Below are 115,343 nucleotides of genomic sequence, written 5' to 3'. Positions count from 1 at the left end.
AGCCCATGACGTTGCAGCATTGTATTTAAAACATTGTCTACAATAACGGCCATATCCAAAAAGCCAATTGTTTTATCCAAAAACGCGCCGACAGCAATCTCGTCCGCCGCATTCACAGCCGCCCCTGCCCCGTCCCCGTGCTTCATGGCTTCAAAAGCAAGACCCAGCATGGGAAAGCGCTTCACATCCGGTTTCTCAAAACTCAAGGCGCCGATAGACCCAAGGTCCAGCCTCTCCAGCTCAACTTTCCTGCGCTTTGGGTAGCCAAGGCAATGGGCAATGGGCGTGCGCATGTCCGGAGTTGATAAGTGCGCCAGCAGCGAGCCATCATCGTATTGCACCAACCCATGCACAAGCGACTGGGGGTGAACCAGAACATCCAGCTGGTGGGGTTCAATGGGAAACAGATGAAACGCTTCGATAACTTCAAAGCCCTTATTCATCAAGGTGGCGCTGTTAATTGTGATACGCCTCCCCATGGACCAGTTGGGATGCTTGAGTGCCATTTCAGGTGTCACATCCCGCATCTGTTCATAGGTCCATGTTCTAAACGGACCACCGGAGGCAGTAATAATTACCTTCTCAACATTGCGGCTGTTTTCTTTTTCAAAAACTTGAAAAACCGCATTATGCTCAGAATCGACAGAAAGAAGCTCGGTACCGTTGCGCTTTACAGCTGCATTCACCAAGCGACCGGCGCATACAAGAGATTCCTTGTTCGCTAAAGCAACTTTAGTTCCAGCCTCAATTGCAGCCAAGGTCGGCTCCAGTCCAGCCGCCCCCACAACAGCCGAAAGAACCACATCCACGGGAATAGCCGCACTTTCAATGACCGCACGCCGACCCGCAGCAACTTCGATATTCGAACCGGACAGGGCCTGCTTCAGCGCATCAAACAGACGCTCGTCCCCAATAACCGCACGCCTCGCATTCACCTCAATTGCCGCCTGAGCAAGTTTCTCTACATTGGAATGCGCGGCAAGTGTATAAACCTCAAAGTCTTCAGGTGCATCGCGAACGATATTCAAGGCACTCGTTCCAACGGACCCGGTGGCGCCTAAAATAGAAAGGCTTGTTTTTTTCATTAGTGAACGGCCTTAAAAACCAATTACTTTATCATAAACCAAGCCCAGTCCGGGGTCGGATATACTGCCACCGACGACAGCCCCCATAATCATGGCCAGCACTGCTGCGAAAACAAGTCCATCAACTCTGTCAAGCAGGCCACCGTGCCCGGGTATAAGACCACTAGAGTCCTTCACCTTAAAACGTCGTTTCAAAGCAGATTCATAAAGGTCACCCAACTGCGAAGCCGCAGCAAGGATTGCCGCCATTAATACGGGAAAAATAAGCGTTTGTACATTGAAGGCCCAGGCAATACCACCACCAGCGATTGACGCGAACACAACACCGCCAATGGAACCGCTCCATGTCTTGTTCGGCGATACTGCCGGCCACAGCTTGGGCCCGCCAAAAGATCTACCACAAAAATAAGCCGCAATATCTGAACCCCAGACAACGAAGTAAAGATAAATCAGGATATAAAGTCCCTCGGTCCCCTGACGAAGGGTAATCAGGGCAATCCCTGCCAGCGAAATATAGATAAACCCTTCGGCCATCCAACGGGCACGCTGGCCAAGCCCACAAACTAGATACAGCAGTAAAGCTCCGGCAAAGGCACCCGCCAGCGCCAACGTTGTATCAGTATGATACAAGAGCACTCCGACGGTCGCCAGCGCCACAAATGCAACGCTCATACTACGCTTGCGCTTATCCATGCTGATTATGTTGACCCATTCCCGGATCAAGAGAACCATACCAATTGCAACCAAAACGGCAAAATAAAGACCGCCAGCCCATGTCAAAGCAAGCGTTGCCGGACCCAATATAACGGCAGATCCAAAGCGCATCAAAAGATCTGGATTTGCATGCAACAAGCGCGCCAAAGGTGAAGTCTTTTTATTCATATGTGTTGGTTCAGAACTCATTGTGCAGCCTTTGCAGAGAGTCCGCCATAACGCCTGTCACGGTTTTGAAAGGCATAAATGGCTTGTTCAAATGCCTTATCATCAAAATCAGGCCAGTGCACGGGTGAAAAGAAAAACTCGGAATAGGCTGCTTGCCACAAGAGAAAATTTGAAAGCCGCTGCTCGCCGCTGGTGCGAATTATCAAATCCGGGTCAGGAACCGTACTTGTATCCAAATACCCTTCGATGCGATCGGAGGTGATATCTTTGGGCAGCAAGTCTCCGGCCGCAACATCGTGCGCCAACTTGGTCACCGCGCGGGCCAATTCATCCCGGGCGCCATAGTTGAACGCGATCACAAGGGTCAGCCCCGAACAGTTTTGAGTACGGGTCTCTGCTTTGGTCAGCAGCTTACGAAGTCCGCTGGCAAGGTCAGAGCGCGATCCGATTACCTGAATGCGCACATTCTGGCGATAAAGGTCTTCAAGATCGGTTTCGATATATCGCTTTAACAGCCCAAGAATAAACTCGACTTCTGAAGCCGGACGATTCCAGTTTTCAGAGGAAAAACTGAAAAGGGTCAGATATTCTATGCCAAGGCCATGAGCTAAACGAACAGTATTGCGAACGGTCTTTACGCCCTGCCGGTGGCCTTCGGTTCTTGGCAGACCCCGTGATTTGGCCCAACGACCGTTCCCGTCCATAATAATGGCAACATGTCGAGGCATCTCTGCTGAAAGGTTCTTGGTATCAGCTTTAAAGTCGACGTTAATCGCCATCATTTCCCCCACAACCAATATAGTAGCCCAAAGCTAAATCAGACCTGCTTGATTTCTTCTTCTTTTTTCGCAAGTACTGTTTCAACTTCACTGATGATCTCATCGGTCATTTTCTGAACCTTGTCCTGAGCGACGTGACTTTCGTCCTCGCTCATATCACCAGCTTTTTCCAGCTTCTTAGCCAGATCCATTCCATCACGGCGCACGTGACGAATAGCAATACGAGCGCTTTCCGCGTGCTTGTGAGCCACTTTTGCCAGCTCCAGGCGGCGCTCTTCATTCAGCTCAGGAATTGGCAGACGCAGGGTCGTCCCGTCAACAACAGGGTTCAGACCAAGACTGGATTCGCGAATCGCTTTTTCAGTTGCGGCTACCATTGAACGGTCCCAAACCTGAACTGAGAGCATACGAGGCTCAGGCACACTCACAGTTGCCACCTGGTTAATCGGCATCGGTGAGCCGTAGGCATCCACGGTAATCGTATCAAGCATGGAAGCAGAGGCGCGTCCGGTCCGCAATCCAGAAAACTCTTGCTTAAGCGCAGTAATTGCACCGTTCATGCGCCGACGTAGATCGTTATAGTCCAGCTCCGACATCCTATCCTCACTTATATTTAATCTGCCACCTTGAGAGATTTTCCAATTATCCAAGACGGCATTTAATTAATATTGAATTCCGTATTCGGGGCAAAGTCAGTCTGACACAACCGTATACAGCCCATTTCCACGCAACACATTCACCAAAGCGCCTGAAGTATGGATGGAAAAGACAACTACAGGAATTTGGTTATCACGAGCAAGTGCAATTGCCGTTGCATCCATGACTTTCAGCCCTTTTTCAAGAACTTCACCCGGCGTCAGCGTTTCAAACCGCTTCGCATCAGGCACCAGCTTGGGGTCGGCATCATAAACACCATCAACCTGTGTTCCCTTCAAGAACGCATCACAACGCATCTCAGCGGCGCGCAGTGCGGCTCCCGAATCCGTTGTAAAGAACGGGTTGCCCGTGCCACCAGCAAACAGCAGAACATCACCGTCTTCCATGTAACGGTCCGCCCCACGCTGGGTAAAGGATTCGCAAATTGAAGGTACAGGAACAGCGGAAAGAACACGAGCTTGAATCCCCAGCCCGCGCAGAGCATCGGCCAATGTCAAACTATTCATAATAGTTGCCAGCATACCCATATGGTCGCCGGTTACACGGTTTCCGCCCTTTGCCGCCAGCGCGACGCCGCGGAAAATGTTACCACCGCCAACAACAATACCAAATTGTGCACCAAGGCGAACAGCCTCTGCAATTTCGCTTGCGACCCGCTCCACCACTTTGGGGTCAATACCGAAACTCTGGTCACCCATCAAAGCTTCACCGGAAAGCTTCAGAAGGACGCGCTTCCAACGCAGATCTTCAACCATTTTCGACCTCTTTCGTTCGTTTAGATGCACTAAGGGCGCTGACTATAAATAATCAGCGCCCAAAAAACTTAGTTACCGGCAGCAGCAGCTACTTCAGCAGCAAAGTCTGTTTCTTCTTTTTCAATGCCTTCACCAAGTGCAAAGCGCACGAAGCCAACCAGCTTAACTGGAGAGCCCAGTTCTTTAGCAGCTTCTTCAACAGCGCCTTCAACAGTCAGGTCAGGATTGATAACAAAAGACTGTTTTACGAGAGTCACTTCCTCGTAGAACTTGCGCAGGCGGCCTTCAACCATCTTTTCGATGATGCTTTCTGGCTTGCCAGATTCGCGGGCCTGTTCCATGTAAACTGTGCGCTCACGCTCAACAGCAGCAGGGTCCAGTTCGTCTGTGCTCAATGCCATTGGGTTTGTTGCTGCAACGTGCATTGCAATCTGACGGCCAAGAGCTGCCAGTTTGTCTTTGTCACCCGCAGACTCAAGCGCAACAAGAACACCGATTTTGCCGAGGCCATCAGCGATGGAGTTGTGCATGTAAGTTGCAACAACACCGTCGGAAACGGAAAGACCAGCAGAACGACGCAGTGTCATGTTCTCGCCGATTGTGCCAACAGCTTCCTTGATTTCTTCCTCAACTGTACGACCAGTTCCCGGGTAAGCGGCAGAAGAAAGCTTCTCGAACTCACCGTCAACAGAAAGTGCTGTTGTCGCAACTTCGGAAACAAGCTTCTGGAAGCCCTCATTACGGGCAACAAAGTCAGTTTCGGAGTTAACTTCAACAACAACAGCCTGCTTGTCGCCAGCAGAAACAGCAACAAGGCCATCAGCGGCAACACGGCCAGCTTTTTTAGCAGCCTTTGCAAGACCTTTGGTGCGCAGCCAGTCGATAGCCGCTTCCATGTCTCCAGCTGTTTCTTTCAGGGCAGCTTTACAGTCCATCATGCCAGCGCCGCTGGTTTCACGGAGCTCTTTCACCATAGCAGCAGTAATGCTCATCGAATGCCTCATGAATGGGAATTTGAATATCTAAAGCCGGATCTCTGACTTCCCTATGCAGAGCAAACGGCCTGTCACATAAAGTTGTGACGACCATGCAAAAAGCACAGGCCGCCACCTCAATTTACTTGGGAGCAGCACGCTGCCCCTTCTGCATCACCAAGCCTTAGGCCTGAGCGGCTTCACCGCCTTCTTCAGCAGCAGCTTCTTGTGCAAGTGCTGGTTCTTCCATAACAACCTCGGCTTCACCAAGATCGATACCCATGGAACCTTGAGCACGTGCAATACCATCAATGGCAGCGCGGGCAATCAGGTCACAGTAAAGTGTGATTGCGCGGCCTGCATCATCGTTACCTGGCACAGGGAAAGTAATACCCTTCGGATCACAATTGGAGTCCAGAATTGCAGCAACTGGAATACCCAGACGACGTGCTTCCTGAATAGCAATCGCTTCACGGTTTGTATCGATAACGAAGATAAGGTCAGGAATACCGCCCATATCTTTGATACCACCGAGGTTACGCTCAAGCTTTTCACGCTCACGGCTCAAGAACAGACGCTCTTTTTTAGTCATGCGGTTTGCATCACCAGAAAGAAGTTCGTCAACCTTGCGCAAACGCTGGATGGACTGGGAAATAGTTTTCCAGTTTGTCAGCATACCGCCGAGCCAGCGTGCATTCACGTAGTACTGCGCACTGCGACGTGCCGCATCAGCAACAGCTTCCTGTGCCTGACGCTTTGTACCAACGAGAAGAACACGACCACCAGCTGCTACTGTATCAGAAACAGTTTTCAGCGCCTGGTGCAGCAACGGAACAGTCTGACCAAGGTCAAGAATGTGAACGTTATTGCGAACACCAAAGATGTAGTTGCTCATCTTCGGGTTCCAGCGGTGCTTCTGGTGACCAAAATGCACACCAGCTTCTAACAGCTGACGCATTGTAAAATCAGGCAATGCCATGCCTTAAACTCCTATAGTTTTCCGGTTCATTCCTCCGCAGGGCGACAGCAGATGCTGCGGTTTCACCGGATGGATATTGTGTCAGACACAACTCCGACCCTGCGTGTGGGATGTGCGCCTTATAGAGCGCCTTTGGGTCAAGATCAAGTTCTGAGGAACTGCAATTAACATGCACGTCACACCCTTTTGGTGCTCTCCGCCAAAAACTGTGTTTAAAAACGAAAGAACGTTGCTGAGCACGTATAAAACTCAGGTCATCTGGACATCGATAATACCGGGCACTGCTTTCAATGCACCGCCCAGCTGGGGGGAGAGAATGTATCGACCGGGAAGACGCACTTCCACCTCCCTTTGCCCCTGCTCCAGAATGACGATGCAGCTCACTTCTCCATCGCCCCCTTTCCTCAACTGGCGCGCAAGGGATGTGACAGGTGCGGCACTGTCTATAAAGATGCGCATGGTCTTGTGAATGCGAGAGGCGACTGCCTCTAAGGGCTCCACTTGCTGAATGCGGGTACTTACCTCATCTTCACGCACATCAGCCTGCACCAGAAGCACGACAGAATTGCCAGGCTCCAACAAGTCCCGATACTGATTCAAGGCCTCAGAAAACAGAACAGCCTCATACTGTCCAGTGGGATCAGATATACGTACGATCCCCATCTGGTTGCCCGTACGGGTTTTACGTTCCTGTCGTCCGGTCACAGTTCCCGCCAGCCTGCCAGCCGCAGCGCCCGATTTCACGGATTTTTCAAAACTCTTCCAAAGCTGAACCCGCAATTTTTCCAAAAGATCCCGATACTCATCAAGTGGATGCGCAGATATATAAAACCCCACAGCCGCATGTTCTCGTTGAAGCCGTTCCGCCGGCAGCCACGGGTCCGTATCGGGCAAAATCAGAGGCTCCGGTGCATTGGCTCCGCCAAACAATTCATCCTGTCCGGAAGATGAGTTGTCCGCCGCCCGTTGAGACCGGGCAACGATGCGGTCCAAACCCGAAAGGAGCTGGGCGCGATTGGGATTTAATTCGTCAAAAGCACCTGCTGCAATAAGATTTTCAAAGGTTCGCTTATTTACCACGCGCGCGCTCACGCGTGTTGCAAAGTCCGCTAGATCGGAGAATGGCTGATCACCGCGCATTTCAACAATGTGCTCAACCGCCTGCTCACCAACTCCTTTAATCGCCCCCATGGCATAGATGATCTTTCCATCCTGCACATCAAAGTGAACCATGGAGCGATTAATAGACGGCGCCACAACATCAATGCCCATACGAAGGGCCTCTTGCCGAAAATCACTCAGCTTGTCCGTATTACCAAGATCCAGCGTCATAATTCCGGCAAGGAATTCTACCGGATAATTGGCCTTGAGCCATGCCGTATGGTAGGCCACAAGCGCATAGGCGGCCGCGTGGGATTTGTTAAAGCCGTAATTGGCGAACTTGGCCACAAGGTCATAAATCATCCCGGACTGCGCTTTATCAATCCCCTTCTCCGCAGCACCGTCCACGAAACGGGCGCGCTGGATCTCCATTTCCGAGGCAATTTTCTTACCCATGGCGCGGCGCAGCAAATCCGCTTCACCAAGGGAGTACCCCGAAAGAACCTGCGCAATCTGCATCACTTGTTCCTGATAGACGATAATACCGTTCGTCTCTTTCAGGATCGGCTCCAATAGAGGATGCAGATAGTCCGGTTCCTGCTCTCCGTGCTTTACCGCGTTATAAATGGGAATGTTGTCCATTGGGCCTGGACGGTAAAGGGCCACCAGCGCAATGATATCTTCAAAGGCATCTGGCCGCATACCGGCAATCGCCCGGCGCATGCCCTGACTTTCCAGCTGAAACACGCCAACCGTTTCACCGGCGGCCAGCAGCTTATAAGTCGCAGGATCATCCAGTGGCACGGCGGCAATATCCACCTCAATACTGCGGCGCTTGATTAGGGAGATGGCCGTATCAATCACCGTCAGGGTTTTAAGGCCAAGGAAATCAAACTTGACCAGCCCCGCCTGCTCCACCCATTTCATGTTGAACTGGGCAACCGGCATATCCGAGCGCGGATCGCGGTAGAGGGGAACCAGCTGCTCCAGCGGACGATCGCCGATCACCACACCCGCCGCGTGGGTGGATGCGTGACGATAAAGTCCTTCCAGCTTCTGAGCCATCTTAAGCAGCTTATCGACAACGGCTTCTTGCTTTGCAGCCTCACGAAGGCGCGGCTCTTCCTCGATTGCCTGCGCAAGTGTAACCGGATTTGCAGGGTTGCCCGGTACTAATTTACTAAGCCTATCCACCTGCCCGTAGGGCATCTGCAATACACGCCCCACATCACGCAAAACCGCCTTGGCCTGCAGCGTTCCGAAGGTGATAATCTGGGCCACCTGCTCCCGGCCATACTTGCGCTGAACATAGCGGATCACTTCCTCTCGCCTGTTCTGGCAAAAGTCGATATCAAAATCCGGCATGGAAACACGCTCAGGATTGAGGAAGCGTTCGAAAAGTAGCGAGAACCGCATGGGGTCCAGATCTGTGATCGTAAGAACCCACGCCACCAGCGAACCCGCACCGGACCCACGTCCCGGGCCAACCGGAATATCCTGCTCTTTTGCCCATTTGATAAAGTCGGCAACGATCAGGAAGTACCCGGGGAATTTCATTCGGGTAATAATGGAGAGTTCGTAGTCCAGCCTGTCCCAGTAGTCTTTTTCCTCAAGACCGGGTGCCAGACCATGGAAATCCAGACGCTGTCTTAGCCCCTCCTGAGACTGCCGCTTCAGCTCTTCAGCCTCCGCCTTCTCAGCTTCTTCTCCATCCGCATCAGCGCCGGCAAATCGGGGCAAAATCGGGGCGCGCGTTGGAGTTCTATAATGACATCTTTGTGAAATATTAACTGTATTTTCAAGAGCTTCTGGAAGATCTTTAAACAGATACATCATATCTTCACGAGTCTTGAACCGATGCTCTGGCGTCAGCTGCCTGCGGTCAGATTCGATAATGACACGACCTTCAGAAATTGCCAAAAGCGCATCATGAGCCTCATAGTCACCCGATGAAGGAAAGAAGGCCTCATTCGTTGCAACAAGGGGAACACCGTTTTCATAGGCCAGCTCCAGAAGCTGCGTTTCCGTATCCCGCTCCTGCGGCATTCCATGGCGCTGCAGTTCTATATAAAAGCGGTCACCATAGGTTTGTTTCAAGAACAAAAGCCGTTCTTTAGCCCTGCTCTGCAAACCTCCAGTAATTGCTTTATTCAGCGGGCCTCTCATCCCGCCGGATAGGGCAATCACCCCCTCTGATTTCAATGCAAGACGCTCGATGGAAACATTGGCGCGGTTTCCCGGCTCCGTGTCAAGAAACGCTCTCGACACTAGATCCATCAGGTTCTCATAGCCTGTTTCATTGGTAGCCAGCAGAACCAGATCACAAAGGGGCTCTTCTTGCCCTGTGTCTTCCACATCCGAAAAATCAACCGCGATCTGACAACCAATGATCGGTTGCAGACCTGCCCCGTACGCTTTTTCTGAAAACTCCAATGCGCCAAACAGATTCCCGGTATCGGTAATCGCCAGCGCCGGTTGATCGTCTGCCTTGGCAAGATCAATGAGCTTTGCAAGCGGCAGAGCCCCTTCAAGGAGTGAGTAGGCCGAATGAACCCGAAGATGAACGAAACCGGGACCTGCCATTTTATTGAGAACTCCTAGAAAACCTGATTGAAAGAGCGAGAGAATTTCGCGCAGTTTCTATCAAGAGCCAGAGTTTGTCGAGTTTTCAAAGGAGGCCTTTATGAGGCATCCACAATAAGGGCACTACATCCCCTGTGCCAGCGCCTGTCCCCAAACCAGCAAAGAGCCGCTAAACAGGGCGACAGAGGTAAACGCGAGAAGGTCCTTAGCGAAGACAAACATAGCAAAAATCCCATTTGATCTCTTTATGTTCCTTTTTGTTCATTATTTGTTCTATTTTTGCAAGCCCAAAGATAAATTCCTTATAATTTAAGGTAAACAAACTTTTAACCTGGCTCCCTAACCTGCAAATCGGCACCACAAAATTACAAACAGATTCAATGAATTGCAGTAAATTCCAACCTCAACTCAAACGAGATGATTGATGGAACACCCTGTGAATCCAGCCCACTCTTTTCACAGTAACTCTGAGATGAAACAGAGTTTACCCTCTCCAGCAATGAACTGAGTCTCACCTTCAAAATATTATTATGGAATATATAATCATTATTAATTCATTCGGAATTTGCTGAGAAACTTGATCAGCAACACCTTAAGTCTGAATGCGATAAAAGTGCGCGGCGCTCTCGCCCCAGATCCCTTTCTTATCCTTTAAAGACAGTTCACCTGTGATATTGTCCAAGGCTCTAACCCAGCTTTCATAACTACCGTTTACCGTGAGAACGGGCCAGTCACTGCCAAACATGCAGCGCCCTGCCCCGAACAGTGCCAGAACGTCCTCGATATAGGGTTCGAATTTTCGGGCGGTCCAAGCATGTTGGGTTTGTGTGGCAAGCCCCGAGAGTTTGATGTAGGCCCCCGTCTCCGTTGCCAGCTGGCCCAAGTCATGATCCCAGTGAAGAACCCTCCCCGTATCCAGATCAGGTTTTGCCATATGGTCGATCACACAGCGTAAGTCGGGGTTGCGTGTCAGAAAACCATGCACCGGCTTGAGATGCTCGGGGCGCACAAGAACATCCAGAGAAAGCTCCAGGTCAATTATAGTATCGATTGCCCCTTGCAAAGCATGGGTATTGATCCAATCCGTGGGTTCAAGATCGTGCAACATTGCCCGAACGCCCACAAATTTCGGGTGTTTTGAAAAGGTCTTTAGGGCTTCCATACTACTTGCATCATGCAGCGGAACCCAGCCAACCACACCTTTGATCCATTCATGCTCTTCGCTCAGCCCGAGAATGAACTGGGTCTCCTCGGTAGTATTTGCAGCTTGTACAACGATGGTGCCATCCATTTGACAGGCCTTGAGGTGGCATTGAAGGTCATCAGGAAGAAAGTCACGTTTTAAGGAAGCGTACTCTGGTGTCATCCAGTAGTAGTCACCCCGGGAAACTTTCCAGAAATGTTGATGGGCATCCAGTCTCATGGCGTCAAACCTCCGTCTATGGGCCTGCTTGCAGCAAGACTACACGAAACAGTTATGACTCCAGTAACGCAAACGGAGAAAACCGGCACATATGTGCCCCTCCCATAAAGGAAGCCCCTATACTGAGAGCTGAAGACAAAACCGTCATTGTGAACACCAAAGGCCAGCCATGGCAAAAATAAGCCGCATCGAAGCAAGACTTGTCACAATCCCCCCACTAAAGACAAGATCGGACGCCATTCAATCCTTTGTGGCTCAGGAAACCCCGATCCTGACCATTTATGATGATGAGGGCGTGAGCGGGACTGGCTACAGTTACACCATCGGCACCGGCGGCTCCTCTGTTATGGCCCTCTTGGAAGACCACCTTCTGCCCGACCTTTTAGGGCGAGACACACGCAGGGTCGAGCAAATCTGGCATGACCTTTACTTTGGAACCCATGCAACAACTGTCGGCCCCATTACGACCCTCGCCCTTGCCGCCATAGATGTGGCGCTTTGGGATTTGAATTGTCGGAGAAATGGGATTCCCCTGCATTTGGCTGCAGGCGGTGCCCACGGCAGCATCCCCGTCTACTCCACTGAAAGTGGCTGGCTCAATATGAGTGAAAAAGAGTTGGTCCATGAGGCCAAACAGGACATAAAAAGGGGGTTTACTGCGACAAAAATTAAAGTGGGCAAGCCATCTATTTATGAGGATGTTTGCCGCCTCTCGGCAATTCGTCAGGCTGTGGGGCCGGATTTTCAAATCATGATTGATGCCAACCAAGGCCTTACACTTCCCGACGCTTTGCGCCGTGCCAGAGCGTTTGAGGCCCTTAATCTCACGTGGATAGAAGAGCCACTGCCTGCAGATGATGTGCTCCAGCACAAACAGCTGGCAGCCCACACCAGTACTCCAATTGCCATTGGGGAAAGCCTTTATTCCCTTTCCCAATTTAAAGACTACCTTCACTCACAAGCCTGCTCCATTGTGCAGGTGGACGTGGCGCGTATCGGCGGAATTACTCCGTGGCTCAAAGTCGCACACTTGGCGCAAGCGTTTAATGTGCCTGTCTCCCCCCACTTTCTCATGGAGCTGCACCTGCCTTTGGTTTGCGCCGTGCCCAATGGGCGGTGGCTGGAATATATCCCCCAGCTTACCCCCATAACTAAGAGTTCGGTTTCCATAAAGGAAGGGCACGCGTACCCTTCAGCCGTCGCAGGGCACGGTATCGAATGGGACTGGGAGGCTATCGAGCAGGTACTAACCGCAAAAATTGAACTGTAACCCGTGCCTCCCCTCGTTTAGTGGCCGGAAGTCTGGATCGCGACTTCCTCTTCTTCCCTGCCCGCACAAAGCGCTACCACAAGAAAACCGGAAAGGGCTGCAAGCCCAACTAACATAAGCCAGACATTGGAATAGCTTCCGTAGTAATCATAGACAACGCCGCCCAGATAAGCTCCGCTAGCTGCCCCCAGCGCATGCCCCGCTGCAAGCACGCCCATGGTAAGCCCCATAACTCTCAAGCCAAGATGCTTGGCAGTAAGGTTGGCGGTAACTGGAACCGTAGAGTAATCAAATAAGCCAAAGACAATGGCAAACAGAAACAGAAACTGCACATCTACCGCAATAAACATCAGCAGAATAAAACTGGCCGCCCGCATCAGATAGATGCCACTCAACAATACAACCCCATTCATCCGGTCACTCAAATACCCCGCAACAATCATTCCCACAAGGTTGAAGGCCGACAAAATTCCATAGGCGGACGCGCTTGTTACAGAGCCGTAACCGCATATGGACGCATAAGGGAGTAAATGGGTTTCAATAACGCCCGCTGTGGTGAAGCCGCACAGTGCAAAGCTCCAAAACAACCCGTGAAAGACAGGGCTTTTTACAAGTGAATTTGTTACACCTCGCAAAGTTTGATTATCGGATTGGCTCTCGCCTTTCGTCGTCGCACTGGCACTTCTAGTTTTTAGGGAAATCCAGCAAATCAACGCTAGAGCCAAAGTGCCCCCACCGACCATCCAATAGCCTTCACGCCAGCTATATACACTCGCCACAATTGAAAACAGGGGCACGAAGAGCAGCTGTCCGCCTGTGGCCCCACTAGAGGTAATTCCTGTGGCAAGCCCGCGTCTCTCATTAAAATGCGGCGCTATGGCAGTGGCGACCGCATGCATGGAGACAATCCCGAATCCGACAGCAGAAATTCCAGCAAAACCTAGGAAAAAGACCCCTTGAGATTGCATTGTAGCTATGAGCAGGGATCCTAGTCCGATCATGACCATACCACTTACAATCACAGGCCTTGCCCCATAGCGATCGATCGAATGCCCCACAAACGGCGCAACAACGGCCATTACTATCAGGCCAATAGCACCTGCCCCCGAAATTGCGCTCTTTGTCCAGCCGAATTCGGCCTCCCATGCGGGCATGGCCAACCCAAGCAAAGAGCGCGTTGAAAACGCCATCGCCAAGGCCACGAATCCCAATAAAACCAAAAGCCAACGCCCATTAATTGTGCTTATCACCCCGTCAAACCCCACTTCAATTTTTAGTTTTTCTAATCACTAAAACTCTTAGGTGTTGACTATGCCTAAGAAAAACCAAAAATTGAGGGTCAAGGTTTAGGATTTTTAAAAAATGAGCACACTCAAGTACCCCCCTCTTGCCAACCTGCAGGCCTTTATCGCAGTCGGAAAAATGAAGAGCTTCACCAAAGCTGCGGAAGAACTTCTCCTCACACCCGGTGCCGTCAGCCAGAAAATCAAAAATCTGGAGGACCAGCTGGGTCACAAACTTCTCATAAGAAATAGTCGGAGAGTTACATTTACGGCCAAGGGGGAGACCTATTTCAATGAAGTCTATCCTGCGGTTATGACCATCACCAACGCGACACACAACATTTTCAGCCCGAAACAGAAATCAGTCTTAACGCTCAGCATCACCCCCTCATTTGCACTCCACTGGCTTGTGCCACGGCTAGAGGGGTTTTATCGGGATCATCCGGGCATCACCATCAACATTCACGCCAGCAATGATCTGGTAGACTTTGAAATTGATGATATTGATCTGGCGATCCGCCACGGGCTTGGCACCTACCCGAAATTAAAAGTGGAACGCCTTTTTTGTGAAGACCTCATTCCTGTTTGCAGCCCAAGTCTCATTAATGGCCCCTTCCCATTAACCTGCCCAGAAGATTTAGCGGGTCACACACTCTTGCACAATGCAGCTGCGAAAGATTGGGAACTACTTGTCCGGGCTATTGATATAGACCTTCCAAATGCAGGTAACGGGCCACGCTTCAATTACGATGCACTTAAAATCCAGTCTGCCATCGAAGGACATGGCGTGGCACTGGCCCGTGCCAGCCTCGTTCAGCGTGAACTTACACAGGGCTCTCTAACCATCCCTTTCAAAATGCGCTTCCCAATAGATTTCGCCCATTATGCCGTCTACCCAAGATCACGTAGCATACCGCAGGAGCTCTATGTATTTTTGGAATGGCTAAAAGCTGAGGCCGCTCACTATTCAGTCTCGCAGGAGGAGACGGCGCAGGAGTAACGGACGCCACAAAGCCACTCGCTCGGCTTGCCGGCACATCCGGTTTTGCAGATAACTCTCTTTCGGTTGAATTATCGCGATATTTCAACACCTTAAATAACAAAACTCACGCAATTCCTACACTATCAATATTATTGATAGATTATATTTTTCAATAACTTAAAGTATTTTTCTAATGTTTATTCGAGATTAAATTCTCTCACTTTTTAGGGGCAATTCATGACTTTTGCGCCACTCTATTTATCGGGATGGCGCCTCTCCTCCCACTTCAGATAGGATCACAAAGTGCGCTTTTGACAAGGACCCACCGGCAACCCATGAGTATCAGGCAGAGGCTTTCAATAATAGGTCTTGGCTATGTTGGCCTTCCTGTTGCCTGCGCATTTGCACAGGCAGGCTACACCACAATTGCCTATGACAGGGATATCCATCGCATCCGCCAACTCAAAGAACTTAAAGACAGAACCCACAGTGTGGAGGCAGAGCATCTTGCTGATCCCAATTTGCAATTCACCTGTCATCCTGAAGATTTGGGTTCCGCCAGCATTCATATCATTACCGTTCCCACCCCCATTGACAGAGCCAAGGCACCCGATCTTTCGGCCTTGAAAGACGCCTGTACAACGGTTGGCACCGCATTAAGTCAAGGGGATCTGGTCATTTTGGAATCAACGGTCTTTCCCGGAGCCACAGAGGAAATTGCGGTACCTATTTTGGAACAAGCATCCAGCCTGTCCTGCGGTCACCATTTTCAAGTGGGATATTCCCCCGAGCGCATCAATCCCGGCGATGCCCAGCACTCTTTGGAAAGCGTCATTAAAATAATTTCCGCAGGCTCAACGCAAGCACTGGAACAAATGCAGGGCCTTTATGGCTCAATCATCAAAGGCGGGTTATACCTTGCCCCCAGTATCCGCGTGGCAGAAGCGGCCAAAGCTATCGAAAATACCCAGAGAGATTTAAATATCGCTCTCATGAACGAACTGGCCGTGCTGTTTCATCACATAGGCATTGATACACGCGATGTTCTGGAAGCCGCCCAAACCAAATGGAATTTTTTGCCTTTCAAACCGGGGCTTGTAGGAGGTCACTGCATTGGTGTTGATCCTTACTACCTCACCCACAAGGCCCACCAGTTGGGGCTGTCCCCGCAGGTTATTCTGGCGGGCCGCAGCACCAATGAAAACATGAGCGTGTTCATTGCCACCCAAATCATTCAAGCTTGTATTAAGTTGGCAAGGCCAATGCCGCCCAAGGTGGCTATCCTCGGAATTACCTATAAGGAAAATGTGCCGGATACGCGTAACTCAAAGACTATCAGCCTTGCGCAAGAGCTGGTGAAGTTCGGCGCATCCCTCAGTATTTACGACCCCCTTGCAGATGCAAAAACACTGCAAAAAGATCACGGCCTACAGTTGGAAACAGCCCCACCATCAGCTGTGCACGATGCCGTTGTTCTTGCAGTCCCCCATTCTGTTTTTTTTGAAAAAAAGCAGAATAAATGGGAGCTCGTGATGGACTTTTTAGGCAATGGAAGCACCTTTGTAGCGGACCTTCACAACCTTCTGGAACGAAAACAAGCGCCAGAGTCCATTGAACTCTGGCGCTTGTAGCAAACAGTGTTTAGCTCTTAAGCTCTATGACCAAACATAGGGTTCAATATCCCCGCGTGCCCAATCTTCTTTGGTTTTAGCACGGAAGTCTTCAAAGCGGCTTTCGTCAATGGCTTCGCGAATTTCGCGCATCAAAGTCTGGTAATAAGCCAGATTGTTCCATGTAAGAAGCATACCAGCCAGCCCCTCGTTCACGCGCACCAAGTGGTGTAGGTAAGCACGAGAATAGTTGTTTGTTGCCGGGCATGCAGCCTGCTCGTCCAACGGGCGCGGGTCTTCCGCATGACGGGCGTTTTTCAGGTTCACCTTACCGTAGCGGGTGTAAGCGAGGCCATGACGACCAGCGCGGGTCGGCATCACACAATCAAACTGGTCAATACCGCGGGCCACACTTTCAAGAAGGTCTTCCGGTGTTCCAACACCCATCAAATAGCGTGGCTTGTTTTCCGGCATGGCTGGCGTTGTCACTTCCAGCATTTTCAGCATCACAGCCTGCGGCTCACCCACAGCAAGACCACCCACAGAATACCCCTCAAACGGCATATCACCCAGTTTCATTGCAGATTCAATGCGCAGCTCAGGGTCATCCCCCCCCTGCACGATACCATAGAGGCCCTGGCCTTTTTCAGGTCCACCCATTTTTTCGAACTGATTGCGAGACCGTTCGGCCCACCGCAACGAAAGTTCCATAGCCTGCTGGATGTCCCCCCGCTCAGCAGGCAAACCAATGCACTGGTCCAGCTGCATCTGAATATCAGAGCCCAAAAGCCCCTGAATTTCAACGGAACGTTCAGGGCTCATGAAGTGTTTGGAACCATCATGATGCGAGGAAAACGTCACACCTTCCTCATTCAACTTGCGAAGCTGCGCAAGAGACATAACCTGAAAACCACCTGAGTCAGTCAAGATGGTGTGCGGCCAGTTCATAAATTTATGCAGGCCGCCCAGCTTATTGATCCGCTCTGCCGTTGGGCGCAGCATCAAGTGGTAGGTGTTGCCAAGAACAACATCTGCTCCAAGTTCGCGAATTTGCTCAGGGTACATGGCTTTAACGGTGGCCTGTGTACCGACCGGCATAAAGGCTGGCGTTGCAACAGTACCGTGCGGGGTAGAAATCTCACCGCGACGGGCCATGCCGTCTTTTTTCAGCAGTTTAAAAGAGAACGGTTTTTGATTTGTCATTGAGATGGCATTCCTTTTGGAAACAGAAGGGAGCTGTCTCCGTAACTGTAGAAACGGTAGTTGGTTTGAATGGCGTGCTCATAGGCTTGGCGCATTTCATCAAGGCCGGAAAATGCGCTCACAAGCATAAACAATGTGGACTTGGGCAAGTGGAAATTGGTCATCAAAGCATCCACAGCACGGAACCGGTAGCCCGGAGTGATGAAGATATCTGTTGAATCGGAGATTGCCTGAATAACACCGTCATCACGGGTGGCAGACTCCAGAATGCGCAGGGATGTAGTGCCCACACACACCACCTTGTTGCCTCGCGCCTTCACGGCATTCAGCTTTTCGGCAGTCTGCGCAGAAATCTCCCCCCATTCATCATGCATCTGGTGGTCATCAGTGTTATCCACTTTCACCGGCAAGAAGGTCCCCGCCCCCACATGCAGCGTCACAAAGTGCTTTTCAACACCGCGCTCCTCAAGGCTTTGAAACAGAGCATCCGTAAAGTGCAAGCCAGCAGTCGGGGCAGCAACCGCGCCTTTGTGCTTTGCATACATGGTTTGATAGTCGGAGCGGTCCTGCTCGTCTTCTGCCCGTTTTGACGCAATATAAGGAGGAAGCGGGATATGTCCCACTTCCGCAATAGCAGTATCCAGTTCATTTGCAGTCAGGTTAAAGCGAAACAGGATATCCCCCGCCTCTGACTTTTCTTCCACACGAGCGCTCAGGTAGGCACTTTCCAGTTCCTCCGCGCTAAAGCAGAATTTGACCGTATCTCCAACCTTAAGCTTCTTGGCAGGGCGCACAAACGCCCGCCATCCATCGGCTCCTGCTCTTTGGTGCAGTGTTACGCCCACTTTAGCAATCACACCATCACGCTCACGAAACCCGAGCAACTGCGCAGGGATCACCTTCGTATCGTTAAACACCAGTGCATCGCCGGGTTCCAGATAGCTGGCAAGATCCTTCACACCGCTATCCTGCAATAACTGTTCCCCATTTGGCATAACCACCAACATACGGGCGCTATCACGGGGGCTTGCAGGTCTTAACGCGATATTGTCATTGGGAAGGTCAAAATCAAACTCATCAACGCGCATAAAACGGCCTTCTACTCAAAGCAGCTTTTCCGCCTCGTCGTTGAGGATGCTGCCCAAATTTTTTATTCTTGTCCCTATGGAAGCCACCGGCGCGTCAATGCGCATGCCTTGTGGCAACAGAGCCTATTAACTTTGTCGCTTTGTTACGTCAACCATTAGAGCCTTCCCAATAAAAAAAGAGGACGAAACATCGCCCTCTTTCGTAATGTACCGTCGTATTTACGGACTTAAGCGTCTGCAGCAACTTTTACGGAAACGATCTTGTCTGGGTCTGCCACAGGCTCGCCGCGCTTGATCTTGTCAACATTGTCCATGCCGGAAGTCACCAGACCCCAAACAGTGTACTGACCATCGAGCCAGGAAGAATCTTCAAAGCAGATGAAGAACTGGCTGTCACCGGAGTTCGGGTCCATAGCACGTGCCATAGAACATGTGCCGCGCACGTGCTTCTCGTTGTTGAACTCAGCTTTGAGTTTCTTGCCGGAGCCGCCTGTACCTGTGCCTTGCGGGCAACCGGTTTGCGCCATGAAGCCGTCAATCACACGGTGGAATACGATACCGTTGTAAAAACCTTCGCGAACCAGCTCTTTAATGCGAGCAACATGGTTTGGAGCCAGGTCCGGGCGCATTTCAATAACCACTTCACCCTGTGTTGTTTCCATCACGAGTGTGTTTTCTGGGTCCTTATAATCAGCCACGGGCTTTCCTTTGCATTTGTGGTAAATCTTCAGGTGCAAGCATTAGCCCCTAGTCGTCGTGACTAGCAACCCGCATCTTGATAATTTTATCGGGATTGCGTACCGGTTCTCCACGTTTAATCTTGTCAACAAACTCCATTCCAGAAGTTACCTGACCAAAAACGGTGTATTTGCCGTTCAAGAACGAACCATTGTCAAACATAATGAAGAACTGGGAATTGGCACTATCCGGGCTTGCAGAACGGGCCATGCCCAATGTTCCGCGTTCGAAAGGCACCTTGCTGAATTCAGCAGGAAGGTCTGGAAGGTCTGAACCACCACGCCCCGTACCCGTTGGGTCTCCAGTTTGTGCCATGAAGCCATCAATTACACGGTGAAAAACAATCCCGTCATAAAAGCCCTGATTTGCAAGCGTCTTAATGCGCTCCACATGCTTGGGAGCAACATCGGGCAGCAATTCAATTTCGACGCGCCCGTCTTTCAAGTCAATATAGAGTGTATTGTCCGCATCTTGAGCTTGAGCGGAGAACGAAAATAACACACCGCCAACAATGGCCAGCGCAGCAGCAAAACTACGAAACACGTGAATATCCCTTCATTTTAAACTGTCCTTTTGCAGCAAAGGACGAAATTTCTCTTATTTAGAAACTTTAGCAGCAAGTTGCTTTGCAACGCAGTTGGGCACAAACTTGGAGTAATCTCCCCCCATTTTTGCAATTTGCCGCACCAGCGTTGCAGTAATCGGCCTTGTTTCAGGAGAAGCTGGCAAAAATACGGTCTTGATGTCAGGGGCCATTGCCCCGTTCATGCCCGCCATCTGCATTTCATAGTTCAAATCGGTGCTGTCACGCAAACCGCGAATAAGGATATGACTCCCCCGCTCCTTTGCTGCATCCACCACTAAACTATCAAAGCTAACGGTCTTTACTCGCGCAACCAGATCAAGTCCAAGGACTTCATGCACCGACTGCTCGATAAGCTGCGCCCGCTCGTCAAAACTGAATAAAGGCTGCTTACCAGGATGAACGCCAATAGCCACAATTACTTCATCAGCCAATACCAGCGACTGTTCAAGAATATCAATATGCCCGTTTGTAATAGGGTCAAATGAGCCAGCATAGATTGCAGTACGTTTCATCAAAGATCCTCACAGCGTATTGACCAATTACTTTTAAAGGAGAAGGTTTCGTCTTTCCTTTAATCAATTGAGGCAGAGCATAGCTCGCCCCCTATAAAAAATGCCAGTCTCTCAAGACTGGCATTTCTTTTAAATCATCGGCAAACGTTAGCTTTCGCTCTCGTCATTTCCCTCAGCACCTTCAGGAGCTTCACCGTTTTCATCAACCGCGATCTCGTCTTCAGCCTCATCCTCAGGGTCACTAATGCGCTCAACACCGACAACCTTCTCGTCTTCTGCCGTTTTGAACACAATCACGCCTTGAGTAGAGCGGCCCGCCACACGGATGCCAGTCACAGGACAACGGATCAGTTTACCGCCGTCTGTCACCAGCATGATCTGGTCAGTTTCTTCACACTGGAACGAGGCAACCAATTGGCCGTTACGGTTGTTCACCGCCATTGCGGTGATACCCTTACCGCCACGGCCGGTAGTGCGGTATTCAAAGGATGACGTCCGCTTCCCGTAACCGTTTTCGGAAACCGTCAAAATAGTCTGCTCTGCGGCGCTCATTTCAATATAGCGCTGTTCAAAGTCTCCAACAGATTCCAGATCGCCGTTTTCCGTCACCTCATCAGCTTCACCGCGCATCAAGCGGGACTGCTTAATATAGGCGGTACGCTCATCCGCAGTACAATCGAAGTGGCTCAGGATAGACATGGAAATCACGCTATCTCCTTCCGCCAGATTAATACCGCGCACACCAACAGAATTGCGGCCTGAGAAGACACGAACGTCGGTGGTTTGGAAGCGGATACACTGACCGTGCTGAGATGTCAGCAAGACATCGTCATCCTCGGTACAGGTCATCACGTTCACGATGCCATCGCCTTCTTCAAGCTTCATGGCGATTTTACCGTTCTTGTTGATTTGGGCAAAATCGGAAAGCTTATTCCGGCGCACGGTTCCCCGTGTTGTGGCAAACATCACGTCCAGATCTGCCCAAGTTTCCTCATCCTCAGGAAGTGGCAGGATACTGGTGATTTGTTCACCCGGCTCCAGCGGCAGCATATTAATCAAGGCCTTACCACGCGCTTGCGGGCTAGACAGTGGCAAACGCCACACCTTCATTTTATAGGCGATACCACGAGAGGAGAAGAACAGAACCGGCGTATGGGTGTTGGCCACGATCAAGCGAGTAACGAAATCCTCGTCCTTCGTTTGCATGCCAGAGCGGCCCTTACCACCACGGCGCTGCGCCCGATAAGTGTCCAGCGGCACGCGCTTGATGTAACCGGTGTGAGAGAATGTGACGACCATGTCTTCACGCTGAATCAGGTCTTCATCATCCAGATCTCCGCCGCCTTCGGTGATTTCCGTACGGCGCGGTGTGGCAAATTCGGACTTTACGCCTTCAAGTTCTTCACGAACGATCTGAAGCACACGCTCACGCGAACGCAGGATATCAAGGTATTCGTTGATTTCCTTGGAAAGCTTGTCCAGTTCTTCTGCAATCTCTTCCGCACCCATCGCGGTCAAACGCTGCAGACGTAATTCCAGAATTGCACGGGCCTGCTCTTCAGAGAGCTTGAAGGTACCATCGTCCTGAACTGCGTAACGCGGATCATCAATGAGCTGCAAAAGAGGCAGAATATCGTCTGCAGGCCAGTTACGCTCCATCAAGCGCGCGCGGGCTGTTGCAGGGTCCGGAGCAGAGCGGATAAGGTGGATAACCTCATCGATATTGGCGACAGCAACAGCCAGACCAACCAGAACGTGGGCACGGTCACGCGCCTTATTCAGCAAGAACTTGGTGCGGCGGTTTACGACTTCCTCACGGAAGGCAATAAACGCACGCAGCATGTCCATAAGCTGCATCTGTTCAGGACGCCCACCATTGAGCGCAACAATGTTTGCCCCGAAGGACTGTTGCAACTGGGAGAAGCGGTAGAGCTGGTTCAGGATTACATCCGGAACACTGTCCCTTTTCAACTCAATAACAACGCGCATACCACGGCGATCAGATTCGTCGCGGATATCGGAAATGCCTTCAATTCTCTTTTCACGTACCAGCTCCGCAATCTTCTCGATCATGGAAGCCTTGTTTACCTGATAAGGAATTTCAGTGATGATAAGGGCTTCACGGCCAGCGCGGATTTCTTCAACATCCACCTTACCGCGCATGACAACAGAACCGCGCCCACTTTCATAGGCACTCTTAATTCCTGCGCGGCCAAGAATAAGCCCCCCCGTGGGGAAATCAGGACCGGGAATAATCTCCATCATTTCTGGAAGACTAATCTCCGGGCGCTCGATCATCGCGATCGTACCGTCAATCACTTCCCCCAGATTATGCGGCGGAATATTAGTGGCCATGCCAACAGCAATACCGCCAGCACCATTGACCAGAAGGTTTGGATACTTTGCAGGTAAAACAATAGGCTCACTCTCGGAGCCATCATAGTTTTCCTGAAAGTCCACCGTATCCTTGTCGATGTCGGAAAGTTGCGTATGAGCTACTTTTTCCAAACGACACTCGGTGTAACGCATTGCCGCTGCCGGATCACCGTCAACAGAACCGAAGTTCCCCTGCCCGTCCACCAGTGGAAGGCGCATGGAGAAATCCTGTGCCATACGCACAAGCGCATCATAAATCGCGCTGTCACCATGCGGGTGGTATTTACCCATCACATCGCCGACAACGCGTGCAGACTTACGATAGGGTTTGTTCCATTCATACCCATTCTCGTGCATGGAATACAAAATGCGACGATGAACAGGTTTCAATCCGTCTCGAACGTCGGGCAACGCACGGCTCACGATCACGCTCATGGCGTAATCAAGGTAGCTGCGCTTCATCTCATCGGTTATGGAAACTGGACGGATGTCACTTGGGAGCCCACCGTTTGGTGCGCCTGTATCCTGATCTGTCAAGAACTTATTCTCGTTAATCTCGTTTATAATTCAAACCGTTATATACGATTCAAAGGGGAACTCCAAATTCTGCGGGGCCGCTATGCCCTTAAAATCACAATGACTTTTTATTGGAGCGGTTTATCCACTCCTTTATACAGGTAAAATGGGAATAGACGGGCAAATACCAAGCGCTTTTTTTCACTAGACTTGTGTGGGAAAAGCCGTTCTGATAGCCCCCATTTAACGAACAATATAATTAGAACGGAACACCATAATGCTGACCGAATTCGTGGCGAACGCTTTTGCCATGCTCTTTGTCACTATTGACCCAATAGGGCTTGCTCCGCTGTATCTGGCAATTACTGCGGGGGCTTCAGCTGCTCAAAAGCGCTCTATTGCCATAAAGTCTGTTGGCCTTTCAGCCTTCCTACTTATCGTTTTCATCTTTGCAGGAAGCTCGGTTCTCAGCGTTATGGGCATTTCCCAGCCAGCCTTCCGTGTCGCCGGTGGCCTGCTGTTGTTCATTATTGCCGTTGAGATGGTTTTTGAACTACGTCAAAAACGAAAAGCAGAAAGCGCCGAGAAGGTTGCAGACACACATGACCTGTCTCATGTGGCGGTCTTCCCCCTTGCCATTCCGCTTATTTCTGGCCCGGCTTCCATCAGTGCGGTTATTTTGCTGGAACAACAGGCCGATGGAATGACGGGCCTGCTTGCATTGGTCGCAGTTTTGTTCCTCGTTCTTTTGTCAGTGTTTGTTATGTTCCTTGCCGCATCCAAGCTGGAACGCATTCTGGGCCCTACAGCGCAAATGATCATCACCCGCCTGTTTGGTGTTCTTCTGGCCGCTCTGTCCGTCCAGTTTGTCGCCGACGGTATTTTCCAGCTGATCGAGATGCAACCCGCCAGTTAATCTGGTCTGATGGCGAACAATTAAATTGAGGAAGGGGCGGTTTTCGCCCCTTTTCTTTTGTCCATCCCAAATCCAGAATATATCAGCTTTTAAACGAGGACTTGGAGCGGATATGGCCAAAAGCCTTAACACTCGTTGAAAAACCAATTTTCAGGATAGTATCCGCTTCAAAAGCTGAGCATTCTCTAGCACAGCGTGTACCCATCCACACTTCGCCTTGCACAGTTCGCTTGTGACTAGGTAAATGGGTAAAACGAGCAAATAAGATAATCCAAGAGAGATATAACAATGGCCATATTGGTTACAGGTGGTGCAGGGTATATAGGCAGCCATATGAGCTGGCTTCTGGCAGATGCGGGCGAAAACCTCATCGTTCTGGACGATTTCAGCACCGGCTTTGAGTGGGCTCTGCCTTCGCAAGCAAAAATCTATACGGGTGATGTGGGAGACATTCCTCTTCTAAACCAAATTTTCACTGAAAATACAGTTGAAGCTGTGATCCACTTCGCCGGCTCCATCATCGTGCCCGAATCCGTATCGGACCCGTTGAAGTACTACAACAACAACACAGCCAAATCCCGCAATCTCATCGAAGCCTGCGTTTCCAATGGCATTGACAAGTTTATCTTCTCTTCCACCGCCGCCGTGTATGGCGACCCGGAGATAGTTCCGGTTGACGAAGATGCGCCACTCGCTCCGCTGTCTCCCTATGGCACATCCAAGCTCATGACAGAGCTAATGCTCAGGGATGTCTCACTGGCCCACGATTTCCGATATACAGCCCTGCGCTATTTCAACGTGGCGGGTGCTGATCCCAAAGGGCGCACGGGTCAGTCTACGAAAAATGCAACTCACCTCATCAAAGTTGCCTGCGAAGCCTCACTGGGCAAACGCGATCATTTAGGCGTTTTCGGAACCGACTTTGACACGCCCGATGGCACAGGTGTGCGCGACTATATCCACGTGAGCGATCTGGCCAGCGCCCATTACCTCGCCTTGAAGCGCCTTCGCGATGGCGGCAAAAGCATTGTCATGAATTGCGGTTACGGGGATGGTTATTCAGTCCGTCAGGTGATTGATGCCGTAAAGTCGGTTTCCAAAGTTGACTTCACTGTTCAAGAAAAACCCCGCCGCGCCGGTGACTCTCCAAAAGTTGTTGCCAAAAACACCAAGATCCTGAGTGAGCTGAACTGGGAGCCCAAGCACGATGACCTGCACCAGATCGTCGAACACGCCCTGAATTGGGAAAGGAAGCTTTCGCTTCGTAACTCCATTTAGAGCGCCTAAACGCCCTCTCAAAGCCCCTTTGAAAGCAGTGAGCTGATTCAATAGAACGTCTCGCTGCTTTAGGCATCGCCCAGCGTTATTTTGTTTAATCAGGCGCGTGGTGCTGGTGCCAATGTCTGGCAATGTCGACACGTCGCGCAATCCAGACATCCTCATGGGACTGCGCATAGTCCAGAAAACGCTGCAATGCCGCTGTTCTGCCCGGTCTGCCGGTTAAACGGCAATGAAGCCCGACAGACAGCATTTTGGCACGCCCCTCACAACCTTCCGCATAGAGCACATCAAAACTATCTTTCAGGTATGTGAAAAATTGGTCACCAGAATTAAAGCCCTGCGCTGTTACAAAGCGCATATCGTTGCTGTCCAGCGTATATGGAATGACGAGATGTGGCTTTTGAGCCCCCTCCACCCAATAGGGTAGATCATCTGCATAGCTATCAGAATCATATAGGAAACCACCTTCCTCCATAATAAGGTCACGGGTGTTTTCCGAAGTGCGCCCCAAATACCATCCGGTCGGTCGCTCCCCGGTGATCTCCTTATGCAAACGGATTGCCTCAGTAAGGTGATACCGCTCTTCGGTAACTGCAAAGTCTTTGTACTCAATCCACTTGTACCCGTGGGAAGCAATTTCCCATCCCGCCTCTTTCATAGCCGCAACAACTTCTGGATTTTTTTGCAATGCCGTCGTCACTCCAAAAACAGTGGGACACAGCTGCCGTTTGGTAAACACATGCCACAGACGCCAGAACCCGGCACGTGAGCCATACTCGTAGATGGACTCCATGTTCATATGCCTTTTATTGGGCCACGGCTCCGCTCCAATAAGTTCAGAGAGATACGCTTCAGAGGCAGGGTCCCCGTGAAGGATATTATTCTCCCCGCCCTCTTCGTAGTTTATGACAAATTGCAGAGCAATTTTTGCATCATTCGGCCATTTTGGATCGGGCGTCGCCCGCCCATACCCCTTTAGATCACGTGGATAATTTACTAGCATGAGGGACCTCTCAAACCTGAGGGAGCAGAACTTGGATCAAACCGTAAAAAGCAATTCAGGGCAAGCCTGCGCACTCCCCACAAACTCTTGGCTTAAATGGAATTGGCCCATTACCTTTAGAAATTAAAGATAACCTGATCTCCCACGCCAATACCTCGAAGTTGACTGGTCCCGGCAATCACTTCAAGAACATAAAGCGCATCTCCGTTGGAAAGAATGGGTCGCTCTGAATAGGGAATGGTATCACGAGCGATAGAGACAATCCTCTTTTGCTTATTGATAAAAAGGATATCTAAAGACGTGGGCGTATTTTTCATCCAGAAAATTCGTTCCCTGGAATTGGGGAATACGAAAAGCATACCCTGATCAGCGGGAATATGCTCCCTAAACATCAGCCCCTGTGTGCGGGCCTCAGGTGTCGCGGCAACTTCCACAAGAAAGGCAATGGTGCCTTGTGCCGTCTCAATTTCAAGTTTCTCAAGTTCAGGGGTCTTCTCAGCGCGTGTGGGAACACAAACAAAAGCCAGACACAAAACCAACAGGGACTTCACGATTATCTTCATAGCCATTTTTTTGGCACACAGCAGAAGCCCGCTCTTAATGGGATGCAGGAATATGGCTCCCGCTCCCAATCGGTTTGACTTCCGCAGCCATTTTTCCTTTTGGCCCCTTCCCAAAGCGAACAAGTACTTTTTGCTTGGGGCGAAGCTCTGTTATTCCATAGCGGCGTAAGGTTTCCATATGGATAAAGATATCCTCATCTTCCCCGTCCAAAACGAGAAAACCGAATCCCTTAACGCGGTTGAACCATTTAACCTCGGCCTCAACAAAATCTCCCTCAGGGATAACTTGAACATGCGTTCGCGAGGGAGGAAGCTGAGAGGGGTGTGTAGCGGTAGTTTCGTCCATAGAGAGTATGCGCATGGCCTGCAAGCCGCGAGGCCGGTTTAAAACTTCGCAAACAACACGTGCACCTTCATAGGCTGTCTGAAATCCATCCCGCCTTAAACAGGTCACATGAAGCAGAACATCCGACATTCCGTTTTCTGGCTCGATAAAACCGAATCCCTTTCCAATATCAAACCATTTAATAGTGCCAGCAACCTCAAGAACATCTACGGATACTTCATCCGTCGGCACATCGATAGAATCCAGCCCAGGTGTTGTTTTGACCATAGGATAAGCCTCACATACTCTCGCCGCATCAAGTCTCGACCAAAGGCGATTTACGCCGCACACCTCTGGTTGATTCCAGTTAAAAAAGGATAGCATCGGCTAGGTTGGGCTACAGGGTAAAATTAGAAAAAACTTAAGTCATCCCCGACTCATTTTTACGATTACCCTCTATTAAATATCTATATCCAGTATGTATCATGTAAATCATACAACTAAATACGGTAATCGAACCAATATCTTTTAACTGGGTGCAATCAGTGGGCTTCAATTTATTGGCTTCCCAGTACATCTGCATGCAACATATACGGATATTATCTTTTGGCAGGTGACGATGCACCTCTTCACGTGACACCAACAGGTCGCAACTCCCCCCCCAACAGGGGGCCATTTAAATAGGCATGAGGAAAATTAATATGCGCTTTTTACATACGATGGTCCGTGTAAAGGATCTGGAGGATTCTTTGGATTTTTACTGCAACAAACTCGGACTGTATGAAGTGCGCCGCGTTGAACACGAAGCGGGACGGTTTACGCTGGTCTTCCTTGCAGCACCCGGTGACGACATGCCAGCCAACGAAATGCCTGCCCCCGCTCTTGAGCTCACATATAACTGGGACAGCGAGGACTATCATGGAGGCCGCAACTTCGGGCATCTGGCCTATGAGGTAGACGATATCTACAAAGTCTGCAGTGATTTGCAGTCAAAAGGCGTGATCATCAACCGTCCGCCTCGTTGTGGGCGTATGGCTTTTATCAAATCACCAGACGGAATTTCCATCGAACTGCTTCAAAAAGGCAATGCTTTGCCCAAACAGGAGCCATGGACTTCCATGGAAAATCAAGGGACCTGGTAAGCGTTGGCGTATTAACCTGCCTCCCAACGGGCAAGCACATATAAAGACAAGAAAAAGCACTGCCCTTTACAAAAGGGCAGTGCTCTCAATCCGATACATCAAACCGGAATTCACACTAAAAAGATACTCTCTAGAACGGAATTTCGTCGTCCATGCCGCCGCCGAAGCCGCCGCCACTTGGAGCACCGCCACCGCCTTGGTTACCGCCGCCAAAGTTGCCACCGCCGCCTTGACTACCGCCGCCAAAGCCGCCGGAAGACTGACCACCGCCGAAGTCGCCACCAGACTGGCCACCGCCAAAGCCGCCGCCACCGCCAGCAGTGCCGCCTTCACTACGGCCATCCAGCATGGTCAAAGTGGAGTTGAAGCCCTGTAAGACGATCTCTGTTGAGTACTTGTCCTGACCGGACTGGTCTTGCCACTTACGTGTTTGAAGCTGCCCTTCCAGATAGACCTTGGAGCCTTTGCGCAGGTATTGCTCGGCAACCTTTGCAATCCCTTCGTTGAACACAACAACACGGTGCCATTCCGTCCGCTCACGGCGTTCACCTGAGTTACGGTCTCTCCAGCTCTCTGAAGTTGCAATACGCAGATTCACGATCGGACGGCCGTCCTGTGTTCTGCGAACTTCGGGGTCGGCGCCCAAATTACCGACTAATATTACCTTATTGACGCTACCCGCCATCGTGAACTCCTAGGAAGTGAGAAGGCCGCCTCTCGACGTCTTCTTTAAAAAACTAAAGGCAACCTAAACATTGTGGAGCATACAGGCAAATCACCGTCCGCTTTGAGCAAATCTTGTCCACATAAGAGAGTGGGTCGCACGAGTTCCACCCTACAATGTTCTTTTTTTGTTCTCAATACATCTTTTCCGATACCCTGAGAACTTCCGGACTTGCAAATCCATTTATTTACGCTTGCAATGCGGAACATGTTCCATATATGTTCCAGATGGTTTTAGACTCACATAGCATTCACAGCCTGCCCCTTTCCCGTAAAGTGGCTTACGCCTGTGTTGAATGACTGCCTCAATCAAGGAAATTCCGGATGACCAAGGCATCTGATGCCCCCAATCTCCAAAGCTCTGCGCCCCGTGAAACTTTGAAGACGATCTCGGTACGCGGCGCACGCGAACATAATTTGAAGAATGTCGATGTGGACTTGCCAAGAGACCAGCTCATCGTCATCACTGGACTGTCCGGATCAGGCAAATCCTCACTGGCTTTTGATACGATTTATGCCGAGGGGCAGCGCCGCTACGTGGAAAGCCTGAGCGCTTACGCCCGCCAATTCCTTGAAATGATGCAGAAGCCAGATGTAGACCAGATCGACGGCCTGTCTCCGGCCATTTCTATTGAACAGAAAACCACATCAAAAAACCCGCGCTCTACTGTTGGTACGGTGACCGAGATCTACGACTATATGCGCCTGTTGTTTGCCCGTGTGGGAATTCCCTACTCGCCTGCAACAGGTCTTCCCATCGAAAGCCAGACTGTCAGCCAGATGGTTGACCGCCTGCTGGATCTGGAAGAAGGCACCCGGCTCTACCTGCTTGCCCCTATTGTGCGCGGGCGCAAGGGAGAATACCGTAAAGAGCTGGCCGAGCTTATGAAAAAGGGGTTCCAGCGCGTCAAGATTGATGGAACCTTCTATGAAATCGCAGATGCGCCTGTCCTCGACAAAAAATTCAAGCACGATATTGATGTGGTTGTTGACCGTATCGTTATTCGTTCGGACATTGCGGGCCGCCTTGCAGATTCTCTCGAAACCGCCCTGCAACTGGCTGAGGGAATTGCCGTTGCAGAATATGCCGATTTAAAAGAGGGCGCAGATACTCCTGAAAAAATAACATTTTCGGAAAAGTTTGCCTGCCCGGTCTCCGGTTTCACTATTGCGGAAGTGGAACCGCGCCTGTTCTCGTTCAACAACCCTTTCGGTGCCTGCCCCACATGTGATGGCCTTGGCACCAAACTGGCTTTTGAACCGGACCTTGTAGTTCCGGACCAAACCCTCACCCTGCGCGGCGGTGCCGTTGTACCGTGGGCAAAAACCGGTTCAACCTCGCCCTATTACAATCAAACTCTGGAAGCGCTGGCCAACCACTATGACGTGTCCATGACTATGCCATGGCGCGATCTTCCCGAAAAATTCAAGAAAGCCCTTCTGTTTGGAACGGGCCGCACAAAAGTCCAGTTTGAATACAATGACGGAAACCGCTCTTATAAAACCGAGAAAACTTTTGAAGGGGTTATCGGCAATATCGAGCGACGCTGGCGCGAGACCGATTCGCAGTGGGTGCGCGATGAACTTTCAAGGTTCCAGTCAGACCACGCCTGTGAAGCCTGTTCAGGATACAGGCTGAAACCGGAGGCTCTTGCCGTTAAAATCGACGGCCAGCACATTGGCGAGATAACCACCCTTTCCATTCGGCAGGCTTTGGAGTGGTTCAGCACCATCGAGACAGACCTTTCTGAAAAGCAGAAGGAAATTGCCTACCGCATCCTCAAGGAAATTCGCGAGCGCCTGAAGTTCCTCAACGATGTGGGGCTTGAATACCTGTCCATGTCCCGCTCCTCCGGAACCCTTTCCGGTGGTGAAAGCCAGCGTATCCGCCTTGCCTCACAAATCGGTTCGGGCCTGACAGGCGTTCTTTACGTACTGGACGAGCCCTCCATCGGCCTTCACCAACGGGACAATGAGCGTCTGCTTGAAACCCTCAAACACCTGCGCGACCTTGGAAACACCGTGATTGTGGTGGAGCATGACGAAGATGCCATTCTGGCAGCTGACTATGTACTTGACGTGGGACCGGGGGCCGGTGTTCACGGGGGACAGATTGTCTCTCGCGGCAGCCCCGAACAGATCATTGCAGACCCGGCGTCCCTAACGGGCCAGTATATTTCTGGCAAAATGGAAATTCCAATTCCCGCCAAACGGCGCAAAGTTGATAAAAAGCGGTCTCTCAAAGTCATTGGTGCGCGGGCCAATAACCTGAAGTCTGTCACTACCGAACTGCCTCTAGGAACGTTCACTTGCGTCACAGGAGTATCGGGCGGCGGAAAATCCACGTTCCTCATTGATACTGTTTACAAGTCCGCCGCTCGTCATCTAAACGGTGCACGAGACAATCCAGCCCCTCATGACAAAATTGAAGGACTGGAGCATCTGGACAAGGTGATTGATATCGACCAATCCCCTATTGGCCGAACCCCCCGTTCTAACCCCGCAACATATACAGGTGCTTTCACACCCATTCGCGAATGGTTTGCCGGCATGCCGGAGGCCAAAACCCGTGGCTACGCACCGGGGCGGTTTTCATTCAACGTGAAAGGCGGCCGTTGCGAGGCCTGTCAGGGTGATGGTGTTATCAAGATCGAGATGCACTTTCTGCCCGATGTTTATGTGACCTGTGATGTATGTCAGGGAAAGCGCTATAACCGGGAAACTCTGGAGGTCCAGTTCAAGGGCAAGTCCATAGCCGATGTGCTGGATATGACCGTGGAAGAGGCCGCCGAATTCTTTTCTGCCGTTCCCAATATCCGCGATAAAATGGAGACGCTGGCACGGGTGGGCCTTGGCTACATCAAGGTTGGACAGCAAGCTACAACCCTGTCAGGCGGTGAGGCGCAGCGAGTTAAGCTGGCAAAAGAGCTATCAAAACGTTCAACGGGCCGAACACTCTATATTCTTGATGAACCCACAACCGGCCTCCACTACCACGATGTGGCCAAGCTTCTGGAAGTTCTCCATGAGCTGGTGGATCAGGGCAACACGGTTCTGGTGATTGAGCACAATCTGGAAGTGATCAAAACCGCTGATTGGCTGGTGGATATGGGACCGGAAGGGGGAGATGGTGGCGGAACCGTTGTCGCCAAAGGCCGCCCGGAAGACGTGATCAAGGTACCGGAAAGCTATACGGGCCAGTTCTTGAAAGGCATTTTGGAACACAAACACGCACATAGACTGACAGCAGCTGAATAACAAAACGAAAGCCCTGATTTCTGATCGGGGCTTTTCTCACATACCCGCAAAGCATAGGTATCGCTCTTCGCAGGACGAGCACGTAAGCCATTAGGTAAAGGCGTGAGGTACTTCCATTAAGCGTATCTCCAAAAAGTGGGCACTGGTTTTCGGAAAAAGATCCGCATAAAACACAATTTGAAGCAATGAGGCGTTTCCACGAAAAGTCTCATTGCTTTAAGCTCAAATTCCTCATCCTCCCTGCCCTTGCCTCAATCTTCACCTGACCGCACGGCTGTCTTCTATCCCTGCTAACTTCATAGGGCGGAAGCCTGACCGGCGCCTATGCCCCAACATTAAGCATTCCCAAATAAAAGAGATGCACAGTAACAGGTGGACACTAACAGGAACGGCCCCCTCACATATCTCTTCTGTGCTTGAGGCTGGTTCCGGCCTACCTCCTGAAAAACACAAAGGTATGCTCCAATAATAATACGCTCTAAATCCTCAGTAAGACCCTAGGAATAGACCTGTGAAAGAACTCACCCTTCAAGGTGCCCTCGTCACCCTATTCACCTATTTTCTTTGGGTTGTATTCTACCTTACCAACAAAGTGATTTTTGCGAACTCCGCATTGGGACCGTGGATTTTCTCCGCCGCAACCATGGCATTGGGCGGCATTTCCATGATTGTCTTTTCCTATCGCAGGGGCATGTCCCTTGAAGGAATTGGCTCCATTCACACTTGGCTATATGGTTTTTTACGCGTGTGCACACTGTCCCTTTTTCAAGCTGCCCTTTCACACATGAATGCGACCGACGTAAATTTTTCAAGTCTTCTAATCGTTCTTTTGCTACCTTTGCTAAACTACATGAGGTATGCCACGTTGCCCCGTGGACGTTCCGCCTTAGGATATCTCATCGTTCTTATAGGTATGGTCGTAGTCCTTTATGCAACCACTTCAGGTAAATGGAATTTTGGACTTTTCCTGATTTTCCTGTCCGTTGTATTCAACCTTGCCGCTACCCTCACAATTGAGCTACATCCGGCCAATCAAACTTCAACTTTGAGAGAAGGAATGCTGCTCACGGGCGTAATTATGTCAGTGTCTGCTGTCTTCCTGACACTTATCATTTTCCTCATCGTGATCATCGATCAAACCCTATGGAATGTCTATATCCACCTGCCTCACCATTCCCGCGTCATGGCCTCACTTGAGAACTGGAGGTTCTGGCTTTACAGTGCACTGCTTGGAATTTTCATTATCGGGCCAACTCTGTTCTTTTCGCTCAAATCTGTTCAGATGGTAGGGACCAGCAATTTCACGCTCTTTTATGTATCCTATGCACTCATCTCGTTCCCCGTTGAAATACTAATTGAATGGATGGGTTTTACATTTCGTAAACCAATTTCATGGGTTCCCCTCGTGGGCGGCCTGATTGTTGGACTAGGAACTGTTATAATTGCCATTTCCGATAGAAACAAAAGTGCACCTGCCCCCCGCTAGTGCTCTGTGCTCTTATACTCTGACAAATGGGAATGAAGTCTTCACCAGAATTCCTTTCAGAGTACCCGTAAATGGCAGTTTCCAGTATTCTGCTGAACAAGGAGAGGTTGTTTACCGCCGCAAGTTCAAACTAACCTCTTGATACCTGAAGAAATACCAAGAAAACTAACAGTGATTTGCATTGGCCGCGATCACTCACCCTGAGCTGTTAGGCCTATGGATGACAGGAGCAGAAGTTGCTAGAAAAAACACTCGCAAACAACAGTTTGTTTCGCCAATCGGCCTATGTCGCGGGCCAGTGGATCGATGTTGATCCGGAAAACGCCATTAAAGTCACCGACCCTGCCTCACAAAAGCAAATCGGTCTTGTTCCCAAAATTACTGCGGAACAAACTCAAGGGGCTTTGGAAGCCGCACAAGAAGCCCAAAAACCATGGGCTGCGAAACTGGCACGCGAGCGCGCGGATATTTTAATGCGCTGGCACGATCTTATTATGGAAAATCAAGAGGATCTGGCAATCATCCTCACCAGTGAGCAAGGTAAGCCGCTGGCTGAATCCCGTGGGGAAATCGCCTATGGAGCCTCGTTCATCCGCTGGTTTGCCGAGGAGTGCCGCAGATCGGATGGAGCGATTGTTCCAACCCACAACACCAGTCAGCGCATTGTTATTCTCAAGCAGCCCATAGGGGTTGTTGCCGCCATAACCCCCTGGAACTTTCCAAATGCGATGATCACCCGCAAGGTGGCCCCTGCGCTGGCAGCTGGCTGTGCCATTGTTTTAAAACCTGCCGCACAAACCCCCTTCTCCGCCATCGCTCTAGCAGTGCTTGCAGAAGAGGCCGGAATTCCAAAGGGACTGTTTTCCATTGTCACCGGTTCAGCCAGCCAAATCGGCGGCGTGATGACATCAAGCTCAATTGTGCGCAAGCTTACCTTCACAGGCTCAACTCAAATCGGAGCTCTTCTTTATGGTCAGTGTGCGCCAACCATCAAGAAACTGGGACTAGAGCTTGGAGGAAATGCCCCCTTTATCGTGTTTGATGATGCGGATCTGGAAGCAGCAGTAGAAGGGGCTTTAATTGCCAAATACCGCAATAATGGGCAGACATGTGTCTGCGCAAACCGGATTTATGTGCAAAGCGGCGTTTACGAACAGTTTGCCAGCATGCTCTCCGAAAAATTAAAACTCCTGAAAACCGGTGGTGGCTTTGAAGAGGGGGTAACCTTTGGTCCGTTGATTGATGATGCTGCCGTGGGTAAAGTGGAAGAGCATATCGCAGATGCACTGTCCAAGGGCGCAGAAGTTACAATGGGTGGAAATCGCCACGCACTCGGTGGCACCTATTTCGAACCAACCATTTTGACCGGCGTTACAAAGTCCATGAAGGTCGCTCGTGAAGAAACCTTTGGTCCAATTGCCCCGCTCTTCAAGTTCGAAGACGAGGAGGATGTGGTTGAGCAATCCAACGACACCGAGTTCGGTCTGGCTTCCTACTTCTATTCCCGAGATCTTGCCCGTGTGTGGCGTGTTTCAGAGGCACTTGAGTACGGCATCGTCGGCGTCAATACCGGTATAATTTCGGCGGCTGAAGCTCCTTTTGGCGGTGTCAAGCAATCCGGTCTTGGCCGCGAAGGCTCATCGTTTGGCTTAGAGGATTTTCAGGAATTGAAGTACGTTTGCATGGGCGGGCTCTAGAGTGCACTTCCTGATGAGGGAACCCGTTCTTTGAAAAAAGTAAAGGGGCTGATAAGCCCCTTTCAAGTTGGGGGTGTTAAAACACTGGTAGCTATTACAGGCATCATTGAGCTGCAACCACTTGTAAATCCTCGATAATCCGCAGAATATCTCCGCGGCAAGACCCACAGCCAGTTCCTGCATTTGTAGCGGCTGCAACTTGGTCCAAGCTGGAGGCTCCTTGTTCAATTGCCAGAGCTATCTGGTTCACTCCAACATTCATGCAAGAACAAATCAACGCACCGGGCTCCACACTTCCATTTGAAGGCAACCCCGCCAAAACTCCGTGGCGGGACATTGAGTTGTGGAAACGAAAGCCAAGAAGCCCCCTCGCCCAACCGCGCGAAACCCCGACAGGACGGTCCGCCATAAATGCGGCACCTAACAGGGTTTCTTCCTGAAATCCTGCATGCGTTGCAAGGCCAGATCCGTCATTGACCATCGACACCAGCTCGGGCCTCGCCCCGCTTTGATTTGGGGCGCTGTCTTTAAACAGGTCTTGAAGGCGCTCAGTGATATTGGCTGGCCGATGCGTATGGGCAAACTCGGCACTCCACCCGCCTTCACATCTGGAAACCACCCAGTAATCCAGATCAATTAGCTCTGGTTTCTTTCTGCTCACCACAAAACCATAGAGCGCACCCACATAAGGTCTGAGCTTCACTCCCACGTTTTTAAATGCAGGCTGGCCGGAGGTTCCATCCGTTTTAGGCGGCACCAAACGGTCCACACGCGCATTGGACGCAAACTGATCACTCCAATGCATGGGAACAAAAACTTCTCCCTTGCTCTGACGAGAGGTGATAAGCGCACGCACAAGAATTTTTCCCAGCCCGTTACTCACTTCCACAAGGTTTGCATGCCGTATCCCGAGAGCCAGTGCATCTTCAGGATGAATTTCTGCGAAAGGCTCCCCAAGATGGGCGGACAGTCGGGCCGATTTTCCGGTACGTGTCATGGTATGCCACTGATCGCGGATACGCCCCGTATTTAACGTGAATGCATAATTATGAGTTGCCTCCCCTAGAGTCTGTGGCTCAATTTGAACAAAACGTGCCCTGCCGTTTTTATGGAAAAATCCGCCATCAGAAAAAAAACGCTCTTTATTTCTCGCAGGCTCGCGCGTGCGGGGCCACTGAAATGGCGTCAATGCCTCATAGGCACCCTCACTCACATCGTCGTAGGCGCTGATATCAAAATCCCGTTCACCATTATTCTGGTAGCCGGAAAGCGCAGCATGTTCGCGGAAAATCTGGACTGGATTATCAAAGGAAAATGCATCTTCAAACCCCATGCGCTGTCCAACTTGGGCCAGTTGCCACCAATCTGCCCTTGCCTCTTCTGGCTCGCTGAGAAATGCACGTTGGCGGGATATTCTCCGCTCCGAATTGGTGACCGTCCCGCTTTTTTCTCCCCACCCCAGTGAGGGCAGTGCCACATGGGCATGGCGGAGCGTGTCAGTATCCCCCAGAATATCAGAGGTCACGACAAACTCGCAGTTTTTCAAAGCAGTCTCAACCAGATCCCCATTGGGCATACTGTCCACGGGGCTGGTGGCCATGATCCAGATTGCCTTGATTTCACCAGAGGCAACCGCATCAAACATCTCTACCGCTTTCAGGCCGGTTTCGAAGGCCAGCCGGTCGGTTTCCCAAAAATCACTGACCGTTTGTCGGTGGCTCTCGTCCTCAATAGACATGTGCGCTGCAAGCATATTGGCCAGTGCCCCCACCTCCCGTCCGCCCATGGCATTGGGTTGTCCAGTGAGTGAAAACGGCCCCATTCCAACGCGGCCAATGCGCCCGGTGGCAAGATGGCAATTTAAAATCGCGCCCACTTTAGCAGTGCCGCTTGAGGACTGGTTCACCCCCTGCGAATAAAGCGTGACAACTTTCTCTGTACGGGCAAAGAGTTTGTAAAAGCCCTCCAGTTCCTCAGTTTCCAGACCGCAGACGGCTTCGATAGCCTCCGCCCCCCAACTTTTTGCGGCGGTCAGTGCCAAACCAAAATCTTGCGTATGGGCGCTGATGTAGCCTTGATCCAGAAAATTATTTTTGGATAGGTAATCCAGCAAACCGGCAAACAGAGCACTGTCCCCATCTGGCCGTACTTGCAGGTGCATATCCGCATGCTGAGTACTTGCGCTTTGTCTGGGATCAATAACCACCAGCTTCAACGAGGGGCGACTTGCTTTTGCAGCCAGAATTCTTTGAAAAAGGACAGGATGACACCATGCAGCATTGGATCCCACCAGAACCACTAGGTCCGCTTGCTCCAGATCCTCATAGGTTCCAGGAACCGTGTCCGACCCAAACGCAATCTTGTGCCCCGCAACGGATGAGGCCATACACAGGCGGGAGTTACTATCAATATTGGCGGTACCCATGAACCCTTTCATGAGTTTATTGGCCACATAATAGTCTTCGGTCAGCATCTGGCCGGAGCCGTAAAAGGCAACAGAATCCGGCCCGTGCTCCGCAATGGTCCGCGCGAAGGTATTGGCAACAAGATCCAGCGCCTCGTCCCAGCTCTTGCGCTGCCCGTGCACTTTTGGAAACAGCAGCCGCCCTTCCATATCAAGGGTTTCCCCAAGGGCCATTCCCTTGGAACAGAGCCTGCCAAAGTTGGCGGGATGGTCAGGGTCCCCTTTCACCTCGACCGACCCGTCCTGCTGTTTGTTCACGAGAACACCGCATCCTACCCCGCAATAGGGGCAGGTGCTTCGGGTTGTCTCAGTGCAGCTTCCCGCGCTCATCTCACCCTCTCCCATTCAACCCCAGAAACAGAATATCCCCCTCCAACCGGACAGGATAGCGCTTCACAGTCCCTTCATCAGCGCCCTGCGCTTCTCCATTTTCCAGCGAGATCACCCAGTTATGCAGTGGGCAGGTGACACAGCCGTCATGCACCATCCCCTCGCTCAAAGGGCCGCCCTTGTGGGGGCAGGAATCTTCCAGAGCATAGATGTTGCCCTCCATGGTTTTGAAAAGGGCAATTTTCTCGCCATTGAGATAAACAACGCGGGACCCACGGAGCGGAATATCATCTCTCACGCCCACCTCAATCCAGTGTGTGCTTTGTGCGTTCATTCTGCTGCCTCCGCTGCCTGTATGTGTATCGGGTTAAACTCATGCTTGTCCTTGCCGCTGACCCTTTCGGACCAAGGGTCCACCTGCGCAACCTTCTGCGAGGCCACAAACCGGTCGAAGTAGTACTTCCGTTTCTCGGGGTTTTCGGCAATTTGCGCCCGCACCTCGTCATGGCCAATGCGGGCTGCCCATTTATAAATGCGTTCCAGATACCGCGCTTGTTCGCGGTACATCTGCGTGAGCGCACAAACGTATTCCAGCACCTCTTCTTCCGTGGAGACGTTGCAAAGGATCTCAGTGCCTTGAATCTCCAGCCCGGCAGCGCCGCCAAAGTGGAGTTCATAGCCCGAGTCCACGCAGATAATGCCGATATCCTTACAGGTAGATTCCGAGCAATTGCGCGGACATCCCGAAACAGCCAGTTTCAGCTTTGCCGGTGTCCAGGAACCCCACATGAACTTTTCAAGGCGAATGCCAAGGCCCGTTGAATCTTGCGTTCCAAAACGGCACCAGTCCGTTCCAACGCAGGTTTTCACAGTGCGCAGCCCCTTGGCATAGGCGTGGCCGGAAACAAACCCGGCTTTACCAAGATCATCCCAAACTGCTGGCAGATCTTCCTTTTTCACCCCCAGCATGTCGATGCGTTGCCCACCGGTGCATTTGACGGAAGGGATATCGAACTTGTCCACCACATCGGCAATGGCCCGCAGCTCACTAGAGGTCGTCATGCCGCCCCACATGCGCGGAACAACGGAAAATGTACCGTCTTTTTGAATATTGGCGTGCACGCGCTCATTGATATAACGAGATTGATAATCGTCGGCATATTCTTCCGGCCAGTCACACACCAGATAGTAATTGAGCGCAGGACGGCATTTGACGCAGCCGCACGAGGTTTTCCATTCCAGCTCCTGCATCACTTCCGGAATGCTTTTCAGCTCCTTGGCAACGATCAGGCGGCGTACATCATCATGGCCAAGGTCTGTGCACGGGCACATGGGCTGTACCGCCTGCGGGTTATAGCTGTCGCCCAGCGCCACATGCATGAGCTGCTCAACCAGCCCCGTACACGTGCCGCACGAGGCGGAGGCTTTGGTATGCGCCCGTACCTCGTCAAGGCTGGTCAGGCCTTTGGTTTTGATAGCTTCTACAATTGTGCCTTTGGAAATGCCGTTACAACCACAGATTTCTGCATCATCTGGTAAGGCTGCAACGGCCTCCGTAGGGTCCAGGGGGGACCCTCCTTGATAGGCCTGCCCGAAGATGAGCGTTTCACGCATCTCCTCAACATCCTGCCCTTTCTTTAAAAGATCAAAGAACCAGGGGCCATCACTCGTCTCGCCATAAAGCACAGCGCCAATGACCTTGTTGTCCTGCAAGACAAGGCGCTTGTAGACACCGGCAGCAGCATCTCGAAGAACAATCTCTTCTCTGCCTTCCCCCTCTTCAAAATCACCAGCCGAATAAAGGTCAATGCCCGTTACCTTCAGCTTGGTTGCTGTCACAGAGCCATTATATTCAGAGGTACCACCCAGAAGGTTGTCGGCAAGAACCCTTGCCATTTCATAGAGCGGTGCCACAAGGCCGTAGCACTCGCCTCTGTGCTCCACACACTCCCCAAGGGAGAAGATATCCGGATCAGATGTGCGCATATCATCGCCCACCAGAATGCCGCGTCCCGTGTGCAGCCCCGCCATCTTGGCAAGCTGGGTGCTGGGGCGAATGCCAACTGCCATCACTACAATACTGGCGTCAATGGTGGTTCCATCTTCCAGCACAACAGAGGAGACACGCCCATCCGTCCCGATGATTTCCTTGGTATTGGCCTGTGTGTTGACGCAAATGCCGCGCTCTTCAAATGCCCTCTCCAACAAAAATCCTGCAGTCGGGTCCAGCTGGCGCTCCATAAGCGTTGGCATGAGATGCAGAACCGTTACATCCATACCCTGCTCCTTCAAGCCCGCAGCCGCTTCCAGCCCAAGCAAGCCGCCGCCGATAACAACAGCGCGCCCACCGCCGTTTGCAGCACCAAGCATCGTTTCCACATCATCAAGGTCCCTGTAAACCAGAACACCCTCAAGGGTATGACCGGGAAGAGGAACAATAAACGGGCTGGAACCGGTAGCGATCACCAGCTTGTCATAGGAGACCGTGATGCCATTCAAGGAAGAAACAGTCTTCGCCTTCCGGTCGATATCCGTCACCTTGGCACCCTTGTGCAAGGTCACACCATGGGTTTCATACCACTCATCATCATGGGTAATGATATCTTCATAGGACTTCTCGCCGGACAGGACCGGAGAAAGCATCAGGCGATTATAATTCACCCGGGGTTCAGCGTTGAATATGGTCACATCATAGGCATCTGGCCCTGCCTCAAACAGGTATTCCAGCATACGGCCCGGAGCCATGCCATTTCCAATAATTACAAGTCTTTGTTTGGTCACCTTAACGCCCCTTTACTCTGCTGCATCCACTGCACCCTTCTGACGAAGGAGGCGGGTTGCACGTTTTTGCTGGATAGACTGGAGCTGCTCAGGGGTCGGGTTGGCGCCCCCTTCATAAGCCTCTAGGAAATCAAGAAGTTCTTCACGGTAAGCGTAGTAATCAGGGTGAGCCAGAAGCTCCTTGCGTGAACGCGGTCTTGCAAGGTCCACCTCCATGACATTACCAATTTTGGCATTGGGGCCGTTGGACATCATCACCACACGATCAGCAAGTAAGATCGCCTCATCCACATCATGGGTCACACAAATCGCGGTCACCTTGGTCTTCTTCCAAACGTCCATCAAGACATCTTGAAGTTCCCAACGGGTCAGTGAATCCAGCATCCCAAAAGGTTCATCCAGAAGCAGCACTTTGGGAGAGAGAGCAAAGGCACGGGCAATACCCACCCGCTGCTTCATTCCATTGGAAAGATCACTTGCAAGCGTGTGCATCGCATCTTCAAGACCCACCTTTGATAGGTAATACTCAATGACATCATTGCGCTCCTCCTTGCTGGCATCGGGGTAGACCCGGTCAACACCCAGCGCCACATTCTCATAGGCTGTCAGCCACGGAAGAAGCGAAGGGGCTTGAAACACCACTGCCTTGTCCGGCCCTGCTTGGGTAATGTGCTCCCCATCCAGAATAATGGTGCCCTCTGTAATCTCGTTGAGGCCCGCAACCATGGACAAAACAGTGGACTTGCCACAGCCCGAATGGCCGATAAGCGAAAGGAATTCCCCTTTCTTTACTTTCAAATCAAACCCGTCCACCACTGTGAGAGGCCCTTTGGGAGTGGGGTAGACCTTCTTCAGCTGGCTGAATTCCAGATATTTCCCGCTGGTGCTGTCACCTGCTGCTCTTTCGATGGCATCTGAAAGTTTTTTCTCCGCCTGCTTTTGGGCAAAGGGAATTATATTTGGCAGGTTGTACTCCTGTGTGGAGCCTTCCCCGTTCTGCGCGCCCACCTCCATCAGATATTGAGTGATCGACGCTCGCAACTGGATAAACGCATCACTGGAGTTCATGGCAGAGCGCTCACGCGGGCGGGGAATATCTACCTTAAACTCCGGCCCGAAAGACGCATTGGGACCCGGTTTTAAAGGAATAATTCTGTCAGCCAACAAAATGGCCTCGTCCACGTCATTAGTCACGAGAATGATGGTCTTTTTCTCTTTCTGCGAAATTTCAGCAAATTCATCCTGAAGCTTGGCGCGGGTTAACGCATCAAGGGCAGAAAGCGGCTCATCCATAAGCAGCACCTGCGGCTGCATGGCCAGCGCCCGTGCCACCGCCACGCGCTGGCGCATACCACCAGAAAGCTCTTCCGGTCTACGTTCACACGCATGGGAGAGCCCTACCATGGCTATGTAGCGGGCAATGATTTGCTTGCGCTCTGCTCTCCCGCAGGCTTTAAAAACACTGTCCACGGCAAGGGCCACATTTTGCCAGACAGTGAGCCACGGCATTAACGAATAGGACTGGAACACCACGCCCCGCTCAGGGTCTGGCCCAGTGACTTGCTTTCCCTTAAAGATCACGCCGCCTTCGTCTGCATCCAGCAGGCCCGCCATGGCGGAAATCAGGGTGGTTTTGCCCGAACCGGAAAACCCGAGGATAGCGACAAACTCGCCCTCCTCCACTTTCAGGTTCACGTTGGACAATATTTCCCGTCGCTGTGCACCTTCACCAAACGCTTTGGAAAGACCTGAGATTTCAAGAATACTCATGGGACCCCCTTACCTGTTCGCCGAAAAGCTGAAGAGGCTTTGCAGGGCATACATCACACGGTCCAGCATGAAGCCAATGAGACCGATGGTGAGCACTGCCACGATGATTTTTGCCAAGGACTGGGAAGATCCGTTCTGGAATTCGTCCCAGACAAATTTTCCAAGGCCGGGGTTTTGCGCCAGCATTTCCGCGGCAATCAGCACCATCCAGCCCACACCCAAAGACAGGCGAAGTCCGGTGAAAATCAAAGGCAGTGACGATGGCAATACAAGCTTGGTAATTGTCTTGTGTGTTGGCAGTTTGAGAACACGGCCCACATTCATCAAGTCCTTGTCAACGGACGCCACCCCTAAGGCCGTATTGATAAGCGTTGGCCATAAGGAGCAAAGGGTCACTGTCACCGCAGACACCAGCAGGGATTTGGGCATAAACTCCCAAGGGTTGGCATAGGTGGCCGAGACAATCATGGTAACGATCGGCAGCCATGCAAGCGGCGAAACGGGTTTAAAAATCTGGATCAAGGGATTGATTGCCCCGTTCACCGTTCTTGAAAGCCCCGAGGCAATGCCCAGCGGAACGGCGATTGCAGTCGCAATCACAAAGCCCAGACCAACTGTGACAAGCGAGGTCAAAATCTGGTCCAAATACGTGGGCTTGCCCGTATAGCTGCGGTGTTTGACCTTGTCCGTTTTTCCAGCCGCAGTCAGCTTGGCATTCCTCACGTCCTGACGCTCATAAAAGGCATCAGCCTTGGCCCGCTCGCGTTTATGGTCATCATAAAGATTGACCACCTGTTCCCACACCTGTACCGGGCCGGGAATAGCCCCCAAGGATGTCTGGATTTTCGGGGCAGCTACCCCCCAAATCACGAGAAACACAAGAATGCCCAGCAGGGGAATTATCAAAACACGTTTCAACTCAGCCAGTTGTTCTTTTGGCTCTTCCCCTGCAAGTAATTTGAGAATTGGCACCAGCCACCCAAGCGCCAGCATATCCAGCCAACCACTGGCCTTACGGATTGCAGCTGAAAAACGCTCTTTACCCAAAGCGGTTTTCGTCTGTTCTGTTTGTGAAAGGTTCGTCACCAGAACCACCCCTAGTAAATTAATGAATCTGCGGAGAAGTGAGAGCCTATGTGGCTCTCACCAGTGTTTGAGACAGGTTAGTGGGTCGCCACCTCATCCCCATCGACTACCTGACCGCTCTTAAGGCCAATCGTTAGGCTGTCGATGTAGGCGTTGGGAGTGCGACCGTCATAGGCGACACCATCGATGATATCGCTCTTTGGCGTTGGCTCGCGGTAACCGTCCGTATCCCATGGGAAGTCCGTCTCTGCCACATACCCCTCGTCCACCAAGAGTTTTGCAGCTTTCAGGTAAATGTCTGGGCGGTAAACAGATTTTGCCACCTGATCATACCAGCTGTCAGGCTTGTGCTCGCTAATCTGCCCCCAGCGACGCATTTGGGAGAGGTACCACACAGCATCAGAGTAATAGGGATAGGTGGCATAGTAGCGGTAGAACACGTTAAAGTCGGGAACTTCGCGCTTGTCACCTTTTTCATACTCGAAGGTGCCTGTCATGGAGTTGGCGATCACTTCATAATCCGCGCCCACGTATTCCGAGCGAGACAGGATTTCCACGGCCTCGGGACGATTGGCATTGTCGTTCTCGTCCAGCCACTTGGCCGCACGGATCATGGCTTTGATCAGGGCCAGAGTTGTGTTCGGGTTGGCCTCAGTAAATTCCTTGGTCAGACCAAAGACCTTTTCAGGGTTGTTCTTCCAGATCTCATAGTCGGTCACAACCGGCACGCCGATGCCCTTGAACACCGCCTGCTGGTTCCACGGCTCACCCACACAATATCCGTAGATGGTTCCAGCTTCCAAGGTGGACGGCATTTGCGGCGGCGGCGTCACAGAAAGCAGCGCGTCCGCCTGCAATTGGCCAGAGACATCAGTTTTGGAATAATAACCGGGGTGAATACCGCCGGAGGCCAGCCAGTAGCGCAGCTCATAGTTATGGGTGGAAACGGGGAACACCATTCCCATGTTAAACGGCTTGCCCTCGGCCTTGAATTTCTCCACCACCGGCTTCAAGGCATCAGCTTTGATCGGGTGAACCGGCTTACCATCTTCCCCTTTAGGAATATTGGGCTTCATCATCTCCCAGATTTCGTTGGAAACGGTGATACCGTTGCCGTTCAAATCCATGGAAAACGGCGTCACGATGTGCGCTTTGGTTCCAAACCCGATGGTTGCCGCCAGTGGTTGCCCCGCCAGCATATGCGCGCCGTCCAACTCACCCGTGATTACACGGTCCAGAAGCACCTTCCAGTTAGCTTGCGGCTCAAGGGTGACAAACAACCCCTCGTCCTCAAAGTATCCCTTCTCATAGGCAATAGCCAAAGGTGCCATATCGGTCAGCTTGATAAACCCGAACTTCAGCTCGTCCTTCTCCACATCCAGCATTTCCGCCGATGCCGGTGTAAGCAGTGCAGATGTGGCAAGCATGGCTGCCATAAAAAACTTGGATCTCTTATTTGCTGTCAAAACAGACTTCATAAACACTCTCCTGCATTTTGCGGCGCATGGGAGGGGGCGCCAAAACGAAAAAAGCCGCCAAAACGGGACGTCTCTGCCCGGCGGAACCAGGTAGTGCGTCACGATTTGGCGGCTTTGCCTTTTCGCCCTCCGTTGGGCGATAATTTTATGGCCTCATGGCCTTGCTATTCTTAAAGCACGAAGCGTGCCACTTTCAAAAATTTAGATTTTTCCTTTATTTTTCAAGGCTATTAACCGGAACTTGCAAATTCTTGAATATTAGGATTGCTGAAAAGAAGCACATACTGCACGTCAAAAGTGCACAAATTTTAACCATGCCTATAAATAGAGCGGATATCTTCGCCGACATCCCATACACGCCCAGCCATTTGCCCGCGCAGGTAATCCTCCACACGTGCTGGATCAAAGAAGGCACCATCAAAAAAACCAGAGAGAATGGCATCATTTTGTCCACCCTCCATCTCAGAAGGATGCTGCATGCTAGAAATGGCGTCTTGATAAATATCCGGACGATAGACATGCGTCACCGTATCCATGCGATCCTTGTCCCATGACGCCTGTCCCCAGCGCACCATCTGACTATAAAGCCATAATGCATGGGCTGCGCGAGGCTGCGTTGCCGCGCCTGCAAACGGCACAAAGAAGTCTGGTTGAGAGATATTTCGGCCAGATGGGGTCTGGAACTTTCCCTCCAACCCCTTCCTAATAAGCGCAGCAGGCCACCCCAGATATCGTTTTTTTGCCAAAAGATGAGAAAGCTTCTCCGTATTCCTTTTGTCTGCGCACCAACTGGCAGCAACAAAAAGAGCTCTTACAAGCGCTCGCACAGTTTCCGGCTCGGCCTCATTCAAACTTTTGGCAACAGCCAGAACTTTTTCAGGTCCGGTTTTCCAGATCGCACTCTTACTGGTTACAATCTCACCCTGCCCTTTGGCCATAGCAACCGAGTTCCACGGCTCACCTACGCAGAACCCATCCACCCGTCCACTCTCCAGCGCATCGGGCATTAAGGGTGGAGGCACTACAACAATGGACAGATCCTCATCGGGATTGACACCCAAAGCCGCGAGCCAGTAACGCAAATCGTAGTTATGCCCTGAATGCGGATGAACCACACCTAGAACCAGCTTTCGCTGACCTTGCGCCCTGCGCTGCCTTATAATTCTGGCAAACGCCTCCCCAACGCCTCTGGCCTCCAGTGAGCCTTCATTCTTAAAGCTCATTTGCGCGTGTAAACTCGCCGCCAGATCATTGGAAAACGTAACTGCATTTCCCCCGAATCCTAAAGACATGGGCACAATCAATTCAAGCTTTAAAGGTGCGGCGCCAAGAGCCGCCGCAATGGGAAGTGCTGCAAGGCAATGGGCCACTTGAAAATGCCCCACCGACAAACGATCGCGAATATTCGCCCAAGAACTTTCTTTATGCAGGACAAACTGCACCCCTTCTTGCCGGTCAAACCCCAACTCGCTGGCCACAATCAACACACTGGCATCAATCAGGGGAAGGAAACCTGCATGGACACTTTGTAGATGTTTCATCGAAGTTCAGGCTCCCTAATGTCCAAAAGGCTGGAGGCGGTTATGAGGCTTTGGGCAATTTCGGCAATTTTCCGGTTCTGGTTCATGGCCGAGCGCCTGAGAAGCGCGTAGGCTTGTGGCTCATCAATCCCCTTGGTTTTCATCAAGATCCCTTTGGCCCGATCAATCAGCTTACGCTCTTCAAGCTGATAGCGTGCCACCTCCAGCTCCCGCTCCAACTTGGCAAAGGCATTAAACCGGCTGATAGCCAGATCCATCACCGATTGCACCCGCTCTTTCGTCAGGCCGTCCACCACATAGGCCGAAACGCCCGCATCGATGGCAGCCTCCATGGAGGCTTGATCGGACTGGTCCACAAACAGGGCAATGGGGCGTTTTAAAGAACGGGTGAGCTGGAACACACTTTCCAGCATATCTCGGTTCGGGCTGCCCAGATCCATCAAGATCACATCCGGATCCTCACGCTGGATAACGCGAGCAATCCCCTGCAACTCACTCACCGTGGTCACTTGACTTTGGCCAGCACTGCGCAAGCCACTCTCAATAATCGAGCCACGGGCCTGATTTTCATCAATAACCAATATGGAAAGTGCCGTTATCGCCATGGACAAAAGATGCCAACCGCAGGCCAGCGAAGCAACTCAGTGCCCGCTGAGTTTTTAGGCGAGCACCGGTCAAATTGCATATTCAAAAGGCAACATAACCCTTTGAGGTTTCATTGACTGTTGTTTTTACAACCAAAGTAGTGTGCCACACCCCATAAACCTGAGTGAGAACTGATAAAGTTGCACAAATTAAAAGCGAAAACGCAAAGGCTTCCAGCAGTTTACTGTTGATGACGCAAAAGGAAACCTGACAATATAACGGCAACTCTGGTATATCGCCGGAAAAAGGAAAAGAATATGCCCAGAATTAAAGACGAGCTGGACCGAAAGCTTATTTCTGTACTTCAGGCCAATGCTCGCGAACCTATTTCCTCAATCTCCCGCAAGCTCAACGTGCCGCGCTCCACAATTCAAGAACGCATCACCCGCCTAGAGCGTTCCGGGGTCATTTCAGGCTATACCGCCATTTTAGGGGAAGATCTCAACCGCCAACCCGTTCAGGCAATCGTTCTGCTTTCCGTAGATCAGCAACAGTCCAAAGAGCTGGTAAAGCAGATGGAATCTTATCCTGAGATCAAAACTTGCATGACTATCTCTGGTGAGTTCGACATGTTTCTTGTGATCGAGCCGGGCCGCTTGGAAGAACTGGACGATTTACTGGACAGCATCACAGCCGTTCCCGGCGTGGTTCGCTCCCGCTCCTCCATTGTACTGTCGCAGAAGTTCCATCGCCCTCGTCCAGCCTTTCCAGGCGATTCGGGTGAAAACCTATCCCTTTGATTAATAGCAATCGCAATTTTGACGATAAGGTAGTCACATTAACGATATTGCCGTTATTTTAGCGATCATTTCCGATATATTGTCATTTTGTATGCTAGGTTCCGTTCGTATTAACCCGTAGACTTTTCCCATGTTCACTTTTGGGGAGGAAACGATGAAAGAATGGACAGTTGCACTTGTGGGCGCAGGAAAAATCGGCCGCATGATCTCGACACTTCTAATAGAAAGTGGAGATTATCGCGTCACCGTGTTCGACCAGAGCCAGAAAGCGCTGGATGCACTGAATGTGGAAGGGCTCACCACCAAGCAACTGGATGTGGCAGATGAGGAGCTGCTCACCAAAGCACTTGGTGACTATGATGCGGTCCTGTCCGCCGCTCCCTTTTTCCTGACACCGGTTATTGCAAGGGCCGCCAAGAACTCCGGCACCCACTATTTTGACCTCACCGAGGATGTTGCCTGCACCGAGCAAGTGGAAGCATTGGCACAAGAAAGTGCCACAGCATTTGCACCGCAATGTGGATTGGCGCCCGGTTTCGTGTCAATTGCCGGTCACGATCTGGCAAAACGCTTTGACAAGCTGGAAAAGCTGACACTGCGCGTTGGTGCCCTGCCACGGTTCCCGACAAATCGCCTGAAATATAACCTCACATGGTCCACTGACGGCTTGATCAACGAATATTGTAACCCCTGCCTTGCCATTGAAGATGGGAAGCTGACCAAGGTTGCCCCGCTGGAAGGCTTGGAAGTCTTCTCCCTTGAGGGCGTGGAGTATGAAGCCTTCAACACCTCCGGTGGCCTTGGCTCCCTCACCCAATCCCTTGACGGCAAAGTGGACGAGCTGCGCTATTTGAGCATTCGCTACCCCGGCCACAAAGAAATCATGGGCCTTCTTTTGAAGGACCTTGGCCTTCACAAACGCCGTGATCTTCTTAAAGAAGTCATGGAAGCCTCCGTTCCCTCAACCAAGCAGGATATCGTCCTCGTGTTCATCACCGCCAGCGGTTATGTGAACGGGCGATTGGAAGAAGCCTCTTACCTGAATAAAACGGAGTCTTTGGAGCTGTTTGGCAGAATGTGGAGCGCAATCCAGATCACAACAGCAGCAGGCATTTGCGCCACACTGGATCTGATGCGCGAAGGCAAGGTCCCGTCCAAAGGCTTTGTCCGACAAGAAGACATTCCGCTGGATCTGTTCCTGTCAAACCGCTTCGGCGCATTCTACAGCGGTGCCAAAAGTCTGGTGTCTACCCCTGCAACACCCTCACTTGCAGCGGAATAGAACTCAAGACTGAAAAGCCGAGGGGGCTTTGTTGAAGCGTCCCTCGGCTTTTTCTTTGTTTTCAGAAAAGTCCTACCGTTCTACATCTAGTGTGGAACGTACTCTAATCTTCTCTCAAACGAGCCAGCGCTTTTGCTCCAAGCGGCATTTCAACGGAGCTCAGCTGGCCCCGTTCCAGTTCAAACACCTGTTCCACCATTTTCAGCTCCATAGAGCGGTGCGAAATCATCAAAACCGTAGCATCGCGGGTCATTTCCTCAAAAGCCTGAAGCACTTGCGCTGCGGTGGCTGAATCCAGCCCCTCTGTCAGCTCGTCTGCAATCCATACCTTCGGACTTTTAAGGTAGGCCCGTGCAAGAGAAAGCCTGCGCCCCTCACCACCCGAAAGGCCCAAGCCCCCTTCACCCAAAAGGGTATCGAGGCCGTTATCACGCGATAAAACAACGGCTTTCAAACCAGCCTTTTCCAAGGCCTCCCACAGCTGTTCATCACTAGCCTGCGGGTTGGCAATACGCAGGTTCGCGCCAATCGTGTCATGAAGAATCTGGGTACGCTGGCCCACCATCACCATGTGCTGGCGCAGCGCTGCTTCACTCCATTGCGCTAATGGACAGCCAAACAGCTCCACCACACCACTTTCAGGTTCATTCAAACGGGCACACAGGCTTGCAAGGGTGGATTTACCTGCACCGCTCACCCCTATAATTGCTGTTTTACTCCCTGAGAGCAGCTCAAGGCTCACATTGTTCAGCACTGAGCGGCGCGCTTCATCAAAGGAAAAACTTACTTGAGTTAGACGAAGAGCACTCAAACTACTATGGGGCTGTGAGACCCTAGTAAATTCAAGATCCGCATACTCATCGTTGTCTAGCAGGACGTTCACCCGTTTTGCGGCAACGCTCATCTTGCTCCAGTTGGCAACACCGTTGGCCACCCCTTGCAAAAGCTCGGGCATGGCCATAGCGACAAACACAAACAGGGCGATATATTTCAGCTCCATGTTGCCTTGCTCATAGGACATGGCAGCAAACAGCAAGGTCAAGCCCACCATGGCCTGCCCCATCAAGCTGACAATGGTTGACGCCCGCTGATCCAGCTCCTGCTGGAACTGGTGGTGGCTGTGCAGCTCTTCCGCAACTGTGCTCACCACACGTTGCTGGTCTTTCAACCCGCCATAAATTGCCAGATCCCGCCGCCCACGCACCAGATCCACCACACTCACCCGCAGGGCATCATGGGCCTGCGCCATGGCATGCGTGCGCTCGCGAACACTGGAATTATTGGAGCGTGCCAGCAAAATAAGGCCAGCGGCCTGTAATGCACCGATTGTCAGGGCCGCAAGAGGCGCGTTGCTCCAGAGCGTTGCAAGGGTGACAATACTAACGGTAACACAGGTAAACAGCGGCACAACAAGGCGCAGAAAAAGCCCGTCCAGCTGGTCCACATCCCCAACCACCCGTGTAAGGGCGGTGGCTTGATGGGTAATTTTGCCGGAGATGGCATCACGTACAAAACCGCGAAACACATCAAGACGCAGGCGTTCAAGGAAGCGGAACGTGGTGTCATGGGTAAACAGGCGCTCTACATAGCGCCCGCCAATACGCAAACTGGCATAAAGACGAATGTTTGCGGTGGCGATTGTATAGTTGAAGGCAAGCCCCAGCCCCGTAAGGCCCGCAAGAGCGGCCGAGGTCAAAAACCACCCGGAAATTGCCAACAGGGCAATGCCAGCGGCAGCGGGAATAAAGGCAAAAAACAAACCCAGCCAGAATGAGAGCGGCATTTGCTTTTGCAAACGCCAAACGAGTTTCAAAGCGTCGCTCATTGGCCGCCCTCCTGCAATGTTCCTTCTAACAGAACAAAACACCTGTCACTTGCCGCTAATACGCGCGGATCGTGTGTCACCACAAGAACCGGTTTGGTTTTGGCCATGTGCTTCAAGCCTTTAATAACGCTGAGCGCAGTGGCCCCGTCCAGATCTGCGGTAGGCTCATCTGCCAGAACAAGGCGCGCATCAGAGCGCAGGAACGCTCTGGCAAGCGCAATGCGGCGGCGTTCGCCCAGCGACAGTCCCAGCCCGTCCTCACCCACAATTGCTTCAAGTCCTGCCGGAACTTTTTCGATTATCCGGTGTGCATCGGCCTGATGCAGCGCCTCCACAATAGCTTCCTCACTGGCATTGGATTTTGCACGCAACAAGTTCTCTCGCAAGGTTCCATGAAACAGCTGCGGGCTTTGGGAAATCACCGCTAAACTCTTTTGCCAGATATGCTTTTCAAAGCTCGTAACCGGATATCCTCCATACCGCACACAGCCGGAGGTCTCGCGCAAAAAGCCGGTCAAGATATCCAGAAGGGTGGATTTTCCTGCCCCGCTTGCCCCGTGTACAGCAACCAGCTGCGGTTTGGTAAACTCAAGATCAATATCCCGAAGCAGTACCTGCCCGTTACGGGTGAACCCAAGGCCGGAGATTTCAAATTGGCCGCTGGCAGGCACAGGAATGAACGACTGGATTTGCTGCTCATCCTGTACACCTGCCTTTTTGGCATTATCTTTAAGCACGTCGTCCAGCGCTGCAATCTGGTCGGCGGCTGCAAGTGCTGCGGCCCTGTCGTGATAGGCCTGCGCAAACAAGCGCAAAGGCGCAAAGTATTCAGGAACCAGCATGAGAATAAAAAGACCACCAACAATGGTCAGGTGTTGACCATAGGCCCCGAAGTTCCAATAGCCCAAGAGCGAAAAGCCCACATAAATGGCGGTTAACGCAATGCCAAGCGCCGCAAACAGCTCCAAAGCGGTGCTGGAGAGAAACGCTATACGCAGCACTTTCATAGTGGAGCGGCGGAATGTTTGGCCAATTGTGCCCAATTGCTCTTCCGTCTGCTCCAAAGCCCCGAAAATCCGTAGTGTTTCAAGGTTCTTCAACCTATCCAGCAGCACCGCACTCATATCAGACAGGATTGTCAGTTGCCTGTCACTGGCCCGTTTGGCGCTGATACCAACAACGGCCATGAAAACAGGAACCAGCGGTCCGAGGATGAGCAGGCCAAGGGCTGCCACCCAGCTGACACAGGCAACAGCAATTAAAATGACGAGAGGAACCAGCCCGAGGCGGGCCTGAATGGGCAAATAGCGCCCCAGATACGGCCCCAACGCGTGCACATGATCCACAAGGATGCTGGAAATCTTGCCACTTGCTGGCAGCGGGTGAGACGGGGAAACGGAGGCAAGGCCGCTCACTATACTTTCTTGCAGGTGACGTTCGGCGGCGTTGGCAGCTTTGCGCGTTGTGGCATTACCCGTTTTGCGCAAAAAGAAACGCAACACCGCAATAGCCAGCACACCCGCAGTTGCGGTGAGCGGGGAAACCGGAAGAGGCAAAGTACTGCCGGTTTTCACGCTTACCAATGCGCCAACAGCCATGGCGATCAAAGCAGCTTGAGGAATCCACAAGAGCTCACTTGCCCCCAGTAAATAAGCTCCGCGTTTAACCTGCCCCATATAAGGCTTGATTGTCGTCTCCAGCCAGATTTGCCCTGCAGTTTTCTGTCTGCGGCGCTTCTTGGCTTTTTTCTGGTCGCCTTTGGACACCTCTGCAGTATCAACGCTTTCCGTCATATTCCCTCAGCTGGGAAATCTTTCCCACTATCCCAATTTCTCGTTGCAACCTGCCATATATTCAGGTCACTGCACTTGATTTTTGTTGGTTATCTACTTCAATTAGAGTGCACCCCCTAGGGAAACCCCTGAGACAAAACGGCGCACGCAGATCTCCCAGAGCCTTAGTATCCCCATTTATTTCCCATTGCCAGCAAACAGGCGTGCTTTCTGCTTTAAAATGAAAAAAGGCGCGGGCAATGGTGCTCGCGCCTTTTCAGAATATCGGGAAATGTTAAATTTTTAATCCATTGTCGGAATGCTGAACTCCGCGCCCTCTTTCACACCGGAGGGCCAACGGGCCGTCACGGTTTTTGTGCGGGTGTAGAACTTGAACCCGTCCGCTCCGTGCTGGTTCAAATCACCAAAGGCCGAACGCTTCCAACCGCCAAACGTATGATAGGCAATCGGCACCGGAATTGGCACGTTAATACCCACCATTCCAATGTTGATTTTCGAGGCAAAGTCACGGGCGGTATCCCCGTCACGGGTGAAAATGGCTGTTCCGTTGCCATATTCATGGCTCATGGGCAGGTCCAGCGCTTCTTCATAGTTGGCAGCGCGAATAACTGAAAGAACAGGCCCAAAGATCTCTTGCTTGTAAATATCCATGTCTTTTGTCACATGGTCAAACAAACACCCGCCTAAAAAGAAGCCATTTTCATAGCCTTGCATCTTAAAGCCGCGGCCATCCACCACCAGTTTGGCTCCTTCCGCCACGCCTTTGTCTACAAAGCCGCGCACACGTTCCAGCGCTTCACCGGTCACAAGCGGGCCAAAGTCCACATCGTCTCCTGCGGTATAGGGAGCAACTTTCAAGGCCTCAATACGCGGAGTCAGCTTTTCAACCAGTCGGTCAGCAGTTTCCTCTCCCACAGGCACCGCCACTGAAATTGCCATGCAGCGCTCTCCGGCGGCCCCATAGGCCGAACCAATCAAGGCATCCGCCGCCTGTTCCATATCTGCATCAGGCATTATGATCATGTGGTTCTTAGCACCGCCAAAACACTGCACCCGCTTACCATGGGCACAGCCTTTCGTATAAACATACTCGGCAATTGCCGTTGAGCCCACAAAACCGACCGCTTGAATATCAGGATCCTCAAGGATCGCGTCCACGCTCTCCTTGTCGCCATTGACCACATTCAAAATGCCGTCGGGCAGGCCAGCTTCTTGCATCAATTCCGCCAGCATAAGCGGCACAGAGGGGTTGCGCTCGGACGGTTTAAGAATAAACGCATTACCGGCAGCAATCGCGGTGCAGAACTTCCACATGGGAATCATGGCAGGAAAGTTGAAGGGCGTGATACCGGCAACAACACCCAGCGGCTGACGAATGGAATAAACGTCAATGCCAGGTCCCGCTCCTTCGCTATATTCACCCTTCATCATGTGGGGAGCGCCAATGCAAAACTCAGCAACCTCAAGCCCGCGGATGACATCACCCTTTGCATCGGGAACCGTCTTGCCATGTTCGCGGGAAAGCGTTTCGGCCAGCTTGTCCATATCCCGGTGCAGCAGACCAACGAATCTCATCAGGACGCGGGCACGCTTTTGCGGGTTGGTCGCCCCCCATCCCTTTTGCGCTTCAACTGCAGCTTCAACAGCGCCGCGCATTTCCTGCCGCGTTGCCAGTGCAACCTTGGCCTGCACTTCGCCTGTAGCGGGGTTATAAACATCACTAAACCGGCCGGATCCTCCCGCAACATGCGAGCCGTTTATAAAGTGTCCAATTTCCATAGTCCTTCTCCTCGGTTCAGTTGTTTAAAGTATCCTAGTCCTTAGATATATGTAATTTTACCTCTATATTATTTTGCAATACAATGAGCTATTATTAAATTCTGATGTGCAAATTTATACATAGTAAGGATAGGTGGCAAATTAAGGAGGCGCACCATTGAATTGGGATGACACACGCATATTCTTGAGGGTTGCCCGCTGTGGCCAGTTTCTCTCTGCCGCCCAGCGCCTCGGCATCAACCACGCAACAGTTGCACGGCGCATGACGGCTCTTGAAGCTTCCTTGCAAACCAAACTGCTGGAACGGCGTACAACCGGCTGCGCCCTCACCAGCGAGGGCGAAGAGTTTCTCCGCTTTGCCGAAGGTATGGAAGCGCAAATGCTGGAAGCGCAGGCACGTATCGGCGGCAGCAGTATCCAGCTTTCCGGTTCTGTTCGCATTGGTGCTCCCGACGGGTTTGGTGGAAAATTTCTGGCAGCACACCTTGGCGAGCTGAGCCAGACCTATCCCGACCTCACCTTGCAACTTGTCCCCCTGCACCGCAGCTTTTCCCTATCTCGCCGGGAGGCAGACATTGCCATCACCGTCGGCAGACCCGATCATGGCCGCCTCATCTCCAAAAAACTGGTGGACTACAGCCTGCGCCTTTACGCCTCTAAATCTTATTTGGAAAAATTTGGCGCGCCCGTAAACAAACAGGATCTTACGAACCACCGCCTCATCGGCTATGTGGAGGATCTGGTCTATACCCCCGCCCTCAACTACGCCCATGAAGTCCTGAAGGACTGGCACGCCCCTTTGGAACTCTCCAGTGCACTGGCTCAGACCGAGGCCGTTAAATCCGGCCACGGCATCGCCATTTTACACGCATTCATTGCCAACAGAGAGCCGGAGCTGGAGCCCGTTCTGCCAGAGCTGACCATAAACCGCAGCTACTGGCTCGCCTACCACGAAAGCGCTCGCGGCCAAAAACGCATCGAAGCCACCTGCGACTTCCTCTACGCCCTCATCGCCCGACACCGTGCTATATTTTAATGAATTGCATATCGCCAAAATTGAAGAAATTAGAGCATGAGGCATAAATTCAGATGCATGCAATGAACTCTAATAACCTTCGATGGTTTTATAGGGATTTAGATTTTTGCGAAGCAAGCCCCTTAAATAGCCAATACTGCTTCCCAAAGTACGTACAGACTTCGCCAGATTTCTCATGCCCTCAAAGCGGTTAAACGGCAGAACCAATAGACCCGCCAGTGCATAGACGATCGCCTCGAGAAACTTTTGTGGCACCTTAGGGATATAGCGTTTGATCGTCTTACGTTTCCCACTCATTCCGTAGGAAATAATAACGGAGTTTGTCGAGGTTTTCATGGACCTGTTAAAGAACCAGCGAAGTTTTGTCCTCTCTTCAACCACCTTTTCACAAACAACAGCCTCATTAATCCAGATAATGCGCATGCCTTCGCGCCGCGCCCGACGGAAAAAATCCGTGTCCTCGCCACCCGAAAAGCGCATATCTGCATTGAACCAGAACCCTGAGGAACGGGTGCGAAGCCAGTCCAGCCGGATCAGTATGTTATTGGTGCAAGCTCCACCAATTCTCGCGCCTGTCTTGGGAGTTTTTTTCTTTTCACGGCGCAGCCACATTGGCATATCCGCTGGCCACATTTGCCGAATTGGTCCGTGAAGGGCATCTGCGGTCTGCCTGCTGATCTCCTCAGAAATTGTGGAAAGCCAGCCCGGTGTAAGAGTGGAATCATCATCCAAAAATGCCATCCAGTCTGCCCCGCTCTCCATAGCCAGCTGCAAAGCCCTATTGCGAGCCATGGGAATACCTAGCTCCTGCTCATTGTAGTAAACCACCTTCACCTCAGGGTATTCAGAGGCCAGCTCCTTCACCATATCTTCGCAGGAGGGCACAACATCATTTTCAATAATGAACAGGCAATCGTCCGCACCGCGCTCCGCTAGCTGTGAAAGCACAGAGCCCATACATTCTTGCAGCATGATAGGGCGTTGCCGAGTGCATATGGCCACGGCAATTTTAGGCAATTGTTTGGAAACAGCACCGGATATGTCACTCATGGTTTCCCCCTCCATTATTGTGGCATCGTTAATTTTTAAATATCCATAAAATTCTGCGCCTCGTATCATAGGCTTCCCAATCGGGCAAGCACTTGGAAGATCTCATGATTTACGCAAAGTACAACTGGCGACCCTAACACCCTAGGTTATTAAGATATTTGCTGAAAACTTTAAGTAGCAACGATTGAAGCGAAAAAGCGGTGGATGATTGGAATAGGTACGAATGCTGACCCACCACCCTATGGTTTTCAACTCTTCTCTTCGAATCTGGGAAGACTAAAGCAGTGAGCCATTTTATTGAAACAGCTCACTACTTTCACCGATTGTTTAGCCGCGTATCTTTACCCAAAAACCGGTATCCACTTTTCGGCGATACGCTCTACTGGGGCAAACGGCTTTGCAGAAGATGCTCAGGCTCTTGGCCAGCCAAGTCTGTGTGGGAAACGTGAGTGGCTGTCAACTTTGGCTTGGAAAAGCTGGCGGCAGAATAAATCGGGCCAGAAAAGCTCGGGGGGTGGTTGAATTTCACGACAATATTGAGACCGCTGCCGTTTTGGGCTGTATCTTGTATGGCTTTCTCATCCTTGAGTGGAGAGTTGTTTGCCACTTGCGAAATTACACTCAAGGACGGCACGAAGAAAACAGAAAGCACCTGACTTTTGAAGGCATTGCGCTCCCTTTGTTCCAAGGAAAAAAAGCCGCGCTCCGGCATCGGCCAGTTGTATTTCTCTCTCGCATCAACAAGCGTTGCCTCAATCAATTTCAAGCCAAGGTCCAGCGCTCTTGGGTCATACCCGTACAGCTGAAAACGAAGGGAATCAATTAGCCCTTCTTCACTGCCTCTGGCCGAGAAAAACAAAGTTGCCCCACTGTCCTTCAGGGAAGATGAGATATCGTCCCTCTCAGTTTTCCGGTTATTTTCCTTGGAAAGGACAATAAGGTCCGATGCACATTCGAAAGCCCCGTCCTGAAAGGGTGCTGGAGACCACCCTGCATTGGTAAAACCAGCCTGCGCGAAAAAACTACAAATATGAGCGGGGTTCATATTGGGCCAGAACACATGGCCAAGCTGATTGTTGGCATCCCTGTCAAACAATTGCCCCAAGATATCCGGTGGGGTATCTTCAATAGATCCCTCAAAGGCCGGTTCCTTCACTCCCCATAAGATGCTTTGTGCCCCGTGCCAAAACCCCTTCCAGTCAAATGCCACCACAGTGGGGTAAAGCTCCCAAAGCACTGCACCAATAATTACTAAGGGCAACACCTGTTGAAGTTTAAAGCCACGCCGTCCAACAAGCATACGCCATCGGCTGGGTACATTGTGATGCCCTGTTCGCCCGTGTCCGCCTTTGCCTGCCAGCATCCTCACCCGCTCCACACTGCCAAAACCAGCTGTTATTTCGGCTAAAAAGCCCCAATACCCCTTAGGTTTTAAAAGGTTTGATTGTAGGTGCCAACCTCCGGATTTTCATGCAGGATAGTGTCCATCACCTCAAACATCTGCCGCATGCGCGTTTCACTGACCGGACTTTCCACCACCACAACGATCTCGGGCTTATTGGAGGAAGCTCTGGCAAGCCCCCATGTCCCGTCACAGGTTTCCACCCGTATCCCATTAATTGTCGTAAGTGAGGTAATGGCCACGCCCCCCAGTTCCGATTGGGCTTTGATACGTCGAGTAACCCGGTCAATGACATCGTATTTTACCTTATCCGCACATTGGGCGGACAGAGTGGGAGACCCCCATGTTTTGCCAAGGCTGCGGCGCAAGTCCGCAAGTGTTTTCCCGTAGTTTTTGTCCATCATCTGCAAAATGATAACCGCAGAAAGCAGTCCGTCGTCATACCCCCGGCCAAGGGGGGTATTCAAAAAATAGTGACCGGACTTTTCAAATCCAGCGAGAGCGCCCAAGGCGTTCACCCTGCGCTTTATGTGGGAATGGCCGGTTTTGTAATAGTGCGTATGCGCACCATTTTTTTTCAAAATCGGATCATTTGCAAATAGCCCCGTGGACTTCACATCAACAACGAACTGGCTGTTTTCATGGTCCGCAGAAAAGTCGCGGGCCAGAAGAACCCCCAGTTTGTCGGCAAACAGAAACTCTCCTTCATTGTCCACCACCCCGCAGCGGTCCCCGTCCCCGTCAAACCCGATGCCCACATCTGCACCGCTCGCCAGCACCTGCTTCTGAATTGCCCGCAGCATTTCCAGGTCTTCTGGATTGGGGTTGTAATTGGGAAAGGCGTGGTCCAGCTCACAATCAAGGCGCACCACTTCCACACCAAGCCGCTCCAGCGCATGGGGAGCAAAAGCTCCTGCTGTTCCATTGCCACACGCGACCACAGCTTTTAGCGGGTTTTGAATGTTGGGCCGATCAACAAGATCAGCAAGATACCGCTCGCCAATATCCTCGTGAAACTGATAGGAGCCCCCCGTCTTTGCCACGAACTGCGCTGACAGCACCAACTCACGCAAGCGCTCCATTTCCTCTTGCCCAAACGTGAGAGGCGGACCAGCACCCATCTTGACCCCTGTCCAGCCATTCTCGTTATGAGAGGCTGTCACCATTGCCACGCAATCTACCCCGAGATCGAACTGGGCAAAATACGCCATGGGCGTCAAGGCAAGACCAATATCATGCACCTGAATGCCGGAGGACATGAGCCCGTTGATAAGCGCCTGTTTTATGCCACTGGAGTACTGGCGATAATCGTGGCCGGTGACCACTTCAGGAGATACGCCCATTTGATGAATGAGCGTTCCAAGCCCCATGCCCAGCGCCTGCACTCCCATGAGGTTGATTTCTTTTTCATAAATCCATCGGGCATCATATTCGCGAAAGCCCGCGGGGTTGACCAGAGGCAGGGTTTCAAAGGGCAGGGAGTTTGGCTTCAAACTTTCAACCGGCTTTAAAAACATGAGCGCCCCCTTGCTCCAATGCGTTGCCGGGGTGAATGGCAACCACGCGTAAATCCCCCTGACCCGCATTAAAAAACCGGTAGCTCGCCTTTGGCGCTACAAATACGGACTGGTTCTCCTTTATGAGCTGGGAAGTCCCGTCCACGTCCACTTGGAGCATGCCCGAAACCACCACCCAGTGGGCCCCGCTTTGCCCTTGCGTTTCCCGCTTACTCCCTTCGCCGAAGCGCAGAACCCTCTCCTCAACGCGGTATCCATCTCCTAGTGAAATATGCCCGTCAATACCCTTGGAAGTGGCGGCGCAGCGCTCCCCCCCTCCGTTACAAAGAGCAATTGCCTCTTGCTCAAATTCCAGTGTCTCGACGATGCTTTTAACCTGCTGGCACCTGTCTTTTGAGGCCACAAGTAGAGCATCCTTGGTATGCACGATGACAAGATCTTCCAGCCCCAGCGCATAAACGGGCGTCCCTTCGGAATAGGCAAGGCAGTTGCGGCTGGAGGGAAACCGGGCCTCGCCCACAGCTGCATTCCCCGCTTCAGTCTTCGCGCTCACTTGCCACAGCGATGCCCAGGACCCCAGATCACTCCAACCCGTTTCCATTGGCACGCAGCTCACATTGTCCGCAGCCTCCATAATGGCAAAATCCAGAGATTGAGCTCTTACTTTCGCAAAACGGGCTTCATTCAAATTAATCCCTTGCGTGCTTCGGCTCGACTGCTCATAAACTGCCTGCGCCCCCTCCCAAATATCAGGGGCATATCGCATGAATGCCTTGTGCATGGTCTCAACAGAAAACAAGAACACCCCCGCATTCCAAAGGTAATGCCCCTCCTCAACAAACGCCTTCGCAGTCTTCAGGTCCGGCTTTTCAACAAAGCGGGCAGCGGTTTGCACCGCCCCGTCTCCAGAGGTTTGAATATAGCCATAGCCTATGTGCGGCTCGCTTGGCTTAATGCCAAACACCACAATCTGCCCGTTTTGTGCAGGCTCGACAGCTGCGGTGACGGCTTTGTAAAACTTCTCCTGATCCTCGATCAGATGGTCGGAAGGAAGCAGCAGAACCAGTGCATCAGGAGAGTTTTCTTGCGTAAAAAGCACCGAAAGTGCAGCAGCAGCGGCGGTGTTGCGCCCCTCAGGTTCAAGGATAAGATGAAACTCCTCAAAACACAGCGCCTCCATTTGCTCGCCCACAAATGCGCTGTACTTTCTATTGCTAATCACAAGGGGGGGAAGAAAAAGCTCCCCGCATGTACGCTTCACCGCTTTTTGAAAAAGGCTATCCCCTTCAAAAAGCGGCAGAAACTGCTTGGGAAAATTGCGGCGGGAGAGTGGCCAAAGGCGGGAGCCAGACCCACCCGATAGTATTGCCGGAAGAATTTTCACCATAACCGCAGGTCAAGCCCTCAATCACGCACCGTTTAAAAGTCCCCTTCCAGTACCATGCGCCCCCCGGCAACGATATTCGTGAAAATTTATCTTACTCTTTCCTTTGGTTAAAATATGGGGCACGATTTCTCGATCTGCTGGGGCGGCAGATTCTATGGCCGTGCGTTCTGGTCCATTGAAAGGGGGAGTGGAATGCTTGAGACCCTTTTTTCCATCATAAATTCCAAGCGGGACGAACTTGTTCGCCTGACACAGGACCTGATCGCCTTTCCCACCGTAAACCCACCGGGGGAAGCCTATACCCCTTGTGCTCTTTATATTGGAGAAAGGCTGTTAAAACGGGGATTTGATGTTCGCTACATTCGCGGTGAAGGTGCTGCGGGTGATAGCAATCGCTATCCGCGAACCAATGTAGTGTGCCGCCGCGAAGGCCGCTCTTCAGGCCCATGTGTTCACTTTAACTCCCACATTGATGTGGTGGAGGCGGGAGATGGCTGGACGTTCGATCCGTTTTCCGGAACCGTTCAATCCGGGCGAGTCTATGGGCGCGGAGCCTGCGACATGAAAGGTGGTCTGGCCGCCTCCATCATCGCTTTGGAAGCGTTTTTGGAATATCAGCCGGATTTTAACGGAGCAGTTGAGTTGTCCGGCACAGTTGATGAAGAATCAGGCGGTCTGGGCGGCGTCGCCTATCTGGCAAATCTGGGGTATTTTTCAAAGCCTCGCGTGGATCATGTGATTATTCCCGAGCCCCTCCACAAAGACAGGGTTTGCCTTGGTCACAGGGGCGTTTGGTGGGGGGAGGTTGAAACCCACGGCTCCATCGCCCACGGTTCCATGCCGTTTTTGGGGGACTGCGCCGTGCGTCACATGGGGGCTTTTCTGGATTTGCTGGAAAAACGTCTTTACCCACAGCTCGCCCAAAAGCAAACAGAAATGCCCGTAGTGCCCGAACAGGCCCGTCGCTCCACTTTGAATATCAACAGTATCCACGGCGGTCAGGGCGAGCACCACACAGGGCTGCCCTCTCCGTGTGTTCCAGACAGCTGCCGCATAGTGCTAGACCGGCGCTTCCTTATGGAAGAAAGCAGTGAGAGCGTGCGCTCGGAAGTTGTAGATATTCTTGAAGATCTGGCTAAGACCCGCAAAAATTTCCGGTATACAATCAAAGAGATACTTGAAGTTCTGCCGACAATGACACAAAAAGACGCACCTGTGGTCAAGGCCATTGCTCAGGGTATAGAAACCGTTCTTTCTAAACCTGCCGAAATGGTTATTTCCCCCGGCACCTATGACCAGAAGCATGTAACCAGACTAGGGCACCTGCACGAGTGCATTGCCTACGGTCCGGGCCTTCTGGAAATGGCACACAGACCGGATGAATTTGTCGTCATAGAGGATATGGTGGACAGTGCGAAGGTTATGGCACAAGCTACCCTCGCTTTGACGCAGAGTACAATTTGATTTAAATACAGAAAAATTTTTTAAAGCAGTCATGGGGACAGTTTTATGGGCTTGGGTAAGCTTACAAAAATAACTACGGGATTGAGTCTGGCAGTGGGCGTCATGCTGGCGCCGCAAACATCGGTTCTGGCCGCTGGCGCTAACACCACCCTCAATCTGGGTATGGTTCTGGAGCCGCCGCATCTGGACCCGACAGCGGGCGCTGCAGCTGCCATTGACGAGGTGACCTACGCCAACGTGTTTGAAGGGCTCACCCGCATCGGGCCAGACGGTTCCGTTCGCCCGGCTCTAGCCAAATCCTGGGAAGTATCTGAGGACGGCAAAGTCTACACATTCCACCTGCAGGAAAACGTCAGTTTTCATGATGGCACCCCGTTCACGGCGGAAGATGTCAAGTTCTCCCTTGGCCGCGCCCGCGCTGAAGACAGCGTAAATGCCCAAAAGCAGCGTTTTCATGCCATTGACAGCGTGGAAGTGATTGACCCGCTCACAGTAAAAGTTTCCTTGAACCGCCCTGCAGGTGATCTGCTGTTCAATCTGGGCTGGGGCGATGCCGTCATGGTCTCCCCTGAAACCTCCGCTAAGAACAAAACCAACCCTATCGGCACCGGCCCTTTCAAGTTTGAAAGCTGGACCAAGGGTCAGGACGTCAAGCTGGTCAGAAACGAAGCGTACTGGGGCGAGCCTGTGGCTCTGGAAAGCGCCACAATGAAGTTCATCTCCGACCCGAGTTCTGCTTTTGCAGCTATGATGTCCGGTGATGTGGACGCATTTGCCAACTATCCGGCACCAGAGACCATGGCCCAGTTTGAAATGGACCCACGTTTCAAAGTGGTCATCGGCTCAACGGAAGGCGAAACAATCCTTTCTACAAACAACAAAAAAGGTCCGTTCAAGGATGTGCGCGTACGCCGTGCCATTGCGCACGCAATCGACCGACAGTCCTTGATTGAAGGCGCCATGTTCGGCCTTGGCACCCCAATCGGCACCCACTTTGCCCCGCACCATCCGGCTTATGTGGACTTGACCACAACCTACCCGCTGGATCTGGAAAAGGCGAAAGCGCTGCTGGCGGAAGCAGGTTACCCTGAAGGCTTCAAGGCCACCTTGCAGCTGCCGCCTCCACAATATGCGCGGCGCGGCGGTGAGCTGATTGCCTCTGACTTGAAAAAAGTCGGCATTGAGCTGGAAATCATTCCCGTTGAGTGGGCCCAGTGGCTTTCCAAGGTTTACAAAGAGCGTGATTACGATCTGACCATCGTCTCCCATACCGAGCCAATGGACATCGGCATTTATGCCCGCAATGGCTACTATTTCAACTATGACAGTGAAGCATTCAAGCAGATCATGAAGGATCTGGATGCCACAACAGACACCAGCGCCCGTTACGAACTGCTGCGCAAGGCGCAAGAGCAGATCACAGCGGATGCGGTGAACGGCTACCTGTTCCAGCTGGCAAAAGCCGGTGTCTGGAATGCAAACCTTGAAGGCCTTTGGGAAAACTCCCCAATCCCTGCCAATGATCTGACACAGGTTCACTGGAAAAACTAGGCGTTGACAGGGTGCGGGCCGTTGCCTGCACCTGTTCAATTTTAAAAAGGCTGGGTTCAAACCCGGCCTTTATCCTATGACCTATAGGCTCCCTGCCCTCATCCCCCTATAGTGGGATTGAGGATATAAAACCGGGACAACCATGTTTTCTTTTGCCTTTTTCCGTCTGCTTGTTTTCAGCCTGACGCTTTTTGCTGCCAGTCTGGTGCTGTTTGTGGTGCTGGAGGTGATCCCCGGTGATCCGGCGCAGCTCATGTTAGGTATGAACGCCTCCGCTGAAACGCTGGCTGCTCTGCGCGAGCAAATGGGGCTCAATCTTCCCCTTCTCACCCGCTACATCTCTTGGGTCGGCGGCATGTTGCACGGCGATTTTGGCATTAGTTACACCTACTCGGTACCCGTGTCCGAACTGCTTCTGGGCCGCCTTGTTGTCAGCCTGCCTCTCGCTGTCGTCTCGCTTATCCTGTCCGTTCTCATTGCTATTCCTCTCGGCGTTCTTTCTGCCCGTTATCGCGGCAAGGCGTTGGACACCTCCGTCATGGCAGGGGCGCAGATCGGCATTTCGCTGCCGAACTTCTGGCTTGCCATGGTGCTGGTCTATATTTTTGCCATCACGCTGCGCGTGCTGCCCTCCGGTGGTTTTCCCGGCTGGGATGCAGGCCTTGTGCCAGCACTCAAAGCGCTGATCCTGCCCTCCATAGCCCTTGCCTTACCGCAGGCAGCCATTCTTGCCCGCGTCATGCGCTCGTCCATGGTCGATGTGCTACACGAGGATTACATCAGGACCGCCCGGGCAAAAGGTCTTTCCAAGCGTGCAACCTTGTGGCGGCATGGGGTCAGAAACGCCCTAATTCCCCTGCTTACCATTATGGGGCTTCAGTTTTCCTATCTCATTGCCGGAACTGTAATCATTGAAAACGTGTTCTACCTTCCAGGCGTAGGCCGCCTCATTTTTCAAGCCATCACCCAGCGCGATCTGATCACCGTGAAAAGCGCGGTGATGGTTCTGGTTGCCTGCGGCATCTGCGTTGCCTATGTGGTTGATCTGGCTTACGCGGCCATAGACCCGAGGCTGCGCCGATGACAGCACCAATCCAAACCAAGATGTTCAGCCGTTTTCGCGGTGCTTTGCGCAACAAGTCCTTTGCCATTGGCCTTTTCCTTGCCGCCACCATTGCGGCTTGCGGGCTGTTATCCCTGTTCTGGACCCCAAGCCCCATTGATGTTCTCAATGTATCCCAGCGCTTGAAGCCCCCAAGCGAAACCCATCTGCTAGGCACCGATCAGTATGGCCGTGATATCCTATCCATGCTTATGGTCGGCGCCAGAACCTCCATTCTGGTAGCCCTGCTGGCCGTCTCCCTTGGCATGGTCATCGGCGTGCCCCTTGGTCTTCTTGCCGCCACCAAACGGGGCATCTGGGAAGAAGGGCTCATGCGCGTTAATGACGTGATCTTTGCATTTCCCGCCATTCTTTCGGCAGTTCTTGTCACGGCCCTGCTCGGCCCCGGCCTCATCAACGGCGTCATTGCCATTGGTATTTTCAATATTCCCGTGTTTGCCCGCGTGGCCCGCGGCGGCGCGCTTTCCCTGTCGGCCCGCGAGTTTCTACTCGCTGCCCGCCTTGCAGGCAAAGGCCCGTTTCGCATCACGGTGGAACATATTCTGCCCAACATCGCCAGCTTGCTTATCGTGCAGGCCAGCATTCAGCTTTCCATGGGCATTCTGGCAGAGGCCGGTCTTTCCTATGTGGGGCTTGGCACCCAGCCGCCCCTTGCCAGCTGGGGCCGTATGCTGTTTGAAGCTCAAACCATGGTGGCCTTTGCCCCGCAACTGGCCCTTTTCCCCGGCCTTGCCATCATCCTTTCCGTTCTGGGCTTTAACCTTCTGGGAGATGGCCTGCGAGACCTGCTAGACCCCAAACTACGCAAAAGGACGGCCTGATGTCTTTGCTGTCTCTGAACAACCTTCACCTTTCCATTGGCGACACACCAATCCTCAAGGGCATCAGCCTTTCTGTTGAGCAAGGGGAAACCCTTGGTCTTGTGGGTGAAAGCGGTTCGGGAAAATCGTTAAGCGCCTTGGCTGCCCTGCAATTACTGCCGGAAGGCTCCTCCGTGCAAGGTTCCATCACCTACAACGGGGCAGAACTGGTGGGGGCACCTGAAGGGGTTATGAACCGCCTGCGCGGCAAAGACATCTCCATGGTGTTTCAAGAGCCTATGACAGCCCTCAACCCCACCAAAACCATCGGCAACCAGATTGCCGAAGGCATCCGGCTCCATCAGGAAAAGTCCTCCCTTGGTGGTAAGAGGGAGATTGAAAAGCAGGTTCAAAACCTGCTTGAACGTGTTGGCTTGAGTTCCGAGGCCTCTTTTAGGAAACGCTACCCGCACCAGCTTTCCGGCGGACAGCGCCAGCGGGTCGTCATTGCCATCGCCATTGCCTGCCGCCCGAAGGTCCTGATTGCAGATGAGCCTACAACGGCGCTGGATGTGACCGTTCAGGCGCAAATTCTGGACCTGTTGAAAGATGTGGTTGCGCAAGAGAACATGGCGCTGCTCCTTATAAGCCATGACTTGGCGGTTGTGGCCCATATGGCAGACCGCATCGCCATCATGCAGCATGGACAAGTGGTGGAAGAAGGGCCGACGGATACCCTGTTTGAGACCCTCTCTCACCCCTACTCCCAAAAATTGGTGGAAGCCTCCAGCCACACCCCCCCGCAGCGCAAGCGCCCCGTAAAACAGGACGCGGCCCCGCTGCTTGCAGTTGAGAGCCTTGTACGCTCTTACCCGCTGCCCCGGCAGGTCCTTTTTGAAAAACGCAGGCACCACGTTGCTGTCAACCAACTCTCCTTTGCCCTTCACCACCACCAGAGCCTCGGCCTTGTGGGAGAGAGTGGATGTGGCAAATCCACGCTGGCCCGAACGGTTCTGGGTCTAGACACCCCGCAGGCCGGCGCAATCCGGTTTCTCGAAAAAGATCCGTTTTCCGCACAAGGTGCTGAGCGCCTTTCCCTGCAAAAAGGCATACAGGCAGTTTTTCAAGATCCGTTCGGCAGCTTCAATCCGCGCCACAAAGTGGAACGGATTATCAAAGAGCCTCTTTTCCTTCTGCGTCATCAACTCAGTACAAAAGAGCAAGAGAGAAAAGTTTATGATGCCCTTGAAGCCGTTGGTCTTTCTCAAAAAGACGCACAAAAGTACCCACACGAGTTTTCAGGGGGGCAACGCCAACGCATCGCCATCGCCCGCGCTCTTGTCACCCAGCCCAAACTGATTGTGGCTGATGAGCCGGTTTCTGCCTTGGATGTTTCCATCCGCGCCCAAATTCTGGACCTGTTTGCCGACCTGCGCGACCGCTTAGGAGTGGCCTACCTGTTCATCAGCCATGATTTATCTGTGGTGCAGGCTATCACTGACCATGTTCTGGTGATGCATAACGGAGAAATTGTCGAACAAGGGCCCACCGCTCAGGTCTTCGCCTCCCCGAGCCACGCCTACACCCGAAAACTGGTGGAAGCTGCTCCGAATCTGCACGAGGTCCTTGAGCAACGCAAACGCCGCGTCAGTTTTTAATTCAAAGTCACGCACTCCATAATTGAAAGTGCTCACACAACTATCTAAAAGTTTAGTTTTAAAATAAATTTGCAACTTAGCGCCGCAGTTCCACTCCAGCTAGCGCTTGGCGCTGTCTACATATGCCTCAATTCAACCCTGCAAAACTATATTTGGTAGGGAAAAATATTCCCAGCCACCACTCCTAGAATTCCTCCTCAAATCTCTACAGTTTTCCACTTGTCCAAATCCGGAATATGCGCGGGGATAACTTGTTAAATGAACCGTTGAAAAGCCATCACCTCCTAAACACCAAACTCGATAAAGCCGCAGCGTCTTCAATTTCTTATAAGAGTTTTCTAACAATTCACATTGGAAGTAAGGTCACCCACACAAAGCCTATGGATAACTTTGAATAACTAGCCCTTTCCCTTTTGATATTTGTATTGAAAGCGCGTAGGTTCCCCCTCCACATTTTGTTTTTCATAAAGATATTACGGGAGCCATTGGGGCTATGCGCTTAGGAATTGACTGGGGCGGTACCAAACTTGAAATTATTGCCCTGTCCGATGACGGTACTGAGCTTTACCGCAAGCGTGTTGCCACGCCCCAAAATGATTATGACGGCTGCATTCGCGCTGTTATGAACTTGGTGGAAATTGCGGAAAACGAAACGGGTCAGACCGGCACTCTCGGCCTTGGCATTCCAGGTTCCATCTCCCCCAGCTCCGGCCTTGTCAAGAACGCCAATTCAACATGGCTCAACGGCAACCCGCTGGACAAAGATCTGGAAGCAGCGCTTGGCCGCCGCGTGCGCGTGCAAAATGACGCCAACTGTCTGGCTGTATCAGAAGCAACAGACGGCGCTGGCGTTGGCTTTAAGGTTGTGCATGCCATTGTTATCGGTACTGGCTGCGGCACCGGCATTTCAATGGAGGGTAAACCTCTCATTGGCGCCAACGGTATTTCCGGCGAATGGGGCAGCACACCTATTCCATGGATGCGCGAGGAAGAGTTCCCCGGCCCTGTCAACTGGACAGGCAAGCCCGGCACCATAGATATGCTGTGCTCCGGTACCGGTTTTGAGTGGGACTATGAAGATACCACCGGCATAGGCAAATCTGGCCGTGAAATCGTTTCCATGATGCGTGCAGGCGATGAGCAGGCACAGGCCACCTACCAACGCTATTTGAACCGTTTGGCCCGCGCCATGGCCATGTCCGCAAACCTTCTGGATCCGGACTGCTTTGTTCTGGGCGGCGGCATGTCCAATGTAGACGAGCTCTATGACGATCTGGCGGAAGCCATGCGTCCCTATATCTTTTCGGATGGATACGAAGTCATCATCCGCAAAGCCAAACACGGCGACAGCTCCGGCGTTCGCGGTGCTGCGTGGCTTTGGAGCAAAAACAACCCATAATTTAATTTTTTGTGGCACTGGTCCTTAGCCTATTCTTTTTATAGTTTAAGGCACACCGCCGCCTATAACTGTGAGAGATCCATGTTCCAGCCAGAGATGCCTTCCCGGGAAATCCTTGAAACGCTTGTGGGTTTCAACAGTGTCAGCAGCAATTCCAATCTGCCGCTTTTAAACTGGATAGAAGACTATCTGGTCAGCTTCGATCTGGAGCCGATCAAGGTCTTTGATGAAACCGGCGAGAAGGCCAACCTGTTTGTCACAATCGGGCCCGAGGCTAACAATGGCTACATTCTCTCCGGCCATACGGATGTGGTGCCCGTTGAGGGGCAGGATTGGGCAACTGATCCGTTTACCTTGACAGAAAAAGACGGAAAGCTCTTTGGGCGCGGTTCCTGCGATATGAAGGGTTTCCTCGCCTGCGTTCTCGCAGCTGTGCCAAGCATGGTGAAAGCCCCCCTCAAGCGCCCCATCCATCTGGCTTTCTCCTATGACGAGGAAGTGGGCTGCATTGGCGTACGCCGTCTTATTGATGATCTGAATACCAAAGGATTCAAGGCTGAAGCCTGTTTTGTGGGCGAGCCCACAGACATGCAGGTGATCGTGGCCCACAAGTCAAAGGCGTCTTACACCGCCATCTTCACCGGCCTGTCCTGCCACTCCTCCCTCGCCCCGCACGGCGTCAACGCGGTTCAATACGGCGCGCGCCTTGTGAGCAAGCTGGAGCAGATGGGCGCGGCGCTTGCCGCAGGTCCCCATGACGAGCTGTTCGACATGCCATACTCCACCGCCCACACCGGCGTTATGCGCGGCGGAACGGCCCTCAACATTGTTCCTGATCATTGTGAGGTGGTCTTCGAGTTTCGCGTTCTGCCCACGGAAAGCCTCCATGCCTGCGTCGAGGAAATAGAGCGCCACGCCATGGAAGACCTTCTGCCGCAAATGCGCGCCGTGTCTCCCGAGGCAAACATCGAGTTTATTCCCGCCTCTGAAATTCAGGGGCTGAATACAAATGCGGAAGCGGAAGTCTCTATTCTGGCGAAAAAGCTGGCGGGGCGAAATGACCACGCAAAGGTCGCTTACGGCACCGAGGCTGGTCTTTTTCAAAACGTCCTTGGCGTCCCCACTGTGGTTTGCGGCCCCGGTTCCATCGAGCAAGCACACAAACCGGACGAGTTCATCAAAATCTCCGAACTGGACAAGTGCGACAAGTTCCTAAACAAGCTCATCGAGCACGCAAGCCGCTGATTCATTTACAAATCAAAGCCTAGCAACGAGCTCCGTACTGAAGAGGGCTAATCCTCTTCAGTCGAACCCCGCCTCACACCTATTTGTGAGCGTTTGTGCTCAGCAGTGCGCTTGCCCGCATGACCCAAGGGGTTTAACAGACCTTGCCACACATACCGCCGTCATCCCGGCCAATGAGCCGAGATCCAGACATACCAACAGATTTGCAATAATACCGACTGCACTCATTTCTTTGGGGCTAAGGAGAACCTTGACAAAACTTAGCTCGATTTACGGGTTCAACTATAAATGGAAGCAGCTGTTTTAGATCTAGGTAAACAGTTCCAGCACCATGTCACAACTAGTAAACAGCTTTGGATATCAATGTTACGCCTTCTAACCACCATGACGCTCCTGTCCCTATCCTTTGCCGGAGCTGCGCATGCAGCGTGCACCAGCCAACCTGAAAGCAGTTTGATCTTGAACAAGGACACTGCCAGTGATCCGGCCTCAGGTCTTGTTTGGAAACGGTGCGCTGTCGGGATGAGCTGGAATGAAACTAATCAAACCTGCTCCGGTCAGCCGGAAGGATTAACGCAAGATACGGCCAAAGCCGCTGCAAAGCACGCGGGCCAGAACTGGCGCGTGCCGACAGGCAGAGAGCTGGAAACACTCATCATTGAAGGGTGCGACGGCTATTTCATTGATAGAAAAGCCTTCCCGAACATCGAAGCATCAAACTTGGGCGAAGGGGCCAAGTTCTGGACCTCAACAGAAGCGATGATCCCGAATATGTTCTATTTCTTTGACCTCACCCACATCAATGTAGACATGCACTCCTCAGGCTACGACCTCTCGGTGTTACTCGTTAAAGATTTATAGGAGAGCCAGCTTTCCAACTCACTAAACAGCCCAATAAGCTGTGCCCAAACTTCCAATAACTGCACAAACAACCTGCGGTAGCTAGCTTGTTCGCCACCATTGCCATAGGCCCTCGGTCAAAATTAAAACAATTATTGGCCTAGCCATGCTGCAAACATTATCAACCGCTTGCTTTTGGGCATTCCTATTCTTGCTGCTCGCCAGCCCATTTATGCCTGTATACCTTATGTGGAGGATGGCTGTCCTTTCCGCCCTAGCATTTACAGCAGATTACCTTCTCTCTACACCTATAACTCCCTTGGTCGAACAAAGCGACTTCAGTAAGGATGCAAGTACAGCAGGTTACCTTCTCTCTACACCTACACCACCCTGGGTCGAACAAAGCGACTTCAATAAGGATACAAATAGGGCATTTCATATATTTTTTTGGTCCACTTACACCCTCATATTCATTTTCAGATTAGCTGCAGCAATGAAAAAGTATAAAACCTTTTTTCCTATTGTTGGCCCTAACACCCTTTTTAAAAAATACTTTGATATTGCCGCACTCGTGGCAAGTGGCTGTGCAATTGGATTGGCTATTGCGGCTATTCTGGCAACAGTCTTTTCTGGCACCTCAACAGGAATATATCTTGATCTAGGCATAACCATCTCAGCGGCGGCTCTGGGTATTCTCGCCTTCCTTATTCTTCGGGGAAAGCTCGCCCTCATATGCCTCACGACCCTTGCAACCTTCGCAACCATAGCTGGTATAGGGTCTTTTCAGACCAACAAAATTCTCGAAACAGGAGAAGCGTTGGCAAACGGTCGCCCTTGGTGCCTAACCTCAACAAGCAGATCCCTTCAAACTGGGCAAGTCTCTGACATTGGCCAACTGGGGTTTTTCTCACTGCCAAAAGGAAACTCCTATCCCCACTTAGGCTTAGTGATAGGCGTTCGGAACCAGACATACCTTGCAGCTCACTGGTCCATAAAACAGCAGAAGTTCGAGCCTTCTGAATATGTCGATAGATACACGCCCACCTGCCTTCCAGTTAAGGACTTCGCCAGCGCACTGGCAAAAGGAGAAATTGAAAGCAACAGTTTCGCACTCGGGCCAGTGCACTATTCCATTCCAGACAAGTACCAGCCACGCGCCTTTATGGATCGTCTCCGGATCCGCATGCCCAAGCCAGCAACATCTGGTGATGCCACCTCAGCTCGCATTGATCACGTAAATGTATATTACAGCCCAAGCGAACCGCATATTCCTGTAGATGCCATAGGGCTGCAAGATAAATCCAAACTTACCCAAATCGATCTTACTCAATACACATATAGAAATGAACTCGTTCTAACAGACAGTGACAAAACAGCAGGAAAACAGGCTATCTTGCACTGCTCCTATCGTAGTTGCCGCGCGGAAGTATTCGACGGTTCGCTGAAATACGTTTTTGGCCTTTCCTACGAACATCTCGACGAATGGAGCGAGGCAACCCGTCATGTTTCACAGTTGTTCAACAGTTCTCAGCAATAGCCCTTTTAAGGACTGGTGAATTTCGCAAAAACACATTGCGCTGGGGCCAAAGCTGGGCTAATCAATTGCCATGAATATTCGGTCAAATCAAAATGTGCTTTGGTGGTGGCGCCCGTAACGGCGGCCATGATGATGCACGTGTTGATTTAACACGACAGATCTTCGAGCCGCCGCGTTTCACGCAGGCGGTTTTGTTGTATCTGGCCTTCTGCGTTTTTCCGGACAAAGGGAAACGGGCACTCGCAAAGTTGGAGGAAAGCTATGCCGTCGACGGCAGCACGCACTTATAAAACCAAAGGCGGCATCACCATTCGCCGCTCCTCTCGGCCAGCTGATTATGAAGCGGGAACCAGTGAATGGATGGACCGTTTGGATACCCAGCGCGGCGCGGTTCTGTCCTCCTCCTATGAATATCCGGGCCGTTACACCCGCTGGGACATGGCTTTGGTGAACCCGCCCTTGCTGCTGGAAACCAACGACCGGTCCATTACCATTCGCGCCTTAAACCAGCGTGGAAAAGTGTTGATGCCCGCTATTAACAAAGCGCTTCAACATCATGAAGATATTGATGAATTTAATGGTGGTGAGATTGAAACAAATCTGACCATTAAAAAGCCAGAGCGGGCTTTTTCCGAGGAAGAGCGCTCCCGTCAGCCCTCGTCATTTTCCGTGGTTCGCGCTCTTGTTGCCCTGTTTTCCTGTGATGATGACCAGCTGGGTCTTTATGGCGCGTTCGGCTATGACCTCACTTTCCAGTTCGAGCCAATTGACCTGAAGTTAAAGCGTCCCGATGACCAGCGGGATATGGTCCTGTTCCTGCCCGATGAAATCCTCATCGTGGATCACTACGGGCATAAGGCCCACGTGCTGGAATATGAGTTCGAAGTGGATGGCAACAGTACGCAAGGCCTGCCGCGTGAGGGGGAAGAGACCCCATATAAAGCGGCAACTGAAAATCCGGGACGCGGCGACCATGAGCCGGGTGAATACGCCAAACTGGTGGGCAGCGCTGTTGAATACTTCAAGCGCGGCGACTTGTTCGAAACCGTTCCGGGCCAGACCTTCTATGAGCCATGTCCCAATCCACCCTCTGCCGTGTCCCGACGTTTGCAGCAGATCAACCCCTCTCCCTATTCCTTCTTTATCAACTTGGGCCACGGGGAATATCTGGTGGGCGCATCTCCAGAGATGTATGTGCGTGTCACAGGGGGCCGACGTGTTGAAACCTGCCCTATTTCTGGCACCATTCAGCGCGGCAGCAATGCCATTGAAGATGAAGCACAAATCCGCAAGCTGCTGAATTCCAAAAAGGACGAAGCCGAGCTGACCATGTGTTCTGATGTGGACCGCAACGACAAGAGCCGCATCTGCGCTCCTGAATCCGTGCGGGTAATAGGCCGTCGTCAGATCGAGATGTATTCGCGCCTCATACATACGGTAGATCATATCGAAGGCACTCTGCTGGAAGGAAAAGATGCGCTGGATGCGTTCCTCTCCCATACATGGGCGGTAACAGTGACCGGCGCGCCCAAACGGTGGGCCATGCAGTTTATCGAGGATCACGAGAAGAGCCCTCGCGCTTGGTATGGCGGCGCCATTGGCGCTGTGCTGTTTAACGGCGACATGAACACCGGCCTCACCCTGCGCACCGTGCGCATCAAAGAGGGCGTGGCGCAAATCCGCGCGGGCGCGACCCTGCTTTATGATAGTGTGCCGGAAGACGAAGAAGCCGAGACCGAGCTGAAAGCCTCCGCCATGCGCGCGGCCGTTCGCGAAGCTGGTCTTGCATTGAAAACGGAAGAAAAATCCGAGAAGAAGCAGCTTGGCAAAGGCAAGAAAATCCTGCTGGTGGACCACGAAGACAGCTTCGTGCACACGCTTGCCAACTACTTCCGCCAGACAGGCGCGGAGGTCATCACCTACCGCACACCTGTTGCCGATGCGGTGTTTGATGAAGTAAAGCCGGACCTTGTGGTTCTCTCCCCCGGCCCCGGCTCACCAACGGATTTCGACTGCGCCGCCACCATCGCCAAGGCGCGGGCGCGTAAGCTGCCCCTGTTCGGCGTGTGCTTGGGCCTGCAAGCCCTTGCAGAATCCTTTGGTGGTGTCATCGGCCAGCTGGACGTGCCCGTGCACGGCAAACCCTCTCCGGTCTCCTTCACGAGCGGCTCCCTCATTTTCGACGGGCTCTCCTCTCCGGTCACCGTGGGCCGCTATCACTCCCTGCACGCCAAAGCCGACACCCTGCCCGCAGAGCTGAAGGCAACTTCCTTCACTGAAGACGGCATTGTCATGGCCTTCGAGCACGTGAGCGAACCCATCGCCGCCGTCCAGTTCCACCCCGAATCCATCATGTCACTGGATCAGGACGCAGGCCACAAAATCATCGAGAATATTATTGAGAAGCTCGGCAAAGCCTAGGCTTGAGTTAAAAAAGTTAGAGATAAAGAGCCCCGCTATTTTGGCGGGGCTCTTTTAATCTGAAATCAAACTTTTTCTTTGGCACCGGCTAGTTTGGGGTCATCTAAAAAACCTTGGCGACCTGCCCAATCAAACAGCAATGACTTGAGATAATCTAGGTACTCACTCTCATCAGGGCTGTAGTCAAGTGGATAGCGAGTTTCTGACTTGGCTATACTGTCAAAAAACCTGATGATCTTATCTTTTATTTGTTTATTCTCTTTTATCGCCAAGTAGGTGTGGAGAGGTTTATCTTTTGTAACTGGCGGCAACTCCCAATGCTGCTCAAAGTCTGGCAGGCTGCATTCATGAGCGACGGCCAGCTCCTGATCTCGCGCCACTTGTATACTGTTGTAAATTGTTTGATTCATAGCCCACATTGGGTTGGCCTTTTTACCACTGTTTGTAAGAGGCCAGTCAGTATCGTGAAAAACACTAAATGGAATTTTGAAGTGTGTCGCAATTTTTATAAGGGCAGGTAAGATAGCCTTGCCACGCGCTCGAACGATCGACACCTTTTCAGAAAGAGGATGACTTGTTTCAACAACTGCTGCCAAAAAGGCTGCGTGCTCAGTGTCGCCCTCAACGAAAATTGGATAGGAACCAAAAAATATCTCAGAAAACCCAACATCCATTTGTTGTATAGCTTGAAGTTGTTGCTTTTCATCACCCTCAAACTCTATCTCGTCTGCACGATAGGTATTGGTCTTGATTTCACCATCTTCACATATATCTCTACTGAGACGAATAATTGTTGTGTGGTCCACAAGCGGGTTTATGAAAAATGGTGAGTGAGTTGTAATAAGAACTTGCCAATCTGAATCTTTTGCCAGCTCATAAAGCTGTTTTTGCGCAGCTCTTGCAGCCATAGGGTGAAGTGCATTTTCTGGCTCATCTATCAAAAGAACATAACCGGGTAGCGATGACTTACTTTCATCACCATCTACTCGCTCTTTTTCAGATATTGCTGATATTTGCCGTTCTAAATCTTTAACTTTATCATCATTGGGGCTTTTCTTCTTTTTTTCTGCGCGAAGAGTTTTCTCTAAATCTTCTCTCGCTTTCCTTTCCCTCGCAAGCTCATTGTGAACTTTCAACATGGACCAAAATAGTGCCCTTCTGGCCCCTGCCCCTTGCTGAGATAATGAGGTACTGTACTTGCCTTGTTTAATGCTAAGACCAGACCCTTCTTTAAGTAACTTCTCGACATTAATTGTGGGTGCGGCCAAGCGAATATTCAAATCAATGGCTAAGTCAGGAAAGATCTGACTTACATTTTCATCAATGGATTTCGATATTTGACTCAATTCAGTTTGGTAGGGGTCGATAACTGCATTTACTATGTTCCTAAGATCAGATATTGACTTGGATAAGTCCGAATCTGGTTGCTCTGATACTTCTTTTAGTCTTTTACCCATCGGCCCTAAGGCCAATGCCATTAGCGTTGTCTCTGTCTGTTCCGCATCCTCTAAAGAACCTATTCTTAAAGGTTGAGGTAACCCCGATTTGAAAACATTATCAGCGCCTCCAGCCTTACCATCAGCTGCCCAGTCATCAATTTCAGGATTCCAAGTTTGCCTCGTTGGTTTGCCCAATCTATCCCAACTCCAACGGCTACGAACAATTCTCTGTTCACCTTTAATAATCTTCCATTTTTCATCAATGTTGCCTAATGTTCCCTCAGGCACATGAACATCCAACTCCACAACTGCACTATCTTCTTCGGCGCAAAATTGAGACCTGTCCAATTCAGGATCAAATAAAGAAGGTGTATGAGCAAGCTCATATGCACGCAGAACAGTCGACTTTCCGGCATTGTTTTGCCCGACTAAACAGAGAATATTATCTAGAGCGATTTCAACCTCCTCAGATCCGAAGCAGCCAAGATTTTTAATCCTCAGAGTTAGTAGCTTTGACCGTTCACCCATACTCGCCTCCATATTAATTTTAAAGCAATGAGGCGCAACGCTGAATCGATTGGGGATTCCCAATCAGGTTGATTTGTGATTCACTCCTTTTAGGGAGGAGATCACATGGGCCGGCCACTTTCACTTGATTTACGCCTTCGCTTTAAAAGGCTCATTTTATCCGGGATGAGCGGGCGTGAAGCAGCACGCCGCCTGCTGATCTCTCCAGCATCAGGATCTCGCTTGGCCCGTAAAGTTCGGGAGGGGCAGAGTTTAATCCCGGTCAGGACAGGGCGCCCAAAGGGAGGCGGAAAATTGGAGCCCTACCTCTCCTTCTTGCGCGAGCTGGTCAATCAAGACGGAGATATCACGTTGATGGAGTTATGTGATGCACTTTTCATGGCTGAGGGAGTGAGGGTTCACCATACTTCCGTCTCCAAGGCTTTGCGCCGTCTTGGCTACACCTATAAAAAAAATCGTTGGTGGCAACCGAGCGTGGCAAACTCCATGTACAAAATGCCAGAGATGAATGGCGCCACACCCGTCAGCCTATAATGCGTGATCTGCCTGAGAGACTGGTGTTTCTCGATGAAACCAGTGTTAAAACGAATTTAACCCGGCTGCGAGGCCGAGCCTTTAAAGGGGAACGAGCCCTTGACACAGCGCCGTTTGGACGCTGGCAGAACCAGACCTTTATCGCCGGTTTGACCCACGAGGGACTCATTGCGCCCTGGGTTCTGGACGGGGCCATGAATGGCAAGGCATTCACCACTTATATCACGACACAACTGGCTCCATGCTTGCACCCTAAAACGGTGGTCATTCTGGATAACCTGTCCACACACAAAGTTCCAGAAGCCGCAAGGGCCCTCAGACAAAGCGGGTGTTGGTTCCTTTTTCTGCCGCCCTATTCTCCTGATCTCAATCCTATCGAAATGGCGTTTTCCAAGCTCAAAGCACACCTACGCAGAATGAAAGCCAGAACCTTTGAGACCTTGATAAAGGCTCTGGGTGACATATGCGATCTGTTCACACCCCAAGAGTGTTGGAATTACTTCAAGGCAGCTGGATATGTTTCAGTATAAAGGCTCAAGACTATAGTAGTAATTTTTAATAAAACAATTTTAAATATATATAGCTAAAATGTTACTTATCAAGCTGAGGAACTCAGTGAAAATTCCTAAAATACTTCGGTGAAGTCGTCTCACCAATGACTTGTTATTTGTCCACTCAATTGCTTAAAATACCGTTTTATCCCCCTCCTCCTCAAGAACTTCCACAAGCGTCCTCTTGGAAAGTTCCACCAGAAACGGGCTTTCTTTGTTCCGATAATAGGCCAATGCAATGAGCGCCCATGACAGGGCCCATCCCTTGGCCCGCAGCCAGCTGGCCTCATCTATGTGGGCAGCGGTAAAAAACGCCTGTCGGTTCGCGCCGGAGAATAAGGTCCATGCGGCCATCAGATCTACAGCCGGATCACCAGCGGCGCACAGGCCAAAGTCGATGACGGCTGTAAGACGCCCGTTCTTTGCCAGAAGGTTCCCCACCAGCAAATCTCCATGAACCCAGCGAGGCGCTAGGTTCCACTTGGGTGCACCCAAGCAGTGCTCCCAGATCACGAGAAGGTGTTTGACATCGTAAAGGTCTTCAAGCTGCTGCATTGCTTGGCGCACAAGGGCGTCACGCACCATCAAGGGGCTCCCGCGAAAGTGGTTTTCCGCCCCAGCCGGCGGCCCGTCAGCGGTGTCAAGGTGCCAAAGCTCGCGTAAAAAGCCCGCCAGATCTATTGCGAGTTGCGGCTGGTCAGAAACATTTTCAGCGCTAGCGCTCACCCCGTCTATCCAGTTCAGCACCACCCAAGGGCAAGGATAGCGCCCCTCCGGCCTGCCCAGCGCATATATGTGCGGAACCTCCCAGCTCATGCCTTGGAAGCGCCCCAGCACCTGTAATTCCCGTCGCAGCCCCTTGGCACACGCGGGCGAACGCGGCAGGCGCAAGCATTTGTCCTGCCCGCAGCGAAACAGGAAATTATCGGTACCGGTGGAGTGAACCCGTTGCAGGGGTAGGCCCGCAAGCTCCGGCATTTGAGAGGCCAGCAGGCCTTGAGCCACCTGCGTACTCATGGCAAGCTCATCAGGGTGAATTGGGGTATCACGCATTTTTCGTTCTTGCTTTAAACAGCACTACATGTGGCACGAGACTGCGGCGATTTCACAGAGGTTTCCAAGGATTATTTTGACAAAAAAACCACTTGCCTATAAAAGTTGCATATACAATAGTTAACCAGATATAATTGCAAAGTTCTGGATAAAAACAAGCCCCAATTTCCAGAGTAACGCGCAACCTTCATTGTTAATCTTCAATACCGTGTTCCCCTTGATTGATGCACACATAGAGTTTTAGAGAAAAACTATCAAAACGGGCGTGTCCTTATGTCCCGTGCGAAGGTGGCGTGCACGGGTGAGCTCCATTCCCCACTCACCCTGAGCCACTGTAAAGCCCTCAGCCAACAAGGCATACGGCATTCTGATCGGCGGTTACTTTATTCATAAAGTTACGATGCTCTAATCAGTCTGCCGGACTAAGTTGCGGCACGAGTTTTGACATTGTCAAAGTCGCGCCAGCCTCCGCTTCTATTGAAAGCCAACGACTGTTCATCCAGTTCAATGCATCAGTTCGAATAACGTAATTCATCAAAGAGGCTTCATTTTGCAGGTCTTCGGAAGCCGTGAGAAAATCCGACCACCACGGGATCAGCGTCCCAAGCACGCCAGCGTCGGACGGCCCTGTTCCCAACGCCAATTGCAAAGCCGTTCCTATTTGTTCAGGAGTTGGATTTTCATCGTGGCCTGCAGCCATTAGCTCACCCTCTACAATATCGGTCAGCCAAGCCACCGCAGCAACGCGAGGGGGCGGGTTTATGTCCGGACTGTCCTCAGTGGTCGGAGCGCTTTGAAAACTAGGGGGTATTCTGGAGACAAAAGTCGTTCGGTAGAGAACACGCCAACAGCCGTTTTCTGCGATACTCGTCTCCCGTAATGCCGCAGCATTCGGACTATTTGACAGGGCCAGCCAGACCGGGTCCACAACTTGCGCAAAGAACATGTTGAAAGCATCATGGCTGGGCGGAAGGTACATGGACATGAACCGGTAGCTATCGACTTTTCCGGGAGCTGCATTTGTCTCATAACCGGCAAAGGCTTCGTTTTGAACGATAGGTTTGTTGAGCCAGCCGTCCGCGTCCACTGATGCAGATAGCGCAAATCCGCGATCCCGGGCGCGGGATTTTTCCGCCGTCACCGTTACCGAAGTATCGAAGGTCGCGTCCGCACCGCCATGCACACCAGGGGCTTCAAACTCGAAGCCCAATTTTATCTGGCCTGCCGTCTCGGTTAAACCCGCATAATTCTCGGAATAGGTATTGGCCAGCTGGGTTTCCTCACTGTGATACCCCCCTCCAGCAGTCCAGACATATGTATTGACGATCGAGCGTTTATTTACATCGCTTGTCCAGTTGTAGGACGGATCATCTGAAACAGCGTCATTTTTAAATCGCTCCAACCCCGTTTCGCTTGCAAAGCGGCTTGCTCGGTAGGTGCTGACGTCAAAGGAATCGTAGTAAGTCTGGGCCTCGGCTTCAATTCTTTCCGCTTCTCGTTTGAGCGCATAGGCCTCAACAGGTCTGAAGAAACTCGGCGTGTTTTCCGGCAGCTCCTTTAACCCGATTTTACCATCCAGTGAGCCTGTCTGAATATAGGCCGGATTCAGTGGAAAATCTATGAGATTGACATCGGGCGGGATGTCCTCGGAGGGGACAACGGTCAACTTCACCGTCGTGTCGGTTCCTTTGAGTTGGCTGGAATACAAGTCCGCCGTCAAGGATTTAACAAGGGCATATCCAACACTGTCAGTGATGAAACGCCTGCCTGTTGTTTGATTAAACACCTCACCCTCGGCCTCCCACACGCCAGCGGGCGCCAGACTGTCAGAAAACGTATCCATGGAGCCGATTGACAGGCCTGCGTTTTCACTAGAGCCCCATTTGAACGAGAAGGCATCGCTGAAGGTGATTTTGGACTTGATCTTGACGGGTTCAACCTGAACCTCGGCGCCAATACCGGCAGAAGTACCCGCAACAGTTTCAAATGCGGGCCCTAGTTTAGGCTCGACCTTGAAAGCATAATCCTGACTTTCGCTGGCAGAAAAGCCATAGGAGACCCCCGAGGTTTGTGTCAGGGCAACCTTGGTAATACCCACATACTTGAAATAGGTTCCAACGGTCAGGTAATAGGGGCTGGTTTGATTTTCTGAGGGAATAGGAGGCGCGCCTTCAATGAAGCCTATCAAACTCGGGCGGGTTTGAACCTGCCCCACATGGACTGTGTCCAGATCTCCCACTTTAAAGCCGCTGACGGTCAGGAGCCCATTGGGTTCAAAGCCGCTGGTGGGGGCCATATAGGCCCGCTTCATAACGCTGAACAGGTTTCCAGAAGAATCCCGTTGCAGATCGCTGTATTCCACGGCAGTTGGAGAACCACTGATATTCCGGTTCAGCCGGTTTTCCACGCCGCCAAGCACATTCAAAACCTCTGGGGCTTCATTACTGACAGGAGCACCTTGGGCAGACCAAACTCCACTAAGGCTTCCTGTCACGGTTCCGGTGTTTCCTCGCCCAGTAAAATCAGTAATTACAGAACCGGATCCATTGTCGAATTTCCAATAGCCCTCCAGATTGGTCTCTGCCCCTGTAAGAAGCCGGAACATGCTGTCACTGATCTGCTCTTCCGTCAGCTCCACACTCCACAACCGCAAATCATCAATGTAACCCGAGAACCCAGCGTAAGGTACTGATGCCGCCAAGTTCGCATTCGACACGACGAACTGATCATCCGCACCATATCCTCCCATTGATTTGATGGAAATTTCGCTTAGTGCAGAGGCTTCACCATTGACGTAGAGCGATATACGGCCTGTATCGTTCTGATACAGCCACATTTCATTGCTGGTGAGCGTCGCGTTTGCCACTTTCTCCTGATCTTGAGCCGTTTTGCCGCTCATCTCTTCAAAAGACCAAAATGACACCATCCCCGTTTGCCCATCCGGGGCCCAGCGGCTTGCATAGGCATTGGCGACGAGGCCGGCAGTCATAGTTGTTTGCCAGACACGGACTTGAGCTATCCACCCGTCAAACGGCTGCGCGCCGCTTCCATCCCGCCCCATGTAAAAAATATTATCCGATGAGGACAATGTAATACTGTCATCGAAGTCAGACTTTTCATAGGTTTGAGCGAGTTCGCCATTCAGATAAACCTTTAAGATCAGCTGATACTGGATCTTTTGCTCGCCTTGCAGGTCTGTCGTTGGATTGACAACCGCTGTATAAGCCGTGGCCGCAATGTATGTTGCGGTACTGGCCGGTGCAATGCCACTGCTGTCTGGACTGGTCGATACCTGAAAACTTCCCAGATTTGTCGACACTTCAAAGGTAATTGTCCCGTTGGCTTCCCGCCGCAGAATATAAGAACCCTGACGGGCGATAAGTCCTTGTGGATTGGCATTGTTCGCAGACGGATTTATCCATGTCTCCAAACTCAATTCCGCTCCGGGGCTCAGTGCGCTGGATGTACCTGCCTCGGCCCACCACCCGTCTTGGGTCTGTAACGCATTGCCGATTGAATATGTTAACGCAAATTGCGACCAACCAAGCAAAGGCGAGCTAGAGGCCAGCATTGCCCGCTCCGCAACTCCTGCCATTGGCAACCGATAAAGACCCTTACCAGCTTGCCAACTTGGATTACTTTCACCTTGAATGGAAACATTCAGTGTATCGCCGCCGCTTGAAACATTGGCAATTTTTAAACCACTCCCCTCTGTAAACAGGTACCTTGCACCCAAGTCAGGGGAGCTGTTGGAAAGTGGACGGGTTGCAGATTCAATCATCTCCTCGTTGGTCAAAGCGCGGCGCCAAATGGACCCTTCATTAATGTAGACCGCATTTTGGCCCTGACTCGTATCCCCAAAGAAACACTGCCCAAGTCTGATATCACTATCGAGGTTCGAGATCGTGCCAGCAACTGCAGCCCCTCCATCGACAGAGAGGCGCAAAGACATTGTGCCATTGTCCGTTGTAAATGCGAGCGAAACATAATGCCACTCACCCGGCGCAAGCGCGGTGGGCCAGCTTGCAACAGCCGTACCGCCCGAATCCAGAACCTCGATTGTATTATCCGAATTCAACCGGACCTTAAAAACAACCGTTGACGCACCGATGACATTCATGCTGCCGATATACCCGGTATATCCCCCAAGCACACCGATACGCCATTCCATTGTACCTGCACCTTGCGCCATGGTGACCCCTTGATAGATGCGGGTCGTTGGCGTGAGCTTCAAAGTAGCCGAGGGTTTTGTTCCAACCATCCATTTGAAGACACGGGTGGGAAACTCCGGAGTACCAGTGCGTTGGTAGGTGATTACGCGGTCAATATCGCTGGTTATCGGCGCTTGTGTTAGAGGCTGTTTCAGCCATCCCTCCACCGAAAAGTCTCCGGCAGGTGCCAGTGCAGGGGCAAGAGGAGCCGACATATCCCATGTTACCGTCGTCGTGGATGCCGAAATATTCAAAGCAAAAGGTGGTGCAATTCTTATCCATCCGCCATTTGTCCCTTGGATAGACAGGTTGGCCGTTCCGCCAGTCTGGTGCGCCGTATCCTGAACGATGGGAACCGCGCCATTGCTTGCCTGCGAAGTGGAAATTCCAAACAGAGTTGAGCCCCGGCGTAGCGGGTTTGACGAACTGCCTTGGGCACCTACTCCTTCAAGGTGGGCAGATTGAAGAATGGTGGCCGCCTTGGAAACAGGTGCACCGACAACCAAATCACGCTGTTCGCCGCCAGATTGAATTATGCGCAGCATGGCAGCTCCGCCAAGCATGTCAGCTTTTAGGAGAGACGTCGTCGGCATGTCGGAAAGTGTTGCAATTGGACCGGACGCCAGCAACATAAGGTTTTCGTTTAGCGTCTGACGATCTCCAGAGGACAGATTGGAATAGTCATAGGAAGACGATGTACCGTTCAAGACATCAACGACACTCGCCAAGTCGCGGGGAACATCCTTGAAACTGGCTGATTTGTCTGCATTGCCGATTTTGGCACCCCAAGTGACATTCGCTTGGTCGGCTTTTGTAGCCTTTGAAACCTTAAAGCTCACATCAGACACACCGGCTTTGCCAAGAAAGAGCAGGCTGGGGCTGTCCAACCCATTACCCGGCGGGTTCAATTGCCAAATACTCTGGTCCCCGGCATCCCCGTAACTGTCTGTGGGGGTGTAGTCGTAAGTCTCTGACACTCCGGAAAGTACAGAGAGTAACTTTTGGGAGGTGGGCGGAACATCTACCCATTTTTGAGAGAAAGGCACCGATGGTGAGTTGTCCCACAGCATCGGCTGATAGGTGAGTATAAGATCCAGCGCTCCGTTATTTTCGGTGATATCCACCTTCGTTAGCGGGCAACTCTCGGGAAACAGGCTGATCAGAACCAAAACGGCCTCCCAGAAGGCCTCACCCACTGGCAGCCTCACCTGAGGGAAAATCCCGTCATAATCGAAGAAGATAGTCCCACCTGCTCCAATTTCCGAGTTGGTTGGTTGGGCAACTGCATTTCCGTTTAGTGCGGCAACAAAGGCGTCGGCACGACGTGGAACACCCGTCCATGTTTCTTTGGCCCCGCCGGTTGTGCTTTCAAATATGACATCGCACAAGCCCGTATCACCGGAAGAGGCCGCTGAGACAGTCGTTGTCGCGGCATTCATCATGGTTCCGGTGCGTCTGGAGACATAGGAAACAATACCTGTTTGCTTCTCCCCCCCTTCGGATGTTGCAGTGGCCTTCCAGTCAGAGAGGAAGGATGCGCGTGCTGTCGAAGTGCTGAAATGAGCAACCTCGAATACACTATCCTCACCCCTTTGGTACAGGTGAAGGTATCCATCCGAACCCGATAGAAGTGAGGGCGTTTGTCCGGTCAACAGAAAATCGGCTAAGCCGAATTCGACCGTAAGGCCGTTACTATCAACATCAATTTGCCCCCCGCTGTCTGTTTGGAGCGGTGTTGCGGCTGCAACCAATGTTGCACCGCGGACGGTTCCAGGGTTTGCATTACCGGTATACGTGTCCGGTGTCGTAGGTGGATCTGCATTATAGTCAACAGCATCCAACGGCCATGTTCCGGCAATATCGCCATCAATGGAGATTTCCAGTTGGTCCAGTTCTCCAATATACCCGTCAGTTTGTCTGGCAATGCGTGTAATTGGTCCATTTGGCAATGACGCAGCGCTCGCTCCTGCCACGTTCACGGCGTCATCATTGATTAAAACTGAAAAAGTTCCACCAGCACCATCCGCCACAAACTCTGCCACAACATGGGTCCACGTATTCACAGGTGTCACCAGATCGGTGGTAATGGCTTCAACCGTAGCGCTTCCGGTTCCAAAGCCTATTGCAACCCGCCCGCCTTCAACCAAATCCAGATAGGGGCCGCGTGTCTTATCCGATTTGTCATCCCCAACCACCTGAACCCGATTGGGAAGGTTTCTGGTTGGTCGAAGCCAGATATCGATTTTATACCCGCCGGTAACATTTAAACTGTCATTCGAGTTTGGCAGCGTGACATCGGTACCGGACTTGAATGCCAAACAGTAGTTCGCCTGCGCCAGCGGCGGCAGCTTAAGCTTTGATTTTGGCCGGGCTAAAGTACCTTGTGTCGCAACCCCGAAATCCAGTAGGGCTGTACCCGCATTTTTGGAATCTGAAATCACCGGCTGCGCAAGTAGAACTCGTAGTTCGCGATTTAACTCGGATTCGCCACTGGAGGTGACGTGGCGTTCGCGCCGTGCATAAAGAACAGTTGCAGGACCAGCCGTTGCGCTCAAGGCGTTCCCCGCTTCATCCTGCAACTCTATCGTGTTCGTGGGTGAAATCGTGTAGTCACTATTGATCGTAGTGCCTGACAGGTCAAAAATAGCCGCATCCGTAGATGGAATTGCATAGTGCTTGATTGTCCCCGAACTGGCTATTGTCGTGAAAATATGCCAAATCCGTCCACCTATTGAGGGCGATGAGGTTGCAGTAACCGTAAACCGTCCCTCCTCCAGTCCTGACACAAACGAGAGGTCATAGGTTGGCTCAATATAGGGCTCTCCGTCAGCATTCAAACTGCTTTGCGGATCGCGTGTACTGTCAGCATAGGCATATCGTCCAGTTTCCCGAAAGCGGACCTCTGAAGCGGGCATTAAGATAAGCGGCGCTTCTCCTTGGTCATTGGGCTTGTCCCGGGTCAGTCGAAAACGGTTAAACCATAAAGTGTTCGTGGTGCTTTGCCGAAATAAATAGATAAACTCGTTATCTGCCCAAGCAGCAAAAGGTGCATCGGCAGTCTGCAGACCCGGAATCATACCCAGTTCAGCATCCACAAGCGCCATGCCCGCCGGTCGCAACCATGTTGGAAACACCAATTCGGTAAATCCGGACCAGTCTAGAGCATCACTGCTGGAATCGATGTCAAGATCGAGAATATTGTACCACAGGCTATCACAGTGAGTTTGAGTTGTGGTACGGGCGAGTGCCACCACGGTTCCCTGACACGTGATCAAGCGTACATCTTTAAATTGACGTTGTACCATAGAACACACTCCTTAAACTTCTGCGAAGAGTACGATTGCGCATGCCCGGCCAGACCGCTTGAGCTGTGGTGAGTTTCAGCGGTTTGGACAGGCCAAATAATGTTTAATGATGGCAGGATTGAAGGCTATAAATGCCCTCAACCCTCTCTCTTTCAATTAGCAGCAGGCGTTGGCAACCCGTCCGACTCTGCTGTCCAGCGTCGTATGGCGACCAAGAACGTATGCCCGGGGCACATCGGACCCAAACCACGCACGCAGTGCATCAATTTCATGAGTGGCTAAGGATAAACGCCGGATATCCATTGACCGGTTGTAAACGTCTTGGTGAGAATTGGAGGGTGTCGTAAATGTGAAATAGGTGAGTTCCAATTTAAAGTCACCAGTAGGTGGCTTACCATTTGAGTAGTACTGATAGACAATATCCGCATTAAAATTAGCAGGAACCAAGCTTTGGAGGCCAGCTTGAAAGTTTGGCTGATTGTCTGGAACCGTTGTTTTTTGAAGGACCAAAGGCGGGTTAGGACCCTGTTTTGATGTACTGAACGCGACTTCCGAACCGCCTGGTGCGCCGGTCACGCTGATCTGCACATAGGTTTGATCTTCAGTTGTGCCTTGAGAAAAGTTCAAGACCTTTTCAATGATACCAGCGCCGTCACCCAAAGCAATATTACGCCAACCCACATTTGGATTTTGACCGACATAATTTCTCAGTCCCCCAACATCATTGATGCTGGATTCTGTTGGCAACGGGTTGGGGTTATCCGGTGTTACAACACGGGACACCATGCAGTAGTGATCATTTTGAATTGCATCCGGTGTCCAGATATAAGGCTCTTCGGTCACAAATATTCCATCTGACGCCAAATTCGTGAACTTGATATCTTGATCACCGCTCTCGTTGGCCAGAACATTTTCAGTCCAAAAAGATGGATACATGAGCAATGAGGCTTTGGAGTAGTAAAGATTTACATGCCCGCTTTGAGCGGCATTCTTCAAGTTCTTTGCACGTAAATACACATAGTTTCTAATGCCGGGCGTCAGGGCCCTGTTCCAGGTTTGATCATAGTTTTCGGAAAGATACGTACCTGGATTTGCAAGGGGTTCCGGCCCCCATGGTATGATGTCCGGACAGCTCGAACTGCCGTTGACCGGATAGGTTCCCTGATCATCGTCAAGGCTGTTTCGAAAATACACGTCATCCCAAGTTGCCATAATTAAACTCTCCGTTGAAATGCTTCTTAAAAAGTCAGGGTCTGCTCACCGATCCGAACCATCTGAGGTGGAGTTCTCTCTGCAGTTTCATCCTTGGGAACTGAAGGGCTTACAGATACGGAAGCGCCACTTTTGGGCATGGCAGAAGGTTCAAAAGAGAGCTTCAGCAATAAAGTTCCAGTGTAATCACCGGCTAATTCAACCGTTGTGCTTGTAATGAAATTTTGCTGGGTAACCTTCACAGGCCCAAGCTTTATAGTGGGCGGATTTTCATCACTAACAAGCGTGATATATCCACCGATTGGGTATTTACTATTACAGGCAACCAAAAACTGTACTGCCCGCTCACCGTCACTCCATTTGGTCGCGAGGTTTCCCGTCAAAACCACATCGCTGTCCGGAGGATCTGATGGGCTACTCGCCGACAAATTCGTCGTCTGATAGCCGGTTTCTTCTTCAGTCGTAACTTCTACTTGGCCCATGGTCACATTTTCAATTGACCCAAGTACACTACTGGCATTTAAAGTAGTTTTATATGCCGCAGAGGAAAAAATATAAGAACCCAAATCACTCATATTGATATTCCCATGTTAATAACTATTAAAATTTACTATTTATATTTATTATGATTCCAACAAGGCAATACTATTACTTGCAGTAGATACGTCAAGCTTTACTAACAATATCTCTACTATATCTTTTTAACTAATTATTATTACTTAATAAGTTTTAGGGAGTGAAATTTAACACTTCAGAAACAGACTTTTCAGACCAAGACAGGGATGCCACGCACGCCCTTCCCCCTACTATAGTGAAGGTTCCACTCACACTGGATGAGCGGGATCTGGATCTGTTGAACGAAATCAAGCCGATCTCAACCAGATAGGCCTACCAAAAGCCGTAGTGGGTCAGGTCAACTCCGCTTATTATTGCTGAAACACTCCTGGGAAGGACCCATTTTCAGAGCCTGTAGATGATTAATATTGACATATCGAGATATTGCGATATATGGATTTGCATTGAAACCGATATGGAAATACCTCTTATGTATAACGCCCTGTTTGAGCCTGTTAAACTTGGAACACTGACGCTAAAAAACCGCTTCGTATTACCCCCACTCACTCGCAGTCGCTCTACACAACCAGGAAATGTACCTAACCAACTAATGGCGGAGTACTACTCCCAGCGCACTAGTGCAGGATTGGTAATTACAGAAGCAACTCAAGTTGAGCCACGCGGTCAAGGCTACGCCTGGACTCCCGGCATTCATACTCAGGAACAAATTGAGGGTTGGAAATTAGTAACAAAAGCGGTGCATGAACAAGGTGAGAAAATTTTCATGCAACTTTGGCACGTTGGCCGCGTTTCTCATAGGTCGTTTCAGCCGAACGGCGCAGCACCCGTTGCTCCATCGGCAATCAAAGCAGAAAAAGTGAAAGTTTTCGTTGAAACAGGCCCCGATGAAGGTGCACTTGTTGAACCGTCAGAGCCAAGAGCGCTTCATCTCGAAGAGATCACCGAAATTGTAGGTTTTTACAAACAAGCCGCAAACAATGCGCTTGAAGCTGGGTTTGATGGCATAGAAATTCACTCTGCAAACGGTTATTTGATTAATCAGTTTATGTCAGAACTATCAAATAAGAGAACTGACAAATATGGTGGTAGTCTCGAAAATCGACTGCGTTTATTGAAAGAAATTACTGAAGCTGTCGCTGGAGTGTTTGGCCCTGACAGAGTTGGTGTTCGTTTCTCTCCACTTTTTGAAACAACAGACGAAGACCGCTTTTATCTAGGTCTTGTTGAGAGCAACCCACACGAAACCTACATTACTGCAGCAAAAATGCTCAATGAGATGAAGCTGGGATATCTATCGATTGCCGAAGCAGATTGGGAAAACGCCCCACATCTACCGGAAAGTTTCTACAAAGAATTGCGTGAAAATTTCAAGGGCCTACTAATGTATGCGGGGAAATATACTGCTGATAAGGCTGAGATGATGCTGAAAAAAGGCTACGGCGATATCTTCGGTTTTGGGCGTCCTTATATGGCAAACCCGGACTTGCCCTCCAGGATTCAAAAAGGGCACCCATTAAACATGCTGGATAGCAATACTCTGTTTGGTGGCGGTCAAGCTGGCTATACTGACTACGCAGAATATGGTGAAACTATCGAGAACGTATAAAGATATTCTTTACAAGCTAAACAGACTAATCTTAATTAGGCTCGTCTTTTTTTGGATACCTGTTGAACGATTATGAACGATATAACAACGATGCTTAAAGCCATCAATAATCCAGTTCGAATGGAGATACTCCATTGGCTGAGAGATCCAAAGGCAAACTTTGATGTTGCCGATCAGCTAGTGGATGCAGATGTTGAGGGTGTATGTGTCAGTATCATTCAAGAAAAAACACAGCTATCCCAATCCACAATCTCTTCTTATTTGGCTGTGCTACAACGCGCACAGCTTGTGACTTCAAAACGAATAGGCCCTTGGACCTACTACAAAAGAGACGGCAAGAACATTGATCTGTTCTTAGATAGCCTTAAAAAACACTTATAAGAATAGTGATGCCAAATACAAATAGCGCGACTTTTGCCGCGCTATTTTTGAATTCACATTCATGATTAAAGGTTAGAGTGAAGTCTTTTGAAACCTAGCCCAGAGTTACTTCTGGCTCACAAGCCGGTCGACAGCTGCGGCTGCTGAAAGGCAGACCCTATCTTGCAATTTGTGCATTCATGGGCAGATCATCCGAGTGTAGTCAGCACTAACCATATGTACACCGCACGCAATACACTATCCTTTCCATTGGGATATTGTGACCATATTCTCGTGACTTCCATTCGCTTCCTATTGATCAAAATCCACTTACTAAGTTAAATTGCATATACAATATTACTCAATTTACAATTGCGAATCTCAGGCCCAAAACAATGCCCTTATTTCCAGCATCCCAAGCAATATTCGTTGTCGATCTGCACTACAGGGTTCCCCTTGAGCAAGTGGATCCATTCATTGAAGCACACATTGCTTTTTTAAAAAACAATTATGCCAAGGGACTCTTCATAATGTCCGGCCCCAAAGTGCCGCGCACCGGAGGTGTCATCATCGCGCAATGCGAAAGCAAAGCGACATTGGAAGCCTGTCTTCAAGAAGACCCCTTCTACCTGAACGGTGTTGCTGACTATACGGTAAACGAATTCAAACCCTCCGCGTGGGGCCCGCAACTGGCCAAGCAGTCCTGACTACACTCAAGGTAAGCTACGGAACATGAAAGCGTATTGCCGAAAACGGAAGCTCTTAAGCCCTCACATCCACGCCCATGGCCAATAAAAGCATAGACTGGTCATCGGCGCCAATAATCATTCCTCGGTAGGATTTCAACCGCAACAGGTTCAGGCCCGTAAACTTTGCGGACCGCAAATCCGCATTGTTCATGGTCGCCCCATCAAGTTCTGCGCCCTCCAGAGTACTCTCCCTTAAATCAGCTTCAGTGAAATTACACCCCGTAAGATCCGCGTTGAAAAGATTAGTTTTTCCAAACTCGCAGCTTTCAAAACTCAGCGAACTCAGGGCGCTAAAGCTCAAATCACATCCTCTAAAAGCCACCTGATTCAAAACTGTTTTTCTTGAAAAACTTCTTGAGAAGTTACAGCGCTCCCACCGTCCCCCTTGCATCTTGCAGCTCTCAAACAAGGCGCCATAAAGCTCGCAGCCTTCCATGCTCACCAATTGCAGATCACAGTTTATAAACTGCACCTCATGCATATCACAGAGCCGGAAAACCGGCCCGCTCTTCACCTGTTTCTCATAGAAACGGCAGTTCTCGAAAACTGTTTCTTTCAGCTCGCAAGAGCTCAAGCATATGGCGGGAAGGTCACAATCATTCCAGCGGGTGAGCGAAAGATCAACATCCATAAGCCTGCTCCCCGCCGAAAGTAGGCACTGGTTAAAAACCGCGCCCTCAAGCTCCATAGACCCAAGATCAATATCACTCAGGTCCACCCCCTCAAACGGGCCGCCACTTTCAAGCCGCAGTTCAAATTCTTTCCTAGTCAGTTTAACTTTATCAAGCTTCAATATAACACCATCCCCCCTTGCCCCTCAGTTTCCCCGCCAAGGCAATCTCCTCTTTCATAAGCTACCAGAAAACAGGCACGTTCTTATGATGGAGATCAACACTCATCTGCCTTACCATGAAAGGGGATAGACTCGAGCACTCCTACTGAGCCTACGGTGAAATTTTGATAATGTCGCGATTGTTTACGTCCTGAACCGGACGAGCGTTATGTTTTGGCATCAAGGCAACGAGTCTGGAAATCTGCTCTGGCGAAAAAGTAATCGGCTCCTCCATAACCCGCCACTTCACTTGCTCAAGACATGGCGGCGTCGTCAAAGATCCATTAAAAGAATAGTGGGCTGAACTGGGAGGAAGAAATTCACTCACATTCACCGGCCCTTCCACTTTGTGCGACTTGATAAGAGGCTCAAGCGGGGCTGCATCTAAAATGGCTGAAATAGCAGGGTTCGCTTTGCCACTTTCCACCATCACTCCAATAACTGCCAGTTTTCCCGCAGCACTTTTGTGCACCAGATGTACTTCTACAGGATACTGTTTTCCATCAATCCTATTTTCACTTGGAGCATGGAAATGTATCTGTACCAGTTTGTACTTGGTTCCACTCACAGTGATGGCATCATTGCCCGAGGCGTTGAACTGTATGGTATGGCCATTATTTTTCACCGTGCCTGTGACTGGTTTCAGATCAAACGCCAAGTCGGATTTGGAGGTGGTTTCCGTTGTTGTGATATTAATGGGCGACTGCCGCTTCCCCTCCTTACACAGGTGATTTTCGTCTTTCAAAGCCCCCCAATAAGCAGGTCCGGTATCCCCCGTGTAGCTCCAGATATCGCCTGAACCTGCACCATTTGCCACAGCCGCAAACATACCAGATCCAAGTATAGCTAGAGCACCAAAACAGACAATAAGCGCCTTCATTTTTTACCTTCCCAAAGGCCATTCCAACTTTCTAAAGCAAAGCCTTTTGGGCATCACTTCACCCAGAAAACGTGTCACGATCAAGGCTACCGCCGCAACTTCCATCATTTACAACTTATAGCCTCTTAATGTGCAGTGGGGTCATTTGACAGGTCACCCCCTTCTGCTCCTTATCAAGTAAGGCCTATGGCAAAGGACAGAACCGGCACCGCCCTCCTAAAACCGCATATTTGTGAATGGGATTGCAATTTTCAGCTCAGTTGTGACAAAATCGAGCGCCCGCAAGATTCGGCTGGCAAGCAAATTAATTGCCTATGTTTTAAAGCACTATTATTTTGAAATTTGGATAAAAAATTGCAAAGCTCAAACGCCTTTCCCCTTTCCATTCGCCGTTTCCAACTCATACTAGCAGGGATTTTTCCTGCGGCTTTAGGTGAGTGGCTGGATTTCACCATCCTTGGAATCCTGATCGTCTATGAGTGGGGCATGGGCGTGGAGGCGCTGGCGTCTATTGTTCTAGCCATTGCAGCTCCCCGCGTTTTACTGGGCCTTTTTGTGGGGTCATTGGTGGATCGCAGGCCGCCCCGTCAAATGCTCTTGCTCACCATTGGTCTACGGGCCATCGGCATGGTGGCCATTGCCCTTTTCGGCAGCACCCTTGCCATTCTCATTCCGCTTTTGATGTTTCAAAGTGTTTTGGGTGGGGCTCTGTCTCCTGCCAGCCAAAAGCTCATTCGCGCGGCAGTGCCTGAAAAAGCACTCTCCCTTGCCGTCAGCTACTCCCAGATCACCATGCAAATCTGCAAGATCATCGGCCCGGTTGTGGGGGCAAGCGTTGCTGCCATGTTTGGCGCTCAGCTCGGTTTCTTTATGGTGGCCGCCCTGTTCTTTTTATCAACACTTGTGTTTGCGTTTATTCCCTTTCCGCAGGCTAATGGAGAAGAGGCAAGCAATCTCACTGCCATGGCACCTGTGCGAGAGGCCGTTGCTGTTCTCAAGCACCTGAAAGACAATCGCCTTGTTGGCAATGTGCTCCTGCTCATGAGCTTGGCCATGGCCTTTATCTTCCTGTTTGACCATTACATCGTCGTTTTGCTGAAAGAGCGCGGACTGTCAGAACAGGCCTTTGGTATCTGTGTGGCGGTTGGCGGCGCTGGCAATGTTTTTGGAGCTGCCGTTATTGGCCGCCTGCCCGCCCGTCATCAACGTGCACCCATTTTGCTGGGTATCCTGCTGTCCGGTGTGGTGCTTAGCCAGATCGGCCAACCAGCAATGGCCTTTATGCTGGAAGAAGCTGGAGCCTATTTCCTGTTCACTCTCTTCGGAATTACGGGGGGCGCTGCTCTGGTGGGCTGTGACATTCTTCTGGTCACCCATTCGCAAAGCAATTATCTGGGCCGTGTCATGTCCCTCAACGACATGATCCAAACATCCGCCGCATTCCTGTTTCCTCCCCTTGGCGCCCTGCTCATCAGCTTTTATGGCACTTCGGCCCCCTTTATGGTTTCATCCGCGGGGCTTCTTCTCACAGCCGCAGCCGGTGCCTATCTGCTTCCCTCCCTTAAAGCACGGGAGGTGGAAGAATCGGCTTCCCCGCAAGCGCCTTAAAGAGCGCTTGTCATCGGGGCATCATGCAGGCCAAAACACTATTAACTGAACTGCTCTCGCAATACGTTCTTTTGCACCTTGCCCATGGTGTTTCGAGGAAGTTCATCCAAAAGTTCATAGTGGGCGGGACATTTAAACCGCGCCAGCTTTTGCGCCAAACCAGAGGCGATTGCCTCCACATCCGGTTTTTCCTTAGCCTGCGGCACAAGGATTGCGACGATCTTCTCACCCAGATCAGTATCAGGAACACCAATAACAGCACTTTCCAAAACCCCGGGCATAGTGTCCAGCATCATCTCAACTTCTTTCGGGTAGATGTTGTAGCCCCCCGCGATGATCAGATCTTTATTGCGCCCGACAATGTGCAGATAGCCATCCTTGTCAACCTTGCCCAGATCTCCCGTGATGAAGAACCCGTCAGGGCGCAACTCTTCCTTGGTTTTCTCTAGCATCTGCCAATAGCCTACGAAAACATTGGGGCCACGCACCTCTATCATGCCAATATCCCCGTCAGTAACAGAGGCCCCAGTATCCGGATCTGTGATTTTTATCTCTACACCCGGCAAGGGAAATCCCACAGTTCCAGCCCGGCGCTCCCCCTCATAGGGGTTTGAGGTATTCATATTGGTCTCGGTCATGCCATAGCGTTCCAGAATCCGGTGCCCTGTACGGGCCTCAAATTCCACGTGTATTGCCTCCAGTAAAGGCGCACTGCCAGAAATAAACAGGCGCATGTGGGCTGTGGCCGCACGGGTGAGACGGGGGTCGGAAAGCAGGCGGGTATAAAAGGTGGGAACGCCCATCATGACCGTGCAATGGGGTAAAACCTTTAAAATATGCTCCAGACTAAAGCGCGGTAAAAGAACGATTGAAGCACCGCTTAACAGCGCTACATTGGTCGCTACAAACAGGCCGTGGGAATGGAATACCGGCAGCGCATGCAACAATACATCCCGCTCGCTAAAGCGCCAGTATTGCGCCAAAGCCTTGGCATTGGACAGCAGGTTATCATGGGTGAGCATGGCTCCCTTGGAGCGGCCAGTGGTGCCCGATGTGTAAAGAAATGCCGCCAAGTCGGAGCCGGAGCGGGCGACAGTTTCAAAGATTTCATCTTTGCCCTCCGCGTTGTTTGCAAAGCTTCCGCTTCCCTCTCCGGAAAGCCCGAATAAAGTGATATTGAGGCGGTTGGCAAGAGCATTGATGGCGGGATCATCAGGAGTGCCTGTCAAAAAAACTTTGGCCCCTGAATCCTCTAAAAAGTATCCAACTTCCTCCGGTGTATATGCAGTATTTAGGGGTAAAAATACAAAACCGGCCTGCAGGCACGCCGCATAAACAGCCAAAGCATGCTCGGATTTTTCAATCTGTACGCCAACCCGATCACCAACATTCAAGCCCGTGTCTTTTAGCGTGTGTGCATAGCGCGCCACCAAACGCAAAAAATCGCCATGGCTGATGATTGTGCCATTTACTAGAGTGATGAAGGGTGTTGTTTTACCGGCAAATCGTCCCAACAGACTATCATATAAAGTGTTGCCCATGCTTTCTCCCCAAAACACGCTGGAATCACATATGCAATAGTAACCGCTACGGCGTTATTTTCCTAACCTTACACCTTAAGCCTGCCACTCTCGGTGCCCACTTCAATTATAGTCAAGCTCTTCATGGATAATCAGGGTTACGCTGGCCTCTCCTGCTCTCTTGAAAAGAGGAACATTGGTTTGTCAAAAGGAACCCAAGCCCAAAGGATACCAAGCAGCAATAAAATACCTGAAAGACCCAACATAAATGCAAGTGGTTCCATATACTGTAAGCCCAGCGCTCCCAGCAAGGTCACTATAATGCCCGCATAAGCGGCGAAACTTTGCTTAAAGGTAGCAAGGGCAACGGGTAAGTTTCCTTCTTGTGCGTAGATAAACCCATTGGTGGAGACTTCAAACAGCACCCGTCCAATGGAGAGCACCATAAACACAAGCGGAATGCCTGCCCAATTTATATGATGAAACGGCAGCAGCACTGAAAGAGCCGCAAAGCCCACCGCACTCATCACCCAACTTGTAAGAACAAAACGTTTCGGAAACCCTTGTAATTTCGGGCTCACCTTCATCACATAAAGATTAAACACAGTTGCAGCCAGCGCGGAGGCGGACAGTGCCAAGGACAGTGTCAACTTGGGCACCCCATAGAAATTCAGCGCATAGGGCAACAGATTCGTAAACATCAGCGAAAGGCCATTTATGGCCAGAATACACGCCCCAAAGCCCGCGAGAAAGGCAGGGGAAATCCCAGCAGCTCTCATGCCCTCTGCGCACTCTTTTGTATGACGAGCAGAATCTGGCAACGGAAAAATGGCAAGAACAGGAAGGACTATTGCGGCTAGAAGCGAGCTCAAGAGGAAAACAGAAGCCTCCCCAAATTGAACAGAAAGAACCCCTCCAACTGCAGGCGCTCCAATTTTCGCAAACGTATTTAAAAGGTTCAAGGTAGACGCAAAACGGGTCGCCTCCCCCTCCCCCACTGACTTAACCGCGCCCGCGATAACGGGCTGCACAAAGCCAGCGGCAAACCCGCGTAAAAACAGCACCGGCAGCAAAAGATCCAGCGTATCCACCCAAATCAATGAGAGTGTGCACCCGATCCCTACCGTTGTTGCAGCCAGTAAAACCCTATTGGCTTTGACCCTCTGTAAGATGGAGGTGATCAACCTGCCCAAAACCGCTTGCGGTGCCAACATGGCAATGGCTACCAGTGCCACCCCAAGAACTGAAAGCTCCAGCTCATAGCCCACATAAGTGAGGATGGCGATTAAATCGATCCAGCCGCTTATGAACAAACAGGCCACAACAAAGAAAAAAGGTATTTGTTTCAAAATGATCTCTAACAATACTTGAGAAAGTTTCGCGGACTTTTAGCTACGCCGACTCAACTGGCAAGTAGGTTACACAAGATAGAACAAAACGAAAACATTTTAAAAGTCCTAATAGACTTTAAATGATTATGACCGTGCCTTTTCTCTAACAATTACATTGAGGGTTGCAACCAGCTTCGCACATTCTTCTGCTGTACCAATAGATATTCTGAGGTAGTTTTCTATGCGTTTTTTATTGAAGTGCCGAACCAGGATACCATGGTCACGCAACTCTTCGGCAATTTTTTCTGCATGAATACTGCAGTGGGATGCCAACAGGAAATTCGTCGCAGACGTGTGCACCTGAAACCCCAGCTGCATCAGATCTTTCGCCAGTTTTTCCCGCTCCTCGATCACAAGACGGCAGGTGTGCTCAAACCACTCCTTGTCATTCCACGCAGCAATTGCTCCAGCTTGAGCAAGGCAATCAAGGGGATAGGAGTTGAAACTGTTTTTGACCAGCTGCAAAGCCTCGATCAAATGTGGCTGTCCAACTGCAAAGCCAACGCGCAGCCCCGCAAGCCCCCGAGACTTGGAAAAGGTTTGCACCACCAGAAGGTTATCATAACTGGGTACAAGCGCCACCGCACTTTGCGTACCAAAGTCCACGTAGGCTTCATCCACCAGCACAAGCACATCCGAGTGGGCTTGCAGGAGTTCCTCAATATCTTGCAGGGACAAAGACTGGCCCGTAGGGGCATTGGGATTTGCAATAATCACGCCGCCAAACGGCCCAGTGTACGCTTTGGGCTGCACCAGTAAACTTTCATCTAGCGCTATTTCCTGATGCTTAATCCCATAGAGTTTACAATAGCTTTTGTAGAACCCGTAGGTGATGTCGGGAAAGGCGACGGGCTCTTTTTCGGTAAAGAAGGCATGGAATGCATGCCCCAGAACCTCGTCGCTTCCATTTCCCTCAAAGATGTAGTCAGCAGACAGATGAAACTGGGATGCTATTGCGCTTCGCAGCTCTATTGAGGCTGGTTCGGGATAAAGTTTCAAGCGCTCATCCGCCGCCTGCCGGATAGCCTCAAGTGCGCGGGGGGAAGGCCCGTAAGGGTGTTCATTGGTATTGAGTTTGATGAACTGTTGCTGTTTTGGCTGCTCCCCGGGCGTATAGGGCTCCAGTCGCTTTACAATCGGGCTCCAAAACCTGCTCATTCCAACAACCTTTCCCAATCTTTTTCCAACCGAAATTAAAAAAGCCCCGCCCGAAGACAGGCGAGGCCAATGCGCTCTTGAATAAAGAGGCCTTAGTCCACCTTGCGAACCGCGCCTTTGTCGGCGCTGGTTGCCATGGAGGCATAGGCGCGCAGGGCCGCGCTGACTTTGCGGGTACGCACTTCGGAAGGTTTCCATCCATCCGATCCCTTGGCGTTCATGACTTCGCCGCGCGCTGCCAGCTCTTCATCTGAGATAGCTATTTTGATGGAGCGGTTTGGAATGTCTATCTCGATGGTGTCGCCAGCTTCCACAAGAGCGATATTACCGCCCTCTGCTGCCTCTGGAGACACATGGCCGATGGAAAGGCCAGAGGTTCCCCCAGAAAAACGACCATCCGTAATCAAGGCGCAGGCTTTGCCCAGTCCCTTGGATTTCAGGTAACTGGTTGGATAGAGCATTTCCTGCATGCCCGGCCCCCCGCGAGGCCCTTCATAGCGAATGATAACCACGTCACCCGCTTCCACTTTACCGGTAAGAATACCGCTCACGGCACTGTCCTGACTTTCAAAAATCTTGGCGGGGCCGGAGAATTTCAAAATGCTCTCATCCACACCGGATGTCTTCACAATACATCCGTTGAGGGCAAGGTTACCGGAAAGAACAGCAAGACCGCCATCTTGCGAAAACGCATTTTCCTTGGAGCGTACAACACCGTTTTCGCGGTCATCATCTACGCCTTCCGCATAGCGGGAAGACTGGGAGAACGCCACCTGCGTCGGTACGCCGCCGGGCGCAGCGGAATAAAACTCACGCACATTCTCGCTTAAAGTACGCTTGATATCCCAGCGCTCAAGCGCATCGTTCATTGTGGGCGAGTGAACGGTGTAGGTGTCTGATTTGAGAAGCCCTGCCCGTTCCAGCTCACCAAGAATACCCATGATGCCGCCAGCACGGTGCACATCTTCCATATGCACGTTTTCGATATTTGGCGCGACCTTACAAAGCACCGGAACCTTGCGGGACAAGGCGTCGATGTGGTCCATGTTAAAGTCCAGTTCCCCCTCCTGCGCGGCGGCCAGCAAGTGCAGCACCGTATTGGTGGAGCCACCCATGGCGATGTCCAGCGTCATGGCATTGCAAAACGCATCGAACGAGGCAATAGAGCGCGGCAGAACGCTTTCATCATCTTGCTCGTAATAGCGCTTTGCCAGATCAACAATCAGGTGGCCCGCTTCCACAAACAGCTTTTCGCGATCAGAGTGGGTTGCCAGCACAGAGCCGTTACCCGGCAAGGACAGGCCCAGCGCTTCTGTCAGGCAGTTCATGGAGTTGGCGGTGAACATTCCAGAGCATGAGCCGCAGGTCGGGCAAGCGGAGCGCTCAATGGAGGAGACCTCTTCATCGGACATCTGGTCATCTGCCGCTGCCACCATGGCGTCCACCAGATCAAGCTTGCGCGCCTGACCATTGGCAAGGATCACCTTCCCCGCTTCCATAGGCCCGCCGGAGACGAAAACCGCCGGAATATTGATGCGCATGGCGGCCATGAGCATGCCCGGAGTGATCTTGTCACAGTTGGAAATGCAGACCATGGCATCAGCGCAGTGTGCATTCACCATATATTCCACGGAGTCCGCGATCAGTTCGCGTGATGGTAGGGAATACAGCATGCCGTCATGGCCCATGGCAATGCCGTCATCCACGGCAATGGTGTTAAACTCTTTTGCCACACCACCTGCTTTTTCAACTTCCCGCGCCACAAGCTGGCCCAGATCTTTCAAGTGCACATGGCCCGGAACGAACTGGGTGAACGAGTTGACAATCGCGATAATCGGCTTGCCAAAGTCACCATCTTTCATACCTGTTGCACGCCAGAGACCACGGGCTCCGGCCATATTGCGACCATGAGTGGATGTACGCGAACGATAGTTGGGCATTGTTTTCCTCAAGATTTTGGGCCACTGCGCATTGTGGCAGATACTCTACGTAGTTCTATAGGCAAATCACCATTTTTTCAAAGCCTACAACAGTTCTAAACAAAGGTGTACCCGCGAGTACGCCCTTACCCCCAACATCGCTTGAGCATTTCTCGCGGGTTTAGCTGCCTCCCTCAACCATGCGAGTGTGAAGTAGCTTGTCCCATTAAGAAGCCTATTTATTTTGTCCTTTCCAAGTCCTAGTATAAATAAAAAGGCTTGAGCCATGAAAAAAAGTCATAACACTCAAGAAGGAATACAAAGGACCTCCAACAACCGCGGCTTTACATTAAGCAACCTGTCAAAAACTAGCTTGGATTTCATTGAGTTCGCCAGCCATGCGACAAAGCCTTCTGTGGACATGGGCAGCGCATTCGGCATTGCCACAACCCCCCTTTTAAAGAAAAAGAAAAGCGTCTTTGCCTGTGACTTGTCTCCAGAACATCTTGAAATTCTAAGAGCTGAAACTCCAAGGGAACAGCTTCCCTTTCTAACGACTTTAACCGGCAGTTTTCCTGAGGATTTTGATTTTGAAAAGAACAGTATCGGCGCTATTCACTGTTCCCATCTGCTACATTTTTTGACAGGTGAAGAAGTTATGCTTGGCCTTTCCAAGTTCCGAGATTGGTTATGCAAAGAGGGAAAGTTGTTTTTAACAGCCGGTACCCCGAACCTCGTATTTCTTAGCGATTTTACAAAGGAATTTGAGAGACGAAAATTAAAGGTGGACTGGCCCGGAGAAATGCAGGCGCACGACATGGCGCAGTATGTCATGCAGGATTTTACCGAACTTATCGGGTCAGATGCCATGTATAATTACATCAATGTTTTCGACAGGGATATTTTGACCCGAATGCTCATGCGCTCCGGGTTTGAAATTGAGGAATTGGGGCTTTATACGCCAGATGTTTCAAAGGAGCTCCATACCTTGATGGGTGAAAATAGCCTTATTTATGCCATCGCCCATTGAGCATTCCTGCCGCCTAAAAGATAACAGACTGATATTCTTTAAAGTCTCCCGTTTCCAGATAAAAACTCCCCTTCTGGCCGTTAACAAACCCATAGGAAAAGCCTTTTCCCAATCCCCGTTCGTCTTTAGAAGTTATAGAAAAAGGCAGCTGTCATGAGTAAGTTTCACAGCACCACGGGGAAAATTCAAAGAACCGCCAATAACCGCGGTTTTGTGATGTACAACCTTTCACAAGCAAGTCGGGATTTTATTGAGTTCGCCAGCCATACCTCCAAGCCCTCACTGGATATGGGAAGCGCCTTTGGTATTGCCACACACCCCCTTTTGGAAAAACGCAAGGAAGTTATCGCCTGCGATCTCTCTCAGGAATTTCTGGATATCTTAAGATCGGAAACCCCGGATGAACTGCTTCCCTACCTGACAACGCAAACGGGGTGTTTCCCAAGAGATTTTGACTTTGAAGAAGACAGCATCGGCGCCATCCTTTGCTCCCATGTTTTTCATTTTTTAACCGGAAAGGAAGTTTTGTCAGGGCTTGGACAATTCAGAAAATGGCTGTGTAAGGGCGGGAAGCTGTTTTTAACCATCAGCACTCATAAACATCCACTTTTGGGTGATTTCCCCAATGAGTTTCAAAAAAGAAAGCAAAGTATGGAGTGGCCCGGAGAAATGAGTGAAAAGGATATAGAGCAGTTTTTTACTATGAGTTTCAAGAATTTTGTAGGGCCAGACGCAATTCCCAAATTTTGCCATGCTTTTGATGAGGAAATTATGATGAAAGCCCTCAACGCCACGGGCTTTGAAGTGGAACAATTGCACACATATACTCAAAAGGTCACTGAGGAGCTGCAACAGCATGTTGGCGAGAACAACTTCTTAGCAGTTGTGGCGCACTAAATACGCCAATAAGTTCCAACTTCTACATCACATGAGTTTAGTACGCACAGTCGGGAGACTCCAACAACGCAAAAGCCGGTGCCATGAAAGAAAGCAGACATTATAATGGTTGTCACACTACAACCAATCATCGCGGCATAATCTTCAAAAGCCTTTCCAAGGCCAGTCGTGATTTTGTGACGTTTACAAGCCATATAGACAAGCCTGCCTTGGATATGGGGTGCGCGTTTGGCGTTGCCACACTTCCTGTTTTGCAAAAACACAAGCACATTGTCGCTTGTGACCTCTCAAAAGAGCACCTGAGGGTACTAAGGGAAAACACACCAGAGAACTTGCTGTGCTATTTGCAAACTCAAGTCGGCTGCTTTCCCCAAGACTTTCAGTTTAAAGAAAACAGTATAGGTGCCATTCACTGCTCTCATCTGCTCCACTTTCTAACGGGCGATGAACTCATGGCCGGACTGGAAAAGTTCAAAGTCTGGCTATGCGAAACGGGAAAGCTCTTCATCAATGTTGGCACTCCCTCTCTTCCCTTTCTGGGTCATTTTCAGGAGGAATATCTTAAAAGAAAACACTGGGTGAAGTGGCCCGGCGAGATGGATGAGAAGGACATAAAACAATATGTCACTCCTGAATATATAGAGTGGATTGGAGCTGAGGCCATGTATAGTTTTTGTCATCCACTCGATAAGGAGACCCTGTCACGAGCGCTCACAGAGAGTGGATTTCAAATAGATGAAATCTATCGTTATACTTTGGAAGACAACGGCGATCTTCGCAAGTTCAAAGGTGAAAATGCTCATCTCAGTGCGGTAGCTCACTAGGCACACTCACTCTGCATGTATTTTACATGCATAAGAATGTATGATGCATCTTAGACCTGACAGCATTTCAGCTGGTTACTCACTCTTATGGACCAGTCCCGTTGCCAAGTAACTTTCAGTAGATACCAGTCGATGCCATAGGCAGTTAGAGAGGCCCTTCCATGAAAGAAAGTAGGAACTATGGTAATTGCCACACCACAACAAACAATCGTGGTGTCACCGTTTCCCTTTCCAAAGCAAGCCGCGATTTTGTGGAGTTTACGAGCCAGATAGACAAGCCTGCAATAGACATGGGCTGTGCATTTGGCGTTGCCACACTCCCGGTTTTAAAAAAACGCAAACATATAATCGCCTGTGATCTCTCCGAGGAGCATCTGGCAACTTTAAGACAGGAAACACCCAAAGAACTCCTGCCATACCTGCAAACACAAGCTGGCTGTTTTCCGCAGGATTTCCAGTTCGAAGAAAGCAGTATCGGTGCCATTCACTGTTCCCACCTTCTACACTTTCTAACAGGCGATGAGCTCATGGAAGGTCTTGCAAAATTCAAAAGCTGGCTGTGCCCGAATGGCAAGTTGTTCATCAACGTTGGTACGCCAGACATTCCCACCTTTGGTGATTTTCCCAAGGAATATGAGCGCAGAAAAACCACCAGAAAATGGCCGGGGGAACTGAGCAAGGAAGATTTGGATAAATACATGGTCCCCGAGTACGTTGAGTGGATTGGGCCCGATGCCATGTTCAGTTTCTGCCACGCCTTTGACAAGGATATCCTGTCTCGAGCGCTCACACAAAGCGGGTTTCATATAGATGAAATATATATATTTACTTTAGAGGCTGATGGAGATCTGGGAAGGTTTATGGGAAAAAATGCGCATTTGAGTGCAATAGCCCACTAACCCCTTTGTGTAATATGTGGCCGCATAAATCAGGATTTTTTTCAAAGCCCTCTCCCAACAACAAGCTTAAAAAAATGAAAAACAAAGCAAGCAACGAATACGACAAAACAGGTAACGGCCGCGGTATCACCATTACCGGCCTTCCAAAAGCCAGCCTCGACTTTATCGAATTTGCAAGTCAGGTAAAAAAACCCGCAATCGACATGGGCTGCGCTTTTGGCGTCGCAACAAAACCACTCTTAAACAAGCGCAAAAAAGTATTTGCCTGCGACATGTCCTCCGCTCACTTAGAGCGCCTACGATCCGAAACTCCCAATGATCTGCTCCCCTATCTCTCAACCCATACAGGCTGTTTTCCGCAGGATTTCGAGTTTGAAGAAAACGACATCGGCGCTATTCATTGTTCATTCCTACTGCATTTTTTAACAGGTGAAGAGCTTTTGTCGGGACTTTCAAAGTTTAAAAAATGGCTTGATGATGATGGAAAACTCTTCATCAATGTTGCAATGCCATCAGTTCCCTTTCTGGGAACATTTGGTCAAGACCATGAGCAAAGAAAACAGAGTATGGAGTGGCCCGGGGAACTCTATGAAAAGGACCTCCAACACTATCTCCTTCCCGAGTTCGGCGAATGGATCGGACCGGAAGCCATGTTCAAGTTTTTTCACCCCATGGACAAGGATATACTGTCCCGCGCCCTCACTAACAGCGGTTTTCATATTGATGAGCTGTATATTTACACCCTTGAGGCAACGGGAAAACTTCGCGAATACGGGGGAGAGGACGCTCACTTGAGCGCAATCGCATCCCGATAAATCCTATAAAAACAGGTCCCCTGACACCGTTAGAGCACGTTGTGATCCTCTTCATTCACACATCACGCTCTAATTCTCTTTTTATTCTGCCTGTCTTATTGGGCGGACCAGCATAATTTTGTTGCATTTGCTTCTTATTTTCAAGCTCACGTGCAGGTAACGCACACAAACACACTGTCTTTCAAATTTCCAATGTACATTTGACACAAGTCGTCGGGGTCCAGCTATGCAACGCGAACTCAAGAATGGTGGTTCGAGGAAAACCAACAATAACTACGGCCTCTCAATGAACTGCCTGTCCAAAGCCAGCCGTGACTTCATTTCCTTCGCCAGCCAATTGGACAAACCCTCCATCGATATGGGCTGCGCCTATGGCGTGGCCACAAGACCGCTTTTAGATAGAGGCAAGACGGTTTTCGCCTGTGACCTCTCCCCCAATCACCTTCAGAGTTTAAGGGAGGAGACCCCACCCCGCCTCTCCCCGTTCCTTCGCACACAAGCAGGTTGTTTTCCTCAGGATTTCGAATTTGAAGACGGGAGTATAGGTGCCATCCATTGCTCACTCCTGTTCCACTTTCTCACCGGCGAACAGGTGATGGATGGGCTCGCCAAATTCAGGCGCTGGCTGTGTGATGAAGGCAGGCTTTTTATCAACGTCGGAACGCCCAAAAATCCGTACCTTGGCAACTTTCCCGCAGAATACGAAAAGAGAAAGGGCACAATGAAGTGGCCCGGAGAGATCTCTGGAGAAGAACTATCCCGTTTTGTCCTACCGGAATTTATCGAATGGATGGGACATAACACCATGTTCCGCTTCGTTCACCGATTTGACAAGGATATCCTTTCGCGCGCACTCACTTCAAGCGGCTTCCATATAAACGAGCTCTATGCTTACACCCTTGAAGTTAACGGAAAGCTCCATGAGTTTATGGGCGATGAAAATCACCTCAGCGCAGTTGCTTCCATTAGATAAAAGGCCTGATACCCGGATGGGTATCAGGGCACATTAAAGCAGTTTGCGTTTAAATAGAAACACTTCACCGCTTTAACTTTTTGTTTGCGAGTATCTTTATCCGAAAACCGGTATCCACTTTTCGGAGATACGCTGTAAAGCTATGAGATGTTCTATTGAAACAACTCTCATAGCTTTAATATTATGTTTTTGCGTAGCTTATCTCCAAAAATCCAGACTAGAAGATAAAGTCACCCTCAGAAAGGGATGTTTTCTCAACGCCGTTTAGTTCAATAGAGAACCCGCCATGGCCTAAGTCGATGGTCGTCCCTCCGTTATTATTGGCGGAAGCACGCGCCATAACATCCTCAAAGGAGTCTATTGTGCTGCTATATTCAGTTAGGTTGAGCCGGTCTTCTCCCGAGGTAAAATCGGTTACCACATCATTTCCACCTTGAAATGCGAAAATGAACATATCAGCCCCGTCTCCTCCGCTCAGAACATCACTATTCAGTCCACCAATCAAAATGTCGTCTCCGGTACCGCCTATAAGGGTATCGTGCCCGTTCTCTCCGCGTAGGATGTCATTTCCAATACCTCCGTAGATCGTATCATTACCAGAGCCTCCTCGCAGATTATCCTCGCCTGCACCGCCAAATACGGTATCATTGCCTCCGGCGGCTTTAATTTCATCCACGCCGGTGCTGCCTGAGATCATATCAGCAAACTGGGAGCCATTAATAACTTCGATCGAAACCAGTTTGTCTCCCAGAGCCTCTCCTCCAATTCCCAAGCCCAATTGCAAGTCCAATTTGACACCTGCTCCGGCGCTTGCATAATTGGCAGTATCCTGGCCACTCCCCCCATCAAGAAGGTCTGCTCCAAGTCCACCAATCAATGTATCGTTTTCATCGCCGCCTTGAATAGTATTGTCATCCGAATTTCCTATAAGTACGTCACGAAAGCCAGATCCTATTAAGTGCTCGATGGACGAGAGACTATCGCCTTCCGCATGACCACCCGTTGTTCCAGCCATACCATCAAGGCGAACTGTTACTCCACTATCAGACCCGGCATATGAGACCATATCCTGACCACTTCCCCCGTCAATCCGTCCGCTCCTCCCAAGCCTTCAAAGAAGTTATCGCCGTCAGTTCCAACCAGAACATCACCATAGTTTGAGCCAATCAGATTTTCGATGGATGTAAGAGTATCGCCCTCTGCATGGCCGTTTTGTGCAACCCCGTCATTCAACTTGACTACGATACCTTTGTCCGACAAAGCATATGTGACAGTATCAAGGCCTCCACCACCATCTATACTATCGCCGCCTCTAAGGCCTTCCAAAACATTTGCACTGTCATTGCCAACAAGCACATCATCGTGATTGGTCGCAGTTGCGTTTTCAATTGAAATCAGAACTGTTCCAGTAGAATTAGCGCCTGTAACTGTTCCAAGGGCAAGGTTGATGGTAGCGGCTTGTGTTGAAGAGGTATAGGTGACCGTGTCGATGCCACTGCCCCCATCCAGAGTATCGGCACCACCGCCGCCAGAGAAAAAATCATCACCGGACAAGCCCATAATGACATTGTCCTTGTAACCACGGTAGATCACGTCATCAAAGTTCGAACCGGTAATATTCTCGATCTTTACTAATGTGTCGCCTTCCGCATGGCCGCCAGAACTGGCGTATCCATCCTTATGAATGACAATGCCTGCATTGGAGTCTTCATAGGAGGTGCTGTTGGAACCGCTAATACCATAAAGATAGTCCGCACCAGCTCCCCCATATAGGAAGTTATTGGCTCCATCCCCGATCAGAGTATCATCAAAATCAGTACCAATCAGGTTTTCAATGGAACTCAATATATCGCCTTCGGCATCTCCCCCTGCTGCTGTTGCTTCCTTCAAATTAATTTGCACAGCCGCATTGGACAGCTCGTAATTCACAGTATCTACACCATTGCCACCATTAAGGGTGTCTCCCCCTCCAGCGCCAACAAGCGTGTCATCGCCGTCACCTCCGTCCAAGGTGTTTGAGACAGCATTTCCATAAAGAAAATCATTGTAACCAGAGCCGCTTATATGCTCGATGGAAATCAATGTATCCCCATGGGCATGCCCACCGACACCTCCACTGCCATCAGCGGGACTACCATCAAGATAAACTGTAACTCCAGCATTAGACCACGTATATTGAGCTGTATCGCTCCCGCTACCGCCGTCCAATCGATCGGCACCGGACCCACCCTCTAAGAGGTCATTGTCATTCCCGCCGTAAAGGCTATCTACGCCATCACCGCCATAAAGAATGTCGCTCCCATTCTCCCCTAAAAGAGTATCATTTCCTCCACGGCCATGGAGTTCATCGTTTCCGTCTTTTCCCTCGAACCGGTTCATCGAGCTATTGCCAAGTATCCTGTCGTCACTACCTGTCCCGATAATATTCTCTATATTTACCAAGGTATCAGTAAATCTTACAATCGTATTATAAGTAGGGTAGTAATAGCTTGACGATACACCCGTTTGCAGGTCCAAAGAAACGGAAGAAAAGCTACTGTGAGAATAGGCGACAGTGTCGCTGCCTCCCCCTCCATGTATATAGTCATTGCCGGAACCAGCATTGAAATGATCGTCACCATTTTCACCGTATAGGTGATCATTCCCGTCATCTCCGCTCAAACTATCATTTCCGTTACCACCATAAATGGTGTCGTCCTTATCTCCGCCAGAGATAAAATCGTTACCGTCTTGCCCATAGATTACATCTTCTCCTCCCTCCCCCCACAGAAGGTCATTTCCGGTACCGCCATAAATACGGTCTTTCCCAGTTCCGCCATAAATTCTGTCATTACCTCCATTGCCATAGAGCGTATCAATTGCACTCCCACCATAAATGGTATCATCGCGCTCACCTCCATAAAGCGTGTCCTTCCCACCCTTTCCATTTAAGTACCAACTTTCCGTAGAGCCGGATTTGTTCTTGCTGTTATTGTTAGAGTTTCCTGTCCACGAACCCATTTTACTTCTCCAGCTGTTTTCTTATTTGGGCAAATTAAGGCAGAAAGCCCAGATCCGGCTCTGACCCTGATGAGGTTAACTAATGTTAACTTGCTATCGAGAGATATTTACTGCCTAATATCAGAGTGTAATTGTATTAAAATGTCAATTTATTAAGTAATTTTAGTATATAAATTATATACACTAGATTGTGATATGTTTTTACATGCTTTACTTAAGTTAATGTCTATTGAGATTACTTTAATTTATTTAGGGCCGCTATTTATAAGCCCGGTTATGGCGGAGCGGATCTTTTTCTCCAATCATCATAAGGACAGGTTTCTCCTTGGCTCCCTAAATTGGGAAGACGTGGACTACAGGCGAGTTTTGTGGGGTACGAGTGGTGTGTGTGCCGACTTCTTTTCACCCATCAGCATCGCTGTGGTATCTCAATTTACAAGTCGTGAGTTCTAGAGCGCGTTCCGTTTGACTGGGTTCAGTCAAACGACAGGAATTCGCTCAAAATGAATAAGTTAGAGCACAAAGCGTGAATACGCATGAACGCGATGTACTCTAGCGTGAAGTGCAACGTCCCTTGGCCATATCATAATGGCCTTGGTGTTCATACCAATTAAGGAAGGTTGCTATGAGGGCGGCAGGATTATCACTGCATGCAATCGCTATGGTTTTAGCCTATTGTTTAGGCGCGTATCTTGAACCAAAACCGGTATTCACTTTTAGACGATATACTCTAAGCTCGTTACCCCTTAGCCGTGAGCTCAGCCGAAACTGTTTGTGGTGGGCGCTATGTCTTTGAAACCCCGATCATCCATCTCTTGAATTATCTGTCTACGTCCAGCCTACTTCTCTTTGTAACTTCTTGGTGAGTCCCTTAAAAACAATAGAATAGGCCTCCTCAATGTATTTGCACAGGTCCTCGTCACTCATGGCATCCAGTGTTTCAACCTGCACCCACTTTGCTCGGGCTAGGTAAGGCGCCGGTATTATGCCGTCTTGCTCAATGAGAATTTGGTAGGAAAGATCCGTGCATTTAAAGCTGATCTTGTTCAAAGCCAGCCCGTCATCTTCTTCGCCCCATCTAGAGCAGATGGCAAATATCTTGCCACCAACCTTCCAAACAGACGCATTTCCCCACTGAATAACATTTGTTGTTCCAACCAGTGAACGACAGTAGTTATCAAATTCCTGTAGTGTCAAAGCTGCCCCCAGTTCCTATAGAATCTCTTCAGCGGTAAAACGCCAATTTTGCCCAGTCTCCAGACTAAACTCAAATCCCTGAAAATCCAATTGTACATGGGTCTAGAGGCTTATAGCAGGTTAGGCGGATCCAAATGAAGTTGCACATCACAGCTGCAACTTCTCTTCACACCTGCTGCCCCCATTGCTTTTAATCCAAAACATTAGGCCAAGAAAAACTTAGTGGTGCGACGATTGTCTAAAACTCCAACAAAGGATCTAAGGCATTATGCCACAACAAAGCCCGATAACAATCGAAACCCTAAAAAAAAAGGGCCCTGAAAACAAAGATCTACTCCCTTCTCATTTTCCTGGGTCTCAGCATTTTGAGTGGATGCAGCAAATCACTCCTCAATGCCCAACTCACCGAGGTACAGCCAAACCAGTACAATCAGATTGTTCAAGCATTCGCCAATGAATGCGTACGCAGCAAGCCCGCAGGCAATTGGACACACACGAGCAGTTTATACAAGATCCAACGCAGCGAATGGCAGTGTTCTTTAACCGCCAACACAGCCCCCAAAGACGACAGTGTCATAGCCGCGCTACTTACCAAAGAGCTAAAAAGTATCAATCCGCGCTTCACCCGTGGTGGGAAAAGCATGCTTGGTTTAACGTAGCAAATCGGCGAAAGCCGCTCATGGAATATTAAAGACAAGACTCCCTTCATCATGCTGGGACGCAATTCAACGACAACACCACTCATGATACGAAGGTTTGGGCCGGGTATTTAGAACACATCACATTCATTGGCATTCTCGCCCATCCCGTAAATATATGCATTCAACACCGCCCATTTCCGTACAGAGCCGGTCTATGAGCGTACAGATTGCGGGAACTTTGTGTGATTGTCCATTTGTCGCGGGTTTATGAGGCAATTCAACGGGGTGTTGTTACGCAGTAGCTTTGGTGTCAACAGGGCGGCCAATGATGGGCTGCCGTCTTATCCCCTGCCTTTGCATCTCTCCCATTTTAGGGGGCTGGGAGCGCAGGGGGATAAGAGGATTTCAAAGAGGCTTCGGTTTGATTGTTTATGGGCGGCGTTGAGGTTCCGCTTATCCCCTTTTGCTCATTGCGGGGTATGAGTGAGGGGTGTTTTTAGAAACGACAAAACCCCGCCACTTTTGAGTGGACGGGGTTTTGAGTGTTTGTTGTTCTGTTTCATTTTGAGAGATTGTTTGCTTTTATCATGCCCGGCGGCGCCCTACTCTCCCGTGTCTTAAGACAAAGTACCATTGGCGCAGGGGCGTTTCACGGCCGAGTTCGGGATGGGATCGGGTGGGGGCGCCCCGCCATAGCCACCGGGCAGGATAAAAGCAACTGGAATTGGTCGTTTTTTGTCGATCAGCTTGTCTGACATGCGCTTTGCTTGTCAGGCGGATCTTTGTTTTAAGTCTTTATGTTTGGGTATAGCTTAATGGGAGTGATCAAGTCGATCGAGCTATTAGTAAGGCTCAGCTTCGAGCATTGCTGCTCTTCCACATGCCTCCTATCAACGTGGTGGTCTTCCACGGCTCTCAAGGGAGATCTAGTTTTGAGGTTGGTTTCCCGCTTAGATGCCTTCAGCGGTTATCCATTCCGAACATAGCTACCCAGCAATGCGGCTGGCGCCACAACTGGTCCACCAGAGGTTCGTCCATCCCGGTCCTCTCGTACTAGGGACAGATCCTCTCAAATTTCCTACACCCACGGCAGATAGGGACCGAACTGTCTCGCGACGTTCTGAACCCAGCTCACGTACCGCTTTAATTGGCGAACAGCCAAACCCTTGGGACCTGCTCCAGCCCCAGGATGCGATGAGCCGACATCGAGGTGCCAAACAATGCCGTCGATATGGACTCTTGGGCATCATCAGCCTGTTATCCCCGGCGTACCTTTTATCCGTTGAGCGATGGCCCTTCCACGAGGGACCACCGGATCACTATGACCGACTTTCGTCTCTGCTCGAGTTGTCACTCTCGCAGTCAGGCAGGCTTATGCCATTGCACTCGACGACCGATTTCCGACCGGTCTGAGCCTACCTTCGCGCGCCTCCGTTACCATTTGGGAGGCGACCGCCCCAGTCAAACTACCCGCCACACACGGTCCCGGATATTGTAGTACCGCGGTTAGATATCCATGAGGACAAGGGTGGTATTTCAAGGTTGACTTCACCCAAGCTGGCGCCTGGGTTTCAACGTCTACCACCTATCCTACACATGTCATCACGAATACCAGTGTGAAGCTGTAGTAAAGGTGCACGGGGTCTTTCCGTCTGACCGCAGGAACCCCGCATCTTCACGGGGAATTCAATTTCACTGAGTCTGTGCTGGAGACAGCGGGGAAGTCGTTACGCCATTCGTGCAGGTCGGAACTTACCCGACAAGGAATTTCGCTACCTTAGGACCGTTATAGTTACGGCCGCCGTTTACTGGGGCTTCAATTCGCTGCTTGCACAGCTCCTCTTAACCTTCCAGCACCGGGCAGGCGTCAGACCCTATACGTCGCCTTGCGGCTTCGCAGAGCCCTGTGTTTTTGATAAACAGTCGCAACCCCCAATTCTGTGCCCCCCATACAAAGTTGCCTTCGTATAGGGCTCCCTTCTCGCGAACTTACGGGAGCAATTTGCCGAGTTCCTTCAGCACAGTTCTCTCAAGCGCCTTGGTATACTCTACCTGTCCACCTGTGTCGGTTTCGGGTACGGTCTTAGCGTGGGAGCTATTTCCTGGAACGCCTTCGCTGCACCTCCAATCCAATAAGGAGATACAACACACGGCATCCGTCACTACCCACTGGCTGCAGAATATTAACTGCATTCCCATCGACTACGCCTTTCGGCCTCGCCTTAGGGGCCGGCTAACCCTGCGCCGATTAGCGTTGCGCAGGAACCCTTGGACTTTCGGCGAGAGGGTCTCTCACCCTCTTTATCGTTACTCATGTCAGCATTCGCACTTCTGATACTTCCAGGATCTCTCGCGAGTATCCCTTCATCAGCTTACAGAACGCTCCGCTACCGCTTGTCAAAGACAAGCCCGCAGTTTCGGTGTATGGCTTGAGCCCCGGTACATTTTCGGCGCAAAGACCCTTATTTAGACCAGTGAGCTGTTACGCTTTCTTTAAATGATGGCTGCTTCTAAGCCAACATCCTGGTTGTTTTGGGATCTTCACATCCTTTCCCACTTAGCCATAACTTAGGGACCTTAACTGGCGGTCAGGGTTGTTTCCCTCTCCACAATGGACGTTAGCACCCACTGTGTGTCTGCCCTGCAGTACTTCCTGGTATTCGGAGTTTGGTTAGGATCAGTAAGGCGGTGAGCCCCCATAGCCCATCCAGTGCTCTACCCCCAGGAGTATTCACAGGACGCTCTACCTAAATAGATTTCGCGGAGAACCAGCTATTTCCGAGTTTGATTGGCCTTTCACCCCTAGCCACAAGTCATCCCCGAATTTTTCAACATTCGTGGGTTCGGTCCTCCAGTGCGTGTTACCGCACCTTCAACCTGCTCATGGCTAGATCACTCGGTTTCGGGTCTAATCCAACGAACTAAGACGCCCTATTAAGACTCGCTTTCGCTACGCATACACCTATCGGCTTAAGCTTGCTCGTTAAATTAAGTCGCTGACCCATTATACAAAAGGTACGTTGTCACCCAGAACGAATCTTGAGCTCCAACTGTTTGTAGGCATCCGGTTTCAGGAACTGTTTCACTCCCCTCGTCGGGGTGCTTTTCACCTTTCCCTCACGGTACTGGTTCACTATCGGTCGATAAGGAGTACTTAGGCTTGGAGGGTGGTCCCCCCATGTTCGAACAGGATTTCACGTGTCCCGCCCTACTCGAGGACTAAGTTTCTTTCTACCCGTACGGGACTATCACCCACTAAGGTCAAGCTTCCCAGCTTGTTCCGGTTCTTAAAACTTAGCCACTGGCCTGATCCGCGTTCGCTCGCCACTACTAGCGGAGTCTCTGTTGATGTCCTTTCCTCCGGGTACTTAGATGTTTCAGTTCCCCGGGTTTGCCCCCTTGCGGGTACTCCATATAGGAGTGGGTTTCCCCATTCGGAAATCATCGGATCAAAGCTTATTCGCAGCTCCCCGATGCTTATCGCAGCGTATCACGTCCTTCATCGCCTCTTATCGCCAAGGCATCCACCGAATGCCCTTAAGACACTTGATCACTCTCATTAGCAATACCCACACAAGCGTATGGATAAACCAATAAAAGACTTAATTCAAAAAAGTCATATCCGGTTGCAAGGATATGACTTAGACCAATTCCAATGAGACATAACAGACGGGCCTAGCGGTCAAGCAGGCCCCGGTTTAAAGAATAGAACTGACTAGCAGAACTACCCTCGATAACTGGCTATTGTTGTCACACCTCCGTACACACTCATATAAATATGAGCGAGCCTGATAGGCGGCGCGGCCCGTTATGTCTTCTCTTCAAAATGTCACAGAACACGCTCATATCTTTCGATATAAGCAAAACCATACGTCTTTCTTCATACATAGATTTGGATAAGATGGTGGAGCCTAG

83 protein-coding genes, 1 tRNA gene and 2 rRNA genes (2 of these 86 only partly in view) are annotated in these 115,343 nt (G+C 50.9%); 34 read left to right on the top strand and 52 right to left on the bottom strand.

What is annotated here, in order from left to right:
• The 9 genes from P6574_RS08230 to P6574_RS08190 all read right to left on the bottom strand — a co-directional run.
• Positions 1-1,085, bottom strand: partial view of a 1-deoxy-D-xylulose-5-phosphate reductoisomerase gene (locus tag P6574_RS08230; protein WP_310619865.1) — the 5' portion only. Its footprint begins 91 nt before the window's first position; 1,085 of the gene's 1,176 nt are visible here — the first part of the coding sequence; the start codon lies at positions 1,083-1,085; its stop codon lies off the left edge, out of view.
• Positions 1,086-1,097: 12 nt separating this feature from the next.
• Positions 1,098-1,988 (bottom strand): phosphatidate cytidylyltransferase, encoded by an 891-nt coding sequence (locus tag P6574_RS08225; protein WP_310619864.1) that lies wholly within the window; start codon positions 1,986-1,988, stop codon positions 1,098-1,100.
• Positions 1,985-2,746 (bottom strand): isoprenyl transferase, encoded by a 762-nt coding sequence (locus tag P6574_RS08220; RefSeq protein ID WP_310619863.1) that lies wholly within the window; start codon positions 2,744-2,746, stop codon positions 1,985-1,987. Before P6574_RS08220 ends, P6574_RS08225 begins: the two co-directional genes overlap by 4 nt.
• Before the next feature lie 38 nt (positions 2,747-2,784).
• On the bottom strand, positions 2,785-3,342 hold the full coding sequence (frr, locus tag P6574_RS08215) for a ribosome recycling factor (RefSeq protein WP_310619862.1): 558 nt from the start codon (positions 3,340-3,342) through the stop codon (positions 2,785-2,787).
• A 96-nt stretch (positions 3,343-3,438) separates the two neighbouring features.
• The gene (gene pyrH / locus P6574_RS08210) at positions 3,439-4,158 is read right to left on the bottom strand and encodes a UMP kinase (RefSeq protein ID WP_310619861.1); all 720 of its coding nucleotides are present in this window, start codon (positions 4,156-4,158) and stop codon (positions 3,439-3,441) included.
• 68 nt (positions 4,159-4,226) lie between these two features.
• Positions 4,227-5,150 carry a translation elongation factor Ts gene (tsf, locus tag P6574_RS08205; RefSeq protein WP_310619860.1) on the bottom strand — a complete coding sequence of 308 codons (924 nt, stop codon included), beginning with the start codon at positions 5,148-5,150 and terminating at the stop codon, positions 4,227-4,229.
• A gap of 166 nt (positions 5,151-5,316) precedes the next feature.
• A complete protein-coding gene (gene rpsB, locus P6574_RS08200; RefSeq protein ID WP_310619859.1) occupies positions 5,317-6,111 on the bottom strand; it encodes a 30S ribosomal protein S2 in 795 nt (264 codons plus the stop codon).
• 249 nt (positions 6,112-6,360) lie between these two features.
• A complete protein-coding gene (gene dnaE / locus P6574_RS08195) occupies positions 6,361-9,795 on the bottom strand; it encodes a DNA polymerase III subunit alpha (protein WP_310619858.1) in 3,435 nt (1,144 codons plus the stop codon).
• 592 nt (positions 9,796-10,387) lie between these two features.
• Positions 10,388-11,218, bottom strand: a complete 831-nt coding sequence (locus P6574_RS08190) for an amidohydrolase family protein (RefSeq protein WP_310619857.1) — start codon at positions 11,216-11,218, stop codon at positions 10,388-10,390.
• 169 nt (positions 11,219-11,387) lie between these two features.
• On the opposite strand from P6574_RS08190, the gene P6574_RS08185 reads away from it, so the two are divergent.
• Entirely contained in the window at positions 11,388-12,488 is a 1,101-nt protein-coding gene (locus tag P6574_RS08185) for a mandelate racemase/muconate lactonizing enzyme family protein (RefSeq protein WP_310619856.1), read from the top strand.
• 17 nt (positions 12,489-12,505) lie between these two features.
• Here P6574_RS08185 and P6574_RS08180 read toward each other — a convergent pair whose 3' ends face one another.
• Complete coding sequence (locus P6574_RS08180) at positions 12,506-13,738, bottom strand: MFS transporter (RefSeq protein WP_310619855.1); 1,233 nt, start codon at positions 13,736-13,738, stop codon at positions 12,506-12,508.
• A gap of 112 nt (positions 13,739-13,850) precedes the next feature.
• Between P6574_RS08180 and gcvA the strand changes: the two genes are divergently transcribed.
• Together gcvA and P6574_RS08170 are read left to right on the top strand one after the other, a co-directional pair.
• Entirely contained in the window at positions 13,851-14,771 is a 921-nt protein-coding gene (gene gcvA, locus P6574_RS08175; protein WP_310619854.1) for a transcriptional regulator GcvA, read from the top strand.
• 317 nt (positions 14,772-15,088) lie between these two features.
• The gene (locus P6574_RS08170) at positions 15,089-16,384 is read left to right on the top strand and encodes a nucleotide sugar dehydrogenase (RefSeq protein WP_310619853.1); all 1,296 of its coding nucleotides are present in this window, start codon (positions 15,089-15,091) and stop codon (positions 16,382-16,384) included.
• 24 nt (positions 16,385-16,408) lie between these two features.
• Here P6574_RS08170 and tgt read toward each other — a convergent pair whose 3' ends face one another.
• From tgt to gyrA, 6 genes are all read right to left on the bottom strand, one after another.
• On the bottom strand, positions 16,409-17,566 hold the full coding sequence (gene tgt, locus P6574_RS08165; RefSeq protein WP_310619852.1) for a tRNA guanosine(34) transglycosylase Tgt: 1,158 nt from the start codon (positions 17,564-17,566) through the stop codon (positions 16,409-16,411).
• A complete protein-coding gene (gene queA, locus P6574_RS08160) occupies positions 17,563-18,654 on the bottom strand; it encodes a tRNA preQ1(34) S-adenosylmethionine ribosyltransferase-isomerase QueA (protein WP_310619851.1) in 1,092 nt (363 codons plus the stop codon). Before queA ends, tgt begins: the two co-directional genes overlap by 4 nt.
• Positions 18,655-18,881: 227 nt before the next feature.
• Positions 18,882-19,316 carry a peptidylprolyl isomerase gene (locus P6574_RS08155; protein WP_310622126.1) on the bottom strand — a complete coding sequence of 145 codons (435 nt, stop codon included), beginning with the start codon at positions 19,314-19,316 and terminating at the stop codon, positions 18,882-18,884.
• A gap of 85 nt (positions 19,317-19,401) precedes the next feature.
• The gene (locus P6574_RS08150) at positions 19,402-19,935 is read right to left on the bottom strand and encodes a peptidylprolyl isomerase (protein WP_405048080.1); all 534 of its coding nucleotides are present in this window, start codon (positions 19,933-19,935) and stop codon (positions 19,402-19,404) included.
• A gap of 54 nt (positions 19,936-19,989) precedes the next feature.
• Positions 19,990-20,490 (bottom strand): pantetheine-phosphate adenylyltransferase, encoded by a 501-nt coding sequence (gene coaD / locus P6574_RS08145; protein ID WP_310619850.1) that lies wholly within the window; start codon positions 20,488-20,490, stop codon positions 19,990-19,992.
• 147 nt (positions 20,491-20,637) lie between these two features.
• A complete protein-coding gene (gene gyrA / locus P6574_RS08140; protein ID WP_405048135.1) occupies positions 20,638-23,328 on the bottom strand; it encodes a DNA gyrase subunit A in 2,691 nt (896 codons plus the stop codon).
• A gap of 331 nt (positions 23,329-23,659) precedes the next feature.
• Between gyrA and P6574_RS08135 the strand changes: the two genes are divergently transcribed.
• A complete protein-coding gene (locus P6574_RS08135; RefSeq protein WP_310619848.1) occupies positions 23,660-24,298 on the top strand; it encodes a MarC family protein in 639 nt (212 codons plus the stop codon).
• Between the two features lie 288 nt (positions 24,299-24,586).
• Positions 24,587-25,576, top strand: coding sequence for a UDP-glucose 4-epimerase GalE (galE, locus tag P6574_RS08130; protein WP_310619847.1), 990 nt, complete (start codon positions 24,587-24,589; stop codon positions 25,574-25,576).
• A 94-nt stretch (positions 25,577-25,670) separates the two neighbouring features.
• On the opposite strand, the gene puuE is transcribed toward galE, so the two are convergent.
• The 3 genes from puuE to P6574_RS08115 all read right to left on the bottom strand — a co-directional run bounded on the left by puuE (position 25,671) and on the right by P6574_RS08115 (position 27,758).
• A complete protein-coding gene (gene puuE, locus P6574_RS08125) occupies positions 25,671-26,582 on the bottom strand; it encodes an allantoinase PuuE (protein WP_310619846.1) in 912 nt (303 codons plus the stop codon).
• A 116-nt stretch (positions 26,583-26,698) separates the two neighbouring features.
• A complete protein-coding gene (locus P6574_RS08120; protein WP_310619845.1) occupies positions 26,699-27,151 on the bottom strand; it encodes a DUF192 domain-containing protein in 453 nt (150 codons plus the stop codon).
• A gap of 28 nt (positions 27,152-27,179) precedes the next feature.
• Positions 27,180-27,758: a cold-shock protein gene (locus P6574_RS08115; protein WP_310619844.1), complete on the bottom strand. Its 579-nt coding sequence runs from the start codon at positions 27,756-27,758 to the stop codon at positions 27,180-27,182.
• A 413-nt stretch (positions 27,759-28,171) separates the two neighbouring features.
• Here P6574_RS08115 and P6574_RS08110 point away from each other — a divergent pair, with 413 nt between their 5' ends.
• Complete coding sequence (locus tag P6574_RS08110) at positions 28,172-28,612, top strand: lactoylglutathione lyase (protein ID WP_310619843.1); 441 nt, start codon at positions 28,172-28,174, stop codon at positions 28,610-28,612.
• 130 nt (positions 28,613-28,742) lie between these two features.
• Here the strand turns inward: P6574_RS08110 and P6574_RS08105 are convergent, their stop codons facing one another.
• Positions 28,743-29,297, bottom strand: coding sequence for a single-stranded DNA-binding protein (locus tag P6574_RS08105; protein WP_310619842.1), 555 nt, complete (start codon positions 29,295-29,297; stop codon positions 28,743-28,745).
• A gap of 362 nt (positions 29,298-29,659) precedes the next feature.
• Here P6574_RS08105 and uvrA point away from each other — a divergent pair, with 362 nt between their 5' ends.
• The 3 genes from uvrA (at position 29,660) to P6574_RS08090 (ending at position 35,776) form a co-directional block, all read left to right on the top strand.
• Complete coding sequence (gene uvrA / locus P6574_RS08100; protein WP_310619841.1) at positions 29,660-32,593, top strand: excinuclease ABC subunit UvrA; 2,934 nt, start codon at positions 29,660-29,662, stop codon at positions 32,591-32,593.
• A 511-nt stretch (positions 32,594-33,104) separates the two neighbouring features.
• Positions 33,105-34,079: a hypothetical protein gene (locus tag P6574_RS08095; protein WP_310619840.1), complete on the top strand. Its 975-nt coding sequence runs from the start codon at positions 33,105-33,107 to the stop codon at positions 34,077-34,079.
• 236 nt (positions 34,080-34,315) lie between these two features.
• A complete protein-coding gene (locus P6574_RS08090) occupies positions 34,316-35,776 on the top strand; it encodes an NAD-dependent succinate-semialdehyde dehydrogenase (protein ID WP_310619839.1) in 1,461 nt (486 codons plus the stop codon).
• A 103-nt stretch (positions 35,777-35,879) separates the two neighbouring features.
• Here P6574_RS08090 and P6574_RS08085 read toward each other — a convergent pair whose 3' ends face one another.
• The 8 genes from P6574_RS08085 to P6574_RS08050 form a co-directional block, all read right to left on the bottom strand.
• A complete protein-coding gene (locus tag P6574_RS08085) occupies positions 35,880-38,570 on the bottom strand; it encodes a nitrate reductase (protein WP_310619838.1) in 2,691 nt (896 codons plus the stop codon).
• A gap of 1 nt (position 38,571) precedes the next feature.
• Positions 38,572-38,904 carry a nitrite reductase small subunit NirD gene (gene nirD, locus P6574_RS08080; protein WP_310619837.1) on the bottom strand — a complete coding sequence of 111 codons (333 nt, stop codon included), beginning with the start codon at positions 38,902-38,904 and terminating at the stop codon, positions 38,572-38,574.
• Complete coding sequence (gene nirB / locus P6574_RS08075) at positions 38,901-41,315, bottom strand: nitrite reductase large subunit NirB (protein WP_310622124.1); 2,415 nt, start codon at positions 41,313-41,315, stop codon at positions 38,901-38,903. Before nirB ends, nirD begins: the two co-directional genes overlap by 4 nt.
• A 48-nt stretch (positions 41,316-41,363) precedes the next feature.
• Positions 41,364-43,121: an ABC transporter ATP-binding protein gene (locus P6574_RS08070; RefSeq protein ID WP_310619836.1), complete on the bottom strand. Its 1,758-nt coding sequence runs from the start codon at positions 43,119-43,121 to the stop codon at positions 41,364-41,366.
• A 9-nt stretch (positions 43,122-43,130) separates the two neighbouring features.
• Positions 43,131-44,168, bottom strand: coding sequence for an ABC transporter permease (locus tag P6574_RS08065; protein WP_405048134.1), 1,038 nt, complete (start codon positions 44,166-44,168; stop codon positions 43,131-43,133).
• Positions 44,169-44,284: 116 nt separating this feature from the next.
• Entirely contained in the window at positions 44,285-45,643 is a 1,359-nt protein-coding gene (locus tag P6574_RS08060; RefSeq protein WP_405048133.1) for a CmpA/NrtA family ABC transporter substrate-binding protein, read from the bottom strand.
• Between the two features lie 350 nt (positions 45,644-45,993).
• On the bottom strand, positions 45,994-47,226 hold the full coding sequence (locus tag P6574_RS08055; protein ID WP_310619834.1) for a CmpA/NrtA family ABC transporter substrate-binding protein: 1,233 nt from the start codon (positions 47,224-47,226) through the stop codon (positions 45,994-45,996).
• Positions 47,223-47,831 (bottom strand): ANTAR domain-containing response regulator, encoded by a 609-nt coding sequence (locus tag P6574_RS08050; RefSeq protein ID WP_310619833.1) that lies wholly within the window; start codon positions 47,829-47,831, stop codon positions 47,223-47,225. The genes P6574_RS08055 and P6574_RS08050 overlap by 4 nt, the downstream gene beginning before the upstream one ends.
• A gap of 297 nt (positions 47,832-48,128) precedes the next feature.
• Here P6574_RS08050 and P6574_RS08045 point away from each other — a divergent pair, with 297 nt between their 5' ends.
• The gene (locus P6574_RS08045) at positions 48,129-48,611 is read left to right on the top strand and encodes an Lrp/AsnC family transcriptional regulator (protein WP_310619832.1); all 483 of its coding nucleotides are present in this window, start codon (positions 48,129-48,131) and stop codon (positions 48,609-48,611) included.
• 154 nt (positions 48,612-48,765) lie between these two features.
• Positions 48,766-49,893, top strand: coding sequence for a saccharopine dehydrogenase family protein (locus P6574_RS08040; RefSeq protein ID WP_310619831.1), 1,128 nt, complete (start codon positions 48,766-48,768; stop codon positions 49,891-49,893).
• Between the two features lie 103 nt (positions 49,894-49,996).
• Here P6574_RS08040 and cydC read toward each other — a convergent pair whose 3' ends face one another.
• The 3 genes from cydC to P6574_RS08025 form a co-directional block, all read right to left on the bottom strand.
• A complete protein-coding gene (gene cydC / locus P6574_RS08035) occupies positions 49,997-51,718 on the bottom strand; it encodes a thiol reductant ABC exporter subunit CydC (RefSeq protein ID WP_310619830.1) in 1,722 nt (573 codons plus the stop codon).
• On the bottom strand, positions 51,715-53,511 hold the full coding sequence (gene cydD, locus P6574_RS08030; protein WP_310619829.1) for a thiol reductant ABC exporter subunit CydD: 1,797 nt from the start codon (positions 53,509-53,511) through the stop codon (positions 51,715-51,717). Before cydD ends, cydC begins: the two co-directional genes overlap by 4 nt.
• Before the next feature lie 282 nt (positions 53,512-53,793).
• Positions 53,794-55,290: a CoA-acylating methylmalonate-semialdehyde dehydrogenase gene (locus tag P6574_RS08025; protein ID WP_310619828.1), complete on the bottom strand. Its 1,497-nt coding sequence runs from the start codon at positions 55,288-55,290 to the stop codon at positions 53,794-53,796.
• A 157-nt stretch (positions 55,291-55,447) separates the two neighbouring features.
• Between P6574_RS08025 and P6574_RS08020 the strand changes: the two genes are divergently transcribed.
• The gene (locus tag P6574_RS08020; RefSeq protein WP_310619827.1) at positions 55,448-56,326 is read left to right on the top strand and encodes a LysR family transcriptional regulator; all 879 of its coding nucleotides are present in this window, start codon (positions 55,448-55,450) and stop codon (positions 56,324-56,326) included.
• 69 nt (positions 56,327-56,395) lie between these two features.
• Here the strand turns inward: P6574_RS08020 and P6574_RS08015 are convergent, their stop codons facing one another.
• From P6574_RS08015 to P6574_RS08000, 4 genes are all read right to left on the bottom strand, one after another.
• A complete protein-coding gene (locus P6574_RS08015) occupies positions 56,396-57,376 on the bottom strand; it encodes a glycosyltransferase family 2 protein (RefSeq protein ID WP_310619826.1) in 981 nt (326 codons plus the stop codon).
• Positions 57,377-57,755: 379 nt separating this feature from the next.
• The gene (locus tag P6574_RS08010) at positions 57,756-58,739 is read right to left on the bottom strand and encodes a DUF6030 family protein (protein ID WP_310619825.1); all 984 of its coding nucleotides are present in this window, start codon (positions 58,737-58,739) and stop codon (positions 57,756-57,758) included.
• 68 nt (positions 58,740-58,807) lie between these two features.
• Positions 58,808-60,295 (bottom strand): phosphomannomutase/phosphoglucomutase, encoded by a 1,488-nt coding sequence (locus P6574_RS08005; protein ID WP_310619824.1) that lies wholly within the window; start codon positions 60,293-60,295, stop codon positions 58,808-58,810.
• On the bottom strand, positions 60,276-61,682 hold the full coding sequence (locus P6574_RS08000; RefSeq protein ID WP_310619823.1) for a mannose-1-phosphate guanylyltransferase/mannose-6-phosphate isomerase: 1,407 nt from the start codon (positions 61,680-61,682) through the stop codon (positions 60,276-60,278). Before P6574_RS08000 ends, P6574_RS08005 begins: the two co-directional genes overlap by 20 nt.
• Positions 61,683-61,874: 192 nt before the next feature.
• On the opposite strand from P6574_RS08000, the gene P6574_RS07995 reads away from it, so the two are divergent.
• The 10 genes from P6574_RS07995 to P6574_RS07950 all read left to right on the top strand — a co-directional run bounded on the left by P6574_RS07995 (position 61,875) and on the right by P6574_RS07950 (position 75,720).
• Entirely contained in the window at positions 61,875-63,146 is a 1,272-nt protein-coding gene (locus P6574_RS07995; protein WP_310619822.1) for an acetylornithine deacetylase/succinyl-diaminopimelate desuccinylase family protein, read from the top strand.
• Positions 63,147-63,248: 102 nt separating this feature from the next.
• Positions 63,249-64,697, top strand: a complete 1,449-nt coding sequence (locus P6574_RS07990) for an ABC transporter substrate-binding protein (RefSeq protein ID WP_310622122.1) — start codon at positions 63,249-63,251, stop codon at positions 64,695-64,697.
• A gap of 142 nt (positions 64,698-64,839) precedes the next feature.
• Positions 64,840-65,781, top strand: a complete 942-nt coding sequence (locus P6574_RS07985) for an ABC transporter permease (RefSeq protein ID WP_310619821.1) — start codon at positions 64,840-64,842, stop codon at positions 65,779-65,781.
• Positions 65,778-66,641: an ABC transporter permease gene (locus P6574_RS07980; RefSeq protein WP_310619820.1), complete on the top strand. Its 864-nt coding sequence runs from the start codon at positions 65,778-65,780 to the stop codon at positions 66,639-66,641. The genes P6574_RS07985 and P6574_RS07980 overlap by 4 nt, the downstream gene beginning before the upstream one ends.
• Positions 66,641-68,278, top strand: a complete 1,638-nt coding sequence (locus P6574_RS07975) for an ABC transporter ATP-binding protein (protein ID WP_310619819.1) — start codon at positions 66,641-66,643, stop codon at positions 68,276-68,278. The genes P6574_RS07980 and P6574_RS07975 overlap by 1 nt, the downstream gene beginning before the upstream one ends.
• Positions 68,279-68,771: 493 nt before the next feature.
• Positions 68,772-69,677 carry an ROK family protein gene (locus P6574_RS07970; RefSeq protein WP_310619818.1) on the top strand — a complete coding sequence of 302 codons (906 nt, stop codon included), beginning with the start codon at positions 68,772-68,774 and terminating at the stop codon, positions 69,675-69,677.
• Positions 69,678-69,758: 81 nt separating this feature from the next.
• On the top strand, positions 69,759-70,922 hold the full coding sequence (gene argE, locus P6574_RS07965; protein WP_310619817.1) for an acetylornithine deacetylase: 1,164 nt from the start codon (positions 69,759-69,761) through the stop codon (positions 70,920-70,922).
• A gap of 288 nt (positions 70,923-71,210) precedes the next feature.
• On the top strand, positions 71,211-71,783 hold the full coding sequence (locus P6574_RS07960) for an Lcl C-terminal domain-containing protein (protein WP_310619816.1): 573 nt from the start codon (positions 71,211-71,213) through the stop codon (positions 71,781-71,783).
• 472 nt (positions 71,784-72,255) lie between these two features.
• A complete protein-coding gene (locus tag P6574_RS07955) occupies positions 72,256-73,299 on the top strand; it encodes a hypothetical protein (RefSeq protein WP_310619815.1) in 1,044 nt (347 codons plus the stop codon).
• Positions 73,300-73,560: 261 nt separating this feature from the next.
• Positions 73,561-75,720, top strand: a complete 2,160-nt coding sequence (locus P6574_RS07950) for an anthranilate synthase (RefSeq protein WP_310619814.1) — start codon at positions 73,561-73,563, stop codon at positions 75,718-75,720.
• A gap of 65 nt (positions 75,721-75,785) precedes the next feature.
• Here the strand turns inward: P6574_RS07950 and P6574_RS07945 are convergent, their stop codons facing one another.
• Positions 75,786-77,687 (bottom strand): ATP-dependent nuclease, encoded by a 1,902-nt coding sequence (locus tag P6574_RS07945; protein ID WP_310619813.1) that lies wholly within the window; start codon positions 77,685-77,687, stop codon positions 75,786-75,788.
• A gap of 105 nt (positions 77,688-77,792) precedes the next feature.
• Between P6574_RS07945 and P6574_RS07940 the strand changes: the two genes are divergently transcribed.
• Positions 77,793-78,751, top strand: a protein-coding gene (locus P6574_RS07940; RefSeq protein WP_310619020.1) for an IS630 family transposase whose coding sequence is annotated in 2 segments (ribosomal slippage) — positions 77,793-78,134 and positions 78,137-78,751 — 957 coding nt in all. Because the reading frame shifts where the segments join, the coding sequence is not laid out codon by codon here.
• Positions 78,752-78,904: 153 nt separating this feature from the next.
• Here P6574_RS07940 and P6574_RS07935 read toward each other — a convergent pair.
• The 4 genes from P6574_RS07935 to P6574_RS07920 form a co-directional block, all read right to left on the bottom strand.
• Positions 78,905-79,825 carry an aminoglycoside phosphotransferase family protein gene (locus tag P6574_RS07935; protein ID WP_310619812.1) on the bottom strand — a complete coding sequence of 307 codons (921 nt, stop codon included), beginning with the start codon at positions 79,823-79,825 and terminating at the stop codon, positions 78,905-78,907.
• A gap of 409 nt (positions 79,826-80,234) precedes the next feature.
• The gene (locus tag P6574_RS07930) at positions 80,235-87,341 is read right to left on the bottom strand and encodes a LamG-like jellyroll fold domain-containing protein (protein WP_310619811.1); all 7,107 of its coding nucleotides are present in this window, start codon (positions 87,339-87,341) and stop codon (positions 80,235-80,237) included.
• Between the two features lie 156 nt (positions 87,342-87,497).
• Complete coding sequence (locus P6574_RS07925) at positions 87,498-88,553, bottom strand: hypothetical protein (RefSeq protein WP_310619810.1); 1,056 nt, start codon at positions 88,551-88,553, stop codon at positions 87,498-87,500.
• A 26-nt stretch (positions 88,554-88,579) separates the two neighbouring features.
• Positions 88,580-89,035 (bottom strand): hypothetical protein, encoded by a 456-nt coding sequence (locus P6574_RS07920; RefSeq protein WP_310619809.1) that lies wholly within the window; start codon positions 89,033-89,035, stop codon positions 88,580-88,582.
• Between the two features lie 254 nt (positions 89,036-89,289).
• Here P6574_RS07920 and P6574_RS07915 point away from each other — a divergent pair, with 254 nt between their 5' ends.
• The 4 genes from P6574_RS07915 to P6574_RS07900 all read left to right on the top strand — a co-directional run bounded on the left by P6574_RS07915 (position 89,290) and on the right by P6574_RS07900 (position 91,802).
• A complete protein-coding gene (locus P6574_RS07915) occupies positions 89,290-89,439 on the top strand; it encodes a hypothetical protein (RefSeq protein ID WP_310619808.1) in 150 nt (49 codons plus the stop codon).
• A 144-nt stretch (positions 89,440-89,583) separates the two neighbouring features.
• The gene (locus P6574_RS07910; RefSeq protein WP_310619807.1) at positions 89,584-90,735 is read left to right on the top strand and encodes an alkene reductase; all 1,152 of its coding nucleotides are present in this window, start codon (positions 89,584-89,586) and stop codon (positions 90,733-90,735) included.
• A gap of 90 nt (positions 90,736-90,825) precedes the next feature.
• A complete protein-coding gene (locus P6574_RS07905; RefSeq protein WP_310619806.1) occupies positions 90,826-91,116 on the top strand; it encodes an ArsR/SmtB family transcription factor in 291 nt (96 codons plus the stop codon).
• A 374-nt stretch (positions 91,117-91,490) separates the two neighbouring features.
• On the top strand, positions 91,491-91,802 hold the full coding sequence (locus P6574_RS07900; protein WP_310619805.1) for a YciI family protein: 312 nt from the start codon (positions 91,491-91,493) through the stop codon (positions 91,800-91,802).
• A 55-nt stretch (positions 91,803-91,857) separates the two neighbouring features.
• Here the strand turns inward: P6574_RS07900 and P6574_RS07895 are convergent, their stop codons facing one another.
• Positions 91,858-92,637, bottom strand: coding sequence for a pentapeptide repeat-containing protein (locus P6574_RS07895; protein WP_310619804.1), 780 nt, complete (start codon positions 92,635-92,637; stop codon positions 91,858-91,860).
• A gap of 151 nt (positions 92,638-92,788) precedes the next feature.
• A complete protein-coding gene (locus tag P6574_RS07890; protein WP_310619803.1) occupies positions 92,789-93,556 on the bottom strand; it encodes a carbonic anhydrase in 768 nt (255 codons plus the stop codon).
• A gap of 354 nt (positions 93,557-93,910) precedes the next feature.
• Between P6574_RS07890 and P6574_RS07885 the strand changes: the two genes are divergently transcribed.
• On the top strand, positions 93,911-95,164 hold the full coding sequence (locus P6574_RS07885) for an MFS transporter (RefSeq protein WP_310619802.1): 1,254 nt from the start codon (positions 93,911-93,913) through the stop codon (positions 95,162-95,164).
• Between the two features lie 41 nt (positions 95,165-95,205).
• On the opposite strand, the gene P6574_RS07880 is transcribed toward P6574_RS07885, so the two are convergent.
• From P6574_RS07880 to ilvD, 4 genes are all read right to left on the bottom strand, one after another.
• Positions 95,206-96,705 carry a malonate--CoA ligase gene (locus P6574_RS07880; RefSeq protein ID WP_310619801.1) on the bottom strand — a complete coding sequence of 500 codons (1,500 nt, stop codon included), beginning with the start codon at positions 96,703-96,705 and terminating at the stop codon, positions 95,206-95,208.
• A gap of 137 nt (positions 96,706-96,842) precedes the next feature.
• Positions 96,843-98,033 carry an MFS transporter gene (locus P6574_RS07875; RefSeq protein ID WP_310619800.1) on the bottom strand — a complete coding sequence of 397 codons (1,191 nt, stop codon included), beginning with the start codon at positions 98,031-98,033 and terminating at the stop codon, positions 96,843-96,845.
• A 126-nt stretch (positions 98,034-98,159) separates the two neighbouring features.
• Positions 98,160-99,233, bottom strand: a complete 1,074-nt coding sequence (gene hisC, locus P6574_RS07870) for a histidinol-phosphate transaminase (RefSeq protein ID WP_310619799.1) — start codon at positions 99,231-99,233, stop codon at positions 98,160-98,162.
• Between the two features lie 92 nt (positions 99,234-99,325).
• Positions 99,326-101,173, bottom strand: a complete 1,848-nt coding sequence (ilvD, locus tag P6574_RS07865; protein WP_310619798.1) for a dihydroxy-acid dehydratase — start codon at positions 101,171-101,173, stop codon at positions 99,326-99,328.
• Positions 101,174-101,438: 265 nt separating this feature from the next.
• On the opposite strand from ilvD, the gene P6574_RS07860 reads away from it, so the two are divergent.
• The 6 genes from P6574_RS07860 (at position 101,439) to P6574_RS07835 (ending at position 106,590) form a co-directional block, all read left to right on the top strand.
• Positions 101,439-102,182, top strand: a complete 744-nt coding sequence (locus P6574_RS07860) for a class I SAM-dependent methyltransferase (protein WP_310619797.1) — start codon at positions 101,439-101,441, stop codon at positions 102,180-102,182.
• Between the two features lie 153 nt (positions 102,183-102,335).
• Entirely contained in the window at positions 102,336-103,079 is a 744-nt protein-coding gene (locus P6574_RS07855; protein WP_310619796.1) for a class I SAM-dependent methyltransferase, read from the top strand.
• An 83-nt stretch (positions 103,080-103,162) separates the two neighbouring features.
• Positions 103,163-103,903 (top strand): class I SAM-dependent methyltransferase, encoded by a 741-nt coding sequence (locus tag P6574_RS07850; RefSeq protein ID WP_310619795.1) that lies wholly within the window; start codon positions 103,163-103,165, stop codon positions 103,901-103,903.
• 161 nt (positions 103,904-104,064) lie between these two features.
• Entirely contained in the window at positions 104,065-104,802 is a 738-nt protein-coding gene (locus tag P6574_RS07845; RefSeq protein WP_310619794.1) for a class I SAM-dependent methyltransferase, read from the top strand.
• A 74-nt stretch (positions 104,803-104,876) separates the two neighbouring features.
• A complete protein-coding gene (locus P6574_RS07840; RefSeq protein WP_310619793.1) occupies positions 104,877-105,617 on the top strand; it encodes a class I SAM-dependent methyltransferase in 741 nt (246 codons plus the stop codon).
• 226 nt (positions 105,618-105,843) lie between these two features.
• Positions 105,844-106,590 (top strand): class I SAM-dependent methyltransferase, encoded by a 747-nt coding sequence (locus tag P6574_RS07835; RefSeq protein WP_310619792.1) that lies wholly within the window; start codon positions 105,844-105,846, stop codon positions 106,588-106,590.
• Positions 106,591-106,807: 217 nt separating this feature from the next.
• Here the strand turns inward: P6574_RS07835 and P6574_RS07830 are convergent, their stop codons facing one another.
• From P6574_RS07830 to P6574_RS07805, 6 genes are all read right to left on the bottom strand, one after another.
• A complete protein-coding gene (locus tag P6574_RS07830; RefSeq protein WP_310619791.1) occupies positions 106,808-107,656 on the bottom strand; it encodes a calcium-binding protein in 849 nt (282 codons plus the stop codon).
• Positions 107,623-109,590 carry a calcium-binding protein gene (locus tag P6574_RS07825; RefSeq protein WP_310619790.1) on the bottom strand — a complete coding sequence of 656 codons (1,968 nt, stop codon included), beginning with the start codon at positions 109,588-109,590 and terminating at the stop codon, positions 107,623-107,625. Before P6574_RS07825 ends, P6574_RS07830 begins: the two co-directional genes overlap by 34 nt.
• A gap of 828 nt (positions 109,591-110,418) precedes the next feature.
• Positions 110,419-110,787: an MmcQ/YjbR family DNA-binding protein gene (locus P6574_RS07820; protein WP_310619789.1), complete on the bottom strand. Its 369-nt coding sequence runs from the start codon at positions 110,785-110,787 to the stop codon at positions 110,419-110,421.
• Positions 110,788-112,017: 1,230 nt separating this feature from the next.
• Positions 112,018-112,132 (bottom strand): 5S ribosomal RNA (rrf, locus tag P6574_RS07815).
• A gap of 117 nt (positions 112,133-112,249) precedes the next feature.
• Positions 112,250-114,980 (bottom strand): 23S ribosomal RNA (locus P6574_RS07810).
• Positions 114,981-115,330: 350 nt separating this feature from the next.
• Positions 115,331-115,343, bottom strand: a tRNA-Ala gene (locus P6574_RS07805); it runs 63 nt beyond the window's last position.

This window comes from Pseudovibrio sp. M1P-2-3 (assembly GCF_031501865.1).
In the GTDB taxonomy this organism is placed as follows: Bacteria; Pseudomonadota; Alphaproteobacteria; order Rhizobiales; family Stappiaceae; genus Pseudovibrio; species Pseudovibrio corallicola.
Note: the sequence above shows the minus strand (reverse complement) of the source record. Positions and strands in the feature narration are given on the sequence as shown.

What these genes read in the sequence shown, in the direction of transcription:
- tgt (WP_310619852.1), bottom strand. Translation starts at nt 17,566, where the DNA reads ATGACAAATCAAAAACCGTTCTCTTTTAAACTGCTGAAAAAAGACGGC.
- P6574_RS08135 (WP_310619848.1), top strand. Translation starts at nt 23,660, where the DNA reads ATGCTGACCGAATTCGTGGCGAACGCTTTTGCCATGCTCTTTGTCACT.
- puuE (WP_310619846.1), bottom strand. Translation starts at nt 26,582, where the DNA reads ATGCTAGTAAATTATCCACGTGATCTAAAGGGGTATGGGCGGGCGACG.
- P6574_RS07850 (WP_310619795.1), top strand. Translation starts at nt 103,163, where the DNA reads ATGAAAGAAAGCAGACATTATAATGGTTGTCACACTACAACCAATCAT.
- P6574_RS08170 (WP_310619853.1), top strand. Translation starts at nt 15,089, where the DNA reads ATGAGTATCAGGCAGAGGCTTTCAATAATAGGTCTTGGCTATGTTGGC.
- P6574_RS07855 (WP_310619796.1), top strand. Translation starts at nt 102,336, where the DNA reads ATGAGTAAGTTTCACAGCACCACGGGGAAAATTCAAAGAACCGCCAAT.
- P6574_RS07930 (WP_310619811.1), bottom strand. Translation starts at nt 87,341, where the DNA reads ATGGTACAACGTCAATTTAAAGATGTACGCTTGATCACGTGTCAGGGA.
- P6574_RS08070 (WP_310619836.1), bottom strand. Translation starts at nt 43,121, where the DNA reads ATGAGTATTCTTGAAATCTCAGGTCTTTCCAAAGCGTTTGGTGAAGGT.
- P6574_RS07845 (WP_310619794.1), top strand. Translation starts at nt 104,065, where the DNA reads ATGAAAGAAAGTAGGAACTATGGTAATTGCCACACCACAACAAACAAT.
- rpsB (WP_310619859.1), bottom strand. Translation starts at nt 6,111, where the DNA reads ATGGCATTGCCTGATTTTACAATGCGTCAGCTGTTAGAAGCTGGTGTG.
- P6574_RS08190 (WP_310619857.1), bottom strand. Translation starts at nt 11,218, where the DNA reads ATGAGACTGGATGCCCATCAACATTTCTGGAAAGTTTCCCGGGGTGAC.
- P6574_RS07880 (WP_310619801.1), bottom strand. Translation starts at nt 96,705, where the DNA reads ATGGGCAACACTTTATATGATAGTCTGTTGGGACGATTTGCCGGTAAA.
- argE (WP_310619817.1), top strand. Translation starts at nt 69,759, where the DNA reads ATGTTCCAGCCAGAGATGCCTTCCCGGGAAATCCTTGAAACGCTTGTG.
- cydC (WP_310619830.1), bottom strand. Translation starts at nt 51,718, where the DNA reads ATGAGCGACGCTTTGAAACTCGTTTGGCGTTTGCAAAAGCAAATGCCG.
- P6574_RS08225 (WP_310619864.1), bottom strand. Translation starts at nt 1,988, where the DNA reads ATGAGTTCTGAACCAACACATATGAATAAAAAGACTTCACCTTTGGCG.
- nirB (WP_310622124.1), bottom strand. Translation starts at nt 41,315, where the DNA reads ATGGCTCCGGGCCGTATGCTGGAATACCTGTTTGAGGCAGGGCCAGAT.
- pyrH (WP_310619861.1), bottom strand. Translation starts at nt 4,158, where the DNA reads ATGGTTGAAGATCTGCGTTGGAAGCGCGTCCTTCTGAAGCTTTCCGGT.
- P6574_RS07840 (WP_310619793.1), top strand. Translation starts at nt 104,877, where the DNA reads ATGAAAAACAAAGCAAGCAACGAATACGACAAAACAGGTAACGGCCGC.
- P6574_RS07985 (WP_310619821.1), top strand. Translation starts at nt 64,840, where the DNA reads ATGTTTTCTTTTGCCTTTTTCCGTCTGCTTGTTTTCAGCCTGACGCTT.
- P6574_RS07900 (WP_310619805.1), top strand. Translation starts at nt 91,491, where the DNA reads ATGCCCTTATTTCCAGCATCCCAAGCAATATTCGTTGTCGATCTGCAC.
- P6574_RS08045 (WP_310619832.1), top strand. Translation starts at nt 48,129, where the DNA reads ATGCCCAGAATTAAAGACGAGCTGGACCGAAAGCTTATTTCTGTACTT.
- queA (WP_310619851.1), bottom strand. Translation starts at nt 18,654, where the DNA reads ATGCGCGTTGATGAGTTTGATTTTGACCTTCCCAATGACAATATCGCG.
- P6574_RS07960 (WP_310619816.1), top strand. Translation starts at nt 71,211, where the DNA reads ATGGAAGCAGCTGTTTTAGATCTAGGTAAACAGTTCCAGCACCATGTC.
- galE (WP_310619847.1), top strand. Translation starts at nt 24,587, where the DNA reads ATGGCCATATTGGTTACAGGTGGTGCAGGGTATATAGGCAGCCATATG.
- nirD (WP_310619837.1), bottom strand. Translation starts at nt 38,904, where the DNA reads ATGAACGCACAAAGCACACACTGGATTGAGGTGGGCGTGAGAGATGAT.
- coaD (WP_310619850.1), bottom strand. Translation starts at nt 20,490, where the DNA reads ATGAAACGTACTGCAATCTATGCTGGCTCATTTGACCCTATTACAAAC.
- P6574_RS07975 (WP_310619819.1), top strand. Translation starts at nt 66,641, where the DNA reads ATGTCTTTGCTGTCTCTGAACAACCTTCACCTTTCCATTGGCGACACA.
- P6574_RS07990 (WP_310622122.1), top strand. Translation starts at nt 63,249, where the DNA reads ATGCTGGCGCCGCAAACATCGGTTCTGGCCGCTGGCGCTAACACCACC.
- P6574_RS07830 (WP_310619791.1), bottom strand. Translation starts at nt 107,656, where the DNA reads ATGGTCTCATATGCCGGGTCTGATAGTGGAGTAACAGTTCGCCTTGAT.
- P6574_RS07835 (WP_310619792.1), top strand. Translation starts at nt 105,844, where the DNA reads ATGCAACGCGAACTCAAGAATGGTGGTTCGAGGAAAACCAACAATAAC.
- P6574_RS08025 (WP_310619828.1), bottom strand. Translation starts at nt 55,290, where the DNA reads ATGGAAATTGGACACTTTATAAACGGCTCGCATGTTGCGGGAGGATCC.
- P6574_RS08005 (WP_310619824.1), bottom strand. Translation starts at nt 60,295, where the DNA reads ATGTTTTTAAAGCCGGTTGAAAGTTTGAAGCCAAACTCCCTGCCCTTT.
- P6574_RS07905 (WP_310619806.1), top strand. Translation starts at nt 90,826, where the DNA reads ATGCTTAAAGCCATCAATAATCCAGTTCGAATGGAGATACTCCATTGG.
- cydD (WP_310619829.1), bottom strand. Translation starts at nt 53,511, where the DNA reads ATGACGGAAAGCGTTGATACTGCAGAGGTGTCCAAAGGCGACCAGAAA.
- P6574_RS08010 (WP_310619825.1), bottom strand. Translation starts at nt 58,739, where the DNA reads ATGCTGGCAGGCAAAGGCGGACACGGGCGAACAGGGCATCACAATGTA.
- P6574_RS07980 (WP_310619820.1), top strand. Translation starts at nt 65,778, where the DNA reads ATGACAGCACCAATCCAAACCAAGATGTTCAGCCGTTTTCGCGGTGCT.
- P6574_RS08060 (WP_405048133.1), bottom strand. Translation starts at nt 45,643, where the DNA reads ATGGCAGCCATGCTTGCCACATCTGCACTGCTTACACCGGCATCGGCG.
- P6574_RS08105 (WP_310619842.1), bottom strand. Translation starts at nt 29,297, where the DNA reads ATGGCGGGTAGCGTCAATAAGGTAATATTAGTCGGTAATTTGGGCGCC.
- P6574_RS07825 (WP_310619790.1), bottom strand. Translation starts at nt 109,590, where the DNA reads ATGGGTTCGTGGACAGGAAACTCTAACAATAACAGCAAGAACAAATCC.
- P6574_RS07945 (WP_310619813.1), bottom strand. Translation starts at nt 77,687, where the DNA reads ATGGGTGAACGGTCAAAGCTACTAACTCTGAGGATTAAAAATCTTGGC.
- frr (WP_310619862.1), bottom strand. Translation starts at nt 3,342, where the DNA reads ATGTCGGAGCTGGACTATAACGATCTACGTCGGCGCATGAACGGTGCA.
- P6574_RS07950 (WP_310619814.1), top strand. Translation starts at nt 73,561, where the DNA reads ATGCCGTCGACGGCAGCACGCACTTATAAAACCAAAGGCGGCATCACC.
- P6574_RS08115 (WP_310619844.1), bottom strand. Translation starts at nt 27,758, where the DNA reads ATGGTCAAAACAACACCTGGGCTGGATTCTATCGATGTGCCGACGGAT.
- P6574_RS08185 (WP_310619856.1), top strand. Translation starts at nt 11,388, where the DNA reads ATGGCAAAAATAAGCCGCATCGAAGCAAGACTTGTCACAATCCCCCCA.
- P6574_RS07955 (WP_310619815.1), top strand. Translation starts at nt 72,256, where the DNA reads ATGAAAAAGTATAAAACCTTTTTTCCTATTGTTGGCCCTAACACCCTT.
- P6574_RS07995 (WP_310619822.1), top strand. Translation starts at nt 61,875, where the DNA reads ATGCTTGAGACCCTTTTTTCCATCATAAATTCCAAGCGGGACGAACTT.
- P6574_RS08220 (WP_310619863.1), bottom strand. Translation starts at nt 2,746, where the DNA reads ATGGCGATTAACGTCGACTTTAAAGCTGATACCAAGAACCTTTCAGCA.
- gyrA (WP_405048135.1), bottom strand. Translation starts at nt 23,328, where the DNA reads ATGAAGCGCAGCTACCTTGATTACGCCATGAGCGTGATCGTGAGCCGT.
- P6574_RS07890 (WP_310619803.1), bottom strand. Translation starts at nt 93,556, where the DNA reads ATGAAGGCGCTTATTGTCTGTTTTGGTGCTCTAGCTATACTTGGATCT.
- dnaE (WP_310619858.1), bottom strand. Translation starts at nt 9,795, where the DNA reads ATGGCAGGTCCCGGTTTCGTTCATCTTCGGGTTCATTCGGCCTACTCA.
- P6574_RS08040 (WP_310619831.1), top strand. Translation starts at nt 48,766, where the DNA reads ATGAAAGAATGGACAGTTGCACTTGTGGGCGCAGGAAAAATCGGCCGC.
- P6574_RS07925 (WP_310619810.1), bottom strand. Translation starts at nt 88,553, where the DNA reads ATGGCAACTTGGGATGACGTGTATTTTCGAAACAGCCTTGACGATGAT.
- ilvD (WP_310619798.1), bottom strand. Translation starts at nt 101,173, where the DNA reads ATGCCCAACTATCGTTCGCGTACATCCACTCATGGTCGCAATATGGCC.
- gcvA (WP_310619854.1), top strand. Translation starts at nt 13,851, where the DNA reads ATGAGCACACTCAAGTACCCCCCTCTTGCCAACCTGCAGGCCTTTATC.
- uvrA (WP_310619841.1), top strand. Translation starts at nt 29,660, where the DNA reads ATGACCAAGGCATCTGATGCCCCCAATCTCCAAAGCTCTGCGCCCCGT.
- P6574_RS08050 (WP_310619833.1), bottom strand. Translation starts at nt 47,831, where the DNA reads ATGGCGATAACGGCACTTTCCATATTGGTTATTGATGAAAATCAGGCC.
- P6574_RS08055 (WP_310619834.1), bottom strand. Translation starts at nt 47,226, where the DNA reads ATGAAACATCTACAAAGTGTCCATGCAGGTTTCCTTCCCCTGATTGAT.
- P6574_RS08155 (WP_310622126.1), bottom strand. Translation starts at nt 19,316, where the DNA reads ATGGAAACAACACAGGGTGAAGTGGTTATTGAAATGCGCCCGGACCTG.
- tsf (WP_310619860.1), bottom strand. Translation starts at nt 5,150, where the DNA reads ATGAGCATTACTGCTGCTATGGTGAAAGAGCTCCGTGAAACCAGCGGC.
- P6574_RS07935 (WP_310619812.1), bottom strand. Translation starts at nt 79,825, where the DNA reads ATGCGTGATACCCCAATTCACCCTGATGAGCTTGCCATGAGTACGCAG.
- P6574_RS07920 (WP_310619809.1), bottom strand. Translation starts at nt 89,035, where the DNA reads ATGGGCCAAGTAGAAGTTACGACTGAAGAAGAAACCGGCTATCAGACG.
- P6574_RS07910 (WP_310619807.1), top strand. Translation starts at nt 89,584, where the DNA reads ATGGAAATACCTCTTATGTATAACGCCCTGTTTGAGCCTGTTAAACTT.
- P6574_RS08085 (WP_310619838.1), bottom strand. Translation starts at nt 38,570, where the DNA reads ATGAGCGCGGGAAGCTGCACTGAGACAACCCGAAGCACCTGCCCCTAT.
- hisC (WP_310619799.1), bottom strand. Translation starts at nt 99,233, where the DNA reads ATGAGCAGGTTTTGGAGCCCGATTGTAAAGCGACTGGAGCCCTATACG.
- P6574_RS08000 (WP_310619823.1), bottom strand. Translation starts at nt 61,682, where the DNA reads ATGGTGAAAATTCTTCCGGCAATACTATCGGGTGGGTCTGGCTCCCGC.
- P6574_RS08120 (WP_310619845.1), bottom strand. Translation starts at nt 27,151, where the DNA reads ATGGCTATGAAGATAATCGTGAAGTCCCTGTTGGTTTTGTGTCTGGCT.
- P6574_RS07860 (WP_310619797.1), top strand. Translation starts at nt 101,439, where the DNA reads ATGAAAAAAAGTCATAACACTCAAGAAGGAATACAAAGGACCTCCAAC.
- P6574_RS08110 (WP_310619843.1), top strand. Translation starts at nt 28,172, where the DNA reads ATGCGCTTTTTACATACGATGGTCCGTGTAAAGGATCTGGAGGATTCT.
- P6574_RS07970 (WP_310619818.1), top strand. Translation starts at nt 68,772, where the DNA reads ATGCGCTTAGGAATTGACTGGGGCGGTACCAAACTTGAAATTATTGCC.
- P6574_RS08015 (WP_310619826.1), bottom strand. Translation starts at nt 57,376, where the DNA reads ATGAGTGACATATCCGGTGCTGTTTCCAAACAATTGCCTAAAATTGCC.